The organism is uncultured Streptomyces sp., from assembly GCF_947488945.1.
GTDB lineage: Bacteria > Actinomycetota > Actinomycetes > Streptomycetales > Streptomycetaceae > Streptomyces.
On the sequence record NZ_CANLBS010000003.1, the window covers coordinates 399,816 to 512,421 of the forward strand.

At 72.0% G+C, this 112,606-nt stretch carries 97 protein-coding genes, 2 tRNA genes and 3 pseudogenes (1 of these 102 running past the window's edge); 64 read left to right on the forward strand and 38 right to left on the reverse strand.

The window, feature by feature from the left end; translation table 11 throughout:
* From Q0994_RS06195 to Q0994_RS06205, 3 genes and pseudogenes are all read left to right on the forward strand, one after another.
* Window positions 1–214, forward strand: a pseudogene (locus tag Q0994_RS06195) (histidine kinase) (its annotated part extends 1,052 nt beyond the left edge of the window); the annotation flags it as partial.
* A gap of 410 nt (window positions 215–624) precedes the next feature.
* Window positions 625–1,290 (forward strand): response regulator transcription factor, encoded by a 666-nt coding sequence (locus Q0994_RS06200; protein WP_299530036.1) that lies wholly within the window; start codon window positions 625–627, stop codon window positions 1,288–1,290.
* Between the two features lie 288 nt (window positions 1,291–1,578).
* Entirely contained in the window at window positions 1,579–2,784 is a 1,206-nt protein-coding gene (locus Q0994_RS06205) for a cytochrome P450 (RefSeq protein WP_299530038.1), read from the forward strand.
* A gap of 213 nt (window positions 2,785–2,997) precedes the next feature.
* Here Q0994_RS06205 and Q0994_RS06210 read toward each other — a convergent pair whose 3' ends face one another.
* On the reverse strand, window positions 2,998–3,930 hold the full coding sequence (locus Q0994_RS06210; protein ID WP_299530040.1) for an NmrA/HSCARG family protein: 933 nt from the start codon (window positions 3,928–3,930) through the stop codon (window positions 2,998–3,000).
* Window positions 3,931–4,031: 101 nt separating this feature from the next.
* On the opposite strand from Q0994_RS06210, the gene Q0994_RS06215 reads away from it, so the two are divergent.
* The gene (locus tag Q0994_RS06215; RefSeq protein WP_299530042.1) at window positions 4,032–4,664 is read left to right on the forward strand and encodes a TetR/AcrR family transcriptional regulator; all 633 of its coding nucleotides are present in this window, start codon (window positions 4,032–4,034) and stop codon (window positions 4,662–4,664) included.
* A 180-nt stretch (window positions 4,665–4,844) separates the two neighbouring features.
* On the opposite strand, the gene Q0994_RS06220 is transcribed toward Q0994_RS06215, so the two are convergent.
* Window positions 4,845–5,174 carry a hypothetical protein gene (locus Q0994_RS06220; RefSeq protein WP_299530044.1) on the reverse strand — a complete coding sequence of 110 codons (330 nt, stop codon included), beginning with the start codon at window positions 5,172–5,174 and terminating at the stop codon, window positions 4,845–4,847.
* 170 nt (window positions 5,175–5,344) lie between these two features.
* Here Q0994_RS06220 and Q0994_RS06225 point away from each other — a divergent pair, with 170 nt between their 5' ends.
* Genes Q0994_RS06225 through Q0994_RS06235 form a run of 3 tightly spaced genes read left to right on the forward strand, consistent with a single transcriptional unit; the run spans window position 5,345 to window position 9,303 of the window.
* Window positions 5,345–6,244: an ABC transporter ATP-binding protein gene (locus Q0994_RS06225; protein WP_299530046.1), complete on the forward strand. Its 900-nt coding sequence runs from the start codon at window positions 5,345–5,347 to the stop codon at window positions 6,242–6,244.
* On the forward strand, window positions 6,241–7,230 hold the full coding sequence (locus Q0994_RS06230) for an iron-siderophore ABC transporter substrate-binding protein (RefSeq protein ID WP_299530048.1): 990 nt from the start codon (window positions 6,241–6,243) through the stop codon (window positions 7,228–7,230). The genes Q0994_RS06225 and Q0994_RS06230 overlap by 4 nt, the downstream gene beginning before the upstream one ends.
* A 6-nt stretch (window positions 7,231–7,236) precedes the next feature.
* A complete protein-coding gene (locus Q0994_RS06235) occupies window positions 7,237–9,303 on the forward strand; it encodes an iron ABC transporter permease (protein ID WP_299530050.1) in 2,067 nt (688 codons plus the stop codon).
* 145 nt (window positions 9,304–9,448) lie between these two features.
* Here the strand turns inward: Q0994_RS06235 and Q0994_RS06240 are convergent, their stop codons facing one another.
* A complete protein-coding gene (locus Q0994_RS06240; protein ID WP_299530052.1) occupies window positions 9,449–10,324 on the reverse strand; it encodes a diacylglycerol kinase in 876 nt (291 codons plus the stop codon).
* A 186-nt stretch (window positions 10,325–10,510) separates the two neighbouring features.
* Here Q0994_RS06240 and Q0994_RS06245 point away from each other — a divergent pair, with 186 nt between their 5' ends.
* On the forward strand, window positions 10,511–11,794 hold the full coding sequence (locus Q0994_RS06245) for an adenylosuccinate synthase (protein ID WP_299530054.1): 1,284 nt from the start codon (window positions 10,511–10,513) through the stop codon (window positions 11,792–11,794).
* 168 nt (window positions 11,795–11,962) lie between these two features.
* Here Q0994_RS06245 and Q0994_RS06250 read toward each other — a convergent pair whose 3' ends face one another.
* Window positions 11,963–13,489, reverse strand: coding sequence for a PstS family phosphate ABC transporter substrate-binding protein (locus Q0994_RS06250; RefSeq protein WP_299530056.1), 1,527 nt, complete (start codon window positions 13,487–13,489; stop codon window positions 11,963–11,965).
* Window positions 13,490–13,819: 330 nt separating this feature from the next.
* On the opposite strand from Q0994_RS06250, the gene Q0994_RS06255 reads away from it, so the two are divergent.
* On the forward strand, window positions 13,820–14,710 hold the full coding sequence (locus Q0994_RS06255) for a glycoside hydrolase family 19 protein (RefSeq protein WP_299530058.1): 891 nt from the start codon (window positions 13,820–13,822) through the stop codon (window positions 14,708–14,710).
* A 461-nt stretch (window positions 14,711–15,171) separates the two neighbouring features.
* The gene (locus Q0994_RS06260; protein WP_299530324.1) at window positions 15,172–16,683 is read left to right on the forward strand and encodes a helix-turn-helix domain-containing protein; all 1,512 of its coding nucleotides are present in this window, start codon (window positions 15,172–15,174) and stop codon (window positions 16,681–16,683) included.
* A gap of 10 nt (window positions 16,684–16,693) precedes the next feature.
* Here the strand turns inward: Q0994_RS06260 and Q0994_RS06265 are convergent, their stop codons facing one another.
* Together Q0994_RS06265 and Q0994_RS06270 are read right to left on the reverse strand one after the other, a co-directional pair.
* The gene (locus Q0994_RS06265; protein WP_299530060.1) at window positions 16,694–16,930 is read right to left on the reverse strand and encodes a DUF397 domain-containing protein; all 237 of its coding nucleotides are present in this window, start codon (window positions 16,928–16,930) and stop codon (window positions 16,694–16,696) included.
* A complete protein-coding gene (locus Q0994_RS06270; RefSeq protein ID WP_299530061.1) occupies window positions 16,927–17,760 on the reverse strand; it encodes a helix-turn-helix transcriptional regulator in 834 nt (277 codons plus the stop codon). The genes Q0994_RS06265 and Q0994_RS06270 overlap by 4 nt, the downstream gene beginning before the upstream one ends.
* 154 nt (window positions 17,761–17,914) lie before the next feature.
* Between Q0994_RS06270 and Q0994_RS06275 the strand changes: the two genes are divergently transcribed.
* Entirely contained in the window at window positions 17,915–18,349 is a 435-nt protein-coding gene (locus tag Q0994_RS06275) for a hypothetical protein (protein ID WP_299530063.1), read from the forward strand.
* 125 nt (window positions 18,350–18,474) lie between these two features.
* On the opposite strand, the gene Q0994_RS06280 is transcribed toward Q0994_RS06275, so the two are convergent.
* Both Q0994_RS06280 and Q0994_RS06285 read right to left on the reverse strand, forming a co-directional pair.
* Window positions 18,475–19,038 (reverse strand): TetR/AcrR family transcriptional regulator, encoded by a 564-nt coding sequence (locus Q0994_RS06280; RefSeq protein ID WP_299530065.1) that lies wholly within the window; start codon window positions 19,036–19,038, stop codon window positions 18,475–18,477.
* A gap of 181 nt (window positions 19,039–19,219) precedes the next feature.
* Window positions 19,220–19,861, reverse strand: coding sequence for an MFS transporter (locus tag Q0994_RS06285; protein ID WP_299530067.1), 642 nt, complete (start codon window positions 19,859–19,861; stop codon window positions 19,220–19,222).
* Between the two features lie 429 nt (window positions 19,862–20,290).
* On the opposite strand from Q0994_RS06285, the gene Q0994_RS06290 reads away from it, so the two are divergent.
* From Q0994_RS06290 to Q0994_RS06300, 3 genes are all read left to right on the forward strand, one after another.
* Entirely contained in the window at window positions 20,291–21,559 is a 1,269-nt protein-coding gene (locus Q0994_RS06290; protein ID WP_299530326.1) for an MFS transporter, read from the forward strand.
* Window positions 21,560–21,699: 140 nt separating this feature from the next.
* Complete coding sequence (locus tag Q0994_RS06295) at window positions 21,700–22,794, forward strand: ALF repeat-containing protein (RefSeq protein ID WP_299530070.1); 1,095 nt, start codon at window positions 21,700–21,702, stop codon at window positions 22,792–22,794.
* Between the two features lie 103 nt (window positions 22,795–22,897).
* Entirely contained in the window at window positions 22,898–23,332 is a 435-nt protein-coding gene (locus Q0994_RS06300) for a HEAT repeat domain-containing protein (RefSeq protein WP_299530072.1), read from the forward strand.
* Window positions 23,333–23,580: 248 nt separating this feature from the next.
* Here Q0994_RS06300 and Q0994_RS06305 read toward each other — a convergent pair whose 3' ends face one another.
* Complete coding sequence (locus tag Q0994_RS06305) at window positions 23,581–23,949, reverse strand: hypothetical protein (protein ID WP_299530074.1); 369 nt, start codon at window positions 23,947–23,949, stop codon at window positions 23,581–23,583.
* Window positions 23,950–24,299: 350 nt separating this feature from the next.
* Between Q0994_RS06305 and Q0994_RS06310 the strand changes: the two genes are divergently transcribed.
* The 3 genes from Q0994_RS06310 to Q0994_RS06320 all read left to right on the forward strand — a co-directional run bounded on the left by Q0994_RS06310 (window position 24,300) and on the right by Q0994_RS06320 (window position 27,471).
* A complete protein-coding gene (locus tag Q0994_RS06310; protein ID WP_299530076.1) occupies window positions 24,300–25,682 on the forward strand; it encodes an aspartate aminotransferase family protein in 1,383 nt (460 codons plus the stop codon).
* A 130-nt stretch (window positions 25,683–25,812) separates the two neighbouring features.
* Window positions 25,813–26,634 (forward strand): GntR family transcriptional regulator, encoded by an 822-nt coding sequence (locus Q0994_RS06315; protein ID WP_299530079.1) that lies wholly within the window; start codon window positions 25,813–25,815, stop codon window positions 26,632–26,634.
* A 186-nt stretch (window positions 26,635–26,820) separates the two neighbouring features.
* Window positions 26,821–27,471 carry a hypothetical protein gene (locus Q0994_RS06320; RefSeq protein WP_299530327.1) on the forward strand — a complete coding sequence of 217 codons (651 nt, stop codon included), beginning with the start codon at window positions 26,821–26,823 and terminating at the stop codon, window positions 27,469–27,471.
* 45 nt (window positions 27,472–27,516) lie between these two features.
* Here the strand turns inward: Q0994_RS06320 and Q0994_RS06325 are convergent, their stop codons facing one another.
* Together Q0994_RS06325 and Q0994_RS06330 are read right to left on the reverse strand one after the other, a co-directional pair.
* Window positions 27,517–28,104, reverse strand: a complete 588-nt coding sequence (locus tag Q0994_RS06325) for a GNAT family N-acetyltransferase (RefSeq protein WP_299530081.1) — start codon at window positions 28,102–28,104, stop codon at window positions 27,517–27,519.
* A gap of 142 nt (window positions 28,105–28,246) precedes the next feature.
* Window positions 28,247–29,050 carry an SLATT domain-containing protein gene (locus tag Q0994_RS06330; RefSeq protein WP_299530084.1) on the reverse strand — a complete coding sequence of 268 codons (804 nt, stop codon included), beginning with the start codon at window positions 29,048–29,050 and terminating at the stop codon, window positions 28,247–28,249.
* A gap of 346 nt (window positions 29,051–29,396) precedes the next feature.
* Between Q0994_RS06330 and Q0994_RS06335 the strand changes: the two genes are divergently transcribed.
* The 3 genes from Q0994_RS06335 (at window position 29,397) to Q0994_RS06345 (ending at window position 31,299) form a co-directional block, all read left to right on the forward strand.
* Entirely contained in the window at window positions 29,397–29,738 is a 342-nt protein-coding gene (locus Q0994_RS06335) for a YbaB/EbfC family nucleoid-associated protein (RefSeq protein ID WP_299530329.1), read from the forward strand.
* A gap of 158 nt (window positions 29,739–29,896) precedes the next feature.
* On the forward strand, window positions 29,897–30,496 hold the full coding sequence (recR, locus tag Q0994_RS06340) for a recombination mediator RecR (RefSeq protein ID WP_299530086.1): 600 nt from the start codon (window positions 29,897–29,899) through the stop codon (window positions 30,494–30,496).
* A 143-nt stretch (window positions 30,497–30,639) separates the two neighbouring features.
* Complete coding sequence (locus Q0994_RS06345; RefSeq protein ID WP_299530088.1) at window positions 30,640–31,299, forward strand: DUF5063 domain-containing protein; 660 nt, start codon at window positions 30,640–30,642, stop codon at window positions 31,297–31,299.
* Window positions 31,300–31,398: 99 nt separating this feature from the next.
* Here the strand turns inward: Q0994_RS06345 and Q0994_RS06350 are convergent, their stop codons facing one another.
* Together Q0994_RS06350 and Q0994_RS06355 are read right to left on the reverse strand one after the other, a co-directional pair.
* A complete protein-coding gene (locus Q0994_RS06350; protein WP_299530090.1) occupies window positions 31,399–32,100 on the reverse strand; it encodes a hypothetical protein in 702 nt (233 codons plus the stop codon).
* 230 nt (window positions 32,101–32,330) lie between these two features.
* A complete protein-coding gene (locus Q0994_RS06355; protein ID WP_299530092.1) occupies window positions 32,331–33,095 on the reverse strand; it encodes an SDR family NAD(P)-dependent oxidoreductase in 765 nt (254 codons plus the stop codon).
* 405 nt (window positions 33,096–33,500) lie between these two features.
* Here Q0994_RS06355 and Q0994_RS06360 point away from each other — a divergent pair, with 405 nt between their 5' ends.
* From Q0994_RS06360 to Q0994_RS06385, 6 genes are all read left to right on the forward strand, one after another.
* A complete protein-coding gene (locus tag Q0994_RS06360) occupies window positions 33,501–34,094 on the forward strand; it encodes a TetR/AcrR family transcriptional regulator (RefSeq protein ID WP_299530094.1) in 594 nt (197 codons plus the stop codon).
* Between the two features lie 241 nt (window positions 34,095–34,335).
* Window positions 34,336–35,607, forward strand: a complete 1,272-nt coding sequence (locus tag Q0994_RS06365) for an aspartate kinase (protein WP_299530096.1) — start codon at window positions 34,336–34,338, stop codon at window positions 35,605–35,607.
* Window positions 35,604–36,668 (forward strand): aspartate-semialdehyde dehydrogenase, encoded by a 1,065-nt coding sequence (locus tag Q0994_RS06370; RefSeq protein WP_299530098.1) that lies wholly within the window; start codon window positions 35,604–35,606, stop codon window positions 36,666–36,668. The genes Q0994_RS06365 and Q0994_RS06370 overlap by 4 nt, the downstream gene beginning before the upstream one ends.
* A 358-nt stretch (window positions 36,669–37,026) precedes the next feature.
* On the forward strand, window positions 37,027–37,602 hold the full coding sequence (locus tag Q0994_RS06375; RefSeq protein WP_299530331.1) for a SigE family RNA polymerase sigma factor: 576 nt from the start codon (window positions 37,027–37,029) through the stop codon (window positions 37,600–37,602).
* A gap of 713 nt (window positions 37,603–38,315) precedes the next feature.
* Window positions 38,316–39,464, forward strand: a complete 1,149-nt coding sequence (locus Q0994_RS06380; protein WP_299530100.1) for a hypothetical protein — start codon at window positions 38,316–38,318, stop codon at window positions 39,462–39,464.
* Between the two features lie 289 nt (window positions 39,465–39,753).
* Window positions 39,754–40,665, forward strand: coding sequence for an SURF1 family protein (locus Q0994_RS06385; protein WP_299530102.1), 912 nt, complete (start codon window positions 39,754–39,756; stop codon window positions 40,663–40,665).
* Between the two features lie 210 nt (window positions 40,666–40,875).
* Here Q0994_RS06385 and Q0994_RS06390 read toward each other — a convergent pair whose 3' ends face one another.
* The 5 genes from Q0994_RS06390 to Q0994_RS06410 all read right to left on the reverse strand — a co-directional run bounded on the left by Q0994_RS06390 (window position 40,876) and on the right by Q0994_RS06410 (window position 46,604).
* Window positions 40,876–42,729: a prolyl oligopeptidase family serine peptidase gene (locus Q0994_RS06390; RefSeq protein WP_299530104.1), complete on the reverse strand. Its 1,854-nt coding sequence runs from the start codon at window positions 42,727–42,729 to the stop codon at window positions 40,876–40,878.
* Window positions 42,730–43,023: 294 nt separating this feature from the next.
* Window positions 43,024–43,830 (reverse strand): SGNH/GDSL hydrolase family protein, encoded by an 807-nt coding sequence (locus Q0994_RS06395; protein ID WP_299530106.1) that lies wholly within the window; start codon window positions 43,828–43,830, stop codon window positions 43,024–43,026.
* 795 nt (window positions 43,831–44,625) lie between these two features.
* A tRNA-Pro gene (locus Q0994_RS06400) sits at window positions 44,626–44,699 on the reverse strand.
* Window positions 44,700–44,728: 29 nt separating this feature from the next.
* Entirely contained in the window at window positions 44,729–45,466 is a 738-nt protein-coding gene (locus Q0994_RS06405; RefSeq protein ID WP_299530108.1) for a Pr6Pr family membrane protein, read from the reverse strand.
* 196 nt (window positions 45,467–45,662) lie between these two features.
* Window positions 45,663–46,604 carry a metallophosphoesterase gene (locus tag Q0994_RS06410; RefSeq protein WP_299530110.1) on the reverse strand — a complete coding sequence of 314 codons (942 nt, stop codon included), beginning with the start codon at window positions 46,602–46,604 and terminating at the stop codon, window positions 45,663–45,665.
* A gap of 79 nt (window positions 46,605–46,683) precedes the next feature.
* Between Q0994_RS06410 and Q0994_RS06415 the strand changes: the two genes are divergently transcribed.
* Entirely contained in the window at window positions 46,684–47,148 is a 465-nt protein-coding gene (locus tag Q0994_RS06415) for a GatB/YqeY domain-containing protein (RefSeq protein WP_299530112.1), read from the forward strand.
* Between the two features lie 204 nt (window positions 47,149–47,352).
* On the opposite strand, the gene Q0994_RS06420 is transcribed toward Q0994_RS06415, so the two are convergent.
* Complete coding sequence (locus tag Q0994_RS06420) at window positions 47,353–49,599, reverse strand: transglycosylase domain-containing protein (RefSeq protein ID WP_299530114.1); 2,247 nt, start codon at window positions 49,597–49,599, stop codon at window positions 47,353–47,355.
* 604 nt (window positions 49,600–50,203) lie between these two features.
* Between Q0994_RS06420 and Q0994_RS06425 the strand changes: the two genes are divergently transcribed.
* Window positions 50,204–50,551, forward strand: coding sequence for a WhiB family transcriptional regulator (locus Q0994_RS06425; protein WP_299530116.1), 348 nt, complete (start codon window positions 50,204–50,206; stop codon window positions 50,549–50,551).
* Window positions 50,552–50,758: 207 nt separating this feature from the next.
* Here the strand turns inward: Q0994_RS06425 and Q0994_RS06430 are convergent, their stop codons facing one another.
* Window positions 50,759–52,213: an ArsA family ATPase gene (locus Q0994_RS06430; RefSeq protein WP_299530118.1), complete on the reverse strand. Its 1,455-nt coding sequence runs from the start codon at window positions 52,211–52,213 to the stop codon at window positions 50,759–50,761.
* Window positions 52,210–53,184, reverse strand: a complete 975-nt coding sequence (locus Q0994_RS06435; protein ID WP_299530120.1) for an ArsA-related P-loop ATPase — start codon at window positions 53,182–53,184, stop codon at window positions 52,210–52,212. The genes Q0994_RS06430 and Q0994_RS06435 overlap by 4 nt, the downstream gene beginning before the upstream one ends.
* Window positions 53,185–53,256: 72 nt before the next feature.
* On the opposite strand from Q0994_RS06435, the gene Q0994_RS06440 reads away from it, so the two are divergent.
* The 4 genes from Q0994_RS06440 to Q0994_RS06455 all read left to right on the forward strand — a co-directional run bounded on the left by Q0994_RS06440 (window position 53,257) and on the right by Q0994_RS06455 (window position 55,795).
* A complete protein-coding gene (locus Q0994_RS06440; protein WP_003967454.1) occupies window positions 53,257–53,415 on the forward strand; it encodes a DUF4177 domain-containing protein in 159 nt (52 codons plus the stop codon).
* Window positions 53,415–53,882 carry a RidA family protein gene (locus tag Q0994_RS06445; RefSeq protein WP_299530182.1) on the forward strand — a complete coding sequence of 156 codons (468 nt, stop codon included), beginning with the start codon at window positions 53,415–53,417 and terminating at the stop codon, window positions 53,880–53,882. Before Q0994_RS06440 ends, Q0994_RS06445 begins: the two co-directional genes overlap by 1 nt.
* A 195-nt stretch (window positions 53,883–54,077) precedes the next feature.
* Window positions 54,078–54,968: an NUDIX hydrolase gene (locus Q0994_RS06450; protein ID WP_299530184.1), complete on the forward strand. Its 891-nt coding sequence runs from the start codon at window positions 54,078–54,080 to the stop codon at window positions 54,966–54,968.
* On the forward strand, window positions 54,965–55,795 hold the full coding sequence (locus Q0994_RS06455) for an MBL fold metallo-hydrolase (protein WP_299530186.1): 831 nt from the start codon (window positions 54,965–54,967) through the stop codon (window positions 55,793–55,795). Before Q0994_RS06450 ends, Q0994_RS06455 begins: the two co-directional genes overlap by 4 nt.
* 82 nt (window positions 55,796–55,877) lie before the next feature.
* Here the strand turns inward: Q0994_RS06455 and Q0994_RS06460 are convergent, their stop codons facing one another.
* Window positions 55,878–56,552 carry a Crp/Fnr family transcriptional regulator gene (locus tag Q0994_RS06460; protein ID WP_014046869.1) on the reverse strand — a complete coding sequence of 225 codons (675 nt, stop codon included), beginning with the start codon at window positions 56,550–56,552 and terminating at the stop codon, window positions 55,878–55,880.
* A gap of 184 nt (window positions 56,553–56,736) precedes the next feature.
* Between Q0994_RS06460 and nth the strand changes: the two genes are divergently transcribed.
* From nth to Q0994_RS06475, 3 genes are all read left to right on the forward strand, one after another.
* A complete protein-coding gene (gene nth / locus Q0994_RS06465) occupies window positions 56,737–57,708 on the forward strand; it encodes an endonuclease III (RefSeq protein WP_299530213.1) in 972 nt (323 codons plus the stop codon).
* A gap of 98 nt (window positions 57,709–57,806) precedes the next feature.
* Window positions 57,807–58,490 (forward strand): CoA pyrophosphatase, encoded by a 684-nt coding sequence (locus tag Q0994_RS06470; protein WP_299530215.1) that lies wholly within the window; start codon window positions 57,807–57,809, stop codon window positions 58,488–58,490.
* A gap of 92 nt (window positions 58,491–58,582) precedes the next feature.
* Complete coding sequence (locus tag Q0994_RS06475; RefSeq protein WP_299530217.1) at window positions 58,583–59,782, forward strand: MarP family serine protease; 1,200 nt, start codon at window positions 58,583–58,585, stop codon at window positions 59,780–59,782.
* A gap of 172 nt (window positions 59,783–59,954) precedes the next feature.
* Here Q0994_RS06475 and Q0994_RS06480 read toward each other — a convergent pair whose 3' ends face one another.
* The 6 genes from Q0994_RS06480 to Q0994_RS06505 all read right to left on the reverse strand — a co-directional run bounded on the left by Q0994_RS06480 (window position 59,955) and on the right by Q0994_RS06505 (window position 68,511).
* Window positions 59,955–60,158: a hypothetical protein gene (locus Q0994_RS06480; RefSeq protein WP_299530219.1), complete on the reverse strand. Its 204-nt coding sequence runs from the start codon at window positions 60,156–60,158 to the stop codon at window positions 59,955–59,957.
* Window positions 60,159–60,264: 106 nt separating this feature from the next.
* Complete coding sequence (locus Q0994_RS06485) at window positions 60,265–61,329, reverse strand: alpha/beta fold hydrolase (protein ID WP_299530221.1); 1,065 nt, start codon at window positions 61,327–61,329, stop codon at window positions 60,265–60,267.
* A complete protein-coding gene (locus Q0994_RS06490; RefSeq protein WP_299530223.1) occupies window positions 61,326–61,859 on the reverse strand; it encodes a phage holin family protein in 534 nt (177 codons plus the stop codon). The genes Q0994_RS06485 and Q0994_RS06490 overlap by 4 nt, the downstream gene beginning before the upstream one ends.
* Window positions 61,860–61,912: 53 nt before the next feature.
* Window positions 61,913–63,319: a Na+/H+ antiporter NhaA gene (gene nhaA / locus Q0994_RS06495; RefSeq protein ID WP_299530225.1), complete on the reverse strand. Its 1,407-nt coding sequence runs from the start codon at window positions 63,317–63,319 to the stop codon at window positions 61,913–61,915.
* A gap of 385 nt (window positions 63,320–63,704) precedes the next feature.
* Window positions 63,705–65,702: an acetate--CoA ligase gene (gene acs, locus Q0994_RS06500; RefSeq protein WP_299530227.1), complete on the reverse strand. Its 1,998-nt coding sequence runs from the start codon at window positions 65,700–65,702 to the stop codon at window positions 63,705–63,707.
* Window positions 65,703–65,898: 196 nt separating this feature from the next.
* Window positions 65,899–68,511: a bifunctional SulP family inorganic anion transporter/carbonic anhydrase gene (locus tag Q0994_RS06505; RefSeq protein WP_299530229.1), complete on the reverse strand. Its 2,613-nt coding sequence runs from the start codon at window positions 68,509–68,511 to the stop codon at window positions 65,899–65,901.
* A gap of 284 nt (window positions 68,512–68,795) precedes the next feature.
* Between Q0994_RS06505 and Q0994_RS06510 the strand changes: the two genes are divergently transcribed.
* The gene (locus tag Q0994_RS06510) at window positions 68,796–70,217 is read left to right on the forward strand and encodes a hypothetical protein (RefSeq protein WP_299530231.1); all 1,422 of its coding nucleotides are present in this window, start codon (window positions 68,796–68,798) and stop codon (window positions 70,215–70,217) included.
* 168 nt (window positions 70,218–70,385) lie between these two features.
* Here the strand turns inward: Q0994_RS06510 and Q0994_RS06515 are convergent, their stop codons facing one another.
* Entirely contained in the window at window positions 70,386–71,381 is a 996-nt protein-coding gene (locus Q0994_RS06515; RefSeq protein ID WP_299530233.1) for an ATP-binding protein, read from the reverse strand.
* Window positions 71,382–71,483: 102 nt separating this feature from the next.
* Here Q0994_RS06515 and Q0994_RS06520 point away from each other — a divergent pair, with 102 nt between their 5' ends.
* Entirely contained in the window at window positions 71,484–72,308 is an 825-nt protein-coding gene (locus tag Q0994_RS06520) for an oxidoreductase (RefSeq protein ID WP_299530235.1), read from the forward strand.
* Between the two features lie 411 nt (window positions 72,309–72,719).
* Here Q0994_RS06520 and Q0994_RS06525 read toward each other — a convergent pair whose 3' ends face one another.
* On the reverse strand, window positions 72,720–73,565 hold the full coding sequence (locus Q0994_RS06525) for an HAD family phosphatase (RefSeq protein WP_299530238.1): 846 nt from the start codon (window positions 73,563–73,565) through the stop codon (window positions 72,720–72,722).
* A 497-nt stretch (window positions 73,566–74,062) separates the two neighbouring features.
* On the opposite strand from Q0994_RS06525, the gene ssd reads away from it, so the two are divergent.
* From ssd to Q0994_RS06560, 7 genes and pseudogenes are all read left to right on the forward strand, one after another.
* Window positions 74,063–75,184: a septum site-determining protein Ssd gene (ssd, locus tag Q0994_RS06530; protein ID WP_299530240.1), complete on the forward strand. Its 1,122-nt coding sequence runs from the start codon at window positions 74,063–74,065 to the stop codon at window positions 75,182–75,184.
* Window positions 75,181–76,329: a TadA family conjugal transfer-associated ATPase gene (locus Q0994_RS06535; RefSeq protein ID WP_299530242.1), complete on the forward strand. Its 1,149-nt coding sequence runs from the start codon at window positions 75,181–75,183 to the stop codon at window positions 76,327–76,329. The genes ssd and Q0994_RS06535 overlap by 4 nt, the downstream gene beginning before the upstream one ends.
* A complete protein-coding gene (locus Q0994_RS06540) occupies window positions 76,326–77,189 on the forward strand; it encodes a type II secretion system F family protein (protein WP_299530244.1) in 864 nt (287 codons plus the stop codon). The genes Q0994_RS06535 and Q0994_RS06540 overlap by 4 nt, the downstream gene beginning before the upstream one ends.
* Window positions 77,186–78,034, forward strand: coding sequence for a type II secretion system F family protein (locus tag Q0994_RS06545; RefSeq protein WP_299530246.1), 849 nt, complete (start codon window positions 77,186–77,188; stop codon window positions 78,032–78,034). The genes Q0994_RS06540 and Q0994_RS06545 overlap by 4 nt, the downstream gene beginning before the upstream one ends.
* 365 nt (window positions 78,035–78,399) lie before the next feature.
* Window positions 78,400–78,603, forward strand: coding sequence for a DUF4244 domain-containing protein (locus Q0994_RS06550; RefSeq protein WP_299530333.1), 204 nt, complete (start codon window positions 78,400–78,402; stop codon window positions 78,601–78,603).
* 94 nt (window positions 78,604–78,697) lie between these two features.
* A pseudogene (locus Q0994_RS06555) lies at window positions 78,698–79,042 on the forward strand (TadE family type IV pilus minor pilin); the annotation flags it as partial.
* Between the two features lie 95 nt (window positions 79,043–79,137).
* Entirely contained in the window at window positions 79,138–79,446 is a 309-nt protein-coding gene (locus tag Q0994_RS06560; protein WP_299530335.1) for an Rv3654c family TadE-like protein, read from the forward strand.
* Window positions 79,447–79,606: 160 nt separating this feature from the next.
* Here Q0994_RS06560 and Q0994_RS06565 read toward each other — a convergent pair whose 3' ends face one another.
* Window positions 79,607–82,075 carry a DEAD/DEAH box helicase gene (locus Q0994_RS06565; RefSeq protein ID WP_299530248.1) on the reverse strand — a complete coding sequence of 823 codons (2,469 nt, stop codon included), beginning with the start codon at window positions 82,073–82,075 and terminating at the stop codon, window positions 79,607–79,609.
* Window positions 82,076–82,153: 78 nt separating this feature from the next.
* Here Q0994_RS06565 and bldG point away from each other — a divergent pair, with 78 nt between their 5' ends.
* The 12 genes from bldG to Q0994_RS06625 all read left to right on the forward strand — a co-directional run bounded on the left by bldG (window position 82,154) and on the right by Q0994_RS06625 (window position 98,568).
* Window positions 82,154–82,507, forward strand: a complete 354-nt coding sequence (gene bldG / locus Q0994_RS06570) for an anti-sigma factor antagonist BldG (RefSeq protein ID WP_299530250.1) — start codon at window positions 82,154–82,156, stop codon at window positions 82,505–82,507.
* Window positions 82,508–82,719: 212 nt separating this feature from the next.
* Entirely contained in the window at window positions 82,720–83,175 is a 456-nt protein-coding gene (locus Q0994_RS06575; RefSeq protein WP_299530252.1) for an ATP-binding protein, read from the forward strand.
* Window positions 83,176–83,870: 695 nt separating this feature from the next.
* Window positions 83,871–84,467 carry a small secreted protein gene (locus Q0994_RS06580; RefSeq protein WP_299530254.1) on the forward strand — a complete coding sequence of 199 codons (597 nt, stop codon included), beginning with the start codon at window positions 83,871–83,873 and terminating at the stop codon, window positions 84,465–84,467.
* A 181-nt stretch (window positions 84,468–84,648) separates the two neighbouring features.
* Window positions 84,649–86,193 carry a methyltransferase gene (locus Q0994_RS06585; RefSeq protein ID WP_299530256.1) on the forward strand — a complete coding sequence of 515 codons (1,545 nt, stop codon included), beginning with the start codon at window positions 84,649–84,651 and terminating at the stop codon, window positions 86,191–86,193.
* Between the two features lie 715 nt (window positions 86,194–86,908).
* Window positions 86,909–87,106, forward strand: coding sequence for a hypothetical protein (locus Q0994_RS06590; RefSeq protein ID WP_299530258.1), 198 nt, complete (start codon window positions 86,909–86,911; stop codon window positions 87,104–87,106).
* A gap of 338 nt (window positions 87,107–87,444) precedes the next feature.
* Window positions 87,445–90,333, forward strand: coding sequence for a type I DNA topoisomerase (gene topA, locus Q0994_RS06595; RefSeq protein ID WP_299530260.1), 2,889 nt, complete (start codon window positions 87,445–87,447; stop codon window positions 90,331–90,333).
* Window positions 90,334–90,490: 157 nt separating this feature from the next.
* Window positions 90,491–93,772, forward strand: a complete 3,282-nt coding sequence (tmk, locus tag Q0994_RS06600) for a dTMP kinase (RefSeq protein WP_299530262.1) — start codon at window positions 90,491–90,493, stop codon at window positions 93,770–93,772.
* A 371-nt stretch (window positions 93,773–94,143) separates the two neighbouring features.
* Entirely contained in the window at window positions 94,144–95,349 is a 1,206-nt protein-coding gene (locus Q0994_RS06605) for a DNA polymerase III subunit delta' (protein WP_299530264.1), read from the forward strand.
* A gap of 159 nt (window positions 95,350–95,508) precedes the next feature.
* Window positions 95,509–97,038, forward strand: coding sequence for an alpha/beta hydrolase (locus Q0994_RS06610; RefSeq protein ID WP_299530266.1), 1,530 nt, complete (start codon window positions 95,509–95,511; stop codon window positions 97,036–97,038).
* A 155-nt stretch (window positions 97,039–97,193) separates the two neighbouring features.
* Window positions 97,194–97,267 (forward strand) — tRNA-Thr (locus Q0994_RS06615).
* A gap of 191 nt (window positions 97,268–97,458) precedes the next feature.
* Window positions 97,459–97,983 (forward strand): GNAT family N-acetyltransferase, encoded by a 525-nt coding sequence (locus tag Q0994_RS06620; RefSeq protein ID WP_299530268.1) that lies wholly within the window; start codon window positions 97,459–97,461, stop codon window positions 97,981–97,983.
* Between the two features lie 153 nt (window positions 97,984–98,136).
* Window positions 98,137–98,568 carry a hypothetical protein gene (locus Q0994_RS06625; protein WP_299530270.1) on the forward strand — a complete coding sequence of 144 codons (432 nt, stop codon included), beginning with the start codon at window positions 98,137–98,139 and terminating at the stop codon, window positions 98,566–98,568.
* A 443-nt stretch (window positions 98,569–99,011) separates the two neighbouring features.
* Here the strand turns inward: Q0994_RS06625 and Q0994_RS06630 are convergent, their stop codons facing one another.
* Window positions 99,012–99,482: a DIP1984 family protein gene (locus Q0994_RS06630; protein WP_299530272.1), complete on the reverse strand. Its 471-nt coding sequence runs from the start codon at window positions 99,480–99,482 to the stop codon at window positions 99,012–99,014.
* A 383-nt stretch (window positions 99,483–99,865) separates the two neighbouring features.
* Between Q0994_RS06630 and Q0994_RS06635 the strand changes: the two genes are divergently transcribed.
* The 3 genes from Q0994_RS06635 to Q0994_RS06645 all read left to right on the forward strand — a co-directional run bounded on the left by Q0994_RS06635 (window position 99,866) and on the right by Q0994_RS06645 (window position 101,552).
* Window positions 99,866–100,345 (forward strand): helix-turn-helix domain-containing protein, encoded by a 480-nt coding sequence (locus Q0994_RS06635; RefSeq protein WP_299530274.1) that lies wholly within the window; start codon window positions 99,866–99,868, stop codon window positions 100,343–100,345.
* Between the two features lie 18 nt (window positions 100,346–100,363).
* Window positions 100,364–101,047 carry a hypothetical protein gene (locus tag Q0994_RS06640; protein ID WP_299530276.1) on the forward strand — a complete coding sequence of 228 codons (684 nt, stop codon included), beginning with the start codon at window positions 100,364–100,366 and terminating at the stop codon, window positions 101,045–101,047.
* Window positions 101,048–101,213: 166 nt separating this feature from the next.
* Entirely contained in the window at window positions 101,214–101,552 is a 339-nt protein-coding gene (locus tag Q0994_RS06645) for a DUF2516 family protein (RefSeq protein WP_299530278.1), read from the forward strand.
* On the opposite strand, the gene Q0994_RS06650 is transcribed toward Q0994_RS06645, so the two are convergent.
* The 3 genes from Q0994_RS06650 to Q0994_RS06660 all read right to left on the reverse strand — a co-directional run bounded on the left by Q0994_RS06650 (window position 101,534) and on the right by Q0994_RS06660 (window position 105,631).
* Window positions 101,534–102,970: a PP2C family protein-serine/threonine phosphatase gene (locus tag Q0994_RS06650; RefSeq protein WP_299530280.1), complete on the reverse strand. Its 1,437-nt coding sequence runs from the start codon at window positions 102,968–102,970 to the stop codon at window positions 101,534–101,536. The two genes, Q0994_RS06645 and Q0994_RS06650, sit on opposite strands and share 19 nt — an antisense overlap.
* 453 nt (window positions 102,971–103,423) lie before the next feature.
* A complete protein-coding gene (locus Q0994_RS06655; RefSeq protein WP_299530282.1) occupies window positions 103,424–104,515 on the reverse strand; it encodes a C40 family peptidase in 1,092 nt (363 codons plus the stop codon).
* A 330-nt stretch (window positions 104,516–104,845) separates the two neighbouring features.
* Window positions 104,846–105,631: a class I SAM-dependent methyltransferase gene (locus Q0994_RS06660; RefSeq protein WP_299530284.1), complete on the reverse strand. Its 786-nt coding sequence runs from the start codon at window positions 105,629–105,631 to the stop codon at window positions 104,846–104,848.
* A gap of 281 nt (window positions 105,632–105,912) precedes the next feature.
* Between Q0994_RS06660 and mshA the strand changes: the two genes are divergently transcribed.
* The 3 genes from mshA (at window position 105,913) to Q0994_RS06675 (ending at window position 109,090) form a co-directional block, all read left to right on the forward strand.
* Window positions 105,913–107,277 carry a D-inositol-3-phosphate glycosyltransferase gene (mshA, locus tag Q0994_RS06665; RefSeq protein ID WP_299530286.1) on the forward strand — a complete coding sequence of 455 codons (1,365 nt, stop codon included), beginning with the start codon at window positions 105,913–105,915 and terminating at the stop codon, window positions 107,275–107,277.
* Window positions 107,278–107,430: 153 nt separating this feature from the next.
* Window positions 107,431–107,943 (forward strand): YbjN domain-containing protein, encoded by a 513-nt coding sequence (locus Q0994_RS06670; protein WP_299530288.1) that lies wholly within the window; start codon window positions 107,431–107,433, stop codon window positions 107,941–107,943.
* 364 nt (window positions 107,944–108,307) lie between these two features.
* Window positions 108,308–109,090, forward strand: coding sequence for a hypothetical protein (locus Q0994_RS06675; protein ID WP_299530290.1), 783 nt, complete (start codon window positions 108,308–108,310; stop codon window positions 109,088–109,090).
* Between the two features lie 146 nt (window positions 109,091–109,236).
* On the opposite strand, the gene Q0994_RS06680 is transcribed toward Q0994_RS06675, so the two are convergent.
* Both Q0994_RS06680 and Q0994_RS06685 read right to left on the reverse strand, forming a co-directional pair.
* Entirely contained in the window at window positions 109,237–109,479 is a 243-nt protein-coding gene (locus Q0994_RS06680) for a hypothetical protein (protein WP_299530292.1), read from the reverse strand.
* Complete coding sequence (locus Q0994_RS06685; RefSeq protein WP_299530294.1) at window positions 109,476–109,724, reverse strand: hypothetical protein; 249 nt, start codon at window positions 109,722–109,724, stop codon at window positions 109,476–109,478. Before Q0994_RS06685 ends, Q0994_RS06680 begins: the two co-directional genes overlap by 4 nt.
* Window positions 109,725–110,340: 616 nt before the next feature.
* On the opposite strand from Q0994_RS06685, the gene Q0994_RS06690 reads away from it, so the two are divergent.
* Both Q0994_RS06690 and Q0994_RS06695 read left to right on the forward strand, forming a co-directional pair.
* The gene (locus Q0994_RS06690; protein ID WP_299530296.1) at window positions 110,341–111,138 is read left to right on the forward strand and encodes a metallophosphoesterase; all 798 of its coding nucleotides are present in this window, start codon (window positions 110,341–110,343) and stop codon (window positions 111,136–111,138) included.
* Between the two features lie 68 nt (window positions 111,139–111,206).
* On the forward strand, window positions 111,207–111,917 hold the full coding sequence (locus Q0994_RS06695) for an alpha/beta fold hydrolase (protein WP_299530298.1): 711 nt from the start codon (window positions 111,207–111,209) through the stop codon (window positions 111,915–111,917).
* A 429-nt stretch (window positions 111,918–112,346) separates the two neighbouring features.
* On the opposite strand, the pseudogene Q0994_RS06700 reads toward Q0994_RS06695, so the two are convergent.
* A pseudogene (locus Q0994_RS06700) lies at window positions 112,347–112,606 on the reverse strand (hypothetical protein); the annotation flags it as partial.

Consider the following 112,606-nt stretch of genomic DNA (forward strand, 5'->3'; position numbering starts at 1 on the left):
GCCGGGGGCCACTGCCCGCGTCGAGATCGGCTATGTGCTGGGCGGGGTCGGACTGCGGATCGTCAACGGTCCGCCGACCGGACTCGTCAAATCGTCGCCCGGCGCGGGGCACGGTCTCACCGGGATGCGGGAACGGGTGGCGATGCTCGACGGTGAGATGACCACCGGTGCGACGGAGGACGGCGGTTACGAGGTAGCCGTGTTCCTTCCCGTGCGCCGGATCGACGACGGGGCGGCGCAGCCGGCGGGCCCGGCGGAGGTCCGGGCGTCGGGCCGTGTGTCGGGCCAGGCACCGGACCAGGCGTCGGGTCGGGCAGCGGACCAGGTCCCGGACCGAGCGCCGGGCCAGGGGTCAGGCCGGTACTCGGGGCTGTCGTCGGCCCGAACGCCAGGCTCGGACGGTGCCCCTGCGGCCGCCGGTGCGGTTACCGGTGCGACCGGGACCGGTGTGGCCGGGAGCGGCGTGGCGCTGGGGGTGGCCGGTGCGTCCGGCCTCGGCGGTGACACGTACGGGGGCGCCGGGGGCCCTGATACTTCTGGGACTTCTGGGGGGTCCAGGGCTTCCGGGCCTTCCGGGCCTTCCGGGCCTTCCGGGGCGGACCGGGGGGAGCGGGGTGAGAGCGCGTGAGCGGCGACATCCGGGTCCTGATCGTGGACGACCAGATGATGGTCCGGGAGGGATTCTCCGTCCTCCTGAACGCGATGCCCGGGATCACGGTGGCGGGGGAGGCGGTCGACGGGTGCCAGGCCGTCGCCCAGGTCGCCGCGCTCGCCCCGGACGTGGTGCTGATGGACATCCGGATGCCCGAGATGAACGGCATCGAGGCGACCCGGGAGATCGTCGCGGCCGACGCGGACGCCAAGGTGTTGGTGCTCACGACGTTCGACCTCGACGAGTACGTCTACCAGGCCTTGCGGGCGGGGGCCTCCGGCTTCTTGCTCAAGGATGCCTCTGCCCGTCAACTGGCCGACGGTGTGCGGGTGGTGGCATCCGGCGAAGCGCTGTTGGCACCGACCGTGACCCGTCGGTTGATCACCGAGTTCTCCAAGCTCGCCGACGCCCCGAAACCGCCCGCGCTGGCCCGGATCGGAGACCTCACCGAGCGGGAGACGGAGGTGCTGGTGCTCGTCGCCCAGGGGCTCTCGAACGCCGAGATCGCCTCGCACCTGGTGGTGGCGGAGTCGACGGTGAAGACCCACGTCAGCCGGATCCTGGTCAAGCTCGGACTGCGGGACCGCACCCAGGCGGCCGTCTTCGCGTACGAGGCGAGGCTGGTCACTCCGGGATAGGCGGGGTGGCGGGGGAGGTGCCGGGGGCCGCCGCGCCCCGGCCGGACCATCGCCCTGCGTCCCGGCCGGACCAACCGCCGCGCGTCCCGGCGGGACCACCTACCGTGCGCCCCGGCGGGACCGCCCGCCGCGCGCCCCGACCGACCACCTGGCCGCGCGCCCCGGCCGTCGGGTCACCGACGCCTGGGACCGAATCCATGCGGACATGGCGCTCCCGTTCCGGACACGCCCGAACCCGTAGCACTGCCCGCCCGTCCCCGGCGCGTGCTACGCGGGTAGCGTCGGGTCATGCACGTGTCCTTCGACCCCTGGTCGCCCGCGTTCGTCGCCGATCCGTACCCCGCCTACGCCGCGCTCCGGGCCGCCGGCCGGGTGCACTGGTTCGAGCCCACCGGGCAGTGGCTGATCCCGCACCACTCCGACGTGTCCGCGCTCCTCCGGGACCGGCGGCTCGGACGTACCTACCTCCACCGTTTCAGCCACGAGGAGTTCGGTCGCACCCCACCGTCCGCCGCGCACGAACCGTTCACCACCCTCAACGGCCAGGGGCTGCTCGATCTGGAGGCGCCGGACCACACGCGTATCCGGCGGTTGGTCTCCAAGGCGTTCACCCCGCGCACCGTCGAGTCTCTCGCACCGACCGTGCGGCGACTGGCCGCGGAGTTGGTGGACTCGTTCGTGGCGGCGGGCGGCGGCGATCTGCTCGCGGCCGTCGCCGAACCCCTGCCGGTGGCGGTCATCGCCGAGATGCTGGGCATCCCGGAGTCCGACCGGGGGCCGTTGCGGCCCTGGTCGGCGGCGATCTGCGGGATGTTCGAGCTGAACCCGTCCCAGGAGACCGCTGAGGCCGCCGTACGGGCCTCCGAGGAGTTCTCCGGATACCTGCGGGAGCTGATCGCCCGCCGCCGTGCCGAACCCGGCACGGACCTGATCTCGGCGTTGATCGCTGCCCACGACGACGGTGAGCGGCTGACCGAGCAGGAGATGGTCTCCACCTGCGTCCTGCTGCTCAACGCGGGCCACGAGGCGACCGTCAACACCACGGTCAACGGCTGGTGGACGCTCTTCCGGCACCCGGACCGACTGGCGGCCCTGCGGGCGGACCACGAGCTGCTGCCGACCGCCGTGGAGGAACTGCTGCGCCACGACACCCCCTTGCAGATGTTCGAGCGGTGGGTGCTGGACGACATCGAGATCGCCGGCACGCTGATCCCGCGCGGTTCGGAGGTGGCGCTGCTCTTCGGTTCCGCCAACCGCGACCCGGAGCGGTTCGCGGACCCCGACGTCCTGGACCTCGGCCGCCGGGACAACCCGCACGTCACCTTCGGCGCGGGTATCCACTACTGCCTGGGAGCGCCGCTGGCCCGGATCGAACTGCAGGCGTCCTTCGGCGAACTGCTGCGCAAGGCACCGGAGATGCGGCTCCTCGCGGAGCCGGAGTGGCACCCCGGTTACGTGATCCGAGGGCTCCGGGAGCTGCACGTGGAGGTGTGACACCGGGAGATGTGACGCCGCACGAGTCACCGCGGGTTTCGACCAGGTAGTGGGAGACGCATCGGCGGTCGGTCGTCACCGTCTCCGGAGTGAAGAACGGCAGGCCGGCCAACGGATGCCCGGCGTTGTCGGGCAACCACCGCAGCGGGGATGCCGGGGCAGGGGGCGCTCCAATTTTTCGCCCCAGTCCGTCCCGGCGGGCGCTGCCGAGCGTCACAGCGCCGGATACGCCCTGCCGGACACGGATGTGAGCTGCTCATCCGCCCACTCGGCGAAGGTGGTGACCGGTATGCCCAACTCCCGGGCAAACGTGGGCCGAGCGGGCTGAAGGACGGCGTTGTTCCAGTCGTGTCCGGCTCCCCACGTCGGCATGCCCGCGGCGAGTGCCTCTTCCAGGCTCAGGGAGGGCGCGGTCACGGGCACGCCCCAGGCGGCGGCCAAGGTCTGCGCGATCTGCTCCATCGTGCGCAGCTCACCGGCCAGTTCCAGTTCCACCTGGTGGAACCGGTCAGGGTCTCGAAGAGCGTGCGCCGCGGCCATGCCGATGTCCCGCACGGCAACCAGGGCCAGTTCGGTCTCCGGCTTCAGCACCGTCAGCAGTCCGCCGCGCGGCCCCTTGGGTGCCAGCAGGGGCAGGTTCTCCATGAAGAAGGCGGGCTTGATCACCGTCCAGCGGGCAAAGCCCGCACCCCGCACCGCCTCCATGATCGCCTGCTTGGTGTGAAAGTAGTCCGCCATCGCGGCCCAGCGGCCCTCGGCCCAGCCGGCGACCCGGGTGTGCTCACCGACCCCACTGGTCGAGGACTGCACGAACTGCCGTACTCCCTCAGCCTTCGCCGCGTCCACCAGGTTGGTGGCTTGGGCGAGCTCGCCCGCGAAGTCCACGCTGGTGTCCGTCATGGGCGGCACCTGCACCGAGAACACCGCGCGGACTCCCGCGACCGCCGGGCCGAGGGAGTCCCGGTCGGAGAGATCCGCCCGCACCAGCTCGGCGCCCAGCGCCTCGATCGCTCGGGCGGACTCCGCGCGCGGATCGCGTACGAGTGCGCGTACGGGCACCTCGGCGGCCAGGAGTGCGCGGGCCGTGGCCCCGCCTTGCTGGCCGGTGGCTCCGGTGACCAGGACGGTATCGCTGCTGGTGGGCATGGTTGCTGCTCCCCGCGGAGTGGAAAATGAAAACGGCGGGGCCCGCCGTTTCGCCTGCGGCTAAGATATGGCGGGGCCCGCCGTTTAGCAATGAGGAGATCATGACCGGTCAGCGCTCGGACGCCCGTCGCAACTACCGGCGCATCCTCGCCGTCGCCGAAGCCGAGGTCGCCGCGCACGGTGCCGAGGCATCCCTGGAGCAGATCGCCCGCACCGCAGGCGTCGGTTCGGCGACCGTGCGCCGTCACTTTCCCACCCGCCGTGCCCTGCTCGAAGCCGTCTTCCAGGAGCGCATCGAGGGCCTGTGCGAGCGCGCCCACCGGCTGAGTGCGACCGAGGACGGCCGCACCGCCCTCCTGGAGTGGCTCCACGCCCTCGTCCTCTACGCCGTCTCAGCCCGCGGATTCGCCGACACCCTCAGCTACGAGCCACCCGCCGAGGAACCCTCACCGCACTCCTGTGGCAACCGCATCGCAACAGCCGGAACTCCCCTGCTCCAGCGGGCCATTCACGACAAGGCGGTGGCACCGCACGTCACTTTTCACGACCTGCTGACCCTCGCTGTCGGCATCGCCCTGGCCACCGAGCACCACAAGGACCCCGAGACCCAGGCCGACCGCCTCTTCCGCCTTGCTGTGGAAGGACTCAGCCCTGAGCACGGCGGTGCTGGGATGTCCGGCAACTCAGGATCTCCGGTACCGGTGACACAAAGCCTGCCGAACGAACTGTTGTGACACGTGGGATGCCCGACCGGTGACGACCGACGTGCCCAGACCGGTCCTTTCCGCCAGTTCGACCGACGTCGCCCGTGACAACTCTTGAGCTTCGGCTCACCGTCCCCCGGTTCTCCCCGCCTCCCACCGCTCCGCCGCCCTCCACCCCACCCGGCGAGCGGGACGCCGGGAGACGGCCGGTCAGCAGCCGGGGCCGCAGACCGGCGGCGCGCCTTCCCACGCGTCGAAGGCCCATCCGCACGCGGTGACGGCGGCCAGGGTCGCCGCGGCGATCAGCGCGTGCCGCCACCGCCCCCGTACGGCGGCGAAGACGCAGAGTGCGGCGGCGACGCCGGCGACGACCGATACCGGGAGCCCGAGCAGCAGCACCTTCCACTCACGGGTGTCCTCGAAGCTGCCGGCGAGCGCCCGTATGCCGTACGGGGACCACCACAACAGGCCGGTCACCGCCCCCAGGGCCGCGAACAGGCAACCGAGCGTTCCGGTGACGGCCTCTCGACGTGTGTCCATGAACGGGGAGACGAGGCGCGCGGCCGCAGGGTTCCCGCCCCCTGTCCGCCGCCACGCCCCTGTCCGCCTCCACGCCTCCGCCTCGGTCGGCCCCCCGCCCCCACCTGCCGCCGCGCCTATTTCGTGGGGTGACTTATCAGCAGGTATTAGGTGAGGCTAACCTCATCCCCATGAAAGCTGGTGAGAGCACTTCGGGTGCTTCGCGTGCGCCGTTGAGCGCCGGTGTTCCGCCCCTGCGCGGCCACGGGCTGTCCGCCGACGGCGTGACCGTCGCGTACGGCAAGGTGGACGTCGTGCACGGGTGCGCCCTCGAACTGCGGCCCGCCGAGGTCACCGCCCTCGTGGGACCCAACGGCAGCGGGAAGTCCACGCTGCTGCGCACCCTCGCCCGCCTGCAGGACGCACGTTCCGGTTCGCTCACGGTCGACGCGGGGACCGATGACGCGGCGGACGGGTTCGCCCTCGGCGCGCGGGAGTTCGCGCAGCGGGTCGCACTGCTGACGCAGTCCCGCTCCACGCCGGGCGGCCTCACCGTCCGCGACGTGGTCGAGTTCGGCCGCTACCCCTACCGGGGGCGCTGGGGGCGCCCCGACCCCGAGGGCACGGCGGCGGTGGACCGGGCGCTCGGCCTCACCGGCGTGGAGGACCTGGCCGGGCGGGGGGTCGACCAGCTTTCGGGCGGTCAGCTGCAGCGCGTCTGGCTGGCGAGCTGCCTCGCGCAGGAGACGGGCGTGCTCCTGCTCGACGAACCGACCACCTATCTCGACCTCCGCTACCAGGTCGAACTTCTCGACCTGATCCGCGATCTCGCCGACGACCACCGGATCGCGGTCGGGGTCGTACTGCACGACCTCGACCAGGCGGCTGCCGTCGCCGACCGTGTCGCTCTGCTCCAGGACGGACGCATCGTCGCCGACGGTGTGCCCGAGGACGTCTTCACCCCGGAGCTCCTGTCCGACGTCTACGGAATCCGCATCGACGTCGGGACCGATCCCTCGACAGGCCGGCTGCGCACCCGCGCCATCGGTCGCCACCACTCCAGATCCGAAAGGCTCACCCCTTCGCCATGAGACGACACCTTCTCGCCTCCGCCACCGTCGCCGTCGCCGCGCTGTCCCTGGCCGCGTGCGGCACCTCGGAGCCGTCCACCTCGGACGCCTCCGCCTCCGCCTCCGCCAAGACGTCGGAGAAGATCACCCTCACCGACGACGCCGGCAAGAAGCTGACCCTCGACGGCCCGGCCACCAAGGTCATCGCCACCGAGTGGAACATCGTCGAGGACCTCGTCTCCCTCGGTGTGGACCCGGTCGGCGTCTCCGACATCAAGGGCTACAACGCCTGGGACACCGCGGCGCCGCTCAAGGGCAGCCCGAAGGACATCGGTACCCGCGGCGAGCCCAGCATGGACACCGTCGCCGCGCTGGCGCCGGACCTCGTGGTGGCCTCCAGCGACCTGTCGGCCGCGGTCATCGACCAGCTCCGCAAGGTCGCGCCCGTCATGGTCGTGACGTCCGCCGCGGGCGCCGACCAGATCGGCACGATGAACGAGGGTCTCGACCTGATCGCGAAGGCGACCGGCACCGAGGACAAGGCCGTCGAGGTCAAGAAGACGTTCGACGAGAGCATCGCGGAGGGCAAGAAGGCCCTCGCCGACGCCGGTCTCGCCGGGGCGGAGATAGCCACCGCCGACGCGTACGTCGACGCCAACAAGGTCTCCGTCCGCGCCTACACCGGTACCTCCCTGCTCGGGGCGGTCAACGAGAAGCTCGGTCTGAAGAACGCCTGGACCATCGAGGGCGACGAGGCGTACGGCCTCGCCACCACCGACGTCGAGGGCCTGACCAAGCTCGGCGACGTCCACTTCCCCTACATCGCCAACGATGCCGACGGCGACCCGTTCGTCGACAACCTGTCGAAGAACGCCGTCTGGAAGTCGCTGCCGTTCGTCAAGGACGGCAACGTCCACCGGCTGCCCGACGGTGTCTGGATGTTCGGCGGTCCGCTCTCCATGCAGGCGTACGTCGACTCCCTCGTCGACGCCCTGACGAAGAAGTAGCGCGCGATGGCCGTCATCGAGAAGACCGCGGTCGCCCGTGACCGCACCCCCGCGGCCACGACGGGCGCGGTCGCGGTGGCGGCCGCGCTCGTCGCGCTGGTCGCGGTGCTCGCCGCCGTCGACATCACCCAGGGCACCGCCGACGTCGGTCCGTCCGAGGTCTGGTCCGCGCTCACCGGCAACGCCGGCGTGAGCGACGCCTCCGTCGTCATCGCGTCCCGGCTGCCCCGGATGGTCGCCGCGATCCTCGTCGGGGTGTGCCTCGGCATGTCCGGGCACGCCCTCCAGACGATCAGCCGGAACGTGCTGGCGGCGCCCGACACCCTGGCCGTCAACGCCGGTTCGTACCTGGCGCTCGGCCTGCTGGCCGTCACCGGCGTCTCGCTGCCCCTGCTCGCCTCCTCGGGCGCCGCGTTCGTCGGCGGTCTCGCGGCGGCCGCCGTCGTGCTCGGTCTGTCGGGGCTCGGCCGGGGCACCGTCCGGCTGGTGCTGGCGGGCAGCGCGCTCATGCTCGGTCTGAACGCGGTGACCGAGGCGCTGCTTCTGCTCTTCCCGCAGGAGACCGAGGGCCTCTACGCGTGGGCCCAGGGCGGTGTCAGCCAGAACGGGTTCGACGGGGTGCGGCAGATGCTCCCGGTCGTCGCCGTGGGAATCGCCGGGCTGCTGCTGGTCGGCCGCCGCATCGACGCGCTGGCCCTCGGCGACGACGCGGCCCGCGGTCTCGGCGTGCCGGTGCGCTCCACCCGTGTGGTCACCGTCGTGCTGGCGACGCTGCTGGCCGCCGCGTCCGTCACGCTGGCCGGCCCGATCGGCTTCGTCGGCCTGTGCGCCCCGGCCCTGGTGCGCCCGCTGATCCGCCGGGTCCGCGGCCTCGTCAGGTCCCGGGCGAGCCTGCCCGTGGTGGCCCTCGCGGGCGCCGCGCTCGTACTCGGCTCCGACGTGCTGCTGCGCGTGGTGGTGCCCGCCGACGTCGCCGTGGAGGTGCCGACCGGCATCGTCACGAGTGTGGTCGGCGGCGTCTTCCTCGTCGTCATGGCGCTCCGCACGCGGGACACCGGCGGTGCGGAGGCACCGGACCGGCTGCGCATCCCCGGGCGCCCGGCGTTCGTCGTCACGCTGGCCGTCCTGGTGGTGGCGCTGGTCGCCACGATGATCGCGGCGGTGCTGCTGGGCGACGCCAAGCTGCTGCTGGGCGACGTCTTCAACTGGGTGCAGGGCCGGTCCGGACAGGTCGTCTCCTTCGTCCTGGACACCCGCGTCCCCCGGGTGGCGGCCGCGCTCCTCGCGGGTGCGGCGCTGGCCCTGTCCGGCACGATGGTGCAGGCGGTGAGCCGCAATCCGCTGGCCGAGCCCGGCATCCTCGGCGTCTCCGGCGGCGCCGGCCTCGGCGCGGTGCTGCTCGTCACGACCACGACGGGCGCCGGTTCCTGGGCGATCGCGGGCGCCGCGTTCGCCGGTGCCTCGATCGCCGCCGGGATCGTCTTCGGGCTGGCGGCCCGGGGCGGCTTCCAGCAGAACCGTCTGGTGCTGCTGGGTGTCGGCGTCTCCGCCGCGTCGGCCGCGCTGATCAGCCTGGTCATCGTGCTCAGCGACCCGTTCGACACCACCAAGGCCCTCACCTGGCTCTCCGGCTCGACCTACGGGCGCAACCTGCCCGACGTGGTGCCGGTCGGCGTGGTGCTCGTCATCGGGATCGTGGTGGCGGTGGTGCGCCGTCGGGAGCTGGATCTCGTCGCGCTGGACGAGGACACCCCGAGGCTGCTCGGCCTCGGCCTCTCGCGGGCCCGGCTCGGCTTCCTGACGGTGGGCATCCTGCTCGCCGCCACGGCCGTCGCGGCGGCCGGCACCATCGGCTTCGTCGGCCTGGTCGCCCCGCACGCGGCCCGCGCGCTCGTGGGCCGCAGGCACGTGCGGGTGGTCCCGGTGGCGCTGCTGCTGGGGGCGGTGCTGGTCTGCCTGGCGGACACGGCCGGCCGCACGGTGATCGCCCCGGCGCAGCTCGGCGCCGGCCTGATGACGGCCGTCATCGGCGCGCCGTACTTCCTGTACCTGCTGGTCCGTACCCGCCGCTGAGCCGCCCGGCCCCCGGGGGCGGGTTCCCGGCCGGATCACCGGCCCTGGGGCCCGCCCACCGGCGTTCACGGGCCACCGCGCGCCGCTCGCGGCCCTGTACCGGCGCGCCGCGCCCGTACCGCCTGACGACGTACGGGGGCGGGTCTCAGGCCGCCGCGTCCACGGCGGTCACCGGCAGCACCAGGCCCCAGGCGCCCGGCCAGACCGTCCAGGTCCGGGTCCGCACCGGGCCGCCGACCTGTATGTCCGCGCGGTAGCGGAAGTCGGGTCCGGAGACCGTGACCGCCTTTGCCTCGGCCGTCAATGTCTCGCCGGATGGCCCGCGCACCACCACGTCGGCGAGTCCGCCGCCGCTGTGCGAGGTCATGGAGACCCCGGCCACCGGATGGTCGAGGTCGTTGAGCAGCACCCCGTCGGCCTCCACCCGCAGCCGGTGCAGGACGGGCGCACCGGACGGTCCGCCTCCCCCCGCGGGGCGTACCAGGGAGCGGACCAGGGAGCGGCAGACGTCCCAGACCGCCGACACGCCGGGCGGCTGCGGTTCCACGGACGGACCGCCGCCGGACGGTGGAACCGGAACCTCCAGATCGCCCAGCACCACGCCGTCGCTGTCGTCGACCAGGAGGTCGAGGCGGCGCACGGTTCCGTCGAGCGCCGTACGCGCGGCGGCGACGGCCCCCGCGGGCACGCCGAGGGCGTGGGCGAGCCGCAGGGCGTGGGCGGCGCCCACCGGGATCAGGGAGAGCGCGCCCTCCGCGAGCTCCCGTTCGCGGTGCAGCTGGGCCACCGCGCGCAGCAGCGCGTGGTCGTCGCCGATGACGACCGGGCGGCGGTTCCCGCGCCGGGAGAGGGCGCGGGCGAACTCCTCCGGAGTGTCCGGGACGCAGATCTTGGCGTGCGCGCCGGCGTTCAGCACGTCCCTGGCGATACGGACGGACTCACCGTCGGTCCGTCGGGCAAGGGGGTCGATGACCACCAGCAGCTGGTCGTCGCCGTCGCCGGGGGGCTCTGCAGCCGACACCTCGGTCCTTCCTCGGGTAGCATCTTGGTGCAAGAGCCCCTTGCGCTATTGCGCCAGGGGCTTCGTCTATACCGGGGCACCCGGTTCGACGGCTCAGGCTCTGCCGTACATCGTCGTGCGGCAGGTACGACCTTTACGTACGCCCCCTGACCTTGGACATGCCCCGCCCGGAAGGGGTGTACGCCTGTGCCCGCACTTGTGCTGCTCGGTGCTCAGTGGGGTGACGAGGGCAAGGGGAAGGCCACCGATCTCCTCGGTGGATCCGTGGACTATGTCGTGCGTTACCAGGGCGGCAACAACGCCGGCCACACGGTCGTCGTGGGCGACCAGAAGTACGCACTGCATCTCCTCCCCTCCGGAATCCTGTCGCCGGGGTGTACCCCGGTCATCGGTAACGGTGTCGTGGTCGACCCGGCGGTACTGCTCTCCGAGCTGAGCGGACTGAACGAGCGAGGCGTCGACACGTCCAAGCTTCTGATCAGCGGCAACGCTCATTTGATCACCCCGTACAACGTCACGCTCGACAAGGTGACGGAACGGTTCCTCGGGAAGCGGAAGATCGGCACGACCGGTCGCGGCATCGGCCCGACCTACGCGGACAAGATCAACCGCGTCGGCGTCCGGGTCCAGGACCTGTACGACGAGTCGATCCTCACACAGAAGGTCGAGGCGGCGCTGGAGCAGAAGAACCAGCTCCTGGCCAAGGTCTTCAACCGGCGGGCGATCGAGGTCGAGGGCATCGTCGAGGAGATGCTCCAGTACGCGGAGCAGATCAAGCCGTACGTCACCGACACCACGCTGGTGCTCAACCAGGCCATCGACGCGGGCAAGGTCGTCCTCTTCGAGGGCGGCCAGGGAACCCTGCTCGACGTCGACCACGGCACGTACCCCTTCGTCACCTCGTCGAACCCGACCGCGGGCGGCGCCTGCACCGGTTCCGGCGTGGGTCCGACGAAGATCAGCCGGGTCATCGGCATCCTCAAGGCCTACACGACCCGTGTCGGCGCCGGTCCGTTCCCGACGGAGCTGCTGGACGAGGACGGCGAGGCGCTGCGCCGCATCGGCGGCGAGCGCGGTGTCACCACCGGCCGCGACCGCCGCTGCGGCTGGTTCGACGCGGTCATCGCGCGCTACGCGACCCGCGTCAACGGCCTCACCGACTTCTTCCTCACCAAGCTGGACGTGCTGACCGGCTGGGAGCAGATCCCGGTGTGCGTGGCGTACGAGATCGACGGCAAGCGCGTCGAGGAACTCCCCTACAGCCAGACCGACTTCCACCACGCGAAGCCGATCTACGAGATGCTGCCGGGCTGGTCCGAGGACATCACCAAGGCCAAGACCTTCGCCGACCTGCCGAAGAACGCGCAGGCGTACGTGAAGGCGCTGGAGGAGATGTCGGGCGCACCGATCTCCGCGATCGGCGTCGGCCCCGGCCGCACCGAGACCATCGAGATCAACTCCTTCCTGTAAGGGGTACGCGACGGGCCCGGGGCGGGCCCGCGGGACGGCGCCGCACGAGGGCGCCGGACGACGGCCGGAGGCCGGGACGCACACCCGCGTCCCGGCCTCCGCCGCGTCCCGGCCTCCCCGTCCGGGGATCTGATTCGCGGGTCGGGGGCGCGTCCGGGGGCGCTCCGGTCACGCCCCCGAGGCGCACATCGCGGCCGCCCGCGCCTCCGAGCAGGGCACATGGCCGTGGGCGCGCAGGGCCTGCTGGTCGTGGGAGGTCACGTAGGCGATGAAGCGGGCGGCGAGTGATCCGGCGGGCGGGGCGTCGTAGGTGTAGGCGTGTTCGGTGACCCAGTAGGGGTAGCCGGTCCCGGTGATGGTGTCGGGGGACGGGGTGACGCCGTCGATGGAGAGCCGCGCCAGGCCGGCCGGGGTGCGGCCGTCGCGCAGTTCGCTGTAGCCGATCGCGCCGTCCACCCGGGCGACCTTGCGCAGCACCTCCTCGGTGGAGCCGAGTTCGCAGCGGACCACCGGAACGGCCGGATCGTCGTTGGTCTCGCAGTCGCGCGAGGAGGTCGGGATGGGCTCGTTGCCGCCCAGCACCCGGCTCTGCAGGGCCGTCCGGGTGCCGGAGTCGGCGTCGCGGCTGACCAGCCGGATCGGGATGCTCGTCGGGCTGCCCAGGTCCTTCCAGTCGCGGATCTCGCCCCGGTAGATCTTCCGGATGTTCTCCAGCGACAGATTCCGCACCGGTACGCCGTCGTTGACGACGAGCGAGAAGAGGACCAGGGCGATCTGGCCGTTCTCACGGAGCCGGGGATAGCCGTTCGGCCTGGGGCCGTCGGAGAACGCCACCACCGGACCCGGCGTCGAGGCCGTGGCGTCGCCGAGCAGCCGGACCCCCGCGTCGCTGCCGTGCATGTCCACGGCGACGGTGGCGCCCTCGCACTGCTCCATGTAGAGCTTCGCCAGGTCGGACACCGCCGGTTCGAAGGCGGTGGAACCCACCACGGTCAACTTCCCGCGGGCGCACTCCACCGGCGGCGGGGTGCGGTCCACCACCAGGATCATCGTGGCGAGGGTGACCATGCCCGCCGTCAGCGCCACCGTGATGAAGCGGGCGGCCCGGCTGAACAGAGGAGGCTTGTCGTCGGGCCGGGCGGCGGTGTTGGGCCTGATCTCGCCGTCCCGGATGCCGCCGACCACCCGGATCGGGCTGCCGACCGGGCCGCCGGTGAGCAGCACCAGCAGCTTGAAGTGCTCGTTCCGGTTGAGCGGTACGCGCGGCAGCCTGATGAGCTGCCCGCCGTGCCGCATGCCGGCGGCCGGGGTGAAGTGCTCCATCAGGTGCTCTGCGCCCACCGGCTGCGTCACGGCTATCCCGCGCACCATGCGGTCGGTGAACTCCACCGTCAGCCCGTGGAGTTCGCGCCCGGTGTAGTCGTCCCCCGCGATCGACTGCGAGCCGTCGTTCTCGATCCGCAGCAGGACGAGGGTGGCGTCGGACATGTCCGGGGTCTCGTCGAAGAGGCCGAGCCGCACGTTGGCGCGGCCCTGGCTCACGTCGCTGCCGATGGGGGTGTCCATCTGGACGCGGTAGCCGATCCGGGTCCGGCGCGGCACCCGGCGCTCGTAGCGGAGGACGCCGATCGAGACGGCGACCCCGACCCCCGCGGTGAAGACCGCGATCACGTTCTCCGCGGTGAACCATTCCACGGCTGCTTCGCACCCCCCCGTGCGTACGCGCCCCCGCACGCCCCGGCCCGTCGCGTGCCGGTGCGGCCTGCTGTCCGCCACGGTAAGGGCGGGCGGGACGCGCGGAAGGGGGGCGGGGGGAGTTGTCGGACAGTGTTCGCCGGCCGTTCAGCGGGCGGGACCGTCCTGAAGGGCGCCGGGCGCGCCCTCGTTCGCCGAAATCTCCAACTCCGTTTATTGGTCCAGACCTTGACAGGTCCAGACCATTCTCGGTTGAGTGGAGTTCCCCCCACGGGGTGCCGCGTCCGCCCGTCCTCCGGGAACGTGTGCGCCCGCAGAAGGAGTGATCACGTGATCCGACGCCTCACGAGTCTGCTGGCCGCGCTGGCCGCGGTGCTCGCCACGATCCTCTTCCTCCCCGCCACCACCGCCTCGGCCGCAGGCTGCGCCGCGGCCTGGAGCTCCTCGGCGGTCTACACCAACGGTGGCTCCGCCTCCTACGCCGGGCACAACTGGACCGCCAAGTGGTGGACCCAGAACGAAAAGCCGGGCACCGCCGAGGTCTGGGCCGACGCCGGGAGCTGTACCGGCGGCGGTACGGACCCCGGCACGCCCGTACCGGGCGGCTTCGTCGTCAGCGAGGCGCAGTTCAACCAGATGTTCCCTAGCCGGAACTCCTTCTACACGTACTCCGGCCTGACCGCCGCCCTCTCCGCCTACCCGGCGTTCACCACCACCGGCAGCGACACCGTCAAGCGCCAGGAGGCCGCGGCCTTCCTCGCCAACGTCAGCCACGAGACCGGCGGACTGGTGCACGTGGTCGAGCAGAACACCGCCAACTACCCGCACTACTGCGACACCAGCCAGCCCTACGGCTGCCCGGCCGGCCAGGCCGCCTACTACGGACGCGGTCCGATCCAGCTGAGCTGGAACTTCAACTACAAGGCGGCCGGCGACGCCCTCGGCATCGACCTGCTCGGCAACCCCAACCTGGTCCAGACGAACGCCGCCGTCGCCTGGAAGACCGCCCTCTGGTACTGGAACACCCAGAGCGGACCGGGCACCATGACCCCGCACAACGCCATCGTCAACGGCGCCGGATTCGGTGAGACGATCCGGTCGATCAACGGCTCGCTGGAGTGCAACGGCGGCAACCCGGCGCAGGTCCAGAGCCGCATCTCCAAGTACCAGGCGTTCACCTCGATCCTCGGCACCACTCCGGGATCGAACCTGAGCTGCTGACCCCGCACGGCACCGCTCCGCCAGGGGGTGCGCCCGGCTCCGGCCGGTGCGCGCCCCCGTCGGCGTCCTGAGGGCCCCGCCGAAGCGGCCCGGACAGCGGGGATCGCGGTGCCCGGGCGGCTCCGGAGACGGCACAGGCCCGGCGGCAGCGGCCACCCCCGTGGGCCGATGTCGCCGGGCCTTCCTGATGCCTCCGGGCCGCTGTGCCGTGGTCCGGGACGCGATGCCACGCCCGCCGGCGTCCGACGCGTCCCGCCGCTCCCCCGAACGTGTCACCGGGCCGAGAGCACGTAAGGGACTCTAGGCGGGTGGCACGGCGCACCGGGAGATTCAATCCGCACAGCGTCCGCGCTCCGGGGGTATCAACCCGCACAGTCGAACCGGTACGCTGCCGTCCGGTTACACGGCGAGCCGCTGGGGGTCGGGTGCACACGCGGGAACGGGCCGACGACGTGCTCCGGATGTGCCGCCTCGCGCGCAGCGGAGGCACCTTCGACCTGCTGCACTGGCTGGCCGGACGGGCGGACGGCTGGGCCGGGGTGCTGGAGGCCGACGGCACCGTACTGCACGCCTGTGCGCGCACACCCGACGCGGACGGCGTGACCCCCGCCGCCGAGCTGGCGGCCACCGGCGCACGGGAGTTGACCGCACGCGGCGCCGACTCCTACTGCCTGGACGCGGACGACCGCACCGCCTTCGTCCTCCCGCTGGAGATGCCGAGCGCCTCCCGCTCCCCGCACCCACCCGTCCTCGCCGTGGTCGCGGCGAGCACCGCCCGGCCCGGCCTGGCCGCGCTTCTCGCGGACGCGACGACGCCGTTGACCCTGTGCTTCGAGGCGGAGACCCTCGAACGCAAGCGCCGCCGCATCGACCTGGCCGAGTCCCGGAGCCGGGAGGCGGTGCTGCACCTCCTCATGACGGGACAGCTCTCCATCGCCCACCAGGTGGCTGGCGCCCTGCGCCCCCGCCTCCCGGAACCGGTCCGGGTATGCGTGGTCGAGTGCTCCGGCGGCCGGCGCGAGGCCGTGGAACAGGTCTGCGGCGAGCACGCCGGCGACCGTACGTGGATCGTGCGCTGCCCCGTCTACGCCCGCCACCTCATCCTGATCATGCCCGCCGACCCGGAGGAGGGACGCGGCCCGCTGGACCGGGCGATAGCCGGGCTGGTGGACGACTGCGTCGTCGGCGTCAGCGAGGAGGTCCCGCTCTCCGACACCGCGACCGGCTACCGCCAGGCCTTCCACGCACTGGCCGTCGCACGCGGACTCCCGGTGCGGCACGCCCGGTTCGGCTCCTCGCCCGAGCCCGCCCTCGTCGTCGGCAGCGCGGGTGCCCGGTGGGCCGACACCCTGCTCGCCCCGCTCCTGACCTACCTCCCGCGCCGCTCCCAGGACCCCGGCAGCCAGGAACTGGCCGCCACCCTCGGCTCGTGGCTCGCCTTCTCCTCGCTGGCCACCCAGCACCTGAAGATCCACCGCAACACCCTCGCCGCCCGCCTCAAACTCATCGGCGAACTGCTCGGCCTGGACCTCCACAGCCTCGCAGACCAGGCCGCGCTCGACCTGGCCCTCGCCATCCGGGCCACCCCGGCCCTGCCGCGCCCGGCCGCCGGGGCGACCGCCCCGTCCGCGACCGCCACCGCCGAGGGCGCGGCCGGCCTCGACGCGATCCTGCGGCGCCCCGCCGTCCAGGAGTGGGCCGCCCAGCAACTCGCCGCCCTGGCCGCCCTCACCACCAGCGGCGTCGCCGAGGCCACCTTGCGTACCTGGATCCGCTGCGAGGCCCAACTCGGCCCGACCGCAGAGGCACTGGGCATCTCCGTGCCGGGGGCCCGCAAGCGCCTGACCCGCCTGGAGAGTCACCTCCAGCGCTCACTGCTCCAGACGCCCAGCGCCCGCTACGACCTGTGGCTGGCCTTCCGCGCCGCCGATCTGGGCGCGGGCGTGGCTGCGGGGGTGCCGGTGGGCGGCTGAGGACGCCGTCCTACCCGGCCCAGCCGACGAACGCGCCCCAGGCGTCCGGCCCGACCTGGAACGTGGGGCCCGCGGCGTCCTTGGAGTCGCGGACATGGACGGAGTGGGGGCAGGCCGCGACCTCGACGCAGTCGTCGCCACCCGGACTGCTGTAGGTGGACTTGTGCCAGTCCAGAGCGACTTCGACGCAGTCGTCACCTTCGGGTCCGCTATAGGTTGACCTGAACCGTTGCAGGGCCTTGCTCATTCTGATGCTCCTACCAACTGCGCGATGAAGTCGAGCGATTCACGTGGGCCAAGAGCCTGGGCCCGGATCTTCGAGAAGCGCTGCATGTACGTACTCACTCTTGCAGGCTCCCTGATCAGCAGGCTCTCGTCGTGTGTCTCCATATAGCCCACGTACTCGAAGTCAGGCGTCTCCATCACGCTGATGTCTCCGTACGTAGCGGGGTACTCGCCGTCCAAGCCAGCCTGAAGAGGCAGGACTTGGACGGTGATGTTGCGACGCCGACCGCACTCGGCCAGGTGACGAAGTTGTTCCGCCATGATCGCCTCGGAGCCGACCACGCGTCTAAGTGTCGCTTCGTCCAGAATGACGTCCACGAGGGGCGTGGGCTCCCGGTTGAACAACGCCTTACGCGCCATGCGGGCCTGGACCAGCTCTTCCACCCTTTGCGCGGAGGCGGGAGGGAAGGCGCCGCTCATCAGGGCTCGCGCGTACGCCTCCGTCTGGAACAAGCCGTGGATAACCTTCGCCACGTACAACTGCAGCATCAGGGCCTTGCCCTCCAGAAGTGCGTACTCCTTGTACCGCTCGGGATACGCCTCCAGCCGGATATAGGCCCTTGCCTCCTCGAACACCCCCATCTCGTCGCCCAGGACACGTTCGAGCCCCACCAGCATGTCGTCGCTGGCGGGTTGGGCGCAGGTCTCCATGGCGCTGATGGCCGCCGCGGAGCCGATCTCCTTGCCGAGCTGTTCCTGACTGAGCCCTTTCCGCAGGCGCGCCCGTTTGGCCACCTTGGCCACCAGGCGGGCCATCGGGCTCGCCGTTTCCTTGTTTTCCGCTCGTGCCATGGAGATCCCTTTGCGACTCAACCGGTCTCAACCGGTCACTACTCGACCGTGCCGAATTCAACTGTTCTACGGGCGGGTTCGAGCAGGTCAACCAGTGCGCGACGCCCTCTGTCAGTTGTCGGAAACGGTAGGCGACGGGCCTCACAATCGTCCCGTGAACGCATTCAATCGTGAGTTGGGCATTGACTGGATTCCGTTGGCCGGAATTCAACTCCGCAAAGCGGGTGTGCAATTCGACGCCGTCCGCATGGACGGTGACGAGGGGCGGCGGCTGGCCGATCTGATGGCGGCGCTCGTCGGGGGCGAACCGGGGCCGATCGTCCAGGAGGCGAACGGCAGGCGCGGCGTCTACTTCCTGGTTCCGGCCGGAAGCACCGCCGGGCGGGCGTGGCCTCCGGGGGTGACCCGGTTCAACTCGGGTTCCGGCTGCGTGAGCTTCGTGCCGGTCCCGTCGCTGTACGGGCGTACGTGGCCGCTCAGTTGGCGGTACCCGCCGACGCGGGCCGACAGATTCGTCCACCCGCTGCTGCTGCTGAACGCGGCCCGCACTCTGACCGAGGGGACCGGCACCGTGGGAGCGCAGCTCTGAACCGCCGCCGCGGACCCCGCGCCCGGCCCGCGCCGCAGAGCGTGCGGCGGTCCGGCGCAGTGCGGCGGGCATGGCGGCGGTGCGGATCTCCCGGCCGTATCCGCCCGGCCGGGCGACGGAGGGACCTACCTCTCGCCGGGCGCCACGTTCCCCGCCGTGATGCGGGTGATGGCCTCGACGGTGAGGGCGCGGTCGTGGGGGTCGGTGTCGAGCGCGCGGTGCAGGGAGAGCCCCTCGATCAGGGCGTCCAGCTCGCGGGCGGTACGCGGGTCGAAATGCCGCTCCAGGGCGCGGCGGCTGCGGCCCATCCAGGTCCGGGTGAGTGTCCGGTAGGAGGGCTCGCGGGCGGCGAGGGTGTAGAGCTCCTGGGTGAGGACCAGTTCGCGCTGGTTGCCGCTGGAGAGGTGGTGGACCAGGTCCGCGACGGCCTCTCGGGCCTCGGCGGTGCCGGTGGCGGCGCCCAGCCGCTCCTCGAAGACGGCGACGATCGTGTCGGAGAACCGGGTGAACGCCTCGTGCAGCAGGGCGTTCATGCTCTCGAAGTGGTACGTCATCGAGCCCAGCGGGACACCCGCGCGCGCGGCCACCTTGCGGTGCGAGATGCCCGCGACCCCCTGGTCGGCGATCAGGTCCAGGGCGGCGTCGATGATGCGGTCCCGGCGGTCGGGGTCGGTGTGTCCGGTCGCCACGTGACGTACTCCTCCCCGGCCCGGCCGGCTCCTTCTCGGCCCGGCCGGCGTTCGACCGGGGCCCGTCGGATCATACGGGCGGCGCGGGACGGGGGCGCGGGGAGCGGCGGGCGGCGGGCGGCGGGCGGCGGGCGCGTTCGGGCCGCCCCCGTGCCCGCAGGCCCCGGCACGGCGGCGCGCGTCAGTCGACGAGGTCACTCAGGGACACGTACATGACGACGTCCTCACCGTCGTTCCGCACTCCGACGCACAGCGGGCGCCGGTCCAGCAGTCGTCCGTTGGGTCGGCAGGTCTCGTGCGGGCGGTCGAGGCGGCGGAGGATTTCGCTGCGGCTCAGGCCCTCGGTGCTGCCGACGACGACCACGCGGGAGCAGATTGACGAGCCGCAGCTTTCGCCCTCCCGGACCACCGTCAGGCCGGCCGGCAGTGCGGGGACCGCCGAAGAGGGCGGGACGGAGGCCCCCGACCCCATGACCACGTACAGCAGGCACAGCACGGCGGTCAGGGCGAACTGCATGCCCAGGACGCCGATCGCGCCGTTGACGCGCGGCGCCCATTCCTCGGGGAAGGGGCCCACCCGCGCGCGTTCCAGCAGCGCGCCCCCGGCGACGACGAGCGGCGCGAGGACGGCGTGGACAAGGTGTGCGTCCGCCCGGTGGGTGACCACCCAGCCGTGCTGGACCGCCACCAGCAGCAGGGCCCCGGCGACCAACGGCACGGCCACCGCGATCCCGGTGCCCCGTACGCGGGTCAGCTTCCACCAGGCGATCGGCGGCACGGCCGCGTAGGCCACGCCGACCAGCGTCCACAGGACGGTCTGCATACCGCCGGCCCCTCTCCCGGCAGACCCCGGCCCGCTCGGTATGCCCGGCGGGCGCGGTGGTGGTGGCGGTGCCGGTGGTCCGGCCACGGCCGCAGGGGAGGGGACGCCGGTGCGCGGGGTGCGGTTCCGGCGGCGGAGACATGCGGTGCGTCCCGAGCGAGGCGCCGGCCCCTCGGTCGCCTCCGGCCATGTACGCGCGGGGGCCGCGAAGGTACGATCGTACATTCCGGGGGGTGCGAGGCACGGGGGTGCGCGCCCGCCCGGCCACGCACGTCCCGTCCGACCGTCCGCTCCCGCTGTTGAGGCACCGCTGTCATGGAACCTGCCGTCACGCCCGGCCCTTCGTCCCGTCCCCCGCTGGATCCGGGATCGTCCCGTCGCCCTGTGGATCCGGGACTCCGGCGCAGGCGGGCGGCTCTCTTCCTCTTCATGGTGGCCACGGGCGTCAGCCTCTCCTCGTGGGTCGCGCGGACCCCGGCCGTCCGGGACGCGCTGGACGTGACCACCGGAGCCATGGGGCTCGTGCTCTTCGGGCTCTCCATCGGCTCGATGGCGGGGGTGCTGGTCTCCGGGGCTCTGGTGCGCCGCCACGGAGCCCGGCCGGTGATCGCGGTGGGGGCGGCCCTGCTCGTCGTGGGGCTCGGCGCGGTCGCCGCCTCCGCCGCCGGCGGGCTGACCGCCGGGGTCTTCGGCGGACTCGCCCTGTTCGGGGTCGGCATGGGGCTGGCCGAGGTCGCCTTCAACATCGAGGGCGCGGCGGTCGAACGGGCCCTCGGACGTCCGGTGCTGCCCGTCCTGCACGGCTGCTACAGCCTCGGCACGGTGGTGGGGGCGCTGCTCGGCATGGCGCTGACGGCGGTCGACTTCCCGGTCGGCTGGCACCTGGCGGGCGCCGCCGCGTGCACGGCGGCGGCGGCGACCTGGTCGGTACGGGCGACTCTTCCCGGCACCGGAAAGGCGCAGCCGGGGGACGAGGCGGCCGGGGGCGAGGGCTGGCGGGCCCAAGTGCGGGTCTGGCGCGACGGACGGCTGGTGCTGATCGGCGCGATCGTGCTGGCCATGGCGTTCGCGGAGGGCTCCGCGGGTGACTGGCTGCCCCTGCTGATGGTCGACGGGCACGGCACCACCGCCACCGAGGGCTCGCTGACCTTCCTGCTGTTCGCGATCGCCATGACGGTGGGACGGTTCACCGGCAGCCCGCTGCTGGAACGATTCGGCCGGGCCGTCGTGGTGCGGGCCAGCGCCCTGGTCGCCGCGGCCGGTGTGGCGCTGGTGGTCTTCTCCTCCAGCGCGGTCGTCGCGGGAGCGGCCGTGGTGCTGTGGGGCCTCGGCGCGTCCCTGGGATTCCCGGTCACCATCTCGGCCGCCGGTGAGGGCGCGCGGCCGGCGGACGTCGACGGCACCGCCGCGGCGGGGGAGCCGGCGCCCGCCGCCCCGGACGCGGCGGCGCGGGTCAGCGCGGTGGCCACCGCGGGCTACGTCGCCTTCCTCGTCGGACCGCCGCTGCTGGGCTTCCTCGGCGACCACGTGGGGCTGCGCGGGGCGATGATCGTCGTCCTCGTGTTCGTGCTGGTCGCCTCGCTGCTCACGCGCGCGCTCGAAGCGCCGAAGCGCACGGTGGCGTCGGCCGGCGACCGGACCCCGGACCCTGCCGTCGAGCCCGAAGGGCGCGCGAAGGCGGTGCGCGGAGAGGGATGAGCCTCGCGGGGGAGAGCCGGCCGGTGGGCGAGGGGTCGACCGTCATCTCGCCCGTAGGCCGGGGCAGTTCATGATTCCGTGAACATGGTCACTACACTTTGGTAGCCCTGAAAAGATCATGTGAAGTAGCGAGGTTCTTCTTGAAGCTGTCCAGAATCAGCGCGTTGGTGGTCGCCACGGTCATCGCCCCGGCCGTCCTGCTCGCCTCGCCCGCCCACGCGGCCGACGCGGCGGCCCCCGCCGACGCGTCCGTGGCCGCCGCCGGCCCGTCCTCGGCGGAGGAGGACCAGGCCGAGAAGGATCGCCTCGCGATCCTCGCCCTCGTGGCCGCGGCGGAGCCGGGCTCCGTGGTGGCGGAGGAGGGCGCCGAGGCCATCGAGGAAGGCCCGTCCGCCATGCGGGAGTTCCTGGAGCAGGGCCAGTACGAGGCGCGCGACACCGACAACAAGATCAAGATCTCGCGCCTCATCAACGTCGGCGGCCCCGGCGTGAAGAGGGACGGCAAGGCGGCTCTCAAGGGCACGCCGGAGGACCGGGTCGCGTTCCTGGAGACCGGCCAGTACGTGGCACGCGACGAGGACAACAGGGTGCTCGTGGCCCGTACCCTCAACGGCGCCGGCCCCGAGGTCACGGCGGCGGCGTCGGCCGCGCTGGACGGCACCCCGGAGGACCGCGTCGAGTACCTGGAACGCGGCCAGTTCGTGGCCCGCGACCAGGACAACCGCGTGCTCATCGCCCAGATCATCGACAAGGGCGGCCCGCACGTCGTGGCGGCCGGCCGGGCGGCGCTGAACGGTACGCCGGAGGACCGGACCTCGTTCCTGGAGACGGGCCAGCACGCCGCCCGCGCGCAGGACGAGAAGGACGCCGAGGAGGCGGCCGGAAACGGCGGCGGCGACGGCGGGACCACGGGCGGCGACTCCGGCGCGGGCTCCGGCGACACCGCCACGGGCGGCAGTGGCACAGGAGGTTCGGACGACGGTCACACCGGCACCGGCACCGACGGCGACCAGGTGTCCGCCGACGAGCGGCCCGCGTCGACCGGAAACACCGGGTCCACGGGCACGACCGGCACCGGCGGCAACGACGTGACCGCCGACGGCAGCGGCTCCCTGGCCTCGACCGGTACGAGCGGCGGCCTCGGCTTCGCCCTCGGCGGCTCGGCCCTGGCACTCGCCGCCGGCGCGGGCGTGCTGTACGCCGTCCGTCGCCGCAGCACGTACGGGCGGGCCTGACACCACCACGGCGGCCCGCCCCGGACAGATGGCCGGGGCGGGCCGTCGTGCGTGTGGCTGAGGGGCAGGGGACGTCCGGGAAGGACGGAAAGGCGGTCGGCGGATGGCGAGTGAGCCGTCGCGTGCGTCGCTTGCGGCACTGATCGAACAAAGCCGGAGCAACGACTACCGGGACCGAGCCGCAGCGGGGCGCGGTCTGGCGGACCTCGCCGGGGTGCCCGAAGCGGTGGCGACCTTGAGGGAACTCGTACGCGACCCGTGCGACACCCACGTCATCCGGGTGACGGCGGGAGCCTTGCTACGGCGGAGGGACGCGGAGGCTGTGACGATCGTCGCGTCCGCACTGACGGGAGCGGATCCGGGGCATACCGACTGGATCGCTGCCGCTGTCCACGACGTTCTGGGCGCTCCCGGCTCTCTCACCCACCGGCGGGCTAGCACGGCCCTGGCGCGGGCGGTCGCCGCGGAAACGGACGAGTGCGTGGTGATGGGGGCGCGGCAACTCCTTGACATCCTGTCCGAGCTCGATCCGCCCTGAGCCCTCCGGCCGGACGCCGGGCGCGGTGCATCACGGGGCCCGGCGTCCCTGACGTGTCGTCAACCTCGTCGAAACCGGCTGCTCGTGCCCGCAGGAACTCTCCATCGGACGACCGCATCGGCGTCCACCGGCGCCCGGTACACCGCCCGGCGTGAGGCGCTCATCCGCCGGGAGACGCGCGTGGAGTTCAGACGCGCGTGGAGTTCAGGGGAACGAACCTGGCCGCCGGGCGCCCGGATCGGCGGCGGTCACAAGAGCGGTGACCGCATGAAAGCCGCGAAGACCGATCCGGCGAGGACGAACCACGCCAGGACCGTGCTCACCAGCAGGCCGCGCACGACGGGGAGCGCTGCGGGGCGGTCCCGGAGCGAGGCGACGACGAAGCCGCAGGCCGCTCCGGCGGACGGCAGGCCGAAGATCACCAGGGCGGCCCGCTGGAACGCGAGCTTCGTCTCGTGGTTGCCCCGCCAGTCGGTGTCGCTCTTGTTCCGGACGGCCTCCTCGGCGGAGTGCCAGAATCCGAGGAACAGCGGGACGAGCAGCACGGCGGTCACCACGAGCAGGGTGATGAGCGTGCGCCGGGCCTGCCGAGTGGTGTCCTGCGGTGAGTCCGTCATGGGGGGAGAGCCTGCCGTGCCGCGGGTGCGTGCCGCCACCCGTACGCGTACTCAGGCGGCCGGACCGAGTGGTCGGCCGGGCACGACCACCGGCGGTCGGGTCCTATCCGTGCCCGGCCCGCACCCCGCGCACGGCTTTGCCCCGCCCGGTCCGCCGTCCGCGCCCGCGCACGCCACCGGCCGCACCCCCACCGGCTCCGCCGCCGGCACCCCGCGCACGTCATTTTCCGCACCCCGGCGTGGGCGCCCCCTGATGTGCGCCGGAGCTCGACACAGTGCCGACCCGCGCACCGCTGTGCGTACAACGTGGTCATGGAGCGGGGTGCCCCGTAGCGCCTACGCTCGCGGGCATGACCGCTGAAGCCCTTCGTGGCCCCCACGTCCCGTTCATCGATCCCGCGGCAGGCCGGGCCGTCAAGGCGGCGGACCGCAGACACGTCTTCCACTCGTGGGCCGCGCAGGGCATGCTCGACCCGCTCGCCGTGGCCGGTGCGGAAGGCTCGTACTTCTGGGACTACGAGGGCAACCGCTACCTCGACTTCACCAGCGGCCTCGTCTTCACCAACATCGGCTACCAGCACCCCGTGGTGGTGGCCGCGATCCAGGAACAGGCGGGCAGACTCGCCACGTTCGCGCCCGCGTTCGCCGTCGAGCCGCGCTCCGAGGCGGCCCGGCTGATCGCCGCGCACACGCCGGGCGATCTGGACAAGATCTTCTTCACCAACGGCGGCGCCGAGGCCGTCGAGAACGCCGTGCGGATGGCCCGGGTGCACACCGGGCGGCACAAGGTGCTCTCCGCCTACCGCTCGTACCACGGCGGCACCAGCACCGCGATCAACCTCACCGGCGACCCGCGCCGTTGGGCCTCCGACAACGGTTCGGCCGGTGTCGTGCACTTCTGGGCCCCCTTCCTCTACCGCTCGCCGTTCTACTCCCGGAGCGAGGAGGAGGAGTGCGCCCGCGCACTCCGGCACTTGGAGGACACCATCGCCTTCGAGGGCCCGCGCACGATCGCCGCGATCGTGCTGGAGACGATCCCGGGCACCGCCGGCATCATGCCGCCGCCGCCCGGCTACCTCGCCGGCGTCCGTGAGATCTGCGACCGGAACGGCATCGTCTTCGTACTGGACGAGGTGATGGCCGGTTTCGGCCGGACCGGCGCCTGGTTCGCCGCCGACCACTACGGCGTCGTGCCCGACCTGCTGACCTTCGCCAAGGGCGTCAACTCCGGCTACGTGCCGCTCGGCGGCGTCGCCATCAGCCCCGAGATCGCCGAGACTTTCGAGACCCTGCCCTACCCCGGCGGACTGACCTACTCCGGCCACCCGCTGGCCTGCGCCGCCGCCGTCGCCACGATCCGGGTGATGGAAGAGGAGAAGGTCGTCGAGCGGGCCGCGCACATCGGCGAGACGGTCATCGGTCCCGGCCTGCGCGACCTGGCCGAGCGCCACCCCTCGATCGGGGAGGTGCGGGGCCTCGGCGCCTTCTGGGCACTGGAGCTGGTGAAGGACCCGGAGACGCGCGAACCCCTCGTCCCGTACAACGCCTCGCCCTCCTCCAACGCCGCGATGGCGGCGTTCGGCGCGGCGGCGAAGAAGCACGGGCTCTGGCCGTTCATCAACATGAACCGCACCCACGTCGTCCCGGCCTGCACGATCAGCGAGGACGAGGCCCGCGAAGGACTGCTCGCGCTGGACGCCGCCCTGGAGGTCGCGGACGGCTACATGTACTGAGCGGCCCCGGCACGGTGGTGCGGGAGCCGCTCCGCTCCACCGTGCCACCGGCATGTGCCGGTGCCCGGATCCGGGCACGGCGTCCCTGGCTTAAGGTGACCGGAGCCGAAGACAGGGAAGAGGAAGCCGCATGCGTCCGGGCGGAGGCGTCACCCGCAATACGCTGCGCCAGCAGATAGCCGACGCGTTGCGCGACGAGGTGCTGGCCGGACGGCTGCCCGCCGGGCGCGAGTTCACCGTGAAACAGATCGCGGAGCAGTACGGGGTGTCCGCGACTCCCGTCCGTGAGGCCCTCTTCGACCTCTCCGCGCAAGGGCTGCTCGTCTCCGACCAGCACCGCGGCTTCCAGGTGCGCGAGTTCAGCGTGGCCGACTACCGGTCGATGGTGGAGGCCCGCGCCCTCGTCGTGGAGGGCGTCTTCCGGGGCGCGGACGGGCACACCGCACCCCGGGGCGACGCGATGGCGTCCATCCGCCGGCGCGCGACCGAGGCGGTGCGCGCCGCCCAGGCAGGTGACGTGGCCGTGCTGATCGGCTACGACCTGAGGTTCTGGCGGGAGCTGGGCGCGTTCGTGCTCAACCCGTACATCAGCGCCTTCCTCACCAAGCTGCGCGTCCAGGCCTGGGTCTTCGCCGTGCACCGGCTGCGCGGCGACAGCGACCGCGGCCTCTGGCTGTGGCTGGGGCACGAGGAACTGGCGCAGGCCATCTCCGACCGGGACCGGGAGCGGGTCCGCACCATCATGCGGGGCTACTACGAGACCGCGATGAGGTGGGCGGACGCGCTGGAGGCGGCCGAGGCCGCGGCCTCCGGCGCCGGCGCCGCCTCCGCGAGCGCCCAGCTCCCCGGCACCCCGTCCCCCGGCTCCGGGGCTCCGGAGTCCGCGGCCGACGCCCCGGAGTCCGGCGGAGCATCCGAGTCCGGAGGGGCCCCGGAGTCGCCCACCGGCTGATCCTCCCGCCGCGGGCAGTCGCGGCCGGCGCCCCGCACCACCGCTCCCGGCCACCTCTCGCGTACGGGCGTCCGTACCGGCGTCCGTCCGGCGTCCCACACTGGCGTCCGACAAGCCCTGTGCGCGGGCTTGCGGCCGCATTACGCTGTTCCGACGATCGCCAAACCCGTGGGAGAGCGAGACTTCGTGGCCTGTGACCTGTGGCTGGTCCCCCTCGTCGATGTGCTGTGCCACAGCCCCGACAACCCGTTCGCCGAAGAGATCGCCCTCTACGACAAGGTGCTGGGCGAGGCGGGGCTGCCGCCCGTACCCGTCTACGCCTACATGCCCGGCCTCACCGGGGATGTCGCCCCGGTCGCCGGGTTCGACTACGACGCCCTGCACTTCCTGCGCCGGGCCTACCTCCTGCAGCTCAGCGGGCTGGAGGTGACACCCGTGGGGGAACTGGGCGGCGACTACGAGCAGCTCCTGGAGATGTTCGAGCCGAGCGCCCAGCAGTCGCACCTGGTCTGGCACTACGACCACGCCGGCGCCTACGTGCCGGTCGACTTCGCGGCGCCCCTCGCCGACGACGACCTGCTGGAGGGCGGCGGCCCGCTGGGCTCCTCGCACGGGCTGCTGCGCGAGCTGGAGTTCGTCGCCCCGTCGATCGGGATCGACCCCGCCAACCCCCCGGCCACCCCCGTCCCGCCCACCCGGCCGACCGAGCTGGAGGAGCCCGCGGAAGCGGCCGCGTACGAGGACGGGCCGTTCGCCCGCGAACGCCACGTCTGGCTCGGCCTCCACGCGGCGGCCACCCGGAGCCTGGCCCAGGGATCGATGATCGTCTTCAGCTAGGCGCGCCCGGCGGACCGCCGCCGCGTCCGGGAGGCGCGGCGGCGGTCAGCCCCGCCGGCGGAGGTCCAGCGCGCAGAGCACCTTGTCGTAGCGGTCCTCGCCGACGGCCACGTAGTCGGGGAGCCGGCCGTACTCGGTGAACCCCAGCGACCGGTAGAGGCGCAGGGCGCCCTCGTTGTCGCCCCGGGCGTCCAGAGTGAGGACCTCGATCCCCGCCGTCCGGGCGTCCTCGATCAGCGCGAGGGTCAGCGCGCGGCCGGTGCCGCGGCCGTGGGCGGAGAGGGCCACGGCGAGCTTCTCCAGGTCGGCGTGGGGGCGGTGGGTCGGCCGGGTGTGGCGGAGCCAGTAACCGAGACCGACGAGCCGGGGGCCGAGGTACGCGGCGCGCAGCGCCCCGTCACCGGCCCGCGCGGCGGACAGGACGTGGTCCAGCAGGGCGGCCACCTCGTCGCGCGAGGGCGGCGAGACCCAGCCCAGGGCGGCCCCGCCGGCGACGAGTTCCGCCAGGATGGCGTGGGCGCACTCCGCGAACCCGTCCCGCAGCGCCGGATCGGATGCGAGCTCCCAGGAGCCCAGGACGACGGGGGACCGGTCGGCCCCGTCACCACGCGCGCAGATCCCGCCGGACGTCATGACCGGCAGCGTAGAGGGTGCGTCCGCACGCCCCGTCGTGGCCCGGCGGTGCACCCCGGTATCGCGGGGGCGGCGGCCCGGTCCCGCGGCCGTCGGCCCGCCGCTTCCGGTCCCACCGTGCGGGTCCCGGCCCCACCCGCCTCTACCGCGGCGCCTCCGGCGGACGCTGGCGCGGCATGTTCGGCCGGGTCACCGAGGGGATGGCGAGCCGCCCCGGTGGGGTCCCGCCCTCGCCGCGGCCCCCGTTGCTGCCGGTGATCAGGGACTGGGTGCCCATCGGTGCGGGTCCGGCGCGGAACTCCACCATCCAGTCCGCGGTTTCGGAGCGCACCAGCTCCGTGATGTCCTCCGAGAACCGGCGCAGCACCCCGAGGCACCGATCGGCGGCCTCGCTGGCCGTGCCCTCGGTGGGGCCCAGCACCTCGCGCACGCACTCCGACGCCCAGTCGAACTGGAGGACCTGGAGCCGCCGCTGCACCGCCTGAGCGGTGGCCAGATCCCTTATCCAGCCGGAGGTGAGGCCGAAGTAGCGGTCCGCGGCCATGCAGGCGCCGCCGAGCAGCAGCGAGAGATAGCCCCAGCCCGCCGAGCCGTGCAGTGCCCCGGTGAGGTCGAGCAGCGGGAGCGCGGCGCCCGCGACGCCCCCGAAAGCGGTGCCGAGGCGCAGCCCGCGGGCGCCCCGGCGCTTGGTCTCACGGTCCTTGAGGTACCAGGCAGCCGTCTCCAGGGCGCTCGCCTCCACCCAGCGGTAGAGCTCGTCCAGCCGCTCGGCGGGGTCGCCCCAGTCACCGTGCGGGAAGGCCTTGACGGTGAGGTCGCGGTTACCGGGCCCGGTGGCCGCTTCGGGGGCCGGAGCGGAGCGGGTGGCTCCGGATCTGCCCCCGGACGTTCCCGCACCGGACTCCTCGCGGGGCGGCCCCTCGGGCTGCATCTCCGGCTGACTCACCGGGGCACTCCTCTGCACTCTGAGTGGAACGACGGCTGGAACGACGGGGGGTTCTTCGGGCGACTCCGCGGGCTCCGCCGATCGGATGGGTGCCTACTGTGCGTCACCGGCCGTGTGCGCTCGCGAGTCGCCGCGCATGCCCCTTCCTACCGCCGAATGGTGGGCCGCGGGAGCGAAATGGCGGGATTCCAGGGTGCTCCCGGCCTGTGGTCAGGTATAGGAGCGTTCTCCCGCCGTTCTTCATCTCACCCGAAAGAGTTGTTTGCGGGCGGGTGGGGCGGGGTCACCGGGGAACACGTAGGCTCGGTTTACCGAAACATTCGCCTTCTCGATGCCAGGAGTGACCGTGATTCCCGGTGGTGGTCAGCCCAATATGCAGCAGCTGCTCCAGCAGGCCCAGAAAATGCAGCAGGACCTCGCCACGGCCCAGGAGGAACTGGCCAGGACCGAGGTCGAGGGCCAGGCCGGAGGCGGTCTCGTGAAGGCGACGGTGACCGGTTCCGGTGATCTGCGCGCCCTCGTGATCGACCCCAAGGCCGTGGACCCGGAGGACACCGAGACCCTGGCGGACCTGGTCGTCGCCGCGGTCCAGGCGGCCAACGAGAACGCGCAGACGCTCCAGCAGGAGAAGCTGGGGCCGCTCGCGCAGGGGCTGGGTGGCGGCGGGATTCCCGGCCTGCCGTTCTGACCCCTGTCCGGGGCCCCGCCGGGGCTCCGGACGCGTCCGGGCCGGTGCGGCCGGACGCACCGCGGTACCGGCGCCGCCTCTCCCGAGGGGGCCGGGGCCTACTGGTACCGGCGCGTACCCACTACGGTACGAGCAGGCGTTGAAGGAAAGGCGTTCCGTTGTACGAAGGCGTGGTTCAGGACCTCATCGACGAACTCGGCAGGCTGCCGGGCGTCGGTCCCAAGAGCGCGCAGCGGATCGCCTTCCACATCCTCCAGGCGGAGCCGACCGACGTGCGCCGCCTCGCGCACGCCCTGCTCGAAGTCAAGGACAAGGTCCGCTTCTGCTCGGTCTGCGGCAACGTCGCGCAGCAGGAGCTGTGCGGGATCTGCCGGGACGCCCGCCGTGACCTGTCGGTCATCTGCGTGGTCGAGGAGCCGAAAGACGTGGTCGCGATCGAGCGGACCCGCGAATTCCGGGGCCGCTACCACGTGCTCGGCGGCGCGATCAGCCCGATCGAGGGCGTCGGCCCGGACGATCTGCGCATCCGTGAACTGCTCGCCCGCCTCGCGGACGGCGCCGTCACGGAGCTGATCATCGCGACCGATCCCAACCTGGAGGGCGAGGCCACCGCGACGTACCTGGCGCGGATGATCAAGCCCATGGGGCTCCGGGTGACCCGTCTCGCCAGTGGCCTGCCCGTGGGCGGCGACCTGGAGTACGCGGACGAGGTCACCCTGGGCCGCGCCTTCGAGGGAAGGCGTCTGCTCGATGTCTGACACCGCGTGCACGGGATCCCCGCGACCGGCCGGTCACCCGGACGGGAACGGACGCCCCGCGCGGTGCGGGCCTCCGACGCCGTCCGGCGCACCTTCGACGTCCCACCCACCGTTCGAGACCGTGCCCACGGGAGGTCCCTCCGATGTCTGACGCCACGCTGAACTCCGTCACGCAGGATCCGGACGATTTCGCCGTTCAGATCGCGGACCAGATCAAGACCTTCATCGTCGCGGTCACCGAGGTGTCCAAGGTCGAGGAGCCGGAGGAAGCCGTTCCGGTCCTGCTCCTCCAGGTGTCGCAGTTGCTGCTGGCGGGCGGCCGGCTGGGCGCGCACGAGGACGTGCTCCCCGACGAGCGGTACGAGCCCGATCTCGGCGCCGAGCCCGACGCCGACGGCCTGCGCGAGCGCTTCGCGGCCCTGCTCGAACCGATCGACGTGTACTCCGAGGTCTTCGACCCGTACGAGCCCCGCAAGGCGCCCGTCCCGCACCGCATCTCCGACGACCTCGCCGACCTCGTCACCGACCTCGGCCACGGACTCGCCCACTACGAGGCCGGGCGCACCGCCGAGGCCCTGTGGTGGTGGCAGTTCTCCTACTTCTCCAACTGGGGCGGCACCGCCTCCGCCGCGCTGCGCGCCATCCAGTCGCTGATCGCCCACATCCGGCTGAACCAGCCGCTGGAGGAGCTCGACGGCCTCGACATCGACCAGGACCCCGGCGAGGACGACCTCGCGGAGGCCGCCGGCCGCGTCATGCTCCAGGAGATCGCGGCCCCGCTGGGGCTGCGGCCGGTGCGCTGACGGCCCGGCCGGCGGGCCGTTCGACGTCCTCCCGCCCCAGGACGGGGCGGTGGCTCACCCGGTGTGGCTCCCGCATCCCGCTCCCGGCCGCCGCACGTCTCAGCGGCGGTGCCCGAGCGCGGCCGAGACGCGGGCCAGCTCCGGTGCCGGCAGGGCGAAGGCGTTCGACGGATCGCGGTGGCTGTACGCCCCCTCGGCGACCAGGACGCCGTCGCGTTCGTGCCACCGGGCCGGTCCGGCCGGCCCCTGGTCCTCGGCGAACGCGACCGCGACGCCGTGCGGGCCCTCGACCGTGGTGAGCGCGCCCAGCGCGGCGGCCAGGCGCTCCACCGCGCTGGCGGGGAGATCGACGTCGCCCATGGCGGGCAGCAGGAGCAGCAGCCGTGCGTGCGGGTCGGCGGTACTGCCGCCGGGGAGGCCGCTGTCGGCGGCGGCGACCAGTTCCGGCCAGGAGAGGCCCGGCCCCGTGAAGTGCCCGTCGTCTGCGGCGATGAGCAGGGCCCGGTTCCAGGCAGGGTGGTGCAACAGGTAGTCGGTGCCGTAGTCGTCGGGGTTCGTCCGTCGGACCACGTGCAGCCGGTGGCCCCCCGCCAGCGGCACCGTGAAGAACGGCAGGTCCGCCCGCTCGGCCATCTGTTGCTCGAACTCTGCCGCCGCCTCGAAGTCCGCGCCGAAAAGCAGCTCGGCCGTCGTCTCCCGCTGCCCGAGGGACGCGAGGTGGCCGAGCCAGAACATCGGCGAGCCGAGCAGCGCCGGGTCATGGGTCAGCGGGCCGTAGGCGTCGTAGCCGGGTATCTCCATGGGATCGATCATCCTGGATGCGCTGGACGCGGGAGCGGCAGGCACGGCGCCCCCGGCGTCCCGCGGCTCCCGCCCGGCCCGGCACGTGACCGCCGCACGGGCCATGTGGCGGTCGGCCGCCGGGCGTACGACGCCGGGCGGCGTACGCCGGGCCCCTGAGAGACGCTCCCCGTACGGGGGCTGACACGTGCGTCCGTACGGGGCCTTACGGGGGCCGGGTCCGGCACCGGTCAGACGGCCGCCCAGCCGTTGTCGACCGGGAGGATCACGCCGTTGATGTTGCTGGCCGCGTCCGAGGCGAGGAAGACGATGGCGGACGCCTGCTCATCGGCGTCGGCGGCACGGCCGATGTTGCCCATGTAGGCGCCGATGACGCCGGGGCCCAGCGCGGTGCCGTCCGCCTCGACGCGGATGCCGGTGACGGTGCCGCCGGGGGCGATGGCGTTGGTGCGGACGCCCTTGTCGCGGTATATCACGGCCAGCGACTTGGTGAGCCCGACGATGCCGTGCTTGGACGCGGTGTACGCGGCGCCGGCGGCGCTGCCGCGCAGACCGGCCTCGGAGGCGGTGTTGACGATCGCGCCCTTCCCCGCTTCGAGCAGGTGCGGCAGCGCGGCCCGGGTCAGCAGGAACGGAGCGGTGAGGTTGATGCGGAGGACGCGCTCCCACTCGGCGTCGCTGACATCGCCGGCCGCCGACATGGTGTCCATGATCCCTGCATTGTTGACCAGGACGTCTATGCCGCCGAAGGTCTCCACGGTCGTCGCCACGACCTCGTCGACGACGCTCTGCTCGCTGAGGTCGCCCACCACGGCCACGGCGGTGCCACCCGCAGCCTCGATGGCGGCCACGGTGGCCGCGGCGCCGTCCGCGTTGAGGTCGGCGACGAGCACCTTGTCCCCCTGGGCGGCGAAGCGGAGCGCCGCGGCCCGGCCGATGCCGGATCCCGCGCCGGTGACGACGACCGCGCGGTCCCCGAAGGTGTTGACGCTCATGGGTGTGCTCCTTGCTCCCTGCTGTTCCGGGCGTGCAACCGTTCGGCCGTCCGGGGGCGCGGCACCCGCATGGGCCGCGCTCGGCTCCGACTGTACGATTTAATGTCCCGAAGTGCCAGCAAGTCGTTCAGCGCCAAAAAATGTGCCCACCGGCGCGGATAGGCTGAGCCCATGGCTGACGACGGGGCTGGTTGCGGGGATGACGGGGTGGTGGGGGGCACGGCGGGACGCGCTGCGGGGGGCGCGGCCGGGGGTGCCGCGCGGGCGGCCTCGGGAGGTACTGAGCCGGGGCCGGTGAAGCGCTCGGCGGGGAGCGGCACCGGAGCGCGTGGCGCGGAGCGGGGGACGCGCGGTGCGGAACGCGGGACGCCCGTCGGCGGTGCGGCGGAGGAGTCGCGCCCGCGCATGGGCCGGCCGCCGCTCACCGAGCGCCGCAAGGCCGCGACCCGGCTGGAGATCGCCGAGACCGCCGTCCGCCTCTTCGCCGAACAGGGCGTCGCGGCGACCTCCGCCGACGAGATCGCCGCCGCCTCGGGCGTCTCGACCCGCACGCTCTGGCGTTACTTCGCCACCAAGGAGTCATGCGTGCGGCCCCTGCTCTCCGTCGGCGTCGACTCCCTCGCCGCCGCCTTCCGCGACGCTCCGCCGGACCGGCCGCTGGCCGAGGTGTTCGCCGCCGTGCAGATGGGTGAGATGGAGGCCTACCGGGAGCGCGACGGGGAGCCCGTCCTCACGCTGGTCCGGCTGACCCGCACGGAGCCCGGCTTGCGGGCCGTCTGGCTGCAGACGCATCTGGAGGCCGAGCCGGTGCTCGCCGCCGCCCTCGCGCACCGTGCCGGTGAGGATCCGGAGGCCCTCCGGCCGAGAGTGGCCGCCGCCGTGATCAACGTGGCGCTGCGGGTCGCCGTCGAGGACTTCGCCTGGAAGCCGGCCACCCCCGGCCGCACCATGGAGGCCGTGACCCGCGAGGCGGTGCGCATCGCCGCGGAAGGGCTGTGAAGGGCGGTACGCGGCGTACGGGCGAGGGCCGGGACCGTTGGGCGCCGCGCGTCCGTGTGGGCTGGGCCACAAAAGAGAGTGGCGCGGGGAGCGATGGGCAGCAGCCCCGTACGAGCGGTCCGGGACGACACGCCGGGCCGGATGGTGAGCGGGACATCTCACCATCTGGTATGAGCGGGGAGATTCCGGGCTGCTCGTTAGACTGAGCCGACCGCAGTACTGGATTGAGCGAGGAGCGCACGTGGGCCTTGTCGTGCAGAAGTACGGAGGCTCCTCCGTAGCCGATGCCGAGGGCATCAAGCGGGTTGCCAAGCGAGTCGTCGATGCCAAGAAGAACGGCAACCAGGTGGTTGTCGTGGTGTCCGCGATGGGTGACACGACGGACGAGTTGATCGATCTCGCCGAGCAGGTATCCCCGATGCCTGCCGGGCGTGAGTTCGACATGCTGCTGACCGCCGGAGAGCGGATCTCCATGGCGCTGCTGGCGATGGCGATCAAAAACCTGGGTCACGAGGCCCAGTCGTTCACGGGGAGCCAGGCCGGCGTCATCACCGACTCGGTCCACAACAAAGCGCGGATCATCGATGTGACCCCGGGCCGCATCCGGACCTCCATCGACGAGGGCAACATCGCCATCGTCGCCGGGTTCCAGGGTGTCAGCCAGGAGGGCAAGAACATCACGACCCTCGGACGCGGTGGCTCCGACACCACGGCCGTCGCGCTGGCGGCCGCGCTGGAGGCCGAGGTCTGCGAGATCTACACCGACGTCGACGGCGTCTTCACCGCGGACCCCCGCGTCGTGAAGAAGGCCCGGAAGATCGACTGGATCTCCTTCGAGGACATGCTGGAACTGGCGGCGTCCGGTTCCAAGGTGCTGCTGCACCGCTGCGTCGAGTACGCACGCCGATACAACATCCCGATCCACGTCCGCTCGTCCTTCTCCGGACTGCGCGGCACCTGGGTCAGCAACGAGCCGCAAGGGGACCAGCAGGTGGAGCACGCGATCATCTCCGGAGTCGCCCATGACGTCTCCGAGGCCAAGATCACCGTCGTCGGGGTTCCCGACAAGCCGGGCGAGGCCGCGGCGATCTTCCGCACCATCGCGGACGCCGAGGTCAACATCGACATGGTGGTGCAGAACGTCTCCGCCGCGTCGACCGGCCTGACGGACATCTCCTTCACCCTCCCCAAGGCCGAGGGCCGCAAGGCCATCGACGCCCTGGAGCGGGCCAAGGGCACCATCGGCTTCGACTCGCTGCGTTACGACGACCAGATCGCCAAGATCTCGCTCGTCGGCGCCGGCATGAAGACCAACCCGGGCGTCACCGCGGGCTTCTTCGAGGCGCTCTCCGACGCGGGGGTGAACATCGAGCTGATCTCGACCTCCGAGATCCGCATCTCGGTCGTCACCCGCGCCGACGACGTCAACGAAGCGGTGCGTGCCGTGCACACCGCCTTCGGTCTCGACAGTGACTCGGACGAGGCCGTCGTCTACGGGGGCACCGGCCGATGACCGCACGCCGCCCCTCGCTCGCGGTCGTCGGTGCGACCGGAGCGATCGGCGGCGTCATGCTCCAGATCCTCTCGCAGCACGCGGACGTCTGGGGCGAAGTCGGACTCGTCGCCTCGCCGCGCTCGGCCGGCCGCAAACTGACCGTGCGCGGCGAGGAGATCGAGGTACTCGCCCTCACCGAGGACGTGTTCGACGGCGTGGACGTCGCCGTCTTCCTCGTGCCGGACGAGATCTCCGCGAGATGGGCGCCGGTCGCCGCCTCGAAGGGCGCTGTCGTCGTGGACGACTCGGCCGTCTTCCGGATGGCCGACGACGTGCCCCTCGTCGTGCCCGAGATCAATTCCCGTGCCGCGCGTATCCGTCCGCGCGGCATCGTCGCGTCCCCGAGTTGCACCACGCTCTCTTTGATCGTGGCGGTCGGCGCGCTGCACGCCGAATTCGGGCTCCGCGAACTCACCGTCTCCTCCTACCAGGCCGTCAGCGGCGAGGGCCGCGGAGGCGTCGCCGCCCTTCGCGAGGAAATGGCCCAGGTCGCCGGCACCGAACTCGGCACCCACCCCGGTGACGTACGCCGCGCTCTCGGCACCTCCGTGGACACCCCCTTCGCCGCCCCCGTCGCCCTCAACGTGGTGCCGTGGGCCGGAACCGACGCCGGTGACGGCTGGTCGTCCGAGGAACGCGCGATCCGCGACGAGTCCCGCAAGATTCTCGGCCTGCCCGATCTCAAGGTCGCCGCCACCTGCGTCTACGTCCCCGTCGTCTCGACCCACTCGATGTCCGTGCACGCGACATTCGAGAACGAGGTCGAGGTCGACCGCGCGCACGAGATCCTCGCCACTGCCCCGGGCGTGGTCCTGTTCGACGATCCCGCTGCCGGGGACTTCCCCACCCCGTCGGACGTCGTCGGCACCGATCCGACCTGGGTCGGACGTGTACGCCGATCATTGGACGATCCGTACGCACTGGACATGTTTCTCTGCGGCGACAATCTGCGAAAAGGGGCCGCATTGAACGTCGCGCAGATCGCCGAAACGGTCGCCGCCGAATTCCCTGGTGTCTGATCGAACCTGATTTGTAGGATCTGTGAAAGACGCGTGACCAATTCGCGGGCCTGAACCCCTTGAGCTGGGGCGTTGTCATATCCGACGATGTGTCTCCGGTGTTGTGCAACCGCGCATCGGTGCGGAAGCGTCTTCGTCGTCACTTCTTGCGCGCGGTGCGCGCCCATGGGGCATTTGGGGAAGAGCGGGTACGTATGAGGGCATGTCGCAGCGGTCGTAACGCGCTGCCGGACGCGTACAACCCTGACGGGGGGCGGAGTGTCCAACTTGCGTGGCAGATGTTCTCGATTTCACGGTGGTCGGCCCGCTGCGGGGCGCTTCGGTGCTTCCGCTGCGCAGGCCGCGCGCTTCCGGCGGCATGCCGGTGATCGCGCCCATGCCCGCCGCGCACCCCGTCCCGTTCCCCGCGCAACGCGAGGGCGCTGAGGAGACGGTGGCGGCAGGAACGACGGTCGATCACCTCACCGAGACGTACCGCGCGCACTACCGTTCGCTGCTCGGCCTCGCGGCCCTGCTGCTGGACGACACCGCCTCCTGCGAAGACGTGGTGCAGGAGGCGTTCATCCGCGTGCACTCCGCCCGGACCCGTGTCCGCGAGCCGGAGAAGACCCTCGCGTACCTCCGCCAGACCGTCGTCAACCTGTCCCGCTCCGCGCTGCGCCGCCGCATCCTCGGCCTGAAGCTGCTCTCCAAGCCGATGCCGGACATGGCCAGCGCGGAGGAGGGCGCCTACGACCAACTGGAGAAGGCGGCCCTGATCAAGGCGATGAAGGGACTCCAGCGCCGCCAGCGGGAAGTACTGGTGCTGCGCTACTTCGCGGACATGACGGAGGTTCAGGTCGCCGACACCCTCGGCATATCCCTGGGCTCGGTCAAGGCGTACGGCTCACGGGGGATCGCGGCGCTGCGCGTGGTGATGGAGGCCCAGGCATGAGCCAGGCCGACCGCAGGCACGAGAATCACCGGACTGGAAACGGAATTGTGAATCACGCGTCGGACAACAACCCGGAGCCGGCCGAAGCCACTCTGGACACCCCGCACGAGACCACCCCCGACACCCCGCACGAACGGACACCCGAGGGAACGCACGCCGCCGCCCCGCACCCTGACGCCCCGCACCCTGACGCCCCGCACCCCGACGGACCGCGCCTCGACGGACCATGCCCCGACGGATCGCGCCCCGACGCGGGGGGCGATGCGCACGGTGGGACGGGGGCCACGCACGGCGCTGGCAGCGCTGAGCACGGCGCTGTGGGCGCCACGCACGGCGGGGCGGGTGGCCGGCACGGCCTGCGGGGGGACGAACGGCGGGACGGGCCTTCGCGGGCCGGTGAACCGCGGGGGGACGACCTGCGGGGGAACGATCCGCAGGCGGGCGAACCGGGGACAGGTGAACTGAGGGCGGGCGAACCGGGGGCGGGCGTCCTGCGGGTTCCGGAACGGCTTGAGGGCGAGGTCGCGAAGGGCGACAGCTCTCCGATCGGCCAGGACGCCCGGAGCGGCGCCCCGGCCGACGCCTCCGACACATCCGGTGCGACCACATCCGACGCCGGCACATCCACCGGCGTCGGCACCTCCGGCACTCGTACTGCCGGTACTGCCGGTACTCCCGGCAGTACCGGTGCCGGAACCTCCGACACGGAGTTCATGGGCACGCTGACCTCGCTCTTCGGCACGGGTGCCCCGGTGGCGCCCTCCGGAAGCACGGGTGGCGCGGACACGTTCGACGCCGGCTCCGAGACTGACTTCGAGGCCGCGGACGGGGACGGCCTCGACGAGGTCGCCCTCCGCAGGATGCTGCGCGGCGCGGTGGCGGACCTCGAACCCCCGGCCGGAACCCTCGCGCACCTGCAGAGAGCCGTTCCCGCCCGCCGTGCCCGCAAGCGCCAGGCCGTCGTGGGGGTGGCCGCCGCGGTGCTTCTGTTCGGTACCGCCGTTCCGGCGTTCGTGCACGTGGCGAACTCCGGCACCTCGTCCTCGGCCCTGCCGTCCCTCGCCGGACACGGCGAGCGTCCCCCGGTGAAGGACGGGGGCGGTGCTACCGGCGCCGAGTCCGGGAGCGGCCATGTCGGTAGCCCCGCCACCGGCAAGGGCGCGGACGGCGAGGAGACGCCTGGCCCCGCCAGGTCCCCCTCGGCGTCCGGCGATGCCGATCCCGACAGTTCCAGCACCGCGGGCGCGGCCGACCTGGACCCCGCCTCGATCGCCGCCCTGCCGACCTGTGACCCGTCCCAACTGGGTGTCGACTCCGCATGGACGGACACGGCGGCGGCGGACGGCAAGGTCTACGGCTCCTTCAAGATCGCCAACACGTCCGGTTCGGAATGCTCGGTCAGCAGTGCCGGAACCGTCGGTTTCAGCGCTGCGGGGGCGGCCGACCCACTCAAGATCAACGTGGTGCAGCACCAGTCGGGCGACGTCGCCACCGGATTGCCCGACCCGGCGGTGGAGCCCGGGGCTGTCGTCCTGAAGCCCGCCATGGCGTACGAGGTGCAGTTCGCCTGGGTGCCGACCGACACCTGCCCGACCGTCGGTGCGTCGCCGACTCCGACCCCGACGGCCGACAACGCGACGGGCGTGGGCACCGGAACCGGCACCGGCGCCGAGGGTGTGACCACGCAGCAGCAGGCCGACGTGGCTCCGCAGTTCCTGGTCCGTGACGACGGCGGTACCACGAGCGAGGGCAGCATCACCGTCACGCACACCCCCGAGGCGGGTGCTCCTTCCGCGGAGACCACCATCTCCAACGCCTGCGCGGGAACCATCTACCGCACGGGCATCCTCGAAGCCTCCTGACCGGAGGCCGCGGCCTGGCCGGCACCGTGGGGTCCGGGGCGGACACCGCACACGGTCGGCCTCTGCGGGGCCCCGGCCCGACCGACCTGCCTCTGTCCCGGCCTGCTGACCCGCCTGCCCGACCGCCTGCTCGGCGTGGTGTGGCGCGAGGCGGGGTGGGCGGGGCGGTGCAGGGCAGGGCGATGCAGCGGTGGGCAGGGTGGGCGGTGCAGGGCAGGGCGATGTAGGACGGGGATAAATGGTGCACCCCGGCCCCGGCGGGCGGGCCCGGAGACCGTACCTTGGTGGGGTGTACCGGTTCCTGCTGACCCCGCGGTGGTGGGGCATCAACCTCTTCGTCGTGCTGGCGATCCCGTTCTGCGTGTTCATGGGCACCTGGCAACTCGGGCGCTTCGAGGACCGTGTGCAGTCGCACGAGCAGGCCGAGAAGGCACCCGATCCCAGCACGCGGAAGGCCAAGCCGCTCGCCTCGTTGCTGCCGGTGGACACCGTGACCTCCGGCCGCCCGGCGACGGCGACCGGCACGTATGCGGACCAGTTCCTGGTACCGGGCCGTGAGCTGGACGAGCGGACCGGCTTCTACGTCCTGACCATGCTGCGTACCGACGGCGGGAAGGCTCTGCCCGTTGTGCGGGGCTGGCTGCCCGGCGACGCGGACAAGGCCTCCGCCGCGGCCGGTGTCCCTGCCGCCCCGAAGGGCGAGGTCACGGTGACCGGCGACCTCCAGGCCTCGGAGAACGCCAACAGCGACGGGGTGAGCACCGCGGGCGGGCTCCCTGAGGGACAGCTCGGCATGATCAACGCGGGATCACTGGTCAATCTGGTGCCGTACGACGTCTACGACGCCTGGGTGACCCTTCCCGCCGGTGAGGCGGGCGGCCCGGTGTCCGGCGCGGACAGCGGGATGCGGGCGGTCCCGGCTGCGGCGCCGCAGGGCACCGGACTCGACCTGAAGGCCTTCCAGAACCTCGGGTACACCGGGGAGTGGTTCGTCTTCGCGGCATTCGTGCTGTTCATGTGGTTCCGGCTGCTACGCCGCGAGGCCGAGGCCGCCCGTGACATCGCCCTCGGGATCCCCCCCGAGGACGGCACCCCTGCCGGTGGGGACCACCCCGCGCAGGCCGACGCAGCAGCCGACAAGCCGGCCGAGACTGCGAACGACGGGGCGGAGACCGTCTCGTCCAGCGCGCCCGTACGGTAACGCCCGCGCCGCCCCACGCCCGGCCGCCCGGTAGCCGCGCCGTACCCCCGCCCGCCGGCTGGAGCCGCGCCGGCCCGCCGTGGGCCGCACCCCCGCTCCTGTCCGCCCGGAGCCCTCAACCGGATGACGCCCGCCCCCGGAGCCAGCCGCTCGCCGGATCCCGGGTCCCGTCACTGCCGGGCCGGTTACGCCGTCCCACCACCAGTCCGGCTACGCCTCCACCGTCGCACCGCCCGTCCCGGCCGCGTGGACCGCTTCCCGCGGCTTGTTGCCCGGCAGATGGCGGAGGGCGAAGTCCAGCTCCAGCCGGACCTGCTTGATCCGCTCCTCCACGACGAGCGAACCGTGTCCCGCGTCGTACCGGTACACCTCGTGCACGGCATCGCGCGCCTTGAGACGGTCGACGTAGTTCTCCACCTGGCGGATCGGGCAGCGGGGGTCGTTGACGCCCGCCGAGATGTAGACCGGCGCCCGTACCGCGTCGACGTACGTCAGCGGGGACGAGGCCTCGAACCGCTCGGGCACCTCCTCCGGGGTGCCGCCGAGGAGTGTCCGGTCCATGGCCTTCAGCGCCTCCATCTCGTCGTGGTACGCCGTGACGTAGTCGGCCACCGGGACGGCCGCGAGGCCGAGCGCCCACGCCTCCGGCTGGGTGCCGAGGCCCAGCAGGGTGAGGTAGCCGCCCCACGAGCCGCCGGCCAGCACCAGGCGCTGCGGATCGGCGAGGCCGGACTCCACCGTCCACTCCCGGACCGCGGCGATGTCCTCCAGCTCGATCAGGCCGACCCGGTGCTTGAGCGCGTCGGTCCAGTCGCGGCCGTAGCCGGTGGATCCCCGGTAGTTGACCCGCACCACCGCGAAGCCGTGGTCGACCCAGGCGGCCGGACCCGAGGCGAAGGCGTCGCTGTCGTGCCAGGTCGGCCCGCCGTGGATGTCGAAGACGGTGGGGTAGGGGCCCTCGCCCGTGGCGGGCTTCTGCACCAGGGCGTGGATGCGCCCGCCCGGTCCCTCCACCCAGACGTCCTCGACCGGCACGGACCGCGGAGCCTTCGGACCCGGCGGGTCGAGGACGACCGCGCCCGAGGTGGACCGCACCGCGGGCGGCTGCGCCGCGGACGACCAGAGGTATTCCACGGTGCCGTCCGGGCGCGCGGTGGCTCCCGAGACCGTGCCGGGCGGAGTCTCCACCCGCACCGGCTCCGGCCTGCCCGGCTCGAACCGCCACAACTCGCTGCGTGCTTCGAACTCGTGCTCCACGAGCAGCGCCGAGCCGTCCGGATACCACTCGGCGCCCACGTCACCGGGCAGGTCGATCGGCAGGTCCGTCTGCGTGCCCGCCACCGGGTCCCAGATCAGCGGTTCCCAGCGGCCCCGGCGCTGGTGGCCGATGAGCAGTCGGGTATCGCCCTGCACCGGGGCGAAGCCGAGCACCGACAGACCCAGCTCCTTGGTGCCGCCCTCGGTGTCGTCCAGTTCCGCGACCAGCGAGCCGTCCGGGCGCACGACCCGCAGGGCGGAGTGCATGGCGTCGCCGTGCTCCGTGTGCTCCAGGGCGATCAGCGAACCGTCCCACGACAGGTCTCCGACGCCGGCTGACTCATGGTGCCGGTAGATCTCCACGGGCTCCGCGCCGGACCTCACCACGTGAATGGTCGTGCCGTCCTCGTCGGTGGACCGTCCGACCACCGCCGTGCCGTCCCGTCCGATCGCCAGCCCCGCCGGATACGACGGGTCGAGACCCGGTGCCGCGGGCTCGTCCTCACCGCCGCCGAACGGTTGCCGCATCCAAACGCCGAACTCGTCGCCGTCGGTGTCGCTGAACCACCAGATCCACTCGCCGTCCGGTGTCAGGGTGCCGTCCGTCGTGCCGTTGGGCCGGTCGGTGACCTGGCGTTGCGCGCCGCTCACCCGGTCCCAGGTGTACAGCTCGTACGTCCCGGTGGCGTTGGACACGAACAGCGAACGGTCGGGGGCGTCCTCCGCCCAGTCGGGCAGGGAGACCCGGGGTGCGCGGAAGCGCTGTTCCCACTCAGGTGCGGTCGAGGTGTTCTGTGCGTCGCTCATGCCCCCATGAAACCCGATCGGTCCACTCTTCCGGGCGGCCTGTGGACAACCGTCCTCGACGGCCACCCCCAGCCTGTGGACGACTTATGCCCACGGCGACGTTCGCCCGTGGGATGGCGCCGTGGACCGCCGTCGGACACGCCCGTGCACCGCCCCGGAATCGTCGGGACGGTGCACGGGGGAGACCGGTCGGCCGGACCGTCGAGGACGGACCGCCCGGACAGGCAGTCGGAACAGGGTGGAACGGGCCGGATCGGAACGGAACGGGATGGAGCAGGCCGAGCGTCGGCGCCCCTACGCGACCGAGCGGAACGCGGGCAGATAGCCGCCCGAGTAGCCGGCCGCCTTGGGGTGGTAGGAGTTGTAGATCGGCAGCGTGACGCTGTTGAGCCAGGCGTCACCCGAGCAGAGCTCGTGACCGGTGAATTCGTCGACCACGCTGGAGTAGGTGAACCCGGCGTTGGCCGCCTGCTTGGCGATGACCCCGTTGAGGACGTCCGAGCCGTTGTTGATCGCGCTCCGCTCGCCCTCGGTCAGCCCCGCGATGCAGGTACCCGACAGCTTGTAGAAGCGCGGATAGCCGAGCACCACCACGTGTGCGGCGGGCGACTTGCTGTGGATGGAGGAGTAGAGCGTGCTCAGGCGGCCCGGGAGGGTGTTCTGGGCGAGCCCGATCGCGGCGTTCACGCTGGCCACGCAGTTGGCCTCGCTCTGCAGGACGCAGTCCTGCATGACACTCGCGAAGCCCACGTCGTTGCCGCCGACGGAGATGCTGACCAGGGACGTGGACGACTTCAGCGCGCTGAGCTGCCCACTGGTGACGGTCGAGGTGGTGGCGCCGGAGCAGGCGACGAACGAGAAGGATGCGGGAGCGTTGGCGGCGGCCCAGAGGTACGGGTAGCCCTTGGTGCTGCGGTAGCAGCTTCCGCTCTCGGAAGTGTAGCTTCCGGCGCCCACCCCGGAAGAGTAGGAGTCGCCGAGGGCCACGTAGTTCTCCCCGGCGGCGGACGCCGGTGAGGCCACCCCGAGTGCGGCGACGACGGCGATGGCCAGAGTGGAGACGGACGCCCAGACTCTTCGTGCTGACTTTCCTGCAGACATGGCCGACGACCCTTCGAAGTGTGGGGGGAGAGCTGCGACTTGGTCGAGCGAGTCAGTTTCTAGCAGCTCTGGAACCAGCCGGTAATGGCTGCAGAAGAAGTCGTCTGATATGCCCGAATGATCGTTCGGGGCTCATTGCTCCGCGCGTAGATAAACCTGAACGGGCCGTTAAATGGCGGTAGTTGACGGCTCCCGGACACGCCGAACGAGACCCCCGGAAGGGTGCCCGCGATGGTCGGACGAGCGTCAACGTGAGGCCGTCCCGAACCGCCGACCGGTTACACCGGAGGCATCGGGAGCCGGGCGCGCGACCGGCGCGGTCCGGCGCGCGCTCCGGGGAGCGAAAAGGGCGCGAACGAGGACCCGCTCGTACGGTGGATCAGCGGTACCCGCAGGCGCCCACCGGCGGCTCCCGCGCGTCCGCACCGGCAGGTCGAGCGTCGCCTTCCGGAGCGTGGCCCGAGAACGGTCATCGCTGATACGAGGGCCGGGCCCCGGACCACGCTGACGGCCCGGCCGTCGAACGGCAGCCGTGGGACCTCCTCGGCCTGACCCCGCTCGGACGGGTGCGCGTCGTTCCTGGTGCGCAGGGTCTGCTCGCCAGAGGCCGTGCGGAGACTCCTTCAGGGCACGGTGGGGGTCGGAGGCAGAGACCGTGCTTCGGGGGAGCCGACGGAAGCCGAATCTCAAAGATCACACCCAGCTGGCACCCGGATGGCGCCCGAGCAGGTCCACACAGCACATCAGGCCCGGTACTGATTTCTCAGTACCGGGCCTGACCTGGTGTTTCAGCTGTCGGGGTGGCGGGATTTGAACCCACGACCTCTTCGTCCCGAACGAAGCGCGCTGCCAAGCTGCGCTACACCCCGATGTCCACCGGTTCTCCCGGCGACATCGATTACTTTAGCCCACCGATGCCCGGAGGCGAAATCCGCTTTCTGCGGGGTCTGCGCCGGCCCATCGGCCGGGGGCGCAGGTGATCGAGGCCGATGAGCAGGGTGGCGAAGAGGGTGCAGAGCAGGCCGAGGACGAGTGCGTGGGCCAGGACGTCCGGGTAGCCGTACGTGTCGACGTCCAGGAAGGCGTACGCGTATCGGTCCGGCGATCCGTCCGGGAGCAGGTATCCCCTGATCAGGACGTACGTCAGGTAAGCCGCCGGGTAGAGGAGCCACAGCGGGAGGAAGCGCAGCCGCAGGGTCCGGGGTGGGGTGAGCAGTAGCCAGTCGGCCGTCACGGCCAGCGGGGCGGCCGTGTACAGCAGCAGGTCGGCTGCCACGCGCGGACCGGGCGAGTCGGGCGCGGTACCGGTCTGCGCCAAGTGGTACCCGAGCCCGGCGCTCATCACGAACAGCAGCGCGCCGCCGGTCAGGACCGGAGGGAGCGGCTTGCCGCCGCGCAGGCATCGGTGCGCCTGGCGGCCGAAGACGCCCGCAGCCAGCAGGTTCGTCAGGACGGTGAAGTGGGTCAGCGTCCTGAGCGGCGCCCCGGCGGCCAGGTCGATCACCACCCCGGCCAGGGCCACCGCGCAGACCAGAGCGTGGCCCGTGCCCGCGATGCGGCGCCTGGCCCGTTCGCTCCGGTGGAACGCGTCCGCGTCCCGTGGCCGGGGGAGCGTCGCGGTCCGGGGAGCGGTCATGAGCCTCACCGTAGGCGGGGTGTCCGGGTGCCGCGATTCCGCTGCGGCGGCCGGGTGGGTCCCGCCGGGGCGTCTGGTCCCGCACCCCTCTCGCCCCGGCCACCTCCGCCCCCGCACCCCGGCAGACACCCGGCCGCCCCGGCCCCGCCTCTGTCCTCCGGCGTCAGCAGTCACCGGTGTCAGCAGTCCTTCGGCGTCAGCGGTCCTTCGGCGTCAGCGTCAGCAAGGTCGCCTCCGGCGGGCAGGCGAAGCGGACCGGGGTGTAGCGGTTGGTGCCGCAGCCCGCCGAGACGTGGAGGTAGGCCCGGTTGTCGCCGACCGTGTGGCTGGAAAGGCCCTTCACCCGATCGGTGTCGAGGTCGCAGTTGGTGACCAGAGCGCCGTAGAAGGGGATGCAGAGCTGGCCGCCGTGGGTGTGGCCGGCCAGGATCAGCGGGTAGCCGTCCGCGGTGAACGCGTCCAGCGACCGCAGGTAGGGGGCGTGGACGACGCCGACGGAGAGGTCCGCGTCGGCTTCCGGGCCGCCGGCCACCTCGTCGTACCGGTCGCGCTTGATGTGCGGGTCGTCCAGGCCGGTGAAGGCGATCTCCAGCCCGTCGAGCTTGAGCCGCCCGCGGGTGTTGGTGAGGTCGAGCCAGCCCGCCTCGTCGAACGCGTCCCGCATCGGCTCCCACGGGTTGTGGAGCGCGTTGACCGCCGGCGCGTTGCCGTTCAGTCCGTGCTTCCCGGCGGCCTTCTCCAGGAGATAGCGCCCGGGGTTGCGGAGCTTGGGGCCGTAGTAGTCGTTGGAGCCGAAGACGTACACCCCCGGGAACCGCATCAGCGGGCCGAGGGAGTCGAGCAGCTCGGGGACGGCCTCCGGGTCGGAGAGGTTGTCGCCGGTGTTGACCACGAAGTCGGGGCGCAGCCCCGCGAGCGACTGGAGCCAGGCGCGCTTCTTGCGCTGGCCGCTCACCATGTGGATGTCGGAGACCTGGAGTACGCGCAACGGGCGGGCGCCGTGCGGGAGTACGGGGACGGTGATCCGTCGGAGGCGGAACGAGCGGGCCTCGAAACCGGCGGCGTAGGCGAGACCTGCCGCGCCGACCGCCGTACCGATTGCCGCGACTTTCAGGGGTACTCCGTAGCGTGCGCGCATGTGTCCATCGTCGCAGACACGACGGTGCCGGAGAAAAAGGGCCGGGCACCGGATGCCCCGTACCTGACACAATCTCCGCATGACCACGCTCAAGTCCAAGCTCAAGGAAGACCTCACCACCGCCATGAAGGCGCGTGACGAGCTGACCTCGTCCACCCTCCGGCTGACCCTCACCGCGATCACGAAGGAGGAGGTGAGCGGGAAGACCGCCCGCGAGCTCTCCGACGACGAGGTGCAGAAGGTGATCGCCAAGGAGGCGAAGAAGCGCCGTGAGGCAGCCGAGGCGTTCGCGCAGGGCGGCCGGACCGAGCAGGCCGAGCGGGAGCGTGCGGAGGGCGAACTGCTCGACGCGTACCTGCCGAAGCAGCTCACCGACGACGAGCTGCGGGCGATCGTCGAGGCCGCGGTCGAGGAGGCGAAGGCGGCCGGTGCCGAGGGGCCGCGGGCCATGGGCGCCGTGATGAAGATCGTCAGCCCGAAGGTGGCCGGTCTCGCCGAGGGCGGCCGTGTCGCGGGCGCGGTGAAGAAGGCCCTCGCCGGCTGATCCACGGACCCGAGGGCGGTGGCCAGGCCCCCGGCGTGCGCTCCGGGCCCGGCGCACGCTCCGACCCCGGCGTACGCCCTGAGCGGCTCCCGTCCGGGGCGCACGCTCCGCCCCGGCCGTCCGGGTCCGTTCGGACGTGTGGGGCGCTCCCGGTCGTGACCGGGAGCGCCCCACACGCAGGTGCTGCGGAGGGACAGGCGCGGCTCAGGGGCCGTTGCCGCCGCCGTCCTGGCCGCCGCCGCGGCCGCCGTTTCCGTTGCCCTCGCCGAACGGCGGGAAGGAGATGCCGGGGAACGGGTCCACGTCGCCGGGCTTCGGGTCCTCGGCGTCGTCGCCCTTGTCCCGGTCCCGCTCCTTGTCCTCCTTCTCCTCCTTGGTCTTCGCGCGGGGCACGTCGACCGTGTTGAAGGAAGGGGTCTCGGAGGCGTCGAGCGCCCCCGTCATGGCGATCCGCCAGATCGGACCGGGCAGGCAGCCACCACAGACCTTGTCGTAGTACTGTCCGCCGATCGTGATGTCGTACATCGGAACCTTCTCGCCGATGTCCGCGCCCACCCAGACCGCCGTCGACAGGTTCGGGGTGTAGCCGACGAACCAGGCGTCCTTGCGGTCGTTGGTCGTACCGGTCTTCCCCGCGTTGTCGCGGTCCTGCAACCCGGCCTGGGTGCCGGTGCCGTCCTCGACCACGCCCTTGAGCATCTGGTTGATCGTGTCGGCGGTCTTCTCGCTCATCGCGCGCGAGCACGAACTCTTCGGCACGCCGAGCTTCTTGCCGTTGGCGTCCGTGATCGCTTCGATGGCGATCGGCGTGCAGTAGGCGCCGCGGTTGGCGAAGGCGGCGTAGGAGGCGGCCATGCCCAGCGGGGTGCTCTCCGTGCCGCCGAGCGTGATCGAGGGGTTCTCCTGGACCGTCTTGCCGTCGCCGCGCGCGTAGCCGAGCTTCTTCGCCATCGAGACCGTCTCGCACAGACCGGTCTTCTGCTCCAGCTTGGCGAAGTAGGTGTTGATGGACTTGCCGAGCGCGCCCGTCATGTCCCAGGAGCCCTTCTCGGTCTCCAGTTCGTTCTGCAGGTCCCAGTTGCCGCCGCCCGCCGAGTTGCCCGAGCAGCCGATGAAGGAGTTCATCGGGAGGGAGAGCTTCCAGTCGGTGGAGAACGACTGGGCCGGGCTGATGCCCTTTTCCAGCGCCGCCGCTGCGGTGATCGGCTTGAAGGTCGAGCCGACCTGGAAGCCGTAGGTGGAGCCGCCCATCTTGCTGCCGACGGCGAGGTTCAGCACCGTCTCGTTCTTCTTCGGATCCAGGCCGTACGGGCGCGACTGGCCCATCGAGAGGATCTTGCCGCTGCCGGGCTGGACCTGGACGACGGACGCCGCGACCTTGTCGGTCTTGTTGACCTTGGCGGTGGCGGCCTCGTTGGCGGCGGCCTGCGCCTGCGGGTCCAGGGTGGTGCGGATGGTCAGACCACCGAGGTTCCAGAGCTTGGCGCGCTCCTCCTCGGTCTTGCCGAAGGCGGAGTCGTTGAGGATGACCTTGCGCACGTAGTCGCAGAAGAAGCCGGCGCCGCTGACGGCGGTGATGCAACCGTTCTTCGGCGTCTTCACCTTCAGCTTGATCGGCGCAGCCATGGCCTTCTCGGCCTCGGCGGCGGAGATGGTGCCGGTGGCCTGCATCCGGGCGAGCACGGTGTTGCGGCGCTTGGTCGCCTCCTCCGTGTCGTTCACGGGGTCGTACCGGCTCGGCGACTGGACGATGCCGGCGAGCAGCGCGGCCTCCTCCAGTTTCAGGTCCTTGGCGTGCTTGGAGAAGTACCGCTGCGACGCGGCCTCCACGCCGTAGGCCTGCTGGCCGAAGAACGTGATGTTGAGGTAGTTCTCCAGGATCTTCTTCTTGCCGAGCTCTTCCTCGACCTGGATCGCGTACTTCAGCTCACGGACCTTGCGGCCCAGCGTCTGCTGGGTGGCCTGCGCGACCTTCTCCGGGTCGTCGCCGGCCTCCTCGACGAAGACGTTCTTCACGTACTGCTGCGTCAGGGTGGACGCGCCCTCCGCAGTGCCGCCCGCCTGCACGTTGCGGTTCATGGCGCGGAGGATGCCCTTGAGGTCGACGGCCCCGTGCTCGTAGAAGCGGGAGTCCTCGATCGCGACGATCGCGTCCTGCATGTACGGGGAGATGTCCTTGAGCGGGACGACGGTGCGGTCGCGCGAGTAGACCGTCGCGAGCGCGCCGCCCTCCGAGTCCAGGATGGTGGTGCGCTGGCTGAGCGGCGGAGTCTTGAGGTTGGCGGGAATCTCGTCGAATCCCTCGACGGTTCCCTTCGCGGCGAGACCGAGTGCTCCGGCGGCCGGCAGCGCGATGCCCGCCAGCACAGCTCCGGAGAGTGCGGCGACACCGAGGAACTTGGCGGCCTGCTGGGTCGTGGTGAGACCCCCGCCCGAGCGCTTGTTTGGCATGGGAGCACCCTAATCCGTTGAGCTGGGCGTTCCGGTGGAGCGGGTGTTCCTCGGGATGTTCGGGTACCAAGCCGTTACACCCGGACGCTCGGAGCGGGCGGCCGAAGGGGGTGCGGCGGGCCTTCGGCGCCGGACCCGGCGGCGTCCGGGCAGGGCGGCAGGGCACCGCTGTTCGCGCGCGGGACCGACGTTGTCATTCGCCGGACACACGCGCATGCCTTGGCCTAAGCTGCACTCAACTGTCACAGCAGTCCGGTTCGCTATCAACCCCCGCGCACAGGGTGTGTTCCCCCCACACCGTGGACGCTGCTCCGGACGATGAACGGACCATGAACACAGGTGTCCCCGAAAACGCCTGGTGTGTCATTGATCGTCCCGCGCAACACGGGTGTACTGTCCCGTTTTTGCAGAGATAGTCTCGCATGTCCTCGCATCACTCCTCTGGGTGATCTGCCGCGTACGCATAGTCCGTTCGGGCCATTCAAGATTGGGCCCGACGGGGGTGTTGTGCTGTCGCAAGCTTCCGTAACGTCCTCAACTGGCAGCGGTGAATATGCCGCTACCGCCGTGGGGGAGCCTCAATTCGGGAGAGGACGGCGCCGGCATGGGCTGGGTAACCGACTGGAGTGCGCAGGCAGCCTGCCGCACTACCGATCCGGACGAACTGTTCGTACAAGGGGCAGCGCAGAACAGGGCCAAGGCAGTGTGCACCGGATGCCCGGTGCGGACCGAGTGCCTGGCCGACGCGCTGGACAATCACGTCGAGTTCGGCGTGTGGGGCGGGATGACGGAACGGGAACGCCGCGCACTGCTGCGCCGTCGGCCCACCGTCACGTCCTGGCGACGACTGCTGGAGACCGCGCGCGGCGAGTACGAGCGGTCCATGGGTATCCTGCCCGACGTCGTCGGGCTGGACGACGACCTCGAGGAGACGTACGCCGCCGTGGGATAGGCGCACCGCCCCCACCGGGGCGGACCGGGTGTGACCGCGGCGCGTGCATGGTGCGCCGCGGGTCTCCCATGTGCGCCCCCGTGACGTACCCGCCGACGCGCGCACCCGCGCGCCCGCCCGAGGACGGCCTCGGGGTCAACTCCGCGCATACGCGGGGCAGATGCGGGCCGATCCGGTGGCGTCCGGCCGGAGCGGCCGGGCGTGGAATCACGCTGCCCCTGAGCCGGCGCCCTCCGCGAGCCGTTCGCCGACGGCGCGCAGACCGTCCAGGTCGTGCACGTCTCCGGGCAGCGCGGCGACCGCAGTCACCGCCACCTCCGGATGGAGGGCGGTGAAGCGGTCGCGGGTGGTGGCCTCGCGCGCCACGAGCTGCATCCGTTCGGCGTGCAGCCGCAGCAGACCCACCGTCAGGTCCTCGACGGCGAGGGGTCGTTCGTCGTGGGGGCCGTCCGTGGGCCCGGCGGTTCCGGGGGCCCCGGCCTGCTCCGGGGCGTCCGTCCGCTTCTTCGTGTCCGTGGTGTCCTGGCGCTCCCGGGCGTCGTCGTGCGGGTGGGATGCGGAGCCTTCCCGCGCCTCGTCGGCCCGGCTCCGGTCCTGCGGGTCCGCGGGCCCGGCGGGGGATCCGGGCGGGGCGGAGGGGGCGGACCCGGCAGTCTCGGGAGAGGGTGTTACCGACGGGTCACGAAGACCAGTCTTCCCGGCGGTCTGATCCACAATGCGGGCCGCTTCAAGATTTTCCGCGGCTGCCAGCGCCTGTTCGGCGGAGAGCCGGGACGCCTCGCTGGCGTGCGTCCGGTTGAGCACCAGACCGGCCAGCGGCATCTTCTCGGCGGCCAGCCGCTCCACGAAGTACGCGGCCTCCCGCAGCGCGTCCCGTTCCGGCGTGGCGACCACCAGGAACGCCGTCCCGGGCGCCTGGAGGAGCTTGTACGTGGCGTCCGCCCGGGTGCGGAACCCGCCGAACATGGTGTCCATCGCGGCCACGAAGGTCTGGACGTCCCGGAGGAACTGGCCGCCGAGCAGCTTGCCGAGCGTTCCGGTCATCATCGACATGCCGACGTTGAGGAACTTCATCCCGGCCCGGCCGCCGATCTTCGCCGGAGCCATCAGCATCCGGATGAAGGTGCCGTCCAGGAAGGAGCCGAGCCGCTTCGGCGCGTCCAGGAAGTCCAGTGCGGAGCGCGAGGGCGGGGTGTCGACGATGATCAGGTCCCACTCGTCGCGCGCCCGGAGCTGCCCCAGCTTCTCCATCGCCATGTACTCCTGGGTGCCGGCGAACCCGGCCGACAGGGACTGGTAGAAGGGGTTCTCCAGGATGGCGCGGGCCCGTTCCGCGTCCGCGTGCGCCTCGACGGTCTCGTCGAAGGTCCGCTTCATGTCCAGCATCATGGCGTGCAGTTCGCCGTCGCCCCCGATGCCGCCTACCCGCCGGGGCACGTTGTCGAGCTGGTCGATGCCCATCGACTGGGCGAGCCGCCGGGCCGGGTCGATGGTGAGCACGACGACCTTGCGCCCGTGCTCCGCCGCCCGCACGCCGAGGGCCGCCGCGGTCGTCGTCTTGCCGACGCCGCCCGAGCCGCAGCAGACGACGATCCGGATGCCGGGGTCCCGCAGCAGGGCGTCGGCGTCCAGAGCGGGGGGCGTCGTGCCGGCCGTCGTCATGAGACCACCTCTTCCGCCGCGCCCTGTTTGCGCAGCTCCGCGGCCAGGGTGTGCAGCGCGGCGAGGTCGACGCCGTCCCCGAGGAGCGGCAGTTCGTCCGTCGGGAGCCCGATGCCCGCCAGAGCGGCGCGCTGCTCGCGCTCCAGGGCCACCCGTTGGGCGTGCTCGGCCGCCTGGGCGACCAGCGGCCGTACGAGGGCGGCGGAACCGGTGACTCCGGCGCGGGTCATGGCCTTGGCGATCTCCTTGCGGCCCGCCCCGGACGCGGTCCGCAGGGCCTCCTCGTCCACCAGGTGCGGCCGCACCATGTTGACGACGACCCGGCCGACCGGCAGTTCGGCGGCGCGGAGCTCCGCCACACCGTCCGCCGTCTCCTGCACCGGCATCTCCTCCAGCAGCGTCACCAGATGGACCGCCGTCGCGGGGGACTTCAGCACCCGCATGACGGCCTGGGCCTGGTTGTGTATCGGGCCGATCCTGGCCAGTCCCGCGACCTCGTCGTTCACGTTGAGGAAACGGGTGATCCGGCCGGTCGGGGGTGCGTCCATGACCACGTAGTCGTAGACGAAACGACCCTGCTTGTCCTTGCGGCGGACGGCCTCGCACGCCTTGCCGGTCAGCAGCACGTCCCGGACGCCGGGGGCGATGGTGGTGGCGAAGTCGATCGCGCCGAGTTTCTTCAGCGCCCGGCCGGCGCTGCCGAGCTTGTAGAACATCTGGAGGTAGTCGAGGAGGGCGCGTTCGGCGTCGATCGCCAGGGCGCACACCTCGCCGCCCCCGGGGACGCTCGCGATGCGGCGCTCCTCGTAGGGGAGGGGCTCCGTCCCGAAGAGTTCGGCGATGCCCTGCCTGCCCTCGACCTCGACGAGGAGGGTGCGTCGCCCTCCGGCCGCGAGGGCGAGCGCGAGCGCGGCGGCGACCGTGGTCTTACCGGTACCGCCCTTGCCACTGACGACCTGGAACCTGCTCACGCCTTCGAGCCTAACCAGTCGGCCCCCGGCCTACGCATGGGACGGCACGTGCCAGGCATTACAGTCGGGGCCATGACCAAGTGGGAATACGCGACCGTGCCGCTTCTCGTGCACGCGACCAAGCAGATTCTGGACACCTGGGGCGAGGACGGCTGGGAGCTGGTCCAGGTCGTGCCCGGGCCGAACAACCCCGAGCAGCTCGTGGCCTACCTGAAGCGGGAGAAGGCGTAGTGGCGGGCGGTGTCGTCGAGGCACGCATCGCCGAGCTGGGCCTGACGCTTCCGGACGTCGTTCCTCCGCTCGCCTCGTACCAGCCGGCCGTGCAGTCCGGGGTGTACGTGTACACCTCGGGGCAGCTGCCGATGGTCGGGGGCAAGCTCCCCGTCACCGGCAAGGTCGGCGGCGAGGTGACCGCCGACGAGGCCAAGGACCTGGCCCGGATCTGCGCGCTCAACGCCCTCGCGGCCGTGAAGTCGGTGGCGGGCGACCTGGACCGGATCGCCCGGGTCGTGAAGGTGGTCGGCTTCGTCGCCTCAGCCCCCGACTTCACCGGGCAGCCCGGTGTGATCAACGGCGCGAGCGAGCTGCTCGGCGAGGTCCTGGGGGACAAGGGCGTGCACGCCCGCAGCGCGGTGGGCGTCGCGGTGCTGCCGCTGGACGCGCCGGTGGAGGTCGAGGTCCAGGTCGAGCTGGCCTGACCCACCCGCCACCATGGCGGCCTTGCCCTGGAACGGACCGCACGGACACGACGATCCCGCCCGCCCCCGCCGGGGCAGGGCGGGATCGTCGTGTCCGTCCGCCCTTTTCCGCCCGCCCTCTTCCGCCCGGCCGCCCGGAGCGCCGGTGCCCGGCACCCTCTCGAACATCGGCGCGGTTCCGGATAGCCTCCGGCCATGTCCCAAGGTCAGTGGTACCCCCCGGAGTGGCCGGAACGGATCAGGGCGCTCGCCACCGGCGAGCTGACGGCCGTCGTGCCCCGCCGCGCGGCCACCGTCATGCTGCTGCGGGACGGTGCCGCGGGCGCCGCCCCCGACGTCCACATGCTGCGCCGCCGTACCTCCATGGAGTTCGCCGGAGGCATGTACGCCTATCCGGGTGGCGGGGTCGACGCCCGGGACGACGACCGGCTCGTCGCCTGGGCAGGACCGCCCCTGAAGGAGTGGGCCGCCCGGCTCGGCGTCGGCACCGAGGAGGAGGCGCAGGCGATCGTCTGCGCGGCGGTCCGGGAGACGTACGAGGAGGCGGGGGTGCTGCTGGCCGGCCCCGGCGCGGACACCGTCGTCGGCGACACCACGGGAGAGACGTGGGAGGCCGACCGTGCCGCCCTGGTCGCCCGGGACCTGTCCTTCGCCGAGTTCCTGCGCCGCCGCCATCTGGTGCTCCGGTCCGATCTGCTGGCGGCCTGGGCGCGCTGGGTCACCCCGGAGTTCGAGCCCCGCCGCTACGACACGTGGTTCTTCGTCGCCGCCCTGCCGGAGGGCCAGCGGACCAGGAACGCCTCCACCGAGGCGGACCGCACGGTGTGGATCACGGCGGCCGGCGCCACCGCGGGCTTCGACGCGGGCGAACTGCTGATGCTGCCGCCCACCGTCGCCTCCCTGCGTGCCCTCGTCCCGTACGGGACGGTCGCCGGGGCGCTCGCGGGCGCCGAGTCGCAGGACCTGGCCCCGGTGCTGGCGGTGGCGCGCGAGGAGGGTGGCGGGCTGGTGCTCGGTTGGCCCGGACACGACGAGTTCACCATCCGTCTCGGTGCGGCGCCCGCGAGTGGTGGAGACCCGGCATGAGCGACGCCGCGAGCCTTCCCGGGCAGCCGAGGGGCGAGGTCGTCTCCGGACCGGCGACCGCCCGCGCCGTCAACGTGCTGGCGCCGAACGCGTCCGCGATGACGCTCGACGGCACCAACACCTGGATCGTCGCCGAACCGGACGCGGATCTCGCGGTCGTCATCGATCCGGGTCCGCTGGACGACGGCCACCTGCGCGCGGTGATCGACGCCGCCGCGCGGGCGGGCCGGCGGATCGGGCTCACGCTGCTGACCCACGGCCACGCCGACCACGCGGAGGGCGCGGCCCGGTTCGCCGACCTGACGCGGACGAAGGTACGGGCCCTGGACCCGGCGCTGAGGCTCGGCGACGAAGGGCTGTCCCCCGGGGACGTGGTCACCACCGGTGGCCTCGAACTGCGGGTCGTGCCGACCCCCGGCCACACTGCGGACTCGCTCTCCTTCCACCTGCCCGCCGACGGGGCGGTGCTGACGGGTGACACCGTCCTCGGCCGGGGCACGACGATGGTCGCCCACCCGGACGGGCGGCTCGGCGACTACCTCGACTCGCTGCGCACCCTGCGCTCGCTGACGGCCGACGAGGGGGTGCACACGGTGCTGCCCGGCCACGGCCCGGTGCTGGAGGACGCCCAGGGCGCGGTGGAGTTCTACCTCGCGCACCGCGCCCACCGGCTGGCCCAGGTGGAGACCGCGGTGGAGGCCGGGCTGCGCTCGCCGCAGGACGTGGTGGCCCGGGTCTACGCGGAGGTGGACCGCTCGCTGTGGCCCGCGGCGGAACTGTCGGTGCGCGCCCAGCTCGCGTACCTGCGCGAGCGCGGGTTGATCTGAGGGACCGGGACGGACCGGGACGCACCGGAGGGCCCCGCCGTCGGACGGGGCCCTCCGGTGCGTACGTACGCGGGTGGTGGCGTCAGCGGGAGCGCTTGGCCAGCCGCTCGACGTCCAGCAGGATCACGGCGCGCGCCTCCAGGCGCAGCCAGCCGCGTCCGGCGAAGTCCGCGAGCGCCTTGTTCACCGTTTCGCGGGAGGCGCCGACGAGCTGGGCCAGTTCCTCCTGCGTGAGGTCGTGGACGACGTGGATGCCTTCCTCGGACTGCACGCCGAAGCGGCGCGACAGGTCCAGCAGGGCGCGGGCGACACGGCCCGGCACGTCGGAGAAGACCAGGTCGGACATCTGGTCGTTGGTCTTGCGCAGGCGGCGGGCGACGGCGCGCAGCAGCGCGGTGGCCACCTCGGGCCGGGCGTTCAGCCAGGGTTGCAGGTCGCCGTGGCCGAGACCGAGCAGCTTGACCTCGGTCAGCGCCGTGGCGGTCGCCGTGCGCGGGCCCGGGTCGAACAGCGACAGCTCACCGATGAGCTCGCCGGGGCCGAGGACCGCCAGCATGTTCTCGCGGCCGTCGGGGGAGGTGCGGTGCAGCTTCACCTTGCCCTCGGTGACCACGTACAGGCGGTCGCCGGGGTCGCCCTCGTGGAAGAGCGCGTCTCCGCGTGCGAGGGTCACCTCACTCATCGAGGCGCGGAGCTCCGCGGCCTGCTCGTCATCGAGCGCCGCGAAAAGCGGGGCGCGCCGCAGAACGTCGTCCACGAGTTATCTCCTTGTCGGCTTGTTCCGGGAACCGTGGTCCCCATCATGCCGGACGGTAAAACAGTGCGATCAATCACAAACCAGTTTGACGCACGGACGAGGGTGCCCCGACGGCAGGGGGCCGATTGGGGGTGAGAACCCGGTGTCAGGGGCGAATGTCGGTGGGTGCCTCTAGGCTGACCGGGTGTCCAAGAACCCGGTGAGAGCGCAGGCCAAGGGTGTTGCCGAGACGCCTGCGAGTGACGATTCCGCTGTGGGCGAACAGCCCGCGCGCGGCTCCGGAGCGGCCGCGAAGAAGACCGCTGCCCCCGCCGGGCCGCGGGCGAAGGGCGCGAAGGCGAAGAAGGCCACGGGCGCGGCGGGAGCAGCGGCAGCAGGCCGCGGTGCGAAGCCCGAGTCGCACCTCGCGATGGTGCGCCGGGCCCGCCGCATCAACCGCGAGCTGGCCGAGGTGTACCCGTACGCCCACCCGGAGCTCGACTTCCGCAACCCCTTCGAGCTGCTCGTCGCGACGGTCCTCTCGGCCCAGACGACCGACCTACGGGTCAACCAGACCACCCCCGCGCTCTTCGCGGCCTTCCCCACCCCCGAGGACATGGCGGCGGCCGTGCCCGAGGAGATGGAGGAGCTGATCCGGCCGACCGGGTTCTTCCGCGCCAAGACCAAGTCGCTGCTCGGCCTCGCGGCGGCGATCCGGGACGACTTCGGGGGAGAGGTGCCGGGCCGCCTGGAGGACCTGGTCTCGCTCCCCGGAGTCGGCCGCAAGACCGCCAACGTCGTCCTCGGCAACGCCTTCGGCGTCCCCGGGATCACCGTCGACACCCACTTCGGCCGGCTCGTGCGCCGCTGGAAGTGGACCGACGAGGAGGACCCGGTGAAGGTCGAAGCGGTGGTCGCGGACATCTTCCCCAAGAGCGAGTGGACGATGCTCTCGCACCGCGTCGTCTTCCACGGCCGCCGGATCTGCCACTCCCGCAAGCCGGCCTGCGGGGCCTGCCCGATCGCCCCGCTCTGCCCCTCCTACGGCGAGGGCGAGACCGATCCGGAGAAGGCGAAGAAGCTGCTGAAGTACGAGATGGGCGGATACCCGGGACAGCGGCTCAGCCCGCCGCCCGACTATCCGGGCAAACCGGCGCCCGCGCTGGGAGCCGAGTGAGACGGCCCCCGCCGGGAATCGGTGAGGAGTCGGAACGACGTGGAACGGCACGGAACGAGATGACGGACGACAGGCGTGCGGAGACAGCGGGGGCGCCCATGACGCACGTGCGGACCGACGTCCCCGTGACCACCGAAGGGCTGCCCGGATGGCTCGGCCCGGTCGCCGAGGCGGCCCGTACGGTCGAGCCCGGGCAGCTCAGCCGCTTCCTCCCGCCCGAGGACGGCGGCGGCCGGCAGTCCGCCGTGCTGATCCTCTTCGGCGAGGGCGAACGCGGCCCGGAACTCCTTCTGATGGAGCGGTCGGGCACACTGCGCGCGCACGCCGGGCAGCCCTCCTTCCCCGGCGGGGCGCTCGATCCGGAGGACGGCGACCCGGCGACGAGCGGCCCGCTGCGCGCCGCGCTGCGGGAGGCCGAGGAGGAGACGGGTCTCGATCCGCGCGGTGTCCAGCTCTTCGGCGTGCTGCCTCGGCTCTACATCCCGGTGAGCGGGTTCGTGGTCAGCCCGGTCCTGGGCTGGTGGCGGGAGCCGAGTCCGGTCGCAGCGGTCGATCCGGCCGAGACCGCGCGGGTCTTCACCGTTCCCGTCGCCGATCTCATCGATCCCGCGCACCGCGTCACGACGGTGCACCCCAGCGGGCACGCAGGCCCGGCATTCCTGGTCGAATCCGCCCTCGTATGGGGCTTCACGGCCGGGGTGATCGACAGGATTCTGCACTACGCAGGCTGGGAACGCCCTTGGGACAGGACCAAGCAGGTGCCGCTCGACTGGCGCGCATGACAGGCTGGATCCTCTGCTGCGCTGTTCCGGGCCGTGCCGGCCGGACCCCGTCGCCCGACGGGCCAGGTGACGAATCTGCGAGGCTATAGACGGTGAACGTGCTGGACATCCTGCTGTTGCTCGGTGCCGTGTGGTTCGCGGTCATCGGCTACCGCCAGGGCTTCGTCGTCGGCATCCTGTCCGTGATCGGGTTCCTGGGCGGCGGCCTCGTAGCCGTCTACCTGCTGCCCCTCATCTGGGACCGGCTGACCGACAATTCCGAGGTCTCCACCACGGCCGCGATCGTCGCCGTCGTCATCGTGATCGTGTGCGCCTCCGTGGGCCAGGCGTTCACCACCCACCTGGGCAACAAGCTCCGCCGCCACATCACCTGGTCGCCCGCGCGCGCCCTCGACGCCACCGGCGGCGCCCTCGTCAACGTGGTCGCGATGCTCCTGGTCGCCTGGCTCATCGGTTCGGCGCTCGCCGGAACCTCCCTGCCCACCCTGGGCAAGGAGGTGCGCAGTTCCTCCGTGCTCCTGGGCGTCTCCCGGGTGATGCCCCCACAGGCGTCCACGTGGTTCACCGACTTCTCCTCGGTACTCGCGCAGAACGGTTTCCCGCAGGTCTTCAGCCCCTTCGCCAACGAACCCATCACCGAGGTGAAGGCCCCCGATCCGGCGCTGGAGGGCAGCGCCGTGGCGGCCCGCGCCAAGAAGTCCATCGTCAAGGTGGTCGGTACGGCTCAGAGTTGCGGCAAGGTCCTCGAAGGCACCGGCTTCGTCTTCGCCGACCGCCGGATCATGACCAACGCCCACGTCGTCGGCGGCGTCGACGAGCCGACCGTGCAGATCGGCGGCGAGGGCCGGCTCTACGACGCCAAGGTCGTCCTCTACGACTGGCAGCGCGACATCGCCGTCCTGGACGTGCCCGGCCTGAAGGCCACCCCGCTGCGGTTCACCGAAGCGGACGCGGAGACGGGCGACAGCGCGATCGTGGCCGGGTTCCCGGAGAACGGCGCCTACGACGTCCGCTCCGCCCGGGTCCGTGGCCGGATCGACGCCAACGGCCCCGACATCTACCACCGGGGCACCGTACGGCGCGATGTCTACTCCCTCTACGCCACCGTGCGTCAGGGCAACTCCGGCGGCCCGCTCCTCACCCCGGAGGGCAAGGTCTACGGCGTCGTGTTCGCCAAGTCCCTGGACGACCCCGACACCGGTTACGCCCTCACGGCCGACGAGATCCGGACGGACATCGAGAACGGCCGCACGGCCGCACAGGAAGTGGACAGCCAGGGCTGCGCGCTCTGACACCCCGTGGGGTACGCCTGTCGCCCGTGGGTACACCTGACACCCGGCCCGCCCCCTGGGCGCGTCGGGCACGCCGACGGGCACGGAGGACACGCCGGGGCGTGCCGACGGGACCGGACCGAAAGGGATGTGCCCCTGGGTCCGGCGCCGGTGAAGTGGTGGTGGCGCGGCCTCAGCCGCGGGGATGACGCAGCCGCGCCGATACCCAGCGCGCCCTGCGGCGAAGGATGTGCGGGATTCCGAGCCGAGGATCGTGGAGCTCCTGCATATGGTGCACCCGGCCCGTCGGGCCGCCCCCCTCATGAGTGCTCACACCTGCCGTAGCGGTCGAGCGGCGATTGCGTGCTGCGTCACTGAAGTCGTGCGTCCAGCCCATACCCCGACGTCTGCCCGTGACACGTGGTCGGTAATCGTGCGGGAGTCAGCCAATCGGCCTATGCGCGGGGCACGTGGCTGTTCGTCGGACAACAGTGCGTTCCGGGCTACCGATCGGGCTCGGGATCCTTGAGCCAGTTGATGAGTTCGGTCGAGAACGCGACCGGATCCTCCTCGTGCGGGAAGTGCCCGAGACCGTCGAAAAGTCGCCACCTGTACGGAGCCTCGACGTACTCGCCGGACCCCGCCGAACTGCGGGTGCGGACCGCCGGATCGAGTGAACCGTGCAAGTGCAGGGTCGGCACCCGGACCGGCCGCTTCATCCGCCGGTTGAACTGGATCCCGTCGGGCCGTCCCATCGATCGCACCATCCACCGGTACGGCTCGATCGAGCAGTGCGCGGTGGACGGGACGCACATGGCCCGCCGGTACACGGCCACGGCCTCCTCGTCGAGGAAGTCGTCGGCGCCCGGACCCGCCCACTCCTGGATCAGACGCCCCACCAGGGCCCCGTCGTCCGCGACCAGCTGACGCTCCGGCAGCCAGGGGCGCTGGAAGCCCCAGACTGCCGAACCGGCCCGGGACTGTGCGAAGTCGGAGAGCATCGCCGAACGCCAGCGCCGGGGGTGCGGCATGGACGACACCGCGAGTCGGCGCACCAGCTTCGGGCGCATCACCGCCGCCGTCCAGGCGAGATAGCCGCCGAGATCGTGGCCCACCAGCGCCGCGTCCGGCTCGCCGAGCGAGCGGATGACGCCGGTGACGTCGAGCGCGAGGTTGGCGGGGTCGTAGCCCCGGGGCGTACGGTCGCTGCCGCCCACGCCGCGCAGGTCCATCGCGACCGCGCGGTAACCGGCGTCGGCCAGCGCGGTGAGCTGGTGGCGCCACGTCCACCAGAACTGCGGGAAGCCGTGCAGGAGCAGGACCAGCGGCCCGTCGCCGAGTTCGGCGATGTGGAAGCGGGCGCCGTTGGCCGCCACGTCCCGGTGCGTCCACGGGCCGTCGAGCCGTACGGGGCCGCCGGACACGGCGGGGCCCGTGGACCCGCTCGGGGTCACGGGCCCCGCCGGGTGCGTGGGGCGCTCGTCGCCGGTGGTGCCGACGGGGAGGGCCGAGCCTGCCGGTCCGGCGGAGTCCGCCGTGCCGGATGCGCTGCTTTCTGGGACGGTCATGCGGACGAGCGTGCCACAGCCGACGCCTCGTCCCGGACCGGCCGACTCTCGATGGCCTTGTCGCTGAGCGTGCTGCCGGCGACCGCCGGGCGTCCCGCCGGGGCGGTGACGGCCGGGCGGGGGTGCGGCTTGACGCCCTGGAGCACCGACGCGGTCTGCTTGGCCGAGGCGATCGACTTCTCCGGCGGCTTGACCTTCTTGAACTTGGCGACGGCGAACAGGGCGAGGAGCAGGCCCAGCAGGATGAACGCCCCGCCGACGATCAGGAAGGACCAGGCGAGGCCGAGTCCCAGATTGTGGATTCCGTACGCGGCGGCGAAGCTCAGCACGGGGATCGCGAACAGCAGCAGCACGCCGGCGACGATGCCGGCCGCGCTTCCGATCACCCCGCGCTTGACGTCCTGCCTCACCTCGGCCTTGGCCAGGGCGATTTCGTCGTGCACCAGTGCGGACATCTCGGCCGTCGCCGAGGCGACCAGCTGTCCCAGACTGCGGTCGGCGTTGCCCGCGTACATGCCGGGGTCGCTCATCCTGACTCCCTCTCGTCTTCTACGCGTCCGTCTTCAACACGTCCGGTGTCAGATCATGCCGGACTGTCCGGCTTGTTGCTCGCTGCCCCCGCCCGTTCGGCGAGGGCACGGTGTTCGGCCGCCTTCCGTTCGTGGATCGCGGCCATCCGCAGGTGGTGTGCGGGGTCGTTCCGCTCGTAGACGTCCGGTACACCCGACTCGTCCTCGTCGCGTTCCGCCTCTTCCTCCAGCCTCCGGTACTCACGTACCCGCAGCCGTAGCAGTACACCGGAGACGACGGCCGCGATCAACGAACCGATCAGGACGGCGGCCTTCACTTCGGCCGCGGTCCGGGGGTCGTCCTCGAAGGCGAGCTCACCGATCAGCAGGGAGACGGTGAAGCCGATCCCGGCGAGCGAGGCCACCGCGAAGACGTCCGCCCAGACCAGCCCGGGGCTCAGTTCCGCCCGGGTGAACCGGGCGACGAGGTAGGAGCCGCCGAAGATGCCGAGGGCCTTCCCGACGACGAGACCGAGCACCACACCGAGCGTCTCGGGGCGGGTGAAGACGTCGGCCAGCATCCCGTCGCGCATCGACACCCCGGCGGAGAAGAGGGCGAAGAGCGGGACCGCGACCCCGGCCGACAGGGGGCGGAGCAGGTGCTCCATGCGTTCGCCCGGAGAATGCTCCTCGCCCTCGCGCCGGCTGCAGCGCAGCATCAGGCCCATGGCCACACCGGCGATCGTGGCGTGGACGCCGCTGTTGTACATCAGCCCCCACACGGCGAGCGCCAGCGGGACGTAGACGTACCAGCCGCGCACCCCGGCCCGGAGCAGCAGATGGAAGACGAGCAGGCCGAGGGCGGCGCCCCCCAGTGCCAGGAAGTCGAGGTCGTCGGTGAAGAAGACGGCGATGATCAGGATCGCGAACAGGTCGTCGACCACCGCGAGGGTGAGCAGGAAGGCGCGCAGGGCCGGGGGCAGCGAGGCGCCGATGACGGCGAGGAAGGCGAGGGCGAAGGCGATGTCGGTGGCGGTGGGGACCGCCCAGCCGGTCAGGGAACCGCCGCCCAGCAGGTTGGTCAGCAGGTAGACGAGGGCGGGGACCACCATGCCGCACAGGGCGGCCACCACCGGCAGCGCGGCCGCCTTACGGTCCCGGAGTTCGCCGGCGACCAGTTCCCGCTTCAGTTCGACGCCGGCGACGAAGAAGAAGACGGCGAGCAGACCGTCGGCGGCCCAGTGCGCGACGGAGAGGTCGAGGCCCAGCGCCGCGGGGCCGAAGTGGAAGTCGCTGACCGCGGCGTAACTCGATCCGGAGACGTTGGCCCAGACGAGTGCGGCGACGGCGGCGAAGAGCAGGATGACACCGCCGACGGTCTCGGTCCGCAGGGCCTGTGCGAGCTGGTTGCGCTCGGGGAGCGGCAGCAGGCCGAAGACGACCCGAGGACGGGAGGGCGGAGCGGGAGAGGGGGCGGACACGGGTGAACCTCCGGCGGGGTCGGCGACGGCATGACTGATCGGCTCGCCGACCAGACTTCCCGGCACCCCTATGGATCTCGCGTATGAAGTTCTCCCCGGGCGCCCGGCTTCGGCCGGTGCCCTGCGGGTCGCGCCGTGGTGGCCGCGCCGTCCCACTCTACGGGGACGGCGCGGGGCGCGTGCGGGCTCACCGGTGGCCGGCCGCCCGTGGGCGGGTGCGCGTACGCCGATGGGGCGCACGGGATGCCGTGCGCCCCATCGGGCCGTGTTCACCGTCGGGCGGTGGCCACCGTCGAGCCGTGTTCACCGTCGTCCCGTGTCGCAGTCGGCGGTGAGCGCCTTCGGACGGTTCTCCGGCGGACGGTTCTCCGGTCCGGCGTCCGGGTCAGTCGTCCGAGGACGCGGCCGGGAGCTGGGTCTGGATGAGCGCCATGACGGAGGAGTCCGTCAGGGTGGTGACGTCGCCGAGTTCGCGGTTCTCGGCGACGTCGCGGAGCAGTCGCCGCATGATCTTGCCGGAGCGGGTCTTGGGCAATTCGGCGACCGGAAGTACCCGCTTGGGCTTGGCGATCGGGCCGAGGGTCGCGCCGACGTGGTTGCGCAGTTCGGCGACCAGTTCGTCGGAGGTGGTGGCGGTGGAGCGCAGGATCACGAACGCGACGATGGACTGGCCGGTGGTCTCGTCGTCGGCGCCGACCACGGCCGCCTCGGCGACGGCGGGGTGCGAGACCAGTGCCGACTCGACCTCGGTGGTGGAGATGTTGTGGCCGGACACGAGCATGACGTCGTCGACCCGGCCGAGCAGCCAGATGTCGCCGTCCTGGTCCTTCTTGGCTCCGTCGCCGGCGAAGTACTTGCCTTCGAAGCGGGACCAGTAGGTGTCGATGAACCGCTGGTCGTCGCCCCAGATGGTACGCAGCATCGACGGCCACGGCTCGGTGAGGACGAGGTAGCCGCCCCCGCCGTCCGGGACCTCGTTGGCCTCGTCGTCGACGACGGTGGCGGAGATGCCGGGCAGTGCGCGCTGGGCGGATCCCGGCTTCGTCGCGGTGACGCCGGGCAGCGGCGAGATCATCATCGCGCCGGTCTCGGTCTGCCACCAGGTGTCCACGATCGGGCACCGGTCCGCTCCGATGTGCTTGCGGTACCACATCCAGGCCTCGGGGTTGATCGGCTCACCGACCGAACCGAGGACCCGCAGGCTGGAGAGGTCGAACTTCGCGGGGATGTCGTCGCCCCACTTCATGAACGTCCGGATGGCCGTGGGCGCGGCGTAGAGGATCGTGACGCCGTACTTCTGCACGACCTCCCAGAACCGGCCCTGGTGCGGGGTGTCCGGGGTGCCCTCGTACATGACCTGGGTGGCGCCGTTGGCGAGCGGTCCGTAGACGATGTACGAGTGGCCGGTGACCCAGCCGATGTCGGCGGTGCACCAGTAGACGTCGGTCTCCGGCTTGAGGTCGAAGACCGCGTGGTGGGTGTACGCGGCCTGGGTGAGGTAGCCGCCCGAGGTGTGCAGGATGCCCTTCGGCTTACCCGTGGTGCCCGAGGTGTAGAGGATGAACAGGGGCTGCTCGGCGTCGAAGGCCTCCGGGGTGTGCTCCGCGGACTGGCGGCCCGTGACCTCGTGCCACCAGACGTCCCGGCCGTCGGTCCAGGTGGTGTCCTCGCCGGTGCGGCGCACGACCACGACATGCTCGACCGACGGGATGCGGGCCACCGCGTCGTCGACGGCCGGCTTTAGCGCGGTGGGCTTGCCGCGTCGGTAACCGCCGTCGGCGGTGATGACGATCTTCGCGTCCGCGTCCTCGATGCGGGTGGCGATCGCGTCGGCCGAGAAACCGCCGAAGACCACGGAGTGCGCGGCGCCGATGCGGGCGCAGGCCAGCATGGAGATGGCCGCCTCGGGGATCATCGGCAGGTAGATCGCGACCCGGTCGCCCTTGGCCACCCCCAGTTCCAGCAGGGCGTTGGCGGCGCGGGAGACTTCGTCCTTCAGCTCCGCGTACGTGATCGCGCGGCTGTCGCCGGGCTCGCCCTCGAAGTGGATGGCGACCCGGTCGCCGTTGCCCGCCTCGACATGGCGGTCCACGCAGTTGTACGCGACGTTCAGCTTGCCGTCGGCGAACCACTTCGCGAACGGCGGATTGCTCCAGTCGAGCGTCTCCGTCGGCTCGGTGGCCCAGGTCAGGCGGCGGGCCTGCTCGGCCCAGAAGCCCAGCCGGTCCGCGGCTGCCTGCTCGTACGCCTCCGCCGTGACATTGGCGTTCGCGGCCAGATCGGCGGGCGGCTCGAACCGCCGCTCCTCGCGAAGCAGATTGGCCAGGCTTTCGTTGCTCACTACATCTCCCGTTCCCAGGGTGACGGTTGTGTCCCGTGGCATAGCTCATCAGGCGACAGGCCGGGTGACAAGTGTCCACCGGCAATTGGTTTAGACCTGTACGCGGACGAGGGCCTCGTCTCCCGCTCCTGTACGCCGACGGGCCCACGGCCCGAGAAGAACCGTGGGCCCGCCCGCGTACGGAAGGTGACGAGGGACGAAGGGCCACCCTGGGGCACGTGGCGCGGCCGCGACAGGTTCAGAGCGGCGAGCGCTCCAGCCCGGCCGGGACCGACGCATCGGAGTGCGGACTTCCCGGACCGCCCGGGACCGGACCGCCCGGGACCGGGCCGGTGGTCCCGGCACCGGCGGGCGCCGGGGCCGTGAGGACCGGGAGCATGAGTTCCACGGGCGCGTGGGTCGTCTCCCGCGGGTCCAGACCCGGCTCGGTGGGCACGACCCGCTCGAAGACCTCGTCCGGTCCGGTGCCCGAACTACTGCCCTCGGTGAGGAGATAGGCCTGGGCCTCGCCCACGTGGAAGTACATGCCGTGCAGTTGGAGCGTGCCGTCGGCCAGCCTGCGCGCCACCGCTTCGTGCGCCCGCAGATGGTCCAACTGCTGGACGACGTTGGTCAGGCAGAGCTGTTCGACGGCGTCGGACGGCAGCCGTCCCGCGATCCGGGCCCAGGAGTGGTCCCGTGAGGTCATCCTCGCCAGACTGGGCGCGCCGTGCCGGAGCCAGCGCCACAGTGGGGTGGTCTTGGGCGCGTCCGGTTCGGCACTGAGCAGGGCCTGCATGGCCCCGCAGCCCGAGTGTCCGCAGACCGTGATCGACTCGACCCTCAGCACGTCCACCGCGTACTCGATGGCGGCCGCCACGGAGTCGTCACCCGCGCCGTCGGCCCCCGGCGGGGGGACCAGGTTGCCGACATTGCGCACGGTGAAGAGGTCGCCCGGCCCGCTGGAAGTGATCATGCTGGTGACCAGCCGGGAGTCCGCGCAGGTCAGGAAGAGCTGCGAAGGGCGCTGCCCTTCACTGGCCAGCCGGGCGAGCTCCTCCCGGACCAGCGGTGCGGTGTTGCGCTGGAACGAACTCAGGCCGCTGAGCAGCCGGTGCGCCCCGGCGGGACGGGGCGTCCCCGCGCTCGCGCGCGGATCGTCCACGGGCCCGCCGGCTTCGGCGCTGAGGCGGTCCGCCGCGGTGGTGGGGCGGGTCGGACGGTCGTGGCAGTGGTGGTTGCGCCACGGTGTCCACGGGCGGCAGCAGGAATGCGCCGCCGACGCGGGCTCGGCGATGCGTCCGCCGGAACGTCCGGTGAAGACGACCCGGCCGCCCCGCGCGACCTGCGCGGTGCGCCAGTCCTGGATCGCCTCGTAGGCCGCGTGGTCCATGAAGAAGCCGTCCAGTTCGACGATCGCGTCGACGCCGTCGGGCAGTTGACCGAGCGTGCGGGTGAGTCGGGGGACGGCGAGAAAGGTCAACTGGCCGCGCACGATGACGAGATAGCGGTCGTCCTGTTCGGTGACGGCGATGCGGGTGCGGGCCAGCCGGTGGAGGGCGAGGAGCACCGCGACGGCGATTCCGAGGGCGACGCCGTTCAGGACACCGAAGACCACCACGCCCGCGAGCGTCGCCGCGTAGACCGGGAATTCGCGGTGCTTGTGGACGTTGCGGATGTGGGCGTAGCTCACCATCTGGATGCCCACCATCATCACCAGGGCCGCCAGGGCGGCCAAGGGGATTCGTTCGAGCACGGAAGCCAGCAGTGCGGCGGCCAGCAGCACCCAGACACCGTGCAGTACGGTGGCGGCCCGGCTGGTGGCCCCGGCTCGTACGTTCGCCGAACTGCGCACCGCGCCGCCGGAGATGGGCAGACCGCCGAGCAGGCCGGTCACCGTGTTGGTGATGCCCTGGCCCCGCAGCTCGCGGTCCAGGTCGGAGCGTGGGACGGGGGCGGCGGGGGCGGACTCCCGCGTGCTGCGGGCGGCGCGGTCGGCGGCGAGCTTGTCCACCGCCACCGAGGCGAGCAGGGATTCGAGGCTGCCCACCAGCATCACCGTGAACACGGCGGTGGCGAGCGCGAACACGGGACCTTCGGGCACCTCGGGGAGGGCGTGCGAACGCCACGAGGGGAGCTCCACCCGAGCGATGCCGGGCGTGGCGACCGCGGCCACGGCCGTTGCCACCGCCACGGAGGCGAGCGCGGCGGGGATTCGGCGCAGACCGCGTCCGGCTCTGCCCGGCAGCCTCGGCCAGGCGATCAGCAGGGCGATGGTCAGGGCCCCGATCAACGGGGCCGCCGGATTCAGCCTGCCCAACTGCTCGGGGAGGGCGATGGCGTTGTCCAGGGCGGAGGACTGCGGTGACCCTCCCAGCACGATGTGCAGCTGGGCGAGGGCGATGGCGACGCCGATGCCGGCCAGAGTGCCGTGAACGATCGCGGGACTGACCGCGAGGGCGCTGCGGGCCGCCCTGAGTGATCCCAGCAGGATCTGCAGCAGACCCGCGCCGATGGTGATCGCGCAGGTGGTGCGCCAGCCGTAGATCTGGATCAGCTCGGCGGTGACGACGGTGAGGCCCGCCGACGGGCCGCTGACCTGTAGCGGGGTGCCGCCGAGCAGTCCGGCGACGATGCCGCCGACGGCTGCCGAGACGAGGCCCGCCTGGAGCGGCGCGTCCATGGCGACGGCCAGTCCGAGCGACATCGGGACGGCGATGAGGAAAACCGTGAGGGAGGCCGAGATATCGGCTCCCGCGATGCGAAAACCGCGGCCGGGCGGCGGACTGTGCGGCCGCTTCGCGCGTGAGACGCGGCTGAAGCGGGTCTGGGCAGGTGTGGGGTCCTGACGTGAAGGGGCGTATGCAGACATGTTTCCCGTCTCCTCCGGGGCAGCGCGGTCGCGGGACGTGGGGTCGCGGCCGTGGGTCACGGCGTGCAGCGGCGGGATTTCTCAACTCTCAGTAAACGAATCGTAATGGAAAGTAAAGATTTGCGGTTCGCATAACGGGCAAATGGATGACGAGATCACCCGAAGTGGTGAATAAGCAGCTTTTCATTCGGCCTGTCGTCAGGGCTCGGTGGAGCGGCATGTGAGTGTGGCCGCGCCGTAACGGCACATTCCACGCAAATTACCCACAAGGGAGAGGTGGGCGGATGATCGCCGCCACGAAGAGGCTCGCTCTGGGGATCTTGGCCTCGGCGCTCGTCGCCGGCCTGGCAGCCTGCTCGCCGGGTTCTGGAGCGGCAAGCCCGGGTGCGGAGCGGAACGAGTCCGTGAAGAAGGAGAACGCGCGGGGTAACGCCCCCGGAGCGGCCCCTGCCAACGCGGTCAAGCTCATTGGTGACGGTTCCACCGCCTTCACCGGTGCTCAGCCGAAGATTCCCGCAGCGACCCGACTCGCCCCCGGTCAGAAGCCTCCACAGTTCGTGGTGTTCTCCTGGGACGGCGCTGGTGAGGACAGCCAGCGGCTCTTCTCGCACTTCCGAGGCGTGGCCAAGAAGTACAACGCCACCATGACGTACTTCTTGAGCGGCGTGTACCTGCTGCCGAAGGAGAAGAAGAGCCTCTACGACCCGCCGCAGCACTCCGCGGGCCGCTCCGACATCGGGTTCAACGACACCGAGGGGATCCGCGACACCCTCACCGAGGTCCGCGCCGCCTGGAAGGACGGCAACGAGATCGGAACCCACTTCAACGGACACTTCTGCGGTGCGGACGGCGGCGTCGGCACCTGGTCCGTCGACGAGTGGAAGAGCGAGATCGCCCAGGCCAAGGCGTTCGTGAAGGGCTGGAAGACGAACGCTCCGGCGCTCAAGGCCGAAGCGCCGCTCCCCTTCGACTACGACAAGGAACTCATCGGCGCCCGCACCCCCTGCCTGGAAGGGCAGAAGAACATGGTCGCCGCCGCCCGGACCATGGGCTTCCGTTACGACTCCAGCGGCGTCAACGACCAGGTGTGGCCCAAGAAGAAGGACGGCGTCTGGGACCTGTCGCTCCAGCTCGTTCCCATGCCGGGGCGCGATTTCGAAACCCTGTCCATGGACTACAACTTCATGGTCAACCAGTCCGGGACGACCACCCAGGGCGACCCGTCCCAGCACGAAGCCTGGGGCGACCAGATGCGCGACGGTCTCCTCCAGGCGTTCGACCGCTCCTACGACGGCAACCGGGCGCCGCTGATCATCGGCAACCACTTCGAGTCGTGGAACGGCGGCACCTACATGCGGGCCATCGAGGAGACGATGGCCCGCGTCTGCACCAGGGCCGAGGTCCGCTGCGTGTCCTTCCGCCAGCTCGCCGACTGGCTCGACGCCCAGGATCCGGCGTCGCTCGCCAAGTTCGGCACGCTCGGGGTGGGCGAGGCCCCGAAGGGCGGCTGGCAGGCGCTCGCCGCCGCACCGGTCAAGCCCGCCGCGTCCGGTGGACCTGCCGTTCCGGCCGACGGGACGGCGCCCGGCAAGGCGTCGGACGGAGCCGCGGACACGGCGGACGCCGCCGGCAAGGACGATGAGGACGACAAGAGCGGCGACGCGTCCGCCCGGGCACACGTCGCCCACGGTCCCGCCCGCCACTGACCGGTCGCCCGCACCACGTTGACCGGCCCCTCCCCGCCGGTTCCGTACCGGGGCGGCGTCCGCTGCCTGCCGCGGGCCTGCGACGGGGTGTCGGTGCGGAGCAACGTCGGGCACGCGCGTCCGGACTCCGGACGCGCGTGCCCGATGCGGGTCCCGGGCGCGCGACGGTCACACGGAAGCGGTGGCGCTCGTTCCGGCGTGCCGGTCGTGCAGCACGAACGACGGGTCGACCTGGGCGGCGAGGTCGACGCCCGTCTTGTCGTTCCCCCAGCTCTCCGCGTTCTTGAGGTGGAAGTGAACCATCTGGCGCGTGTACCGCTCCGGGTCCCTCAGGGCGTACGAGTCCTCCGCGGCGTCCTGGAGGGACTGGAGCGCCATCCGGTTGTCCGCCTCCAGCAGTTCGAACGGGGCCGGACGGCCCTTCTCCATCGCCCGCACCCAGTCGGAGTGCCCGATTCCCACCAGTAGGTCGTCACCCACCTCGGCGCGCAGGAAGTCCAGGTCGTCCTGGCCCTGCACCTTGTTGCCCACCACGCGCAGGGTCACGCCGAAGTCGCGGGCGTACTCCTTGTACTGGCGGTACACCGACACCCCCTTGCGGGTGGGCTCGGCCACCAGGAAGGTCATGTCGAAACGGGTGAACATGCCGGAGGCGAACGAGTCCGAGCCGGCCGTCATGTCGACCACCACGAACTCGTCCGGTCCGTCGACCAGGTGGTTCAGGCAGAGCTCGACCGCTCCGACCTTGGAGTGGTAGCAGGCCACCCCGAGGTCGGACTCGGCGAACGGACCGGTGGCCATCAGCCGCACTTCGCCGTCGTCGAGCGGCACCGGGCGGGCGCACGCCGTGTAGACGGGGTTCTCCTCGCGCACCCGCAGGAGCCGTGACCCCTCGCCGGGAGGGGTCGTCTTGATCATCGACTCCGCGGAGGCGATGCGCGGGTTGCTGCCGCGCAGGTACTCCTTGATCAGCGGCAACTGCGCGCCCATCGCCGGCAGTGCCGCGGCTTCCTTCTCGTCGAGGCCCAGGGCGGCGCCCAGGTGCTGGTTGATGTCGGCGTCCACCGCGATGACATCGGCTTCATTGGCTGCGAGGTGGCGGATGAAGAGCGACGACAGCGTGGTCTTGCCGCTGCCGCCCTTCCCCACGAAAGCGATCTTCATGTTCACCTAGGGTAGCCGCTCCATCGCGGTCCGTCGCCGAGCTTCGTGAAGAAGGCCACTCGGGGGTGGCGTTGGTGTATGGGGCGCGTAGCCTCGCTACTTATGAGTACGACTGCCCCGGACCCGCTCGCGGCCCTCGCTGATCTGCCCGGCGTGACCGATTCCGTCGACTCCGTCCGCAAGGCCGTGGACCGGGTCTACGGGCACCGCGTCATGCGCCGCCGGAGCAACGAGGTGACGGCGGAGGCTGCCCTGCGCGGGGCTCGCGGATCGGCCGCGCTCTCCGGCGCCGACTGGAATCTGGAAGAGGTGCGCCGCCGTACCGACTTCAGCGCGGACGCCGAAGGACGGATCGTCGGCGCGGCTCTCCGGCTCACCGCCGAAGCGGGTCAACTTCTCTCCATCTGGCGGCAGTCGCCGCAGCGAGTCCTGGCGCGGCTGCACCTGGTGGCTGCCGGCGGGGCGGCTCCCGACGACGCGGTGGGCCGCCCGCGGGTGGCGGGCGAGCCGGTCGACGAGCCGCTCGTCGAGGCTCCGCTGCCGGGGGCGGACGAGGTGGCCGGACGGCTCGAAGGGCTTTCCCGGCTGATCGTGGCCGGCAGTTCGGCCCCGGCGCTGGTGGTCTCGGCGATCGTGCACGGTGAGCTTCTGGCCCTTCGCCCCTTCGGCTCGCACAACGGACTGGTGGCCCGGACCGCCGAACGCATCGTACTCATCGGGAGCGGCCTGGATCCGAAGTCGATCTGCCCGGCCGAGGTGGGCCACGGCGAGCAGGGCCGTGCGGCCTACGTGGCGGCGTTCGACGGCTACCTCTCGGGGACCCCGGAGGGGATGGCGGCGTGGATCGCGCACTGCGGCCGGTCGGTGGAACTCGGAGTGCGCGAGTCGACAGCCGTCTGTGAGGCGCTGCAGCGCGGGGCGGCGTAGGGGCTCTGCCGGGCCCCTGGCGGGAGGGCGGAAAGCGACGAGGGCGAAAAGCTTCGCGGGCGGAAAGGGTTGCGGCGGTACCGGAACCGGTACCGCCGCTGGCATGTTCACCGCATTACCAAGCGTCCTCGATGGTTGCCCATCAGGGCGGGTTCTTTGCCCGGGCCCTGGTGCGGCTGGCCCGTAATCGACGGGTCGACGTCGCGTGGGTATCCGGTGTCCATGCGCGGTCCGTGGGGCCGTACTGCGTGAAAGGTGATCCTCGCGGATGTCCCTGGTCTCGCGGGCCGTTGACTCCTTTGTACTCCCGCCCGCCGGTGAGTGAAAGCCCGGCCGCCATTCTTTACTTTTGCTTTCAATCAGGGATGGGTCGGGCACCGGAGGGCTGGGTGCTGGCCTCGGACGGCTGAGTCAGACGGTCGCCGGTCCGGGCACGGTACGACGTCGGCTCGCGTACCAGACGAGTCCCGCGGTGACCGCCGCCGCTCCCACCGCTGCTGCCGCGACCAGGGTGGGACGGGCGGACAGGGAGAAGGCGGGGAGGCGCTGCTTGAGGCGGACCGGACGGTTGAAGGTCAGAACGGGCCACTCGCGCAGCGTCGCCTCACGCCTGAGCGCGCGGTCGGGGTTGACGGCGTGCGGGTGGCCGACCGACTCCAGCATGGGGATGTCGGTCACCGAGTCGCTGTACGCGTAACAGCGGGACAGGTCGTACCCCTCGGACTCGGCGAGAGCCCTGACCGCCTCCGCCTTGGTGGGGCCGTAGGCGTAGTACTCGATGTCTCCGGTGAAGCACCCGTCTTCTCCGACGACCATCCGAGTGGCCACGACGCGGTCGGCCCCGAGCATCTCCCCGATCGGCTCGACCACTTCCGCGCCGGAGGTGGAGACGATGACGACGTCGCGCCCGGCCGTGTGGTGCTCCTCGATGAGGGTGGCGGCCTCGTCGTAGATGATCGGGTCGATCAACTCGTGCAGGGTCTCGGCGACGATCTCCTTGACCTGCTGGACGTTCCAGCCCTTGCAGAGCGCCGACAGGTAGGCGCGCATCCGCTCCATCTGGTCGTGATCGGCTCCGCCGGCGAGGAAGACGAACTGGGTGTACGCGGTGCGCAGTACGGCGCGGCGGTTGATCAGTCCGCCTTGGTAGAAGGACTTGCTGAAGGTCAGTGTCGAAGACTTCGCAATGACCGTCTTGTCCAGGTCGAAGAAGGCCGCGGTGCGCGGGGAGAAGTGGTTTTCCACAATGCCGAGCATAGGGGCCCGCCATTCGGCTCAAACGCCGGTGTCGCGGGTTTGCTCCTGAAGGGGCTTGGGTACACCATGGAAGTCACGGATCGTTCGCGACCGTGCTAACCCGGTCGACTCCACCCCCCCCGAGTCGGCTGTGGGGACGACCCCCGCTCTCCCCCCCGGCGGGGGTCGCCGCATGTCCGGACGGACTTTTTCCCGGATTCGCACGCTTTCCCCCTTCGTTGCCCGGCCGATGAGCCGGTTCCTCGGCGCACTGTGCTCACGCTCGCACGTCACTGTGCGTAGTGGAACGAGTGTGGGGATAAGTCCCCGTTTCGAGTGACGGAGATATGCACAAAGCCGGGGTTGTCCACAGTTCTCGTTCAAGATCCACATCTTTTCCCAGCACGTTGCACGGTGATCCGGCCTGCGAAGAACGCGGGACCCGGAATCGCGCCTCTCGGAAACCCTCCGAGGCGGTGGCGAGCCGCCGGGGTACGGCTGTGGAAGGGGTGGTGGCGGTGGACGTATCGCTCGCGGGACGGGGGACGGCATCCGCGTCGTTGCGCGGGGGCGGGCCGCTGATCGTGACGGAGGACGTGGAACTGCTCGACGATCTGCTCCGGTTGTGCGCCGCGGCGGGCACGGAGCCGGAGGTCCACCACCGTCCGCCCGAGCGCAGAGGAGCCTGGGAACTCGCACCCCTGGTCCTGGTGGGGGACGACGCCGTGGCCCGGTGCCTCGGGACCGCTCGCCGGCGCGGCGTGATGCTCGTCGGACGGACCTACGACGATCCCGACGTCTGGAGACGCGCGGTCGAGATCGGAGCCGAGTACGTGCTCCGGCTGCCCGATGCCGAGGGCTGGTTGGCCGACCGGATCGCCACCGCCGCCGAAGGCGCGGAACGACCCGCGCTGACGATCGGAGTGATCGGGGGCAGCGGCGGAGCCGGAGCGTCCACCCTCGCCTGCGCATTGGCGCTTTCCGCAGCCGCGTCGGACCGGCGCACCACGCTCATCGATGCGGACTGCCTCGGCGGCGGCATCGACGTGCTGCTCGGGGGAGAGCACGTCGGGGGCAGCAAGTGGCCCGCCTTCGCCCGGTCCAGAGGCCGTCTCGACGCGAGGGCCCTGGCGGAATCGCTGCCCGTCCTGCGCGGTGTCCACGTCCTCAGCTGGGGGCGCGACGACGACGTGGTGATCCCGCCGCAGGCTGCCCGAGCGGTGCTGGCAGCCGCGAGGAGGGGCGGGGGCGCCGTGGTCGTGGATCTGCCCCGGCGGACGGACGGCGGACTCTTGGAGATGCTGGCCCAATTGGACCTCTGCCTGCTGGTGGTACCAGGGGAGCTGAGGTCCGTCGCGGCCGCCAAGCGGGTCGCCGCCCTGGCCGGGGCGGCCGTGGACGACGTACGGGTCGCCGTCAGAGGACCGTTCTCCGCAGGCCTCGACGCGGCCTGGGTGGCGCGGAGCCTGGGACTCCCGCTCGTCGGCGAAGTGCCCCCGGAGCCAGGGCTGCCCGACGTGTTCGGTGAGCGGCACGCGGCCAAGGCGCGTCCGCACGGACCGCTCGCCCGCTTCTGCGAAGCCTTCTGGGACCGTGCGACGGCCGACGCCGACGCTCTCCTTCCCGGGGACGTCTCGTGACCGAGGCGCTCCTGGACGCCGTGCGGCAGCGGTTGGCGCGCAGCGGGCAGGTTCCCACGCCGGCCGGCGTCGCGGCGGCTCTGCGGGCACAGGGGCGGCTGTTGGGTGACGTCGAAGTGCTGGGCGCCGCGGAGGAGTTGCGCGGGGAGCTGGTCGGCAGCGGGCCGTTGGAGCCATTGCTCGCCGATCCCGCGGTGACCGATGTGCTGGTGTCGGCCCCCGACCGGGTGTGGGTGGACCGGGGCGGCGGGCTGGAACTGACCGGAGTCCTCTTCGCCGACGCCGCCGCGGTGCGCAGGCTGGCGCAGCGGCTGGCGGCGGTGGCGGGACGACGCCTGGACGACGCCCGCCCGTGGGTCGACGCCCGGTTGCCCGACGGAACCCGCATGCACGCGGTGCTCCCGCCCGTCGCGGTCGGCTGTACCTGCCTCTCGCTCCGCGTCGTGCGCCCGAGGGCGTTCACCCTGGCCGAACTCGTCGCCGCGGGCACCGTGCCCCCGGACGGGGACCGTTTGCTCCGGGCGCTGGTGGAAGCCCGCGTGTCCTACCTCGTCAGCGGTGGCACGGGGGCGGGCAAGACGACGCTGCTCTCCAGCATGCTCGGAACCGTCGGGGCCGGGGAGCGGATCGTGCTGGCCGAGGACTCGGCCGAGCTCCGCCCCGACCATCCGCACGTGGTTCGCCTGGAATCGCGTCCGGCCAATCAGGAGGGAGCGGGCCGGGTGACCCTGCGCGATCTGGTGCGCCAGGCGCTGCGCATGCGGCCGGACCGACTGGTGGTCGGAGAGGTTCGAGGGGCCGAGGTGTCGGAGTTGCTCGCCGCTCTCAACACGGGACACGAAGGAGGCTGTGGCACCGTCCACGCCAACGCCGCAGGTCATGTCCCGGCGCGCCTGGAAGCTCTGGGGACCGCTGCGGGGCTGGACCGGATCGCGGTGCACAGCCAGTTGGCGGCCGCCCTCTCGGTGGTGATCCATCTGATCAGAACCAGTTCCGGGCATCGCCGGGTCGCCGAAGTGCACGTCCTCGAACGTGACACCGAAGCGATCGTGCACACGGTGCCCGCCCTGCTGTGGGGCGCCGGTGGATTCCTGCGCGGGCCGGGCTGGCCGCGACTCGCCTCGCTGCTCGGGGGTGGGCGATGACCGCGACAGGGGCGGTGTCGGTGACCCAGGCAGTCTGTGCCGGGCTCGCGGGCTGGCTGGCCTGCCTGCCGGACCCCGGCGCGCGACGTGTGCGCGCGCTGTTCGCCGATGCCACCCGGGCGCGGCAAGCTGCCCGCCCGGCAGCGGCTCTGGCCGGGGGGATCGCGTTCCTCCGGCCACGGACGGAGCTGCTGTGCCTGCCGGCGGGTGCGGCGGTCGCCGCACTGGGCCACTCCGTACTCCCCCTGCTGGCCGGAATCGCCGCCGTCCCCGTGGTGCGCCGACGCCTGCGAGCACGAGCCGGGCGCAAGGAGAGCGAGCGGACCGCGGACTCGGTGGCAGCGCTCTGCGGGGCGGTGGTGGCCGAGCTCCGGGCCGGACGGGAGCCGGGACAAGCCCTGCTGGCGGCGGAAGAGGACGTCGGCGCGCTCGGCGGGGTGGGTGAACCGGTGCTTGCGGCCGCCCGGTTCGGGGGCGACGTGGCGAGCGCACTCCGGACGGCGTCGGCGCAGCGGCCGGGCCTCGTCGCACTTGTCGGCGTGGCCGCCTGCTGGCGAGTTTCCGCCGACAGCGGTGCGGGACTGGCCACGGGCTTGGACCGGATCGAACAGTCACTGCGTGCGGAACGCCGTCGCCGGGAGGCGCTGCGCGCCCAGTTGGCGGGTGCCTGGTCGACCGTCACAGTGCTGGCCCTGCTGCCCGCGGCGGGCCTCGGCCTGGGGGCCGCACTGGGGGCCGACCCCCTGCACGTCCTGCTCCACAGCCCGGTGGGTTTGGTCTGTCTGGCGGTCGGAGCACTGCTGGAGGTGACCGGGATCCTCTGGGCGGGCCGGATCGTCAGGGGAGGCGAATCGGAATGAGTTCGTTGGACACGAGCCTGTTCGACAGAGCCTCCTCGTACGCTCCGGCGGCCTGGGTAGCGCTCGGGAGCCTGGGCTGGCTGATGTTCTCCGCCGCCGCGGAACGACGTGACCGGATCGCGCGACGGCGCGGCGAGAGGCTGCTGGCCGCGAGCGGCGCGGACGGCACTTCACCGCCGAGAGCTGCGACGCGGCGGCTGACCGGCCTCTTGGAGGGGGCCGGGAAGCCGGTCGGCCGGACGCTCATGGTCCGGGGCGGCCCACCGGGTGCCGCGCTGGCCGGCTGGGTGCTCGTGGGCGGAGTCGTCGGCATGGCCCTGGGCGCCGCCGCCGGGTACGCCGTCTGGAGATGGCAGCGACGAGGACATGGACGCCCGTCGGACGGCGTGGCTCGCGATGTGGCGGCGTCCCGGCAGCTCCCTCTCGCCGCCGATCTGCTGGCCGCCTGCATCGCGGCGGGCGCCGGTCCGAGGGAGGCGGCGGAGGCCGTCGGTGAGTCCCTGGGCGGTCCCCTCGGCGAACGCCTCGCCGGTGTCGCGGTGGAGATCAGGCTCGGTGCCGAACCCTCCCGTGCCTGGGGCCGGCTCGCGGAGATACCGGGAGCGGCCCCGCTGGCCCGGTGTCTCGAACGGGCCGGGACCACCGGCGCGCCCGCGGCCGAGGCGGTGTCCAGGCTGGCGGACATGGTGCGTGCCGAACGTGCCGACGTCGCAGTGGCGCGCGCCCAGCGAGCGGGGGTGCTGATCACGGCACCGGTCGGCCTCTGTTTCCTGCCCGCCTTCCTGGCGGTCGGGGTGGCCCCGGTCGTCGTCGGACTCGCCACGGGGCTGCTGGCCTCGCGCTGACGGCCGCTCACCCCGGCCGGCCGTCACCATGCGGCGCGGGCCGCCGACACCCTGCCCATCCTCAGCACGGCGCGGCCGTCAACGCCCTGCCGGCCGTCAGCCCCCTCCCGGACATCAGCACGCGGACGCCGTCGGCGTATCCGCTACCGCGCCGCCTCCGCACCCCTTTTCCAGACCACCCTTCCGCACCACCTTTCCGCACCACCTTTCCGCATCACCGATGGGAGATCGTCATGAGCAGGAACGTACGAGGACGGGCACTGAACACCGCAGGCTCGGCTCGGAGGACACAGGCTGTGCCCATCGTGAGCGGCAATCCGCCCGTCGTGTCCGGGAATCTGCCCGCCGGGCGGCAGACGCTACCGGTGCGTCGTCGGTCCGTCCGGCTGCCATCGGGGTGGTCGGCCAGGATCCGTGGTTCGGACCGGGGGATGACCACGTCCGAGTACGCGGTGGGAACGATCGCTGCCTGCGCGTTCGCGGCGGTGCTCTACAAGGTGGTCACGAGTCCCGCGGTCCAGGCCGCCTTGCAGTCGCTGATCAAGGACGCTCTCGGTGCCGCGGCCTGATCCGGACGTGCGGCACGGAGTCGAGCGGCCGGGAAGGACAGCCTGCCGTGGCGGTGGTCGTCGTGCCGGCCGCCGAGGGCCGCGTGACCCGGCCGGTGACCGGGGCTCGGTCACCGCGGAAGCAGCGCTGGTCCTTCCGGTACTGGCGCTGTTCGCCCTGGCACTCCTGTGGGCCCTGATGGCCGCGGCGGACCAGATCCGCTGTGTGGACGCGGCGCGGGCCGGGGCGAGGGCGGCTGCGCGGTCGGAGCCGGCCTCGGAGGTGGCCCGGGTGGCGAACTCCGTGGCGCCACGAGGTGCTGATGTCGATGTGACGAGAGAGGGAGAGCTGTGGAGAGTGCGGGTGCGGACGCCGGCTCCCGGACCGGGGGCCCTGGTCCTGACCCTGCGGGCCGAGGCGGCGGCGCTGGCCGAGGACACGGTCGGAGCGGCTCCGTGACGGGGGAACCGCACGCGCGGGCCGTGAGCGGCCGTCCGGCAGCCGGGGCCGCGGGCCACGACCGGGGAGCGGCCACGGTGTGGGTGGCGGTGGCCATGGCCACGCTGTGCGCGGTGTTCGCGGTGGTGCTCGCACTGGGCCAGGCGGTGGGTGCACGGCACCGGGCCGGAGGTGCGGCCGACCTGGCCGCTCTCGCCGCCGCCGACCGGGCCCTGTGGGGGGCCGAGGATGCCTGCGCGGCGGCACGGCGGGTGGCTGAGGCCCAGAGCGCCTCGGTGGTGCGCTGCTCGGTCCGGGGAGAGATCGCCGACGTGACGGCGCGCGCAGCCTTCGGACCCTACGAGCCTGCGGTCAGATCGCGGGCCGGTCCGGCCGACGCGCCCGGAGCCGGCCGGACGGGCTGATCCCGCCGGGCGTGCTGATCCTGCCGGACGGGCGGATCCGGCCCGCCGGGCTGACCTCGCCGGAGACTGCCGGCCCAACCCTGCCGCCCGACCGCGCCGGCCCGACCGCGCCGGCCCGACCCTGCCCCGATGGGCTGACTCTGCCGGGCGGCCGGGGGGTTCAGCCCACCTGGGGGGCCGGATCCGGGGCGGTCCTGAGGAGCTCGGTCAGCAGCCGCACCGCGCCGCGCTTGTGCAGGGGTTCGTTCCCGTTGCCGCACTTCGGGGACTGGATGCAGGACGGGCAGCCCGCCTCGCACTCGCAGGAGGCGATCGCCTGGCGGGTCGCCGCCAGCCACTCCCGTGCGGTGTGGAAGGCACGTTCGGCGAAGCCCGCCCCGCCGGGGTGCCCGTCGTAGACGAAGACGGTCGGCAGGAGGGTGTCGGGGTGCAGCGGAACGGACACGCCGCCGATGTCCCAGCGGTCACAGGTGGCGAACAGCGGCAGCATCCCGATCGAGGCGTGCTCGGCCGCGTGAAGGGCACCGCCGAGGATCTCCGGATTGATCCGGGCGGCGTCGAGCTGGTCCTCGGTGACCGTCCACCACACGGCACGGGTGCGCAGCGTACGGGGTGGCAGGTCCAGCTTGGTCTCGCCCATCACCTCACCGGTGATCACGCGTCTGCGAAGGAAGGAGACGACCTGGTTGGTGACCTCGACGGAGCCGTAACAGAGCCGGCCGTCCCCCCAGGGGATCTCCGTGTCCGTCTCCAGGACGGTGATGGCGGTGGTGTCACGGGCGGTGGTCGAGTACGGCGGGCTCGCCTCCTCGACCAGTGCGACGGAGTCCGTCAGATCGAGGCTCCGCACCAGATAGGTGCGGCCCTGGTGCAGGTGCACGGCTCCCTCGTGGACGGAGGTGTGCGCGGCCTCCGCGTCCACCGTGCCCAGCAGCCTGCCGGTGCCCTCCTCCACGATCTGGACGGGGTTGCCGCCCTCGCCCCGGATGTCGGCGAGGTCCGCCGCCCGTTCCCGCCGGGTCCAGTGCCAGCCCGTGGGACGACGGCGCAGGAGCTTGGCCGCTTCGAGCTGGGGCAGCAGGCCGGGTGCCGCCGGGCCGAACAGTTCGATGTCCGTGTCCGTGAGGGGCAGCTCCGATGCGGCGGCGCACAGGTGCGGGGTGAGCACGTACGGGTTGTCGGGGTCGAGAACGGTGGATTCCACTGGCTGTTCGAACAGTGCTTCCGGGTGATGGACCAGGAACGTGTCCAGCGGATCGTCGCGTGCCACCAGCACGGCGAGCGCGCCCTCGCCGGACCGGCCGGCACGACCCGCCTGCTGCCACAGGGAGGCGCGGGTGCCGGGATAACCGGCGATGACGACGGCGTCGAGCCCCGACACGTCGATGCCGAGTTCGAGAGCCGTCGTCGCCGCGAGGCCCAGGAGCTCGCCCGAGTGCAGGGCGCGCTCCAGCGCGCGCCGCTCCTCGGGGAGGTACCCGCCCCGGTAGGCGGCCACCCGGGCCGGAAGCGAGCGGTCCACCTCGCCGAGACGCTCCTTGGCGATCACCGAGATGAGCTCGGCGCCGCGCCGGGACCGCACGAAGGCCACGGATCGGACGCCCTGGAGCGTCAGATCGGTCAGCAGGTCGGCCGTCTCGGCGGTCGCGGTACGGCGTACGGGGGCGCCCTTCTCGCCGTGCAGGTCGGTGAGTGGGGGCTCCCACAGGGCGAAGACCAGTTCGCCGCGCGGCGAGGCGTCGTCGGCGACCTCCGTCACGGGCAGGCCCGTCAGCTTTCCCGCGGCGACCGAGGGATCGGCGGACGTGGCGGAGGCGAGGAGGAAGACGGGATCGGAGCCGTAACGGGCGCAGAGACGGCGCAGACGGCGCAGGACCTGGGCGACGTGGGAGCCGAAGACACCCCGGTAGGTGTGGCACTCGTCGATCACGACGAACTTCAGGGCGCGAAGGAAGGAGGACCACCGGGGGTGGGACGGCAGGATGCCCCGGTGCAGCATGTCGGGATTGGTCAGCACGTAGTTGGCGTACTGGCGTACCCACTCGCGTTCCTCGACGGGGGTGTCCCCGTCGTACACGGCGGGCCGGACCGCGGACCCCAGGGGAGCGGACAGCGTACGGACCGAACGCCGTTGGTCTGCCGCCAGGGCTTTGGTGGGCGCCAGGTACAGCGCGGTGGCCCCCCGGCCGTTCGGCGCCTCGGACCCGTCCAGGAGCGTGCTGAGGACCGGCATCAGGTAGGCCAGCGACTTGCCGGACGCTGTTCCGGTGGCGATGACCACGGATTCGCCGTCCAGCGCGAGATCGGCGGCGGCCGTCTGATGGGCCCACGGATGGCCGATCCCGGACTGCTGAATCGCGGCGATCACTTCTGGTCGGATGCGATCCGGCCAGATGGCATGGGTTCCCGGCCGCGGGGGCAGGTGCTCCGTATGAGTGATGCGCGCGGCCCGGCCCGCCCCTGCGGCGAGCCGGTGCAGGATCATGGTGGGAGAGGGGCGGGAGCCCTCGCTCTCGGCGGTTCCGTCGGGACGGTGATTCTTGGCCATCGGCACCGAGTGTGTCACTGGCGTGACGGACAATGGTCCCAAGGCGTCGTGCATGGCTGCTGGTAAGTGATTGAATGCCATCGCGGCTGGCGATCCGTCCCCTGGCTCCGTCGGGGAGACCGAGGGGCGACCGCTCGATAGCAAGGTGCTGGAGGATCCGTGGACCTGTCCCTGTCGACTCGCAATGTGCCCGGCCCTGGAGGCGACCGTACGGTCGTCGAGGTCGGTGGCGAGATTGATGTGTATACCGCGCCCAAGCTGCGCGAGCAGTTGGTCGAGTTGGTGAATGACGGCAGCTACCACCTGGTTGTCGACATGGAAGGCGTCGACTTCCTCGACTCCACCGGCCTCGGCGTGCTCGTCGGTGGCTTGAAGCGTGTCCGTGCCCATGAGGGTTCGCTGCGTCTGGTCTGCAACCAGGAGCGCATTCTCAAGATCTTCCGGATCACGGGCCTGACCAAGGTGTTCCCCATTCACACCACGGTCGAGGAGGCCGTCGCCGCCACCGATTGACCTCGGTGACGCGGGCCGGCCGATGGTCGGTCCGCGGGCGATGGGCAGCCCGACGACGGCAGTGAGTGGGCCGTGTCAGCGGACGGCCGGCCTCCGGGTCGGCTGTCGGCTTCGTCGGGCCTCTGGGCTTTCCCGGAGGAACTGGAGAACGGGGGCTTGGGCGCCAGGCCCGCCCCCTGCAAAGCACGCCCGAACGTTCGAGGGGGATCCGTATGGCCACCGTTGAACTCCGCTTCAGCGCACAGCCTGAACATGTCAGGACGGCTCGCCTTGTGGCGGCCGCCGTGGCGCGCCGGGCCGGTGTGGACGAGGCGGTGCTCGACGAGGTCAGGCTTGCCGTGGGCGAGGCGTGCAGCCGTGCGGTCGGGTTGCACCGCACGCACGGTATCGACGCCCCCATCGCCGTCGAGCTGATCGAGGACGAGAAGTCCTTCTCCATCGAGGTCACCGACGAGGCGCCGGGCCACGGCACCGGTGTTCCGGGAGCACGCCGCGCCGCGCCGGGCTTCGGTGGACCGGACGAGCCCGAGACGGACGCCGACGGTGAGGACGACATGAGTCTCGCCGTCATCAGCGGTCTCGTGGACGACATGGAGGTCCGGTCCGGGGTGGGCGGCGGAGTCATCCGTATGTCCTGGCCGACCGTGCACGCCACGCTGCTCCCGTAGGACGTTTTCGCCGATCCGGATGGTGGCCCAGCTCTCCGGGCTCTGCCTTTTCTGCGGTCGCCCTCTGTCCGACCGCTCTCCCGGTCGGCGCGCCGAAACCGTTCTGCTCGCTCGGGCACCTATGGCGGGCAGCCGGAAACATCCCTTTCCCGGGAGCCGCAGGGCACCCGGTCATCACTCATCTGCGCCGGTAGCCGACGGGCTCGGGACGGAGGCGGCCCGGCCCTTGTTCTCCGCGGTAGACCCCGCCGCACGCCCAGTGCACCCCGCCGCAGTCCTCGCGTGCCCGCGTACCCGCCGCACACTTCCGCGTGCGCTCTGTCGCGGACCCCGCGGCCGCGGAACCCGCACGCGGGCTCGGGCGGTCTCCGGGTCCCTGCCTCCGGTTCTCGGTGCGTCCCTGCCTCGGGCTCGCGGTGCGCGCGCCGGTTCGGTTCACCGCCGCTCCGTCAGATCCACGCGCTCCGGGATCGCCTGACGTCCAGTCCACTCGTCGGTGCCACGGACCCGCCTGGATCGAGTGATCTTTCCCTCCCCCTCCGTGGAGTGTCCGGAGGGGGAGGGTGAGGTGTATCTCCCCGGATTCCCTTGGTGCAAATGGTTACAAAAATACATACACCGGTCGGCGGCCACCCGGATGTCGCCCGTACGGCGTGTAAGTTCCGGGGCCGAGAGCCTTGGAAGGGACCAAACCGGTGAACAAGAAGTTTGCGGCCGCGCTGTCCGGCGGCGCGGTGCTCGTACTGACGCTGGCGGGTTGCAGCGACGACAGTGACGACAAGGTCAACGACTGGGCCAAGGAGGTCTGCGACCAGGTTCAGCCCCAGCTGCAGAAGATCGCGAACGCCAACGCCGCGATCCAGCAGCAGACCGCGGACAACAGCAAGCCCGCCGACGTGCAGAAGACGGACTCGGCGGCCTTCCAGCAGATCTCGCAGGCGTACAAGGCGCTCGGAACGGCCGTCGACAAGGCGGGGCCGCCGCCCGTGGACAACGGTGAGACCACGCAGAAGGAGGCGGTGAAGGAGCTCAACGCCTCCTCCGCCGCTTACGCGAATCTCAAGACCAAGGTCGACGAACTCAACACGAAGGACCAGTCCGAGTTCGCGGACGGCCTCAAGGGCATCGCGGACGAGCTGAACAAGATCAGCACCAGCGGCGACGAGGCCCTCAACAAGCTGCAGTCCGGCGAGGTCGGTTCGGCCATGGCGAAGCAGAAGGGCTGCCAGAAGCCCACGGCCTCGACGTCTCCGAGCGGCAACGCCGCACCCTCGGCGAGCGCGGCGGCCTGATCCTCGCGGCCCGCGCCGGAAGGGGCGGGCCCGGGGGTCCATGCCCATCCGCGTCACAGGCTGGCCCGCATGCCGCCGCCGGTGGGCCGCGCCGGTACGGGGCCCGCTGCGTCGGCGTCCGCCCGCCCGGGCCCGATGCCGGGTCGCTGCCGTTGTCGGTGGAAGCGGTGACAATGGACGGGTGAGTGAGACGAGCCCTTCCGCGACCCGCCTGCCCGTGCCCGACCGAGTTCCCGAGCTTCGCTCGGCGCTGCTCGCCGCGGCCTTCACCGCCGACGGGCTCCTCGACCTGCTCGGCGCGCCCGCCTACGCCGCGCTCGCCCGCGCGGAGACCGTGCCCGCGTTGCGTGCCACGCGCGGCGACACGCCCCTCGCCACGCTGGTGCGGCTCTTCCTCCTCCAGCAGTCGGTGCCGGTGGATCGTGCGGGTGCGGTGCTTCCCGTCGACGCGTGCCTCACGGACGGCTGGCTCCGCCGGGACGGGGGGAACGCGGTGCGGGCGAGGGTCGACGTACGGCCGTACGGCGGCCCCGACGGCGAGGACTGGTACATCGTCTCGGACCTCGGATGCGCGGTCGGCGGGGCCGGCGGGATTGGATCGCACGAGGAGGGGGTGGTCCTCGGCGTCGGCGGAGCGTCCACGACCCTCGCGGGTATCACCGTCCGCAGGCCCGTGGAGTCGGCGCTCGACCTCGGTACGGGCTCCGGCATCCAGGCCCTGCACGCCGCCCAGCACGCCACCCGCGTCACCGCCACGGACCTCAACCCCCGCGCGCTGGACTTCACCCGTCTCACCCTCGCGCTCTCCGGTGCCGCACCCGCCGACCTGAGGGAAGGGTCGCTCTTCGAGCCGCTGGGGGACGAGACCTTCGACCTGATCGTCTCCAACCCCCCGTTCGTGATCTCGCCCGGCGCCCGGCTCACCTACCGCGACGGAGGCATGGGGGGCGACGACCTCTGCCGGACCCTGGTCCAGCGGGCGGGCGACCATCTGAACGACGGCGGGTACGCCCAGTTCCTCGCCAACTGGCAGCACGTGGAGGGGGAGGAGTGGCAGGAACGGCTGCGTGGCTGGGTGCCTGAGGGCTGCGACGCCTGGATCGTGCAGCGCGAGGTCCAGGACATCACGCAGTACGCGGAGTTGTGGCTCAGGGACGGAGGTGACCACCGTACGGACCCCGACGCCTACGCCGCCCGCTACGAGGCATGGCTCGACGAGTTCGAGGCGCGTAAGACGACCGCAGTCGGCTTCGGCTGGATCACCTTGCGCAAGTCCGCCGCTGCCGCGGCCGGCCGTCCGTCGGTGGTGATCGAGGAGTGGCCGCACGCGGTCGAGCAGCCCCTCGGGCCCTCCGTGGAAGCCCACTTCGCCCGCCAGGACTTCCTGCGCGAGCAGGACGACGCGGACCTGTTGGCGGGCCGGTTCGTGCTGGCCGCCGAGGTCGTGCAGGAGCAGGTGGGGATGCCGGGCGCGGAGGACCCCGAACATGTGGTGCTCCGTCAGAACCGCGGCATGCGAAGGGCGACGAAGGTCGACTCCGTCGGTGCCGGTTTCGCCGGCGTGTGCGACGGGTCGCTGCCCGCGGGCCGGATCCTGGACGCCATCGCCCAGTTGATGGGTGAGGACCCCGTTCTGCTGCGGGACCGCACCCCGCAGGCGATCCGCCTCCTGGTGGAGGAGGGCTTCCTGGAGCCGTACCTGGTGGAGACCGCGACCGAGCTCTGAGAGACGGGTAGGCAGGGCCCGGCCCAGGAACGGGCAGCCGCAGTTGCCGTGCACCGACCCGGAACGGAATCCGCCTGCGGAAGGGCCCCGCGGGCGATTCCGGCACTGCGAGTCCCGGCCGGAATCTGTACCTGGCCGGCTCGGCACAGGCTCGACACCGACTCGGTGCGCCGACCCTGCCAAGCCCGCGACGGCCCCGCCCGGTCGGGTCCGCCCCGCCCGGCCCGGTTCCGCCCCGCCCCGTTCCGCCTGGCCCGGTTTCGCTCATGGCGGCGGCGCTCGCCCGCTCGCGACGGCCCCGCTGACGCCCGCCCGCGCCTGCGCTCGCCCTGCGCCCCCCGCCCCGCCGCACCCCGCTGGACATCGCCCGCCGGACACCGCCCGCCGGGTAGGCCCCCTTAGCTTCCGACCGCATGCTCCGTGGATCTCGTCGTACGGCTCCGCATGGCGCCCCATGCGACCTGCCACCTGCGCATACGCTGCTCCCCTCTCCCTCCACTCCCGCCGTTCACCCCTCGCCGTGCGCCTTGCCGCGGCTGCCCCGACAGCGCACAGGGACGGCTGTTCATCCGGGGTTCGCCGGCAGGTCGTCCCGAGGTGGCAGCCTCCCCCACGGCTGGAATCCAGCCTTGTACGCCCGCCCCGGAGCCCCTGGGCGGAGCCGGTGCACAAGGCCCGGAGCGCGGCGGGCCGGCGGAGCGGGAGGGTGCGAGCCATGGAAAGTGGACCTGCGGTCTTCGCCGGTGCGGTCTTCGTGCTCTTCGGCGTCGCTCTCCTGATCTGGACGGGGGCGCGCGTGCAGCATCGCGCGCCGGTCGCGCACGGGGTGAGCCCCCGGGCCTCCACCGCACTCGCCACGATCTTCGGCGTACTTTTCCTCGCCCTCGGCGTGTGGGTCTTCATCCGTATCTGACGCGCTCGGCGGCACCCTCGCGCCGCCCCGCCCGCACGGTGATCGCACCGGCGTACCCGGCGGACCCAGGGGGAACACGCCCGGCGCCAGCCCCTCTCCCCAGGGGTGCCGCGCGGTGGCCCGAAACACGTGGGCGGCCGCCCGGTAGACGGGGACAAAGCCGGTCCGGGCGGCAGGAATGCCGGGAGTCGGGTTACCGTTCGAGTGGCCGTTGCGGGCTTTTGCCGTTTGACACGGGGGCGGGTTGTACCGTCACACTCCGCAGCGACAGCACCGGACAGCATGGTCAGGATGCTGTCTGGATGCCCACCGAGTGCCGACTGGAGAGAAGAGCGAAGTTGTCCCCGACCAGCGAGACCGCACAGGGCGGCCGCCGACTCGTCATCGTCGAGTCGCCTGCCAAGGCGAAGACGATCAAGGGCTATCTCGGCCCCGGATACGTCGTCGAGGCGAGCGTCGGGCACATCCGCGACCTCCCCAACGGCGCGGCCGAGGTGCCGGACGAGTACACCGGCGAGGTCCGGCGGCTCGGCGTCGACGTGGAACACGACTTCCAGCCGATCTACGTCGTCAACGCCGACAAGAAGGCCCAGGTCAGGAAGCTCAAGCAGCTCCTGGCCGAGTCCGACGAACTCTTCCTCGCCACCGATGAGGACCGCGAGGGCGAAGCCATCGCGTGGCACCTGCAGGAAGTTCTCAAGCCCAAGGTCCCGGTCCACCGGATGGTCTTCCACGAGATCACCAAGGACGCGATCCGGGCCGCCGTCGCCAATCCGCGCGAGCTGAACCAGCGCATGGTCGACGCCCAGGAGACCCGCCGCATCCTCGACCGCCTCTACGGCTACGAGGTCTCGCCGGTCCTGTGGAAGAAGGTCATGCCGAAGCTCTCGGCGGGCCGTGTCCAGTCCGTCGCGACCCGTCTCGTCGTCGAGCGGGAGCGCGAGCGCATCGCCTTCCGCTCCGCGTCCTACTGGGACCTGACCGGGACGTTCGGCACCGGACGCACCGGCGACGCGTCCGACCCCTCGACGCTCACCGCCCGGCTCAGCGCGGTCGACGGCCGCCGGGTCGCCCAGGGCCGTGACTTCGGTTCGGACGGGCAGCTGAAGGCGGGCTCCGGCCAGGTCATGCACCTGGACGAGGAGAACGCCCGGACGCTGGCCGCCGCTCTCGCCGACACCTCCTTCGCGGTGCGCTCGGTCGAGTCGAAGCCGTACCGCCGCTCCCCGTACGCGCCCTTCCGGACGACGACGCTCCAGCAGGAGGCGAGCCGCAAGCTCGGGTTCGGCGCCAAGGCCACCATGCAGGTCGCGCAGAAGCTGTACGAGAACGGCTTCATCACCTACATGCGTACCGACTCCACCACGCTCTCGGACACCGCCGTATCGGCGGCCCGCGCGCAGGTCACGCAGTTGTACGGGGCCAATTACCTGCCCGAGAAGCCGCGTACCTACGCCGCCAAGGTCAAGAACGCCCAGGAGGCGCACGAGGCGATCCGCCCCTCGGGCGACCGTTTCCGCACGCCCGCCGAGACCGGGCTGACCGGCGACCAGTTCCGCCTGTACGAACTCATCTGGAAGCGGACCGTCGCCTCCCAGATGAAGGACGCGGTCGGCAACTCGGTCACCGTCAAGATCAACGGCAGGGCGGCCGACGGCCGGGAGGCCGAGTTCTCGGCGTCCGGCAAGACGATCACCTTCCACGGCTTCATGAAGGCGTACGTCGAGGGCGCGGACGACCCGAACGCCGAGCTGGACGACCGTGAGCGCAGGCTGCCGCAGGTCGCCGAGGGCGACGCGCTGTCCGCCGAGGAGATCACCGCGGACGGCCACTCCACCAAGCCGCCGGCCCGTTACACCGAGGCGTCGCTGGTCAAGGAGCTCGAAGAGCGCGAGATCGGCCGCCCGTCGACGTACGCCTCGATCATCGGGACCATCCTCGACCGCGGGTACGTCTTCAAGAAGGGCACGGCGCTCGTCCCGTCGTTCCTCTCCTTCGCCGTGGTCAACCTGCTGGAGAAGCACTTCGGCCGGCTCGTCGACTACGACTTCACCGCCCGCATGGAGGACGACCTCGACCGCATCGCGCGGGGCGAGGCCCAGTCCGTGCCGTGGCTGAAGCGCTTCTACTTCGGCTCCGGCGACGGTTCCACCGGCGCCGGCGAGGCCTCCGCCGCGGGCAACGGCGACGGCGACCACCTCGGTGGTCTCAAGGAGCTCGTCACCGACCTCGGCGCCATCGACGCCCGCGAGATCTCCTCGTTCCCGGTCGGCAACGACATCAAGCTGCGGGTCGGCCGGTACGGCCCGTACATCGAGCGGGGCGAGAAGGACGCGGAGAACCACCAGCGTCACGACGTCCCCGACGACCTGGCGCCCGACGAGCTGAGCGTGGAGTACGCGGAGGAGCTGCTGGCCAAGCCGAGCGGCGACTACGAGCTCGGCACCGACCCCGAGACCGGCCACGAGATCGTCGCGAAGGACGGCCGGTACGGCCCGTACGTCACCGAGGTGCTGCCCGAGGGCACGCCGAAGACGGGGAAGAACGCCGTGAAGCCGCGGACCGCCTCGCTCTTCAAATCGATGTCCCTCGACACGGTGACGCTGGCCGACGCCCTCAAGCTGATGTCGCTGCCCCGCGTGGTCGGCCAGGACGCCGAGGGCGTCGAGATCACCGCGCAGAACGGCCGCTACGGCCCGTACCTCAAGAAGGGGACGGACTCGCGGTCGCTCACCTCGGAGGATCAGCTCTTCGACATCACGCTCGACGAGGCCCTGGCGATCTACGCCCAGCCGAAGCAGCGCGGCCGGGCCGCGGCCAAGCCGCCGCTGAAGGAACTGGGCACCGACCCGGTCAGCGGTTCCCCCGTGGTGGTGAAGGACGGCCGCTTCGGCGCGTACGTCACCGACGGCGAGACCAACGCGACGCTGCGGACCGACGACAGCGTCGAGGACATCACGCCCGAGCGCGGCTACGAGCTGCTCGCGGAGAAGCGTGCCAAGGGGCCCGCCAAGAAGAAGACGGCGAAGAAGGCTCCGGCGAAGAAGACGACCACCGCCAAGAAGACCGCCGCGAAGACGACGACCGCCAAGAAGACCGCGGCCAAGACGACGACGGCGAAGAAGGCCGTCGCCAAGAAGGCTCCGGCGAAGAAGACGACGACGGCGAAGAAGGCCTCGGCGTCCTCGTCCTCCTCGGCCGCGGGTTCCGCCGCCCAGGAAGACTGAGCCGCAGGCCGGGGGCGTGCCCCCGGCCGTGCCGCGACTCCACGGGAAGCGCCTCCCGCGGACCGCACCCGCCGCCGCCCGTCGCCACGACGGGCGGCGGCGGGCGTTTGTTCGGACGCGCCGACGACGGCGCCGTCGCTGCCGATAGGCTGGACGGATGACGCGAGCCGAGCAGCCAACGGTCGTGAGCCCCACCTCCGACACACTTGCCGCAGACTCACGCGAGCGCGCCGTACGGGCACTGCTGCGCATCCAGCCGTTGAAGCGGCTCTGGAGCGCACAGCTCGTCGGCGGGATCGGCGATGCACTCGCCCTCCTCGTGCTGGTGTTGCTGTCGCTGCAAGCAGCGGTCCAGGAGGGCTCGTTCGGAGTCGGATACCGGGGGGCGGCCTTCGCCGTCGCCGCCGTGTTCGGCGCCCGGATCCTTTCCACCTTGCTCTTCGGAGCCGTACTGCTGGGGCCGTTGACCTCCCTCACGGCACCCGGCGGGAAGCTGGACCGGCGCTGGCTGATGATCGGCACGGACGGGTTGCGGCTCGGGCTGCTGGTCGTCGCGCCGCTGTGGATCGACTGGACGCCCGACAACGCGCTCCTGATGATCCTCGTCACCGCGTTCGTGGCCGGGGCGGCCGAGCGGCTCTGGACGGTGGCCAAGGACAGCGCGGCCCCCGCGCTGCTGCCCGCGCCGCCGCCGGAGGGCGCCGCCGTGCGCCCGCTGCCCGACCACCTCGACGCGCTGCGCCGTCTCTCCCTGCGCACCGACTTCCTCGCCCTGCCCGCCGCCGCGGCCGTGCTGCTGATCGCCACGCTCGTCGGCAACCTGCTGGGGACCGGGGTCGACTGGTTCGCCCTGCACCCGGCGTCGCTCGGGTCGTACGTCGCCGCCGGGCTCTTCTCCGCTTCCATCTCCACCCTCTACTTCCTCGAACTCCCGGACAGCCGCACCCCCCGCCCGCGCTCGCCGCTGGAGGGTCTGCGACGTCCCGCCGCGGCCGGCGGGACCGGTCCCGACAAGGGCCGCACCGGCGCGGCCCCGCTGCTCGTGGCGGCCTGCGCGGCCGTCGCCGGCGCCGTCGCGGCGGCAGCCGCGGTCTCCGTGCTGCACGCCGCCGATCTCGACGGCGGCCCCGCCACGTACGCCCTGCTGATCCTCGCGCTCACCGGAGGAACCGCCCTCGGCATCCGCACCGCGGCGAAGGTGCTGCCCGCGCTGTCGCGGCGCAGGCTGCTCTCGCTCGCCCTCACGGTCACCGGCGTGGCCCTGCTCGCCCTCGGCCTGGTCCCGGACACCGCGACGGACGTGCTGATCGCCCTGCTGGCCGGTTATGCCGCCGGTGTCGCCGCCCACACGGGCCACGCCCTCGTCGACCAGGAGTCCGAGGAGGGCCGGCGGGCCAGGACCACCGAACACCTGCAGGCCGTCGTGCGGCTGTTCATCGCCGTGGGCCTGATCGGCGGCCCGCTGCTGGCCGCCGCCATCGGCCGGCACCGTCTGGGCTCCGGCGACTTCGTCTTCGCGCACGGCGGGGCCGCCTTCGCGCTGATGCTGATCGGCGCGCTGCTGCTGCCCGTCGCCGCGGTGGTCCTCGCCAAGACCGACGACCGCTCCGGGGTGCCGCTGGGCCGTGACATCCGCGAGGCGCTGCGGGGCGGGGACACGCCCGTCGCCCCCGCGACGAGCGGCTTCTTCCTCGCCCTGGAGGGCGGCGACGGCGCCGGCAAGTCCACCCAGGTCGAGGCCCTCGCCCGGTGGATCCGGGCCAAGGGCCACGAGGTGGTCGTCACCCGCGAACCCGGCGCGACCCCCGTCGGCAAGCGCCTGCGGTCGATCCTGCTCGACGTGTCGTCGGCCGGGCTCTCCAACCGCGCCGAGGCACTGCTGTACGCGGCCGACCGCGCCGAGCACGTCGACTCCGTGGTCCGGCCCGCGCTGGAGCGGGGCGCCGTCGTGATCTCCGACCGGTACATCGACTCCTCCGTCGCCTACCAGGGTGCCGGGCGCGACCTCGCGCCGACGGAGATCGCCCGGATCTCCCGGTGGGCGACGACCGGTCTCGTACCGCATCTGACGGTGCTGCTGGACGTCGACCCGGCGACCGCGCGGGAACGGTTCACCGAAGCCCCCGACCGGCTGGAGTCGGAGCCGCCGGAGTTCCACGCCCGGGTGCGCTCCGGGTTCCTGACCCTCGCCGCGGCGGACCCGGTCCGCTACCTCGTGGTGGACGCCGGCCAGGAACCGGAAGCGATCACCACCGTCGTACGCCACCGGCTCGACCGGGTCCTGCCGCTCTCCGAGGCCGAGGTCAAGGCCCAGGAGGAGGCGCGCAAGGCGGCCGAGGAGGAGGCCCGGCGCAGGGCCGAGGAAGAGGCCGCCCGCAAGGCCGAGGAGGAGCGGCTGGAGCGCGAGCGCCAGGAGCAGCTCGCCAAGCTCCGGGCCGAAGAAGAAGAGCGCAAGCGCCGCGAGCTGGAGGAGGCGCGGCAGCGCGAGGCCGAACGGCAGGCGGAGGAGGCCCGGCAGCGTGCCGAGGAGGCACGCCTGCGCGCGGAGGAGGAGCGCCGCCGCAAGGAGGCGGAGGAGCAGGCGCGCGAGGCCGAGCAGGAGCGGCTGCGCCGGCAGGCCGCCGAGGAGGCGCGCCTGCGCCAGGAGGCGGAGGAACGCCGCCTGGAGAAGCAGCGCAAGGCGGAGGAGGCACTGGTCCGCGCCGAGGCCGCCCGCCGCCAGGCCGAGGCCGAGGCGGCCGCCCATGCGGAGGCCGAGGAAGCCGCCCGTGCCCGGGAGGAGGCCGCCGCCCGTGCGGCCCGTGCGGAGGCGGAGGCCGCCGCCCGTGCCGCTCGTGCCGAGGAGGAGGCCGCCGCCCGTGCGGAGGAGGAGCGCGCGGCGCGGGAGCGCCGCGAGGCCGGTCCGTCCGCCCCGGACAACGAGGTCACGGTGGCCACGCCGATCGTCGCCCCCGACGACGTGACCCAGCAGGTCCGGCGGTCGACGGCGGAGGACCGCACCCCGCCGCGCGACGACGCCGAGACCACACTGCTGCCCCGGTTCGCCGAGCCTGCCGGGCGTCAGGACCGCGAAGCCGGTCCGGCGGCCGACGAAACGGCGGTGCTCCCGCAGGTCCGCGACGACGCCGGTCCGGCGTCCGACCGCGTTCCGCAGAGCTTCTTCCGGGACGAGCGCCCGGCGTCGGAGCCCGCGGAGAGCGAGAACGAGCGCACCCGCGAGCTGCCGCAGATCAGTGACGACCCGGCCGCCCGTGCCGCGCACGAGCGGCGACAGGGGCAGAGCGGCGCACGCGGCGGGGCGGGCCGTTCGAAGCGGCCGCGCCCCGACTGGGCCGAGGAGACGCCGCTGGATGACCTCCCGTCCCTGGCGGACGAACTGCTCGGCGGGGGCGACGACGACGCCGACGGCTACGGCCGGGGGCGCGGGTCGCGCCGCTGAGCGGATCCGATCGTGGTCGGACGGCGGGAGGGGACCGGGCAACCGGTCCCCTCCCGCCGTTCCGGTTCCCGCTCCTCCTGCCCCTTCCGTTTCTTCCGGTCCTGCCGTTCCGGGTTTCCTGCCCCGTTCCGGGGTCCGTTCCGGGTTCCGCTTCGCCGGTCTTCGGGGCGGGCTGCCCGGCCGGTGGAGTCGGTTGTCGGTGGTGTCCTCCACAATGGAGGGCGGACCGGCGCGCGCCCGCGTGACGCGGTCCGCTCCGACGACGGCCGGGCCGACGGCCTTCGGGCGCCGATGGCACCGCGTGGACCGACCGCACGACCGCACGACGCGCTTCGCAACCGCGCGACACACCTCCGGAAGGGCGGTGACCGATGTCCGTATGGGACGACCTGGTCGGGCAGGACCGGGTGTGCGAGCAGCTCGCCGACGCCGCGCGGGACGCGGACGCCCAGGTCACCGCCACGTCCGACGGTCAGCCGGTGCCGCCGGGCTCCTCGATGACGCACGCCTGGCTGTTCACCGGGCCGCCGGGCTCGGGACGGTCCACCGCGGCCCGCGCCTTCGCCGCGGCCTTGCAGTGCACCAGCCCCGACCGGGCACTCGGCGGCGCGCCCGGATGCGGTTTCTGCGACGGCTGCCACACCAGCCTCATCGGGACCCACGCCGATGTCGACGTGATCCGCACCGACCTGCTCTCCATCGGTGTGAAGGAGACCCGGGAACTGGTCCGGCGCGCCCAGCTCTCCCCGGCCGTGGGCCGCTGGCAGGTGATCGTCATGGAGGACGCCGACCGCCTGACCGAAGGCGCCGGAAACGTCCTGCTGAAGGCCGTCGAGGAGCCTGCGCCGCGCACCGTGTGGATGCTCTGCGCGCCGTCGCTGGAGGACGTGCTCCCCACCATCCGCTCCCGCTGCCGCCACCTCATCCTCCGTACGCCACCCGTCGAGGCCGTCGCGGACGTGCTGATCCGGCGCGACGGCGTCGAGCCGGAGCGGGCTCACTTCGCGGCGCGCGCCACCCAGGGACACATCGGGCGCGCCCGGCGGCTGGCGACCGACGAGCGCGCCAGGGCCCGGCGTGCCGCCGTCCTCAAGGTGCCGCTGCGGGTCGCCGACATCGGCGGCTGCCTCAAGGCCGCCCAAGAGCTCATCGACACCGCCGCCGAGGACGCCAAGGAGGTGGCCGAGGAGGTCGACGTCAAGGAGACCGAGGACATGAAGGCGGCGCTCGGCGCCGTCGCCGGTGGCCGGATGCCGCGCGGGACCGCGGGCGTGATGAAGGAGCTGGAGGACCGGCAGAAGCGGCGCAAGACCCGTACCCAGCGCGACAGCCTCGACCTCGCGCTCACCGATCTGACCTCCTTCTACCGCGATGTGCTGGCCGTCCAGCTCGGCTCGCGGATCGCCATCGCCAACGTCGACGTGCAGGACGCGCTGGACCGGATCGCCCGCTCGTCGACTTCGGAGAGCACCCTGCGCAGGATCGAGGCGATCATCGGCTGCCGGGAGGCGCTCGACCGCAACGTGGCGCCGCTGCTCGCGGTGGAGGCCATGACGGTCGCCCTCCGCGCGGGCTGAGGAAACGGCTGCGGGTCCCGGCCGGTGCGCGGCGTGAGGGGCCGGGTTACGCCGTGGCAGGGCTCGGCGCGTCGAGGGTGAACCGCCGGTCCGAATCGCCCGTTCACCCGAATGGGCAGGAAATCAGACGACTCGTCACCCGGCGACTAGGCTCCTGGGATGGACACCAGGCGCCTGCTGCGCACCTTCGCCACCGCGCTCGGCACCGCCGGGCTGCTCGTCTCCGGCTGCAGCAGCGGCGGATCGACGCCCAGCGCTTCCGCCGTCGGATCGTCGGCGCCCTCCGGGCTCTCCGGGTACTACGAGCAGAAGCTGAGCTGGCGGGCGTGCGGCGTCGAGGGCTTCCAGTGCACGACGATGAAGGCGCCGAGGGACTACGCGCACCCGGGGGCCGGCGACGTGAAGCTCGCCGTCTCCCGCAAGGGCGCCACCGGCCCCGGCGAACGCATCGGGTCGCTGCTGGTGAACCCCGGCGGTCCCGGCGGCTCCGCGATCGACTACCTCCAGGGGTACGCGGCCATCGGCTACCCGGCCCAGGTGCGCGCCCGCTACGACATGGTGGCGATCGACCCGCGCGGGGTCGCCCGCAGTGAACCCGTCGAGTGCCTCACCGGCACGGAGATGGACACCTTCACCCAGGTCGATCAGACCCCGGACGACGAGGCCGAGGCCTCCAAGCTCGGCCGGGCCTTCAAGACCTTCGCCGACGGCTGCGAGAAGCGGTCGGGCGAGATCCTGCCGCATGTCTCCACGGTCGAGACGGCCCGTGACATGGACATCCTGCGGGGGCTGCTCGGCGACGAGAAGCTGCACTACGTGGGGGCGTCGTACGGGACGTTCCTCGGGGCCACGTACGCCGACCTGTTCCCCACCCGGGTGGGGAGGCTGGTGCTGGACGGGGCGATGGACCCGTCGCTGGAGGCCGTCGACATGAACCGGGACCAGACGGCCGGCTTCGAGGGGGCGTTCCAGTCGTTCGCAGCGGACTGCGTGAAGCAGCCGGACTGCCCGCTGGGCACCACCTCCGCGGCGGACGCGGCGGCCGCCATGAAGCAGTTGTTCGCCGATCTCGACGAGCGGCCCATCCCCACCGGAGAGTCCCGGAAACTGGGCGAGTCGTTGGCCACCACGGGTGTGATCGCCGCCATGTACGACGAAGCCGCGTGGCCCCAGCTCCGCGACGCCATCGCCGGAGCGCGCAAGGGTGACGGCTCCGGCCTGCTCGCCCTCTCGGACAGCTACTACGAGCGGGACCCGAACGGTAAGTACGCCAACCTGATGTACGCCAACTACGCGGTGAACTGCCTGGACCTTCCGGCCTCCTTCCCGGACGCCGATGCCGTGGAGAAGGCGGTCCCCAGCTTCGAGAAGGCGTCCCCCGTCTTCGGCCGGAACTTCGCCTGGGCCGCGCTGAACTGCGGCTACTGGCCGGTCGACGCCACCGGCAGCGCGCACCGGACCGTCGCCGAGGGCGCCGACCCGATCGTGGTCGTCGGCACCACCCGCGACCCGGCCACCCCGTACAAGTGGGCCCGGTCCCTCGCCGACCAGCTCTCCTCCGGCACCCTCCTCACCTACGACGGCGACGGCCACACCGCCTACGGCCGGGGCAGCGACTGCATCGACACGGCGATCAACACCTACCTCCTGGAGGGAACCGCCCCGAAGGACGGCCTGAAGTGCTCCTGAGGCACCACCGTGCCCCGTCGTGAAGTGCTCCTGGGGCCACCGTGTCCCGGCCGCTGACCTGCACGGAGTGCTCCGCACCGGGGTGGTGCGGAGCACTCCCGGAAACTGTGTAGACTTGGCGTCGCTGCTGACCGCACCATGGTGCCTCAGGGCGTGCCGCCTTAGCTCAGTTGGCCAGAGCAACGCACTCGTAATGCGTAGGTCTCGGGTTCGAATCCCGAAGGCGGCTCGGAATTACCCCAGGACTCACTCGCCGTGACCTGGGGTTTTTTCATGCCCGGGCTATGCCGATCCGGTGAGCGAGGGGGGCGGCCGGCCTGCTGTGAAAGCCGTTGGACGGGGGTCTCGGCGGCGTGTTCTTCTTCTCCTTCCGCGACCAGTCCGATGGTCGTGCGACGTGACGGGCGAGGGGATGGGATCGTGCCACTGGGGGAACGGGTCGCACTGCGGGCCATGGGGCCGGGGGACGCCGAGGCGTTGTGGCGTTGGAACCACGATCCCGAGGTCATGCGGTGGATGGACGACACCTACGCGCAGACGCCGGAGCAGGTGCGCGAGCGGCTGACGGAGCGCCCGCGCAACGCCTACGGCGACCTGCTCTTCGGCGTCGAGACGCTCGACGACGGGGTGCTCGTCGGCCTGGTCGCTCTCCACGGGGCGGAGCCCGAGAAGGGCATCGCGACGCTCGACATCTATCTCGGGGAGAAGACCTGCTGGGGTCAAGGGCTCGCCACCGACGCGATGCGGACCGCCTGCCGGTACGCCTTCGAGGACATGCGACTGCACAAGGTGACGCTGACCGTGGTCACCGAGAACCATGCCGCGCGCAAGGTGTACGAGAAGGTGGGCTTTGTCGAGGAAGGGCGCCTGCGAAAGGTCTTCCGGCGCGACGGTGCGTGGTACGACATGTTCACGATGGGGCTGCTGTCGACCGAACTCCGTTGAGGCGCGCGGAGCCGACGGCGCATCCGGTTCCCCGTGCGGCTCTCCGGGCGGCGGTCCAGGACCCATCCGGGGGCGGGGACGGAGGCGTCCGGTGGCGGGGCGGGCTCGGCTCGTCACCGCAGGCCCCCTGGACCACACCACCGGGAGGAACCAGTGTCACACCCGCGACCGCTCACCCCCGAAGAGAAGCCTGCCGAGGAGAAGCTCGCCGACGCGAAGAGGCGGCTGAGTCTCCCGCGCATCGTCGTGATCTGCGGCTCCACCCGCTTCATGGCCGAGATGGCCGAGGCCGATCTGCGGGAGACCACGGCCGGGAGGATCGTCGTCAAACCGGGCTGTGACCTGAAGTCGCCGCACGAACTGTGGTCCGACCCCGCCGACGCCGAGGCGCTGAAGGTCCGACTCGACGCTCTGCACCGGGCGAAGATCCGGCTCGCCGACGAGGTGCTCGTGGTCGGCGACTACATCGGGGAGAGCACCCGATCCGAGATCGCCTACGCCCGATCGCTGGGCAAGCCCGTGCGGTTCACTCACCCCGAAGTCGACCCGAACAACCCACCGCCCGCCGCCGCACTGGCAACGTGACCGGCAGCCCCTCGGCCGATCGCACGGCGATGAACTCGGCCGCGACCCACCACCCGCTGCGGGCATGACGCGGGCCCGTGGACGCGGTGCTCCGCCCGAGGTCTGGTCACCCGCTGTGACCCCGAGCAGCCCTGTGCTTCCCACCCCGTACCGCACGAGCTGCGCCGTTTGGTCCGCCCAGGGGGACAGATTGCCGTCGTCCCTCGTGCCGTGATGTGGAAAGCCCCGAACCCGCCCTCACTGCTTCGGATCTGCACGTGGTGATGTGCTGTGCGATGTGCACTTTTACCTGTACGCCATGCTGAGCTGCGCTGTTGATGGGGAGTCGAACCCCCGCGTTGCTCTTCACGCGCCAGGAGTGGGCCGGAAAACCGCCGGCCCTCGGTGTGTGCACGCCTCCGAAGCAGCTACCTGCTCCCCATCGTCTCGATCTGCTGGACTGCTCAGTCCAGCAGATCCACCTCCCAGTTCGTGCGCTGGATCCGCACATCGACCTCGCGGATCTCCCGCGCGAGGACGTCTGCCTGACCCCGCAGTTCTGCGACCGGAAGCGCGGAGAGCATCATCAGCTCGGACCGGAGTTGCCGGCCGTAACCCCGCTCGTTACCCCCCGCCGCCGCGTCCGCCGCCGCGGTGACCACGGAGTGACGCAACCGCAGGACGTCCCGGCGTGCGAGGGCGTCGGTGAGCGTGCCGTCGGGACCCATCTCCACGGTGGCGTTGGTCCGGTTGATCCGCCGGATCAACGTTTCCAGAGTGCTCAGGACCTCATCGGCCTCGGCCAACAACTGGGCGGCGTCCTCGGCGGGTGTCTCCCCCTCCTGGTACCGCGCACTGCTGATGACGCGTGCTCGCAACTGCTCTACGCGGCGCGTCGCCTCCGCACGTTCTGCCAGCGCCTCGGCAAGCTTCATCGTCTCCACCTCCCCCTCCGTGAACTCGCACGAGTATATGAACGAGAGCCGGCTCGCATGCACGTGGATTTTGACCCATAGCAACCCTGACCAGGCACGGGGCGAAAGCGGACGGCCGTCGTCCGGGGGCTGCGCAACAGAGTCCGACAGCATGGACGCGAGCGAGTGGGAACCCACCACTTTCGTAGCCGCAGGACAACAGGGCGGCTTCCTTTCGGCGGGACTCCGCCACGTCGTTCGCCAGAAGTGCTGGGACCGTCACGTCCATCCAGAACGGGCAACGGGTCAACCGCCCGCCGCGCCCCCCGTGGCCCTGACCAGCGCCGACGCACTTTTGCAAGCAGGTGCTTGCAAAAGTTAGCAACGTGTCGCACCATGGGGTCATGGCATCACTCAACGTTGGCAGTCTCGGTGAGTATCTGCGCGAGCAGCGGCGCACGGCGCAGCTCTCGTTGCGGCAGCTCGCCGATGCGGCCGGGGTGTCCAACCCGTATCTGAGCCAGATCGAGCGCGGGCTGCGGAAGCCGAGCGCAGAGGTGCTGCAGCAGGTCGCCAAGGCGCTGCGGATCTCCGCCGAGACGCTGTACGTGCGCGCCGGGATCCTGGACGAGCGGGAGCGCGAGGAGTTGGAGACGCAAGCGGTGATCATGGCCGACCCGTCCCTCAACGAGCGGCAGAAGAGCGTGCTGCTGCAGATCTACGACTCCTTCCGCCGGGAGAATGGATTCGTCCCGGCTTCGGACGTTTCGACCGATACCCATGGGGGCGTCGGCGTCGTTGGAGATGCCGACGGCGTCAAGGACGCCGACGGGCCCCGCACGACCGGCGGCAGTGGTGCCGCAGACCCTCACACCGACTTCTGATCCGGGAGGACCACAGTCATGGCCATCTCCGATGACCTGCGCAAGACCCTCACCGACCCGACCCCCCTCTACTTCGCCGCCGGTACGGCCGACCTCGCCGTGGAACAGGCCCGTAAGGTTCCCGGCCTGATCGAGCAGCTCCGCGCCGAGGCTCCGGAGCGCATCGACGCCGTCCGTTCCACCGACCCCAAGGTCGTCCAGGAAAGGGTCTCCGCCCAGGCCAAGGAGGCCCAGGCGACCGTGCAGGCCAAGGTCACCGAGGTGATCGGCGCGTTCGACACGGACCTGAAGAAGCTCGGCGAGACCGCCCAGGACCTGGCGCTGCGCAGCCTCGGCGTCGCGGCCGAGTACGCCGTCCGTGCCCGCGAGACCTACGAGAAGGTCGCCGAGCGCGGCGAGCAGAGCCTGAAGGCGTGGCGCGGCGAGGCGGCGGACGAGATCGTCGAGATCGCCGCCGTGGTCGAGGCCGACCCGAAGCCGTCCACGCGGAAGGCCGCGGGCACGGCCGCCGCCGGGCCGTCCGTCGCCGAGCCCGCCTCCGCACCGGCCGCCGGGCCGAGCGCGGCCAAGCCCGCCGCGAAGCCGGCCGAGTCCGGGGTGACCCCGGCCGAGTCCAAGGCGGCCCCGGCCGCCACGGTCAAGAAGGCTCCCGCCCCGCGCAAGGCCGCCGCGAAGAAGACCCCGCCGGCTGCGGGCAAGTAAGCGACCACCGGCCGTGAGGCCGTCGGTCCGCTCCCCGCGTACGGGCGCCGTCCGCCCTCCCCGGCGTGTCCCGGGGACGGGTGGGGCACCTTTACCGGGGGGCGGCTCGTTCTCCCGGTAGCTTGGGGGCCGCAGGGCGCTCATCCACTAGTAGGCGGTGCACACCATGTTGCTCGAAGGATTCGGCACACTTCTCCAGCTGCTTTACCTGCTCATGCTCGTCATGGCGGTGATCGCCCTGTTCTTCGCCGTGACGGCGCGCGAGGACGCCTACCGGGCGGCGGACAAGCAGAAGAAGTCGTTCTGGATGGTCCTTCTCGGCATCGCCGTCGCGGTCAACCTGTTCGTCCCGATGCTGTTCCTCCAGCTCGCGGGCCTGGTCGCCTCCATCGTCTTCATGGTGGACGTGCGGCCCGCGCTGAAGGCGGTTTCCGGCGGTGGCGGCCGGCGCGGCGGCGGTTCGAGCAGCGACGGTCCGTACGGGCCCTACAACGGCGGCCGCTGAACCACCGGCGCGGGAGCGCCGGGCGTCCGGGTCGGCGGGGTCCACCAAGACGGCGCGGGCCGCGGCGGACGGGCTCCGGCCGGGTCGGCCGGGTCAGCGGGGCGGGACCCCGGAACACGAGGGCGGGAGCGCGGTGCGCCGCCGCCCCGTTTGCGGGTCCGGTGCTCCTCGCGCGACAGCAGCAGCACGGCGACGTCGTCGGTCAGATCGCCGCCGTTCCACTCGCGGGCCTGAACCAGCGACGCCTCCAGCAGGTCCTCGCCGCGCAGCCCCCGGTCGAGCTGCTCGGTGACCATGGCCACCATGCCGTCCTGACCCAGACGCTCGGAGCCGCGCCCGGTGCGTCCCTCGATCAGGCCGTCCGTGTACATCATCAGGTTCCAGGAGCCGCCCAGTTCCACCTGCCGGCGCGGCCACCGGGCGCGGGGGAGCAGTCCCAGCGCGGGGCCGCCGTCGTCCTGGGGCAGCAGGCGGGGCGCCCGGCCCGCGCGGGCCAGCAGCGGCGCCGGGTGCCCCGCGAGGCAGAGGCCGGCCCGGCGGCCGTCGGGTGAGATGTCCACGGTGCAGAGGGTCGCGAAGATCTCCTCGTTCTGCCGCTCGTGCTCCAGCACCTGCTGGAGCGTCGACAGCAGTGCGTCGCCGCACAGCCCGGCCAGCGTGAGCGCCCGCCAGGCGATGCGCAGTTCCACTCCGAGGGCGGCCTCGTCGGGGCCGTGCCCGCAGACGTCGCCGATCATCGCGTGGACGGTGCCGTCCGGGGTGCGGACGGTGTCGTAGAAGTCGCCGCCGAGCAGGGCGCGGCTGCGGCCGGGCCGGTAACGGGCCGCGAAACCGAGGTCCGATCCGGCGAGCAGCGGGGTGGGCAGCAGGCCGCGTTCCAGCCGGACGGTCTCCTGGGCGTGCAGGCGGGACTCGGTGAGCTGGTGCTGGGTGAGGTCGGCGCGCTTGCGCTGCACCGCGTACCGGAGGGCGCGGTTGAGCAGCCGGGAGTCGATCTCGTCGCGGAAGAGGTAGTCCTGCGCGCCGACCCGGACCGCCTCGGCCGCCAGTTCGGCGTCGTCCTGGGCGGCGAGGGCGAGGACGGCGTGGTGGGGGGCCATCCGCAGCACCTGCATCAGGGCGGCGAGTTCGTCGGCGCGGCCGAGGCCGCTGACCCGGGCGGCCTCGGCGCGGCCCTCGGCGTTGCCGGGCAGCCGCAGGTCGAGCAGGACGCAGTCGACGTCGTCGGTCAGGAGCCGGCCCGCTTCGGTGAGGTTGCGTGCGGTGCGTACACGGATGCGCGGACCGGACGCCGACGGCGGGACGGCCACGGGAAAGCTTCCCGTGGGGTCGTCCTCGATCACCAGCAGCGTGAGCTCCGGCGCGTCGGTGGTCTCCGCAGCGGGGACGTCGCGTTGCTGCGGTACGGGTGCGGGCATCGGTTCGGGTTTCCTTCCCTCCCCCCGAGGGCGCGGGCGGGACGACGAACGACGACCTGCCAGACGGGGACCATAGCGTTCCCCGGGCCGGGAGCGGAATGCAGTACGCGTCGGGCCGGAGGCTCGCGGGCGGGCCGGGAGCCGCGTCCTGTCACGGATCGGGCGGTATTGCCCCCGCCTCGCGGGGGTGTGGCGGCCATGATGAACATCACGCGCCGGACGGGTTCGGGACGGGGCTCGGAGGGGGAGTGAAGAGGGCCGCCGGGCGGCGGAGCGAGCGGTTCCGCCTGCGGCTGCCCGTTCCGGCCGCGGGCACGGTCGTGTCGGCGGACCAGGGCGAGCGGCGCGTGGCTCGTGCCGGTGGGGGACCGCCGGTAAGTGCCTGCGGACCGGTGGGACGATCAGCCGCACGAGCGCCTCGTGCGGGCGGACCGCCGCGCACCCCCGCTGCGGCTACGAGGCGTCCGGGCGGACGACGCCCAGGATCTCCATCGAGCCGGCGCCCGCCACCGTGACGTTTCTGCCCGGACGGGGGGCGTGCACGATCTTTCCGTCCCCCACGTACATCCCGACATGGCTGGCGTCGTCGTGGTAGATGATCAGATCGCCGGGGCGCATGTCCCCGATCCCGATGTGCGGCAGCTGACGCCACTGCTCCTGCGAGGTGCGGGGGATCGGGTGCTTCGCCGCCGCCCAGGCCTGCGAGGTCAGCCCCGAGCAGTCGTACGTGTCCGGGCCCTCGGCCCCCCAGACGTACGGCTTGCCGAGTTGTCCGGTGGCGAAGGCCACGGCCGTCCTGCCGGCCTTCGACGCGTCCGCGTCGACGTCCGCGAGGGCTCCGGAGCCGAGCCAGGCCGCCTGGGCCGCCTTCTGTGCGTCCTGTTCCAGCTTGAGGAGGCGGGCCCGTTCCTCCTTCGCCAGCTCCGATTCCAGCTTCTTCGCCTCCGCGATCTGGCCGTCGATCTTCTTCTTGGCCTTGGCCTGCTTGACCCGGTTCGCCTCCAGCTCCTCCCGGTGGAGGTCGGCGTCCCGGGTGTAGGTCTCCAGGTCCACCTGAGCTCTGGAGAGTTCCGACAGGACGGAGGTGGTCGCCTGCTGGCTCTGGCGGACGCTGTTGATCCCGTCGAGGAAGAGGCGCGGGTCGTCGCTGAGCATGAGCTGTGCGCCGAACGGGAGGCCGCCGGTCCGGTACTGCTCGCGGGCCTGGGCGCCGGCCTGTCCGTTCAGCTCGATGATCTTCGCCCGGCCCTCCGCGACGGCCCGGTTCAGCCGCGCGACCTCCGCGGTCTGCTTCTCGACCTTCTCCTCGGCCAGGTTGTACGCGTCCGCGGCGCTTCCCGCCTTGCGATAGAGGCGGTCGATCTCCTCCCTGACCCTTTCCAGGGTCTTCGCCGAGGCGGAGGTCGGCCCCTCGGCTCCGGCGGACGGGGAGGGGGACGCGGACGGCGGGGGAACCGGCGCGGCCAGCGCCTGCGCCGGAAGGGACAGCACGCCCAGCGCGCAGACCAAGGCGATCGCCGCGGCTCCACAGTGACGTCGGTTCACGAACGGACTCCCCCTACTGGCAGTGGCAACGCAGGCCAGACTGCCCGCATGTGGTTAACCGTCAGTAACATTTTGGCGACATCGAGATCGTGCCATGTCGTCCCGGAAAGCGACAGGGGCGGCGGCTGCGTGACGGATCACACACCGGGGTGAACCGGTGGGTGACGATCGGGTCCTCGTCGGGCCCGTACCGCTGCCTCATCCGTACCGGACGCCTGACGGGCCGTCGGAGTTCCCCCTCCGGCGCCCTCGACCCCCTCGGGCGGTGGGATGGGGTGCCGGACGACTGGCGGGCCGCGTCACGGGCACGGGGTGCGGGTGGCGGTCGGATCAGGCCGGACCCGGCCGCAGGGCCGGCCAGGCCACCGTCAGCTCGCCCTGGCGCCATCGCCGTTCCCCGTCCGTCAGCGGCCAGTCGGCTGCCAGGGCGCGGGCCGTGGCGATCCACCGCTGGCGCGCCCCCAGGGAGGCGTACGGCGATGCGGAGGCCCAGGCGCGGTCGAAGTCACGGAGGAAGGCGTGGACCGGTTCGCCGGGCACGTTGCGGTGGATCAGCGCCTTCGGCAGCCGTTCGGCCAGGTCGGAGGGGCGGTCGAGGGACCCGAGCCGGGTGGCGAAGGTGACGGTGCGCGGACCTTCCGGCCCCAGCGCCACCCACACGTGGCGGCGGCCGATCTCGTCGCAGGTGCCCTCGACGAGCAGCCCGTCCGGGGCGAGCCGCGAGCACAGCCGCTGCCAGACGGCGGCCACCTGGTCCTCGTCGTACTGGCGCAGCACGTTCGCCGCGCGGATCAGCGAGGGCGGGTCGGGCAGCGGGATCTCGAAGCCGCCGTGCACGAAGGCCAGTCCGTCACGGGCGTACGGCTGGGCGGCGGCGACCCTCTCCGGGTCGATCTCGATGCCCACGACGGAGGTGCGGGGGGCGGCGGTACGCAGCCTGGCCAGCAGTTCCACCGCCGTCCAGGGCGCGGCTCCGTACCCGAGGTCGACGGCGACCGGTGCCTCGGCCCGGTGCAGCACGGGGCCGTGCGCGGCGGCGATCCAGCGGTCCATGCGGCGGAGTCGGTTCGGGTTGGTGGTTCCGCGGGTCACGGTGCCGATGGGGCGCTGGGGCATACGGCGAGCGTAGGCGACCGGCGGGCCGGAGCGGGCCCCGCGGCGGGGGTCCGCACCGGCCCGGCGGCCCCGGACCGCGATCCCGTCGGAGGGGCCCGTCGGCGGCCGGGGGCCGTCTCTGCGTGGCCGAGGGGCGCCCGCCCGGTCGTATACGGCCCGCGGAGCCGCGCGGGCAATGGTTTGGTAAAGCGGGAAGGAATGCGGGTGCTCCGCTGTTCCCGCTGGCAAGGGATGTGTGGTCCCCCCACAGGCATGCCCCCGAGCGAGGAGGACCGGACGACGTGAGCCAGTACGTCTCTCGGCTCGGCGGCCACCGTGTGGCACCGCGCCTCCGCTTCCCCGGCGGCCGGACCGGCGCCTTCGCCGGAGGGCACCGCAAGCCGCGCCGGGTGGCGATGCTCTCGGTCCACACCTCTCCGCTGCACCAACCCGGCACCGGCGACGCGGGCGGCATGAACGTCTACATCGTGGAACTGGCCAAACGCCTCGCCGCGATCAACATCGAGGTCGAGATATTCACCCGGGCCACCACCGGCTCGCTGCGGCCCGCCGTGGAACTCGCGCCCGGCGTCCTGGTCCGGCACGTCGACGCCGGACCGTACGAGGGCCTCGCCAAGGAGGACCTGCCCGCCCAGCTCTGCGCCTTCACGCACGGTGTGATGCAGGCATGGGCCGGTCAGCGACCCGGCTACTACGACCTCGTGCATTCCCACTACTGGCTGTCCGGCCAGGTCGGCTGGCTCGCCGCACAGCGCTGGGGCGTGCCGCTCGTGCACGCCATGCACACCATGGCCAAGGTCAAGAACGCCTCCCTCGCCGAGGGCGACACCCCCGAGCCGGCCGCCCGGGTCATCGGTGAGACGCAGATCGTCGACGCGGCGGACCGGTTGATCGCGAACACCTCCGAGGAGGCGGACGACCTCGTCCGCTTCTACGGCGCCGCCCCGTCCTCCGTCGCCGTCGTCCACCCCGGCGTCAACCTGGACCGCTTCCGCCCGGCGGACGGCCGCGCCGCCGCCCGGGCCCGGCTGGGACTGCCGCAGGACGCCCTGGTCCCGCTGTTCGCCGGCCGCATCCAGCCCTTGAAGGCCCCGGACGTGCTGCTGCGCGCGGTCGCCGTGCTGCTGGAGCGCGATCCCTCGTTGCGCCGCCGGATCGTGGTGCCGGTCGTCGGAGGCCCCAGCGGCAGCGGCCTCGCCAAGCCCGAGGGGCTGCAGAAGCTCGCCGCCCGTCTCGGTATAGCCGACGTCGTGCGCTTCCAGCCGCCGGTCGGGCAGGACCAGCTCGCCGACTGGTTCCGTGCCGCGTCCGTGCTGGTGATGCCCTCGTACAGCGAGTCCTTCGGCCTCGTCGCCATCGAGGCCCAGGCGGCCGGCACCCCGGTCGTCGCCGCCGCGGTGGGCGGACTTCCGGTCGCCGTCCGCGACGGGGAGAGCGGCTTCCTGATCCCCGGGCACGACCCGGCGGAGTACGCCCGGGCGCTGGAACGTTTCGTCACCACCCCCGGGCTGGTCGACCGGATGGGCGCCGCGGCCGCCGCGCACGCCCAGTCGTTCGGCTGGGACACCGCGGCGTCGGCCACCGCCGACGTGTACACCGCCGCGATGCACGAACACCGCCGCAGGGCCCGCACCCGCCAGGGCTGAGCCCGACCCGGGCGCGAGCCTTCCGATCCCGGCGTGACTCGACCCGACCCGACCCGACCCGCCCCGACGCGTTCCGGCGTGATCCGACCCGGCCCGGCGCGCGTCATTACCCGCCGGTAGTCCCTGCGGGCGCCCCTGCCGTACGCTCGCACCATGGCTGACGTACCCGACGAAGCGGCAGTGGCCCGGACCATCGAGGCGACCCTGGACGGCGCGGAGCTCGCGTGGGAGAGCCCGGCTCCCGGCAACTACGTCGTCACGCTCCCCGGCACCCGCAAGCTCTCCACCACCTGCTCGCTGCTGGTGGGCAGGCACTCGCTCTCCCTCAACGCGTTCGTCATCCGCCACCCGGACGAGAACGAGGCCGGCGTGCACCGCTGGCTGCTGGAGCGCAACCTCCGGCTTTTCGGCGTGGGTTACGCCGTCGACCCGCTCGGGGACATCTACCTGACCGGCAAGCTCCCGCTGAGCATCGTCACCCCGGACGAGCTGGACCGGCTCCTCGGTACGGTGCTCGAAGCGGCGGACGGCTCCTTCAACACCCTGCTGGAGCTGGGATTCGCGAGCGCGATCCGCAAGGAGTACGAGTGGCGGGTGTCGCGCGGCGAGTCCACCCGGAACCTCGACGCGTTCGCCCGGATCACCCGCCGCTCCGACGAGGGCTGACGTCCTGAGGACGGGTGGGCCCTCGACGCGGCACGGGCGCGGACGGTCGACTGCTTCCGGACGGTGTGCCGCCGGTGAGCCCTCGGCCCCCGGAACGTTCTGAAGAGGCTCGCACGATCGTTCCGCTTCCGGCCTGTGCGTTCACGGGACGGGAAGGGTGCGCTGCTCCGTGCCGGACCCCTCTCGTCCCTTACCGTTCACAGGATGATCACAGTGGCGTCACGATCATGGCCATGACGACTTGGTATGCGTTCGGCAAAGAGATCCGGGCCTAAAGTGTGTCCACTGCAACGACCTTGCCGCGTCAGACTCTGAACTCGCGCCCCTAGCACGGCCGTTGCTCCCTCGAACGGAGAGTTGATCCATGCGCGCCGCCGTCGTACGCCGTACCGCCCTCGCCGCCTCCGCGGTGACCCTCGCCCTGCTGGTCTCCGCCTGCGGCGGGTCGTCGGACGACGACGCCAAGGGTGCCGGCAAGAGCGCGGCCGCCGGCAGTGCGGCCTCGAAGTCCGACGCCGCCGCGAGCGACGTGAAGGCCCTGTCGGCCGCGGAGTTGGAGAAGGCGTCGCTGACGGCGGCCGACCTCAAGGGCTACCAGGTCACCACGATGAAGGACGGCGAGCGGGGGACCGCCGACCAGGTCACCGTCGACAAGGCGGAGTGCCTTCCGGTGGCCCTGGCGCTGGGTCTCGTCGAGCGGGAGGAGGCCGTGGCGTCCACCGCCAGGCAGGCCATGCCGAAGCCGGACGCCTCCGCCGCCACCGCGGACGATCCGCTGGCGGCCATCTCCCTCGTCACCTCGGCCGTGTCGCTCTCCTCCTACGACGGCGCCGACGCCTCCGAGGTCCTCGCAGAGATGAAGAAGACGGCCGCGGAGTGCACCGGTTTCACCGCCACGGTGCAGGGCGAGAAGACGGTGTACTCCAAGGTCGCCGAAGTGCCGGTGTCGGGCGGCGAAGAGGCGCTGGGTCTGAACCTCGCCATGGAGTCCGACGGTGACTCCGTGCCGATGAGCCTGGTCCTCGTGCGGCAGGCCGGAACGGTGGCCACGATCGCGACCGCCGACATGAGCGGGGCGACCGGCGGCACCGCGGAGAACGAGCTGCCCACCGAGATCATCTCCGCCCAGGTGGCCAAGCTCGCCTGATCCGGCGCCGCTCGCATCCGGCCCGTCACCCGCGAGGGTGACGGGCCGTCGCGCTGCCCGGGGCGGTCCTCCGCCGGGGCGCGCGGCGCCGACGGGCGGAGACACCGTCAGCGGTCGGGTCGGGTCGGGCCGGGGCCGTGGCACCATCACGGCAGCGGCACGAGGCGTACGACGGTGAGCGTCAGCACTGAGCTGGACACGTAATACAGCACGATCGCCCCGTGGACCGTCGCCTCGCGCCGGTCGCGTTCGTCCTTGACCGCCGTCGATCCGTGGCCGTACGGGTCCTGGGCCAGGGTGCGGGCCAGTTCGTCGCGGAAGGGTTCGCCGTCCCGCATCTTCGCCAGGGTGTCGTCGGCGGGCGGGGCGACCGAGATGCGGAAGCTCAAGCGACGCTCCGCCTCTCGGCCTCGTCGCGGGCCAGTCGGTCCAGGATGCGTTCCGCTTCGGGGTCGGGTACGGCCTCCAGCATCCAGTGCCGCATCACGGCCTGGATCTGGTGTACCCCCGCTTCGTTGATCGCGCGGTCGAACTCGTCGCGTCTCTCGTCGGGCAGCGCGTCCCGGATGGCCGGAATGCTGTTGGGCACCTCCACCTCGGTGCCACCGACGAACGTCTTCAGAGACTCGCCCATGTTCGCTCTCCCCGATTTTTCCTCGCTCCGTGAGCCGAGTCCGCCGCACCGCCCCGCCGCCCCGCGTGCGGAGCCGTAGGGGACACGGTAGTGGGTGTAACGGCCAAGTCGACCGGCACGTCACGGCATTCACACAGCTGCTCGGGGCGCAGTGCGCGCGCGGTGCCCTAAATAGTGCAAAGCGGCACCAAGTTGGCGGCACGTCAACGCGCGTCCCGAAACTCACCTGTGCTTCCAGGTCGACGCCTTACGCGCGCCGGTACGGGGAGATAGCCGATGGGCGCGTTCGAGGACGCGTCCGACTGGCACAAGCTCTGTGCTGGTTCGAATGGTTGGGATAAATCGTGCGGGGTGACGAGCGGGCGGTCTTACCTGCCACGTGTCCGGACTCGGCGCGCGTCGGTCCAGGGGTGGCCCGTGCGAGCGATGCGCAGAAGCGGCGGTGGTCTCGGGCCGAAGCGCCCCGAGGCGTTCACCTGCCCACCCGCCTCCGGGTCCTCACGGCGCGGATTGCCGAGCCGGGCCGGCGGCCCGTTGGGCAGAGGCCCCGCACCGGTTGGGGCCGCGGCCGCCGGACGGCCCCGTTCCACCCCTGCGGGGGTGCGAGGATGCCGCCATGCGCCACCATCTCGAACGCATCGCCCTGATCTCCGACGTCCACGGCAACCTGACGGCACTCGAAGCGGTGCTGGAGGACATCGAAGCGCGAGGGATCGAGAGAATCTTCAACCTCGGTGACTACGTGGGCAAGGGGCCGCGCGGCAAAGAGGTGATCGACCTCTGCCGGCAGCGCTGCGAGGTCAACGTCCAGGGGAACTGGGACGACTTCCTGCCCGATCCCGACCGGGGGTTCGACAGCGAGGGCTTCGCCTGGTGGCTGGGGCAGCTCTCCGAGGGGCAGGCAGAATGGCTGCGGGCCCTGCCGTTCTGCCACGACTTCCTGATCAGCGGCCGCCGCGCCCGCGTCTTCCACGCGTCGGCCGTCTCCGTGCACCGCAGGATCCTGTTCGACCACGACGAGGCGGAGTTCCTGGAACTCTTCCAGAACACCCCGGCGACCGGAGAGGACGGCCCGCCACCCACGCTGGTCGGGTACGGGGACACCCACGACCCGTTCTACGAGGTCGACCGCGAGCGCCGCACGCTCTTCAACACCGGCAGCGTCGGCAACAGCATGGACGACGCCACCCCCGTCTACGTCATCCTCGAAGGCGTCCTCGACTCGGCCGAAGAAGCACCGTTCTCCGTGCAGTTCGTGCGTGTCCCCTACGATTTCGAGGCGGAGATCGCGGTGGCCGCGGAGATGGGCATGCCGGAACTGGACGGTTACATCTCCGAGTTGCGGCACGGTGTCTACCGCTCGTACGTAGGCACCGACCGCACGCCGTCGTACCACCGGGGCCGCGGGGTGTAGCGGACCCGCACGGCCGGGCAGGCTGGTGCCCGGTGGCCGCACAGGACGGCACGGGAGGCGGAAACGGCATGAACGAGCATCCGGAGCCGGTCCGGTGCACTGTCGAGGCGGGCATGGTGAAGCTGTCCCACCGGGTCCGGGGCCCGCGGGACGGCCCGCCGCTGGTCCTGCTGCACGCGTTGGGCGAGAGCGCCGAGGACTGGGACACGGTGGCTCCCGTCCTCGCCCGGAAGCGCCGGGTGTACGCCGTCGACCTGCGGGGACACGGGCGGAGCGACTGGCCGGGGGAGTACTCGCTCGAACTCATGCGGGACGACGTCATCGGGTATCTGGACGCGCTGGGGCTGGACCGGGCGGATCTGATCGGGCACTCCCTCGGCGGCCTCGTGGCCTACCTGGTTGCTCAGCACCGTCCCGGCCGCGTGCACCGCCTCGTCCTCGAAGACGTCCCGGTGCCCCGGCCCCGTACGCCGGCCGTCCCGGTCCGGCCCGAGGGCGCCTTGTCCTTCGACTGGGAGATGGTCCTCGCCGTTCGGCGGCAGATCGACTCGCCCGATCCCGAGTGGTGGGACCTGCTCGGCTCCATCACCGCCGACGTCCTGGTCCTGGGAGGCGGCCCGCGGAGCCACGTCCCGCAGGGGGGCGGCACGGGCGTCGCGGAATGGCCCCGCCGCGTGCCGGGCGCCCGAGTCGCCACCCTTCCTGTCGGCCACCTCATCCACCGCGCCGACCCCCACCGGTTCCTGGAAGCGGTACAGGAGTTCCTGGCGGAGAGCTGAGGTCACGGGCCCTTTTCTTGGCGGCGGGGACACGGACAGGAGCGGAGGAGCCGCGGCCGGACTTCCTCAAGCCCAGAACGCAGACGGCCCGGCCCACCCAAAAGCCCCCCACCCCCGGAAAACCCGCAGATGGGGGACTTTTTCAGCTCTGCCTACTTCTTCTTGCCCTGGGTCTGGGGGGCCCGTTTTCCGGCCCTGGTCAGCAGGGTGCCCGCCGTCCCTGACCTGCGATTGGGCTGTCGTCGTTGGTCGTTGTTGGGCTTTGCCTGTCGTTCTTGGAGGGCCCACAGAGGGCCCGGTAGGGGGCCCAGATCCTGAGTTGCGAAGAGAAGCAACATCTTTGCCCTGCGAGCACAGCCCTCTCCTCGCCCACTGAGCGCTTTCCAACTTCTGTCTGCGCTGGTCGGATACAGGCAGAGGTCCTGTGTGTCAGAGCAGGGCCGCCCCAGCGCAGCAGCCGAGTACCGTGCCCGTAAGGCTCAGGGCGAGAAGGACGTTTCGGGCGCGCACCTGCTCGGGTCCAGCTGCCACCACCACGCCGCTGCGGTCAAGCCGCACGCACCACAGCAACAAGGCCGCACCCCATCTGCGGAACAGCCATCGTCCGTACAACACGCCGAGCAGCAGGGTGCTCAGCAGGCCGATGACGGCCATGACCACCCGGCTCTGGCCTGTGTCGGCGACGAACG

What these genes read in the sequence shown, in the direction of transcription:
- Q0994_RS06300 (WP_299530072.1), top strand. Translation starts at nt 22,898, where the DNA reads ATGGCGAGTGAGCCGTCGCGTGCGTCGCTTGCGGCACTGATCGAACAA.
- Q0994_RS06635 (WP_299530274.1), top strand. Translation starts at nt 99,866, where the DNA reads ATGGCATCACTCAACGTTGGCAGTCTCGGTGAGTATCTGCGCGAGCAG.
- Q0994_RS06345 (WP_299530088.1), top strand. Translation starts at nt 30,640, where the DNA reads ATGTCTGACGCCACGCTGAACTCCGTCACGCAGGATCCGGACGATTTC.
- Q0994_RS06315 (WP_299530079.1), top strand. Translation starts at nt 25,813, where the DNA reads ATGCGTCCGGGCGGAGGCGTCACCCGCAATACGCTGCGCCAGCAGATA.
- Q0994_RS06515 (WP_299530233.1), bottom strand. Translation starts at nt 71,381, where the DNA reads ATGAAGATCGCTTTCGTGGGGAAGGGCGGCAGCGGCAAGACCACGCTG.
- Q0994_RS06510 (WP_299530231.1), top strand. Translation starts at nt 68,796, where the DNA reads ATGATCGCCGCCACGAAGAGGCTCGCTCTGGGGATCTTGGCCTCGGCG.
- Q0994_RS06485 (WP_299530221.1), bottom strand. Translation starts at nt 61,329, where the DNA reads ATGACCGTCCCAGAAAGCAGCGCATCCGGCACGGCGGACTCCGCCGGA.
- Q0994_RS06415 (WP_299530112.1), top strand. Translation starts at nt 46,684, where the DNA reads ATGACCACGCTCAAGTCCAAGCTCAAGGAAGACCTCACCACCGCCATG.
- Q0994_RS06355 (WP_299530092.1), bottom strand. Translation starts at nt 33,095, where the DNA reads ATGAGCGTCAACACCTTCGGGGACCGCGCGGTCGTCGTCACCGGCGCG.
- Q0994_RS06450 (WP_299530184.1), top strand. Translation starts at nt 54,078, where the DNA reads ATGTCCCAAGGTCAGTGGTACCCCCCGGAGTGGCCGGAACGGATCAGG.
- Q0994_RS06560 (WP_299530335.1), top strand. Translation starts at nt 79,138, where the DNA reads ATGGCCACGCTGTGCGCGGTGTTCGCGGTGGTGCTCGCACTGGGCCAG.
- Q0994_RS06265 (WP_299530060.1), bottom strand. Translation starts at nt 16,930, where the DNA reads ATGAGCAAGGCCCTGCAACGGTTCAGGTCAACCTATAGCGGACCCGAA.
- Q0994_RS06645 (WP_299530278.1), top strand. Translation starts at nt 101,214, where the DNA reads ATGTTGCTCGAAGGATTCGGCACACTTCTCCAGCTGCTTTACCTGCTC.
- Q0994_RS06285 (WP_299530067.1), bottom strand. Translation starts at nt 19,861, where the DNA reads ATGCAGACCGTCCTGTGGACGCTGGTCGGCGTGGCCTACGCGGCCGTG.
- Q0994_RS06260 (WP_299530324.1), top strand. Translation starts at nt 15,172, where the DNA reads ATGTGCCGCCTCGCGCGCAGCGGAGGCACCTTCGACCTGCTGCACTGG.
- Q0994_RS06525 (WP_299530238.1), bottom strand. Translation starts at nt 73,565, where the DNA reads ATGCTCGGCATTGTGGAAAACCACTTCTCCCCGCGCACCGCGGCCTTC.
- Q0994_RS06430 (WP_299530118.1), bottom strand. Translation starts at nt 52,213, where the DNA reads ATGACGACGGCCGGCACGACGCCCCCCGCTCTGGACGCCGACGCCCTG.
- Q0994_RS06440 (WP_003967454.1), top strand. Translation starts at nt 53,257, where the DNA reads ATGACCAAGTGGGAATACGCGACCGTGCCGCTTCTCGTGCACGCGACC.
- Q0994_RS06670 (WP_299530288.1), top strand. Translation starts at nt 107,431, where the DNA reads ATGGCTGACGTACCCGACGAAGCGGCAGTGGCCCGGACCATCGAGGCG.
- Q0994_RS06230 (WP_299530048.1), top strand. Translation starts at nt 6,241, where the DNA reads ATGAGACGACACCTTCTCGCCTCCGCCACCGTCGCCGTCGCCGCGCTG.
- Q0994_RS06565 (WP_299530248.1), bottom strand. Translation starts at nt 82,075, where the DNA reads ATGGCATTCAATCACTTACCAGCAGCCATGCACGACGCCTTGGGACCA.
- Q0994_RS06610 (WP_299530266.1), top strand. Translation starts at nt 95,509, where the DNA reads ATGGACACCAGGCGCCTGCTGCGCACCTTCGCCACCGCGCTCGGCACC.
- Q0994_RS06630 (WP_299530272.1), bottom strand. Translation starts at nt 99,482, where the DNA reads ATGAAGCTTGCCGAGGCGCTGGCAGAACGTGCGGAGGCGACGCGCCGC.
- Q0994_RS06695 (WP_299530298.1), top strand. Translation starts at nt 111,207, where the DNA reads ATGAACGAGCATCCGGAGCCGGTCCGGTGCACTGTCGAGGCGGGCATG.
- Q0994_RS06480 (WP_299530219.1), bottom strand. Translation starts at nt 60,158, where the DNA reads ATGGGCTGGACGCACGACTTCAGTGACGCAGCACGCAATCGCCGCTCG.
- Q0994_RS06375 (WP_299530331.1), top strand. Translation starts at nt 37,027, where the DNA reads ATGCCGGTGATCGCGCCCATGCCCGCCGCGCACCCCGTCCCGTTCCCC.
- Q0994_RS06405 (WP_299530108.1), bottom strand. Translation starts at nt 45,466, where the DNA reads ATGACCGCTCCCCGGACCGCGACGCTCCCCCGGCCACGGGACGCGGAC.
- Q0994_RS06685 (WP_299530294.1), bottom strand. Translation starts at nt 109,724, where the DNA reads ATGGGCGAGTCTCTGAAGACGTTCGTCGGTGGCACCGAGGTGGAGGTG.
- Q0994_RS06575 (WP_299530252.1), top strand. Translation starts at nt 82,720, where the DNA reads ATGGCCACCGTTGAACTCCGCTTCAGCGCACAGCCTGAACATGTCAGG.
- Q0994_RS06660 (WP_299530284.1), bottom strand. Translation starts at nt 105,631, where the DNA reads ATGCCCCAGCGCCCCATCGGCACCGTGACCCGCGGAACCACCAACCCG.
- Q0994_RS06310 (WP_299530076.1), top strand. Translation starts at nt 24,300, where the DNA reads ATGACCGCTGAAGCCCTTCGTGGCCCCCACGTCCCGTTCATCGATCCC.
- Q0994_RS06360 (WP_299530094.1), top strand. Translation starts at nt 33,501, where the DNA reads ATGGGCCGGCCGCCGCTCACCGAGCGCCGCAAGGCCGCGACCCGGCTG.
- Q0994_RS06490 (WP_299530223.1), bottom strand. Translation starts at nt 61,859, where the DNA reads ATGAGCGACCCCGGCATGTACGCGGGCAACGCCGACCGCAGTCTGGGA.
- Q0994_RS06690 (WP_299530296.1), top strand. Translation starts at nt 110,341, where the DNA reads ATGCGCCACCATCTCGAACGCATCGCCCTGATCTCCGACGTCCACGGC.
- Q0994_RS06470 (WP_299530215.1), top strand. Translation starts at nt 57,807, where the DNA reads ATGACGCACGTGCGGACCGACGTCCCCGTGACCACCGAAGGGCTGCCC.
- Q0994_RS06540 (WP_299530244.1), top strand. Translation starts at nt 76,326, where the DNA reads ATGACCGCGACAGGGGCGGTGTCGGTGACCCAGGCAGTCTGTGCCGGG.
- Q0994_RS06215 (WP_299530042.1), top strand. Translation starts at nt 4,032, where the DNA reads ATGACCGGTCAGCGCTCGGACGCCCGTCGCAACTACCGGCGCATCCTC.
- Q0994_RS06640 (WP_299530276.1), top strand. Translation starts at nt 100,364, where the DNA reads ATGGCCATCTCCGATGACCTGCGCAAGACCCTCACCGACCCGACCCCC.
- Q0994_RS06420 (WP_299530114.1), bottom strand. Translation starts at nt 49,599, where the DNA reads ATGCCAAACAAGCGCTCGGGCGGGGGTCTCACCACGACCCAGCAGGCC.
- Q0994_RS06205 (WP_299530038.1), top strand. Translation starts at nt 1,579, where the DNA reads ATGCACGTGTCCTTCGACCCCTGGTCGCCCGCGTTCGTCGCCGATCCG.
- Q0994_RS06505 (WP_299530229.1), bottom strand. Translation starts at nt 68,511, where the DNA reads ATGTCTGCATACGCCCCTTCACGTCAGGACCCCACACCTGCCCAGACC.
- Q0994_RS06590 (WP_299530258.1), top strand. Translation starts at nt 86,909, where the DNA reads ATGGAAAGTGGACCTGCGGTCTTCGCCGGTGCGGTCTTCGTGCTCTTC.
- Q0994_RS06225 (WP_299530046.1), top strand. Translation starts at nt 5,345, where the DNA reads ATGAAAGCTGGTGAGAGCACTTCGGGTGCTTCGCGTGCGCCGTTGAGC.
- Q0994_RS06675 (WP_299530290.1), top strand. Translation starts at nt 108,308, where the DNA reads ATGCGCGCCGCCGTCGTACGCCGTACCGCCCTCGCCGCCTCCGCGGTG.
- Q0994_RS06370 (WP_299530098.1), top strand. Translation starts at nt 35,604, where the DNA reads ATGACCGCACGCCGCCCCTCGCTCGCGGTCGTCGGTGCGACCGGAGCG.
- Q0994_RS06390 (WP_299530104.1), bottom strand. Translation starts at nt 42,729, where the DNA reads ATGAGCGACGCACAGAACACCTCGACCGCACCTGAGTGGGAACAGCGC.
- Q0994_RS06210 (WP_299530040.1), bottom strand. Translation starts at nt 3,930, where the DNA reads ATGCCCACCAGCAGCGATACCGTCCTGGTCACCGGAGCCACCGGCCAG.
- Q0994_RS06605 (WP_299530264.1), top strand. Translation starts at nt 94,144, where the DNA reads ATGTCCGTATGGGACGACCTGGTCGGGCAGGACCGGGTGTGCGAGCAG.
- Q0994_RS06350 (WP_299530090.1), bottom strand. Translation starts at nt 32,100, where the DNA reads ATGGAGATACCCGGCTACGACGCCTACGGCCCGCTGACCCATGACCCG.
- Q0994_RS06325 (WP_299530081.1), bottom strand. Translation starts at nt 28,104, where the DNA reads ATGACGTCCGGCGGGATCTGCGCGCGTGGTGACGGGGCCGACCGGTCC.
- Q0994_RS06455 (WP_299530186.1), top strand. Translation starts at nt 54,965, where the DNA reads ATGAGCGACGCCGCGAGCCTTCCCGGGCAGCCGAGGGGCGAGGTCGTC.
- Q0994_RS06425 (WP_299530116.1), top strand. Translation starts at nt 50,204, where the DNA reads ATGGGCTGGGTAACCGACTGGAGTGCGCAGGCAGCCTGCCGCACTACC.
- Q0994_RS06305 (WP_299530074.1), bottom strand. Translation starts at nt 23,949, where the DNA reads ATGACGGACTCACCGCAGGACACCACTCGGCAGGCCCGGCGCACGCTC.
- Q0994_RS06395 (WP_299530106.1), bottom strand. Translation starts at nt 43,830, where the DNA reads ATGTCTGCAGGAAAGTCAGCACGAAGAGTCTGGGCGTCCGTCTCCACT.
- Q0994_RS06650 (WP_299530280.1), bottom strand. Translation starts at nt 102,970, where the DNA reads ATGCCCGCACCCGTACCGCAGCAACGCGACGTCCCCGCTGCGGAGACC.
- Q0994_RS06220 (WP_299530044.1), bottom strand. Translation starts at nt 5,174, where the DNA reads ATGGACACACGTCGAGAGGCCGTCACCGGAACGCTCGGTTGCCTGTTC.
- tmk (WP_299530262.1), top strand. Translation starts at nt 90,491, where the DNA reads ATGACGCGAGCCGAGCAGCCAACGGTCGTGAGCCCCACCTCCGACACA.
- Q0994_RS06545 (WP_299530246.1), top strand. Translation starts at nt 77,186, where the DNA reads ATGAGTTCGTTGGACACGAGCCTGTTCGACAGAGCCTCCTCGTACGCT.
- Q0994_RS06235 (WP_299530050.1), top strand. Translation starts at nt 7,237, where the DNA reads ATGGCCGTCATCGAGAAGACCGCGGTCGCCCGTGACCGCACCCCCGCG.
- Q0994_RS06380 (WP_299530100.1), top strand. Translation starts at nt 38,316, where the DNA reads ATGGGCACGCTGACCTCGCTCTTCGGCACGGGTGCCCCGGTGGCGCCC.
- Q0994_RS06410 (WP_299530110.1), bottom strand. Translation starts at nt 46,604, where the DNA reads ATGCGCGCACGCTACGGAGTACCCCTGAAAGTCGCGGCAATCGGTACG.
- acs (WP_299530227.1), bottom strand. Translation starts at nt 65,702, where the DNA reads ATGCCACGGGACACAACCGTCACCCTGGGAACGGGAGATGTAGTGAGC.
- Q0994_RS06270 (WP_299530061.1), bottom strand. Translation starts at nt 17,760, where the DNA reads ATGGCACGAGCGGAAAACAAGGAAACGGCGAGCCCGATGGCCCGCCTG.
- Q0994_RS06520 (WP_299530235.1), top strand. Translation starts at nt 71,484, where the DNA reads ATGAGTACGACTGCCCCGGACCCGCTCGCGGCCCTCGCTGATCTGCCC.
- Q0994_RS06290 (WP_299530326.1), top strand. Translation starts at nt 20,291, where the DNA reads ATGGTGGCCACGGGCGTCAGCCTCTCCTCGTGGGTCGCGCGGACCCCG.